The sequence below is a fragment of the Sphingomonas sp. JC676 genome (genome assembly GCF_014489075.1).
Lineage (GTDB): Bacteria > Pseudomonadota > Alphaproteobacteria > Sphingomonadales > Sphingomonadaceae > Sphingomonas.
In genome coordinates, this window is sequence record NZ_JACTGR010000002.1 from 519,044 (window position 1) to 632,966 (window position 113,923).

General features: G+C 65.2%; 102 protein-coding genes and 1 pseudogene (2 of these 103 cut by a window edge). 49 read left to right on the forward strand and 54 right to left on the reverse strand.

Going from position 1 to position 113,923, the window contains the following annotated elements:
* A protein-coding gene (locus tag IAG41_RS09260; protein ID WP_187728323.1) for a hypothetical protein crosses the window boundary here: on the forward strand, positions 1-1,381 show its 3' portion. Its footprint begins 404 nt before the window's first position; 1,381 of the gene's 1,785 nt are visible here — the last part of the coding sequence; the start codon falls outside the window, past its left edge; it ends in the stop codon at positions 1,379-1,381.
* Positions 1,382-1,490: 109 nt separating this feature from the next.
* Here IAG41_RS09260 and IAG41_RS09265 read toward each other — a convergent pair whose 3' ends face one another.
* The 3 genes from IAG41_RS09265 to IAG41_RS09275 are packed head-to-tail and all read right to left on the reverse strand — an operon-like array spanning position 1,491 to position 5,835.
* Positions 1,491-2,399 carry a flagellin gene (locus IAG41_RS09265; protein ID WP_187728324.1) on the reverse strand — a complete coding sequence of 303 codons (909 nt, stop codon included), beginning with the start codon at positions 2,397-2,399 and terminating at the stop codon, positions 1,491-1,493.
* Positions 2,400-2,410: 11 nt separating this feature from the next.
* Positions 2,411-4,501, reverse strand: a complete 2,091-nt coding sequence (locus IAG41_RS09270; RefSeq protein ID WP_187728325.1) for a flagellar hook-associated protein FlgK — start codon at positions 4,499-4,501, stop codon at positions 2,411-2,413.
* Between the two features lie 26 nt (positions 4,502-4,527).
* A complete protein-coding gene (locus IAG41_RS09275) occupies positions 4,528-5,835 on the reverse strand; it encodes a flagellar hook protein FlgE (protein ID WP_262408559.1) in 1,308 nt (435 codons plus the stop codon).
* A gap of 163 nt (positions 5,836-5,998) precedes the next feature.
* On the opposite strand from IAG41_RS09275, the gene IAG41_RS09280 reads away from it, so the two are divergent.
* The 11 genes from IAG41_RS09280 to IAG41_RS09330 all read left to right on the forward strand — a co-directional run bounded on the left by IAG41_RS09280 (position 5,999) and on the right by IAG41_RS09330 (position 15,926).
* Entirely contained in the window at positions 5,999-6,397 is a 399-nt protein-coding gene (locus tag IAG41_RS09280) for a flagellar biosynthesis repressor FlbT (protein WP_187728326.1), read from the forward strand.
* 24 nt (positions 6,398-6,421) lie between these two features.
* Positions 6,422-7,771 carry a flagellar protein export ATPase FliI gene (gene fliI, locus IAG41_RS09285; protein ID WP_187728327.1) on the forward strand — a complete coding sequence of 450 codons (1,350 nt, stop codon included), beginning with the start codon at positions 6,422-6,424 and terminating at the stop codon, positions 7,769-7,771.
* On the forward strand, positions 7,768-8,196 hold the full coding sequence (locus IAG41_RS09290) for a hypothetical protein (protein WP_187728328.1): 429 nt from the start codon (positions 7,768-7,770) through the stop codon (positions 8,194-8,196). The genes fliI and IAG41_RS09290 overlap by 4 nt, the downstream gene beginning before the upstream one ends.
* On the forward strand, positions 8,193-9,206 hold the full coding sequence (locus IAG41_RS09295; protein ID WP_187728329.1) for a peptidoglycan-binding protein: 1,014 nt from the start codon (positions 8,193-8,195) through the stop codon (positions 9,204-9,206). The genes IAG41_RS09290 and IAG41_RS09295 overlap by 4 nt, the downstream gene beginning before the upstream one ends.
* A 228-nt stretch (positions 9,207-9,434) precedes the next feature.
* Entirely contained in the window at positions 9,435-10,493 is a 1,059-nt protein-coding gene (locus IAG41_RS09300) for a sigma factor-like helix-turn-helix DNA-binding protein (protein ID WP_187728330.1), read from the forward strand.
* A 59-nt stretch (positions 10,494-10,552) separates the two neighbouring features.
* A complete protein-coding gene (locus IAG41_RS09305; RefSeq protein ID WP_187728331.1) occupies positions 10,553-11,068 on the forward strand; it encodes a hypothetical protein in 516 nt (171 codons plus the stop codon).
* 86 nt (positions 11,069-11,154) lie between these two features.
* Positions 11,155-12,264, forward strand: a complete 1,110-nt coding sequence (locus tag IAG41_RS09310; protein WP_187728332.1) for a helix-turn-helix domain-containing protein — start codon at positions 11,155-11,157, stop codon at positions 12,262-12,264.
* A gap of 44 nt (positions 12,265-12,308) precedes the next feature.
* A complete protein-coding gene (locus IAG41_RS09315; protein ID WP_187728333.1) occupies positions 12,309-12,965 on the forward strand; it encodes a dTMP kinase in 657 nt (218 codons plus the stop codon).
* Between the two features lie 118 nt (positions 12,966-13,083).
* On the forward strand, positions 13,084-14,187 hold the full coding sequence (locus IAG41_RS09320; RefSeq protein ID WP_187728615.1) for a fumarylacetoacetate hydrolase family protein: 1,104 nt from the start codon (positions 13,084-13,086) through the stop codon (positions 14,185-14,187).
* Between the two features lie 69 nt (positions 14,188-14,256).
* Complete coding sequence (locus IAG41_RS09325; RefSeq protein ID WP_262408560.1) at positions 14,257-15,036, forward strand: SDR family NAD(P)-dependent oxidoreductase; 780 nt, start codon at positions 14,257-14,259, stop codon at positions 15,034-15,036.
* 8 nt (positions 15,037-15,044) lie between these two features.
* Positions 15,045-15,926: an SMP-30/gluconolactonase/LRE family protein gene (locus IAG41_RS09330; protein ID WP_187728616.1), complete on the forward strand. Its 882-nt coding sequence runs from the start codon at positions 15,045-15,047 to the stop codon at positions 15,924-15,926.
* Here IAG41_RS09330 and IAG41_RS09335 read toward each other — a convergent pair.
* Positions 15,923-16,525, reverse strand: coding sequence for a TetR/AcrR family transcriptional regulator (locus IAG41_RS09335; RefSeq protein WP_316251128.1), 603 nt, complete (start codon positions 16,523-16,525; stop codon positions 15,923-15,925). The genes IAG41_RS09330 and IAG41_RS09335 overlap by 4 nt on opposite strands.
* 263 nt (positions 16,526-16,788) lie before the next feature.
* Here IAG41_RS09335 and IAG41_RS09340 point away from each other — a divergent pair, with 263 nt between their 5' ends.
* Entirely contained in the window at positions 16,789-17,250 is a 462-nt protein-coding gene (locus IAG41_RS09340; protein ID WP_187728336.1) for a MarR family winged helix-turn-helix transcriptional regulator, read from the forward strand.
* 19 nt (positions 17,251-17,269) lie between these two features.
* Here IAG41_RS09340 and IAG41_RS09345 read toward each other — a convergent pair whose 3' ends face one another.
* The 4 genes from IAG41_RS09345 to IAG41_RS09360 form a co-directional block, all read right to left on the reverse strand.
* On the reverse strand, positions 17,270-17,971 hold the full coding sequence (locus IAG41_RS09345) for a GNAT family N-acetyltransferase (RefSeq protein ID WP_187728337.1): 702 nt from the start codon (positions 17,969-17,971) through the stop codon (positions 17,270-17,272).
* Positions 17,972-18,049: 78 nt separating this feature from the next.
* On the reverse strand, positions 18,050-19,828 hold the full coding sequence (locus tag IAG41_RS09350; RefSeq protein ID WP_187728338.1) for an IlvD/Edd family dehydratase: 1,779 nt from the start codon (positions 19,826-19,828) through the stop codon (positions 18,050-18,052).
* A gap of 68 nt (positions 19,829-19,896) precedes the next feature.
* Positions 19,897-21,312, reverse strand: a complete 1,416-nt coding sequence (locus IAG41_RS09355) for a sugar porter family MFS transporter (protein WP_187728339.1) — start codon at positions 21,310-21,312, stop codon at positions 19,897-19,899.
* Between the two features lie 96 nt (positions 21,313-21,408).
* Positions 21,409-22,446, reverse strand: coding sequence for a LacI family DNA-binding transcriptional regulator (locus IAG41_RS09360; protein WP_410468078.1), 1,038 nt, complete (start codon positions 22,444-22,446; stop codon positions 21,409-21,411).
* A 237-nt stretch (positions 22,447-22,683) separates the two neighbouring features.
* Between IAG41_RS09360 and IAG41_RS09365 the strand changes: the two genes are divergently transcribed.
* Complete coding sequence (locus tag IAG41_RS09365) at positions 22,684-25,095, forward strand: glycoside hydrolase family 3 N-terminal domain-containing protein (RefSeq protein ID WP_187728341.1); 2,412 nt, start codon at positions 22,684-22,686, stop codon at positions 25,093-25,095.
* Positions 25,096-25,113: 18 nt separating this feature from the next.
* Here IAG41_RS09365 and IAG41_RS09370 read toward each other — a convergent pair whose 3' ends face one another.
* From IAG41_RS09370 to IAG41_RS09380, 3 genes are all read right to left on the reverse strand, one after another.
* On the reverse strand, positions 25,114-25,968 hold the full coding sequence (locus IAG41_RS09370) for a helix-turn-helix transcriptional regulator (protein WP_187728342.1): 855 nt from the start codon (positions 25,966-25,968) through the stop codon (positions 25,114-25,116).
* Positions 25,969-26,068: 100 nt separating this feature from the next.
* Positions 26,069-27,889, reverse strand: coding sequence for a glycoside hydrolase family 9 protein (locus tag IAG41_RS09375; RefSeq protein WP_262408561.1), 1,821 nt, complete (start codon positions 27,887-27,889; stop codon positions 26,069-26,071).
* Positions 27,886-29,562, reverse strand: coding sequence for a glycoside hydrolase family 43 protein (locus IAG41_RS09380; RefSeq protein ID WP_187728343.1), 1,677 nt, complete (start codon positions 29,560-29,562; stop codon positions 27,886-27,888). Before IAG41_RS09380 ends, IAG41_RS09375 begins: the two co-directional genes overlap by 4 nt.
* 65 nt (positions 29,563-29,627) lie before the next feature.
* On the opposite strand from IAG41_RS09380, the gene IAG41_RS09385 reads away from it, so the two are divergent.
* Positions 29,628-30,641 carry a cupin-like domain-containing protein gene (locus IAG41_RS09385; RefSeq protein ID WP_187728344.1) on the forward strand — a complete coding sequence of 338 codons (1,014 nt, stop codon included), beginning with the start codon at positions 29,628-29,630 and terminating at the stop codon, positions 30,639-30,641.
* A gap of 2 nt (positions 30,642-30,643) precedes the next feature.
* On the opposite strand, the gene IAG41_RS09390 is transcribed toward IAG41_RS09385, so the two are convergent.
* Positions 30,644-32,800, reverse strand: coding sequence for an alpha-glucuronidase family glycosyl hydrolase (locus IAG41_RS09390; RefSeq protein ID WP_222950603.1), 2,157 nt, complete (start codon positions 32,798-32,800; stop codon positions 30,644-30,646).
* Between the two features lie 128 nt (positions 32,801-32,928).
* On the opposite strand from IAG41_RS09390, the gene manD reads away from it, so the two are divergent.
* The 3 genes from manD to IAG41_RS09405 all read left to right on the forward strand — a co-directional run bounded on the left by manD (position 32,929) and on the right by IAG41_RS09405 (position 36,410).
* The gene (manD, locus tag IAG41_RS09395) at positions 32,929-34,140 is read left to right on the forward strand and encodes a D-mannonate dehydratase ManD (protein ID WP_187728346.1); all 1,212 of its coding nucleotides are present in this window, start codon (positions 32,929-32,931) and stop codon (positions 34,138-34,140) included.
* A gap of 13 nt (positions 34,141-34,153) precedes the next feature.
* Complete coding sequence (locus IAG41_RS09400; protein ID WP_187728347.1) at positions 34,154-35,308, forward strand: endo-1,4-beta-xylanase; 1,155 nt, start codon at positions 34,154-34,156, stop codon at positions 35,306-35,308.
* 88 nt (positions 35,309-35,396) lie between these two features.
* The gene (locus IAG41_RS09405) at positions 35,397-36,410 is read left to right on the forward strand and encodes an AAA family ATPase (protein ID WP_187728348.1); all 1,014 of its coding nucleotides are present in this window, start codon (positions 35,397-35,399) and stop codon (positions 36,408-36,410) included.
* A gap of 387 nt (positions 36,411-36,797) precedes the next feature.
* On the opposite strand, the gene IAG41_RS09410 is transcribed toward IAG41_RS09405, so the two are convergent.
* The gene (locus tag IAG41_RS09410; RefSeq protein WP_187728349.1) at positions 36,798-37,091 is read right to left on the reverse strand and encodes an ArsR/SmtB family transcription factor; all 294 of its coding nucleotides are present in this window, start codon (positions 37,089-37,091) and stop codon (positions 36,798-36,800) included.
* 167 nt (positions 37,092-37,258) lie between these two features.
* On the opposite strand from IAG41_RS09410, the gene IAG41_RS09415 reads away from it, so the two are divergent.
* On the forward strand, positions 37,259-37,852 hold the full coding sequence (locus tag IAG41_RS09415; protein WP_187728350.1) for an alpha-ketoglutarate-dependent dioxygenase AlkB: 594 nt from the start codon (positions 37,259-37,261) through the stop codon (positions 37,850-37,852).
* 7 nt (positions 37,853-37,859) lie between these two features.
* Here the strand turns inward: IAG41_RS09415 and IAG41_RS09420 are convergent, their stop codons facing one another.
* From IAG41_RS09420 to IAG41_RS09485, 14 genes are all read right to left on the reverse strand, one after another.
* Entirely contained in the window at positions 37,860-39,527 is a 1,668-nt protein-coding gene (locus IAG41_RS09420) for a hypothetical protein (RefSeq protein ID WP_316251129.1), read from the reverse strand.
* 130 nt (positions 39,528-39,657) lie between these two features.
* Positions 39,658-41,364: a hypothetical protein gene (locus IAG41_RS09425; protein ID WP_187728351.1), complete on the reverse strand. Its 1,707-nt coding sequence runs from the start codon at positions 41,362-41,364 to the stop codon at positions 39,658-39,660.
* 39 nt (positions 41,365-41,403) lie between these two features.
* Positions 41,404-42,492, reverse strand: coding sequence for a chemotaxis response regulator protein-glutamate methylesterase (locus tag IAG41_RS09430; RefSeq protein ID WP_187728352.1), 1,089 nt, complete (start codon positions 42,490-42,492; stop codon positions 41,404-41,406).
* A 6-nt stretch (positions 42,493-42,498) separates the two neighbouring features.
* Positions 42,499-43,311 carry a CheR family methyltransferase gene (locus IAG41_RS09435; protein ID WP_187728353.1) on the reverse strand — a complete coding sequence of 271 codons (813 nt, stop codon included), beginning with the start codon at positions 43,309-43,311 and terminating at the stop codon, positions 42,499-42,501.
* 125 nt (positions 43,312-43,436) lie between these two features.
* A complete protein-coding gene (locus IAG41_RS09440) occupies positions 43,437-43,907 on the reverse strand; it encodes a chemotaxis protein CheW (RefSeq protein ID WP_187728354.1) in 471 nt (156 codons plus the stop codon).
* Positions 43,904-45,718, reverse strand: a complete 1,815-nt coding sequence (locus IAG41_RS09445; protein ID WP_187728355.1) for a methyl-accepting chemotaxis protein — start codon at positions 45,716-45,718, stop codon at positions 43,904-43,906. The genes IAG41_RS09440 and IAG41_RS09445 overlap by 4 nt, the downstream gene beginning before the upstream one ends.
* A 74-nt stretch (positions 45,719-45,792) precedes the next feature.
* Positions 45,793-47,490, reverse strand: a complete 1,698-nt coding sequence (locus IAG41_RS09450) for a methyl-accepting chemotaxis protein (protein ID WP_187728356.1) — start codon at positions 47,488-47,490, stop codon at positions 45,793-45,795.
* A 16-nt stretch (positions 47,491-47,506) separates the two neighbouring features.
* The gene (locus tag IAG41_RS09455) at positions 47,507-48,022 is read right to left on the reverse strand and encodes a chemotaxis protein CheW (RefSeq protein ID WP_187728357.1); all 516 of its coding nucleotides are present in this window, start codon (positions 48,020-48,022) and stop codon (positions 47,507-47,509) included.
* A 3-nt stretch (positions 48,023-48,025) separates the two neighbouring features.
* Complete coding sequence (locus tag IAG41_RS09460) at positions 48,026-50,017, reverse strand: chemotaxis protein CheA (RefSeq protein WP_187728358.1); 1,992 nt, start codon at positions 50,015-50,017, stop codon at positions 48,026-48,028.
* Complete coding sequence (locus tag IAG41_RS09465; protein ID WP_187728359.1) at positions 50,014-50,382, reverse strand: response regulator; 369 nt, start codon at positions 50,380-50,382, stop codon at positions 50,014-50,016. The genes IAG41_RS09460 and IAG41_RS09465 overlap by 4 nt, the downstream gene beginning before the upstream one ends.
* Positions 50,379-50,690: an STAS domain-containing protein gene (locus IAG41_RS09470; protein ID WP_316251130.1), complete on the reverse strand. Its 312-nt coding sequence runs from the start codon at positions 50,688-50,690 to the stop codon at positions 50,379-50,381. The genes IAG41_RS09465 and IAG41_RS09470 overlap by 4 nt, the downstream gene beginning before the upstream one ends.
* Positions 50,691-50,945: 255 nt before the next feature.
* Positions 50,946-51,632, reverse strand: coding sequence for a PEPxxWA-CTERM sorting domain-containing protein (locus IAG41_RS09475; protein WP_187728360.1), 687 nt, complete (start codon positions 51,630-51,632; stop codon positions 50,946-50,948).
* A 186-nt stretch (positions 51,633-51,818) separates the two neighbouring features.
* Positions 51,819-52,589 (reverse strand): response regulator, encoded by a 771-nt coding sequence (locus tag IAG41_RS09480; RefSeq protein WP_187728361.1) that lies wholly within the window; start codon positions 52,587-52,589, stop codon positions 51,819-51,821.
* Positions 52,586-56,530 carry a GAF domain-containing protein gene (locus tag IAG41_RS09485; protein ID WP_187728362.1) on the reverse strand — a complete coding sequence of 1,315 codons (3,945 nt, stop codon included), beginning with the start codon at positions 56,528-56,530 and terminating at the stop codon, positions 52,586-52,588. The genes IAG41_RS09480 and IAG41_RS09485 overlap by 4 nt, the downstream gene beginning before the upstream one ends.
* 155 nt (positions 56,531-56,685) lie before the next feature.
* Between IAG41_RS09485 and IAG41_RS09490 the strand changes: the two genes are divergently transcribed.
* Positions 56,686-57,330 carry a LysR family substrate-binding domain-containing protein gene (locus IAG41_RS09490; RefSeq protein ID WP_187728363.1) on the forward strand — a complete coding sequence of 215 codons (645 nt, stop codon included), beginning with the start codon at positions 56,686-56,688 and terminating at the stop codon, positions 57,328-57,330.
* A 6-nt stretch (positions 57,331-57,336) separates the two neighbouring features.
* Here IAG41_RS09490 and IAG41_RS09495 read toward each other — a convergent pair whose 3' ends face one another.
* Complete coding sequence (locus tag IAG41_RS09495; protein WP_187728364.1) at positions 57,337-58,218, reverse strand: metallophosphoesterase; 882 nt, start codon at positions 58,216-58,218, stop codon at positions 57,337-57,339.
* A 199-nt stretch (positions 58,219-58,417) separates the two neighbouring features.
* Between IAG41_RS09495 and IAG41_RS09500 the strand changes: the two genes are divergently transcribed.
* The 4 genes from IAG41_RS09500 to IAG41_RS09515 all read left to right on the forward strand — a co-directional run bounded on the left by IAG41_RS09500 (position 58,418) and on the right by IAG41_RS09515 (position 62,973).
* Complete coding sequence (locus IAG41_RS09500; RefSeq protein ID WP_187728365.1) at positions 58,418-58,954, forward strand: RNA polymerase sigma factor; 537 nt, start codon at positions 58,418-58,420, stop codon at positions 58,952-58,954.
* On the forward strand, positions 58,951-59,871 hold the full coding sequence (locus IAG41_RS09505) for a FecR family protein (RefSeq protein WP_187728366.1): 921 nt from the start codon (positions 58,951-58,953) through the stop codon (positions 59,869-59,871). The genes IAG41_RS09500 and IAG41_RS09505 overlap by 4 nt, the downstream gene beginning before the upstream one ends.
* Positions 59,872-59,986: 115 nt before the next feature.
* Positions 59,987-62,752 carry a TonB-dependent receptor gene (locus IAG41_RS09510; protein WP_187728367.1) on the forward strand — a complete coding sequence of 922 codons (2,766 nt, stop codon included), beginning with the start codon at positions 59,987-59,989 and terminating at the stop codon, positions 62,750-62,752.
* The gene (locus tag IAG41_RS09515; protein ID WP_187728641.1) at positions 62,707-62,973 is read left to right on the forward strand and encodes a TonB-dependent receptor; all 267 of its coding nucleotides are present in this window, start codon (positions 62,707-62,709) and stop codon (positions 62,971-62,973) included. Before IAG41_RS09510 ends, IAG41_RS09515 begins: the two co-directional genes overlap by 46 nt.
* Positions 62,974-63,061: 88 nt before the next feature.
* Here IAG41_RS09515 and msrA read toward each other — a convergent pair whose 3' ends face one another.
* The 3 genes from msrA to IAG41_RS09530 form a co-directional block, all read right to left on the reverse strand.
* Positions 63,062-63,571, reverse strand: coding sequence for a peptide-methionine (S)-S-oxide reductase MsrA (msrA, locus tag IAG41_RS09520; RefSeq protein WP_187728368.1), 510 nt, complete (start codon positions 63,569-63,571; stop codon positions 63,062-63,064).
* The gene (gene msrB, locus IAG41_RS09525) at positions 63,568-64,017 is read right to left on the reverse strand and encodes a peptide-methionine (R)-S-oxide reductase MsrB (RefSeq protein WP_187728369.1); all 450 of its coding nucleotides are present in this window, start codon (positions 64,015-64,017) and stop codon (positions 63,568-63,570) included. The genes msrA and msrB overlap by 4 nt, the downstream gene beginning before the upstream one ends.
* Positions 64,018-64,087: 70 nt before the next feature.
* Positions 64,088-65,323 carry a CaiB/BaiF CoA transferase family protein gene (locus IAG41_RS09530; protein WP_262408563.1) on the reverse strand — a complete coding sequence of 412 codons (1,236 nt, stop codon included), beginning with the start codon at positions 65,321-65,323 and terminating at the stop codon, positions 64,088-64,090.
* A 106-nt stretch (positions 65,324-65,429) separates the two neighbouring features.
* Here IAG41_RS09530 and IAG41_RS09535 point away from each other — a divergent pair, with 106 nt between their 5' ends.
* On the forward strand, positions 65,430-66,695 hold the full coding sequence (locus tag IAG41_RS09535; RefSeq protein WP_187728370.1) for a carbohydrate porin: 1,266 nt from the start codon (positions 65,430-65,432) through the stop codon (positions 66,693-66,695).
* A gap of 96 nt (positions 66,696-66,791) precedes the next feature.
* Here the strand turns inward: IAG41_RS09535 and IAG41_RS09540 are convergent, their stop codons facing one another.
* Positions 66,792-67,295 (reverse strand): Dps family protein, encoded by a 504-nt coding sequence (locus IAG41_RS09540; protein WP_410468083.1) that lies wholly within the window; start codon positions 67,293-67,295, stop codon positions 66,792-66,794.
* 197 nt (positions 67,296-67,492) lie between these two features.
* Between IAG41_RS09540 and IAG41_RS09545 the strand changes: the two genes are divergently transcribed.
* The 6 genes and pseudogenes from IAG41_RS09545 (at position 67,493) to IAG41_RS09570 (ending at position 73,094) form a co-directional block, all read left to right on the forward strand.
* Positions 67,493-69,445, forward strand: a complete 1,953-nt coding sequence (locus tag IAG41_RS09545) for a PAS domain-containing protein (protein ID WP_187728371.1) — start codon at positions 67,493-67,495, stop codon at positions 69,443-69,445.
* Between the two features lie 76 nt (positions 69,446-69,521).
* Positions 69,522-69,887, forward strand: a complete 366-nt coding sequence (locus IAG41_RS09550; protein ID WP_187728372.1) for a response regulator transcription factor — start codon at positions 69,522-69,524, stop codon at positions 69,885-69,887.
* A gap of 66 nt (positions 69,888-69,953) precedes the next feature.
* Positions 69,954-70,610 (forward strand): response regulator transcription factor, encoded by a 657-nt coding sequence (locus IAG41_RS09555; RefSeq protein ID WP_187728373.1) that lies wholly within the window; start codon positions 69,954-69,956, stop codon positions 70,608-70,610.
* Positions 70,611-70,708: 98 nt separating this feature from the next.
* Entirely contained in the window at positions 70,709-71,488 is a 780-nt protein-coding gene (locus tag IAG41_RS09560; RefSeq protein ID WP_187728374.1) for an alpha/beta hydrolase, read from the forward strand.
* 125 nt (positions 71,489-71,613) lie between these two features.
* Positions 71,614-72,285 (forward strand): sensor histidine kinase, encoded by a 672-nt coding sequence (locus IAG41_RS09565; protein WP_187728375.1) that lies wholly within the window; start codon positions 71,614-71,616, stop codon positions 72,283-72,285.
* A 152-nt stretch (positions 72,286-72,437) separates the two neighbouring features.
* Positions 72,438-73,094: pseudogene (locus tag IAG41_RS09570) on the forward strand (YoaK family protein).
* A gap of 44 nt (positions 73,095-73,138) precedes the next feature.
* On the opposite strand, the gene IAG41_RS09575 reads toward IAG41_RS09570, so the two are convergent.
* On the reverse strand, positions 73,139-75,988 hold the full coding sequence (locus IAG41_RS09575) for an ATP-binding protein (protein WP_187728376.1): 2,850 nt from the start codon (positions 75,986-75,988) through the stop codon (positions 73,139-73,141).
* Positions 75,989-76,144: 156 nt separating this feature from the next.
* On the opposite strand from IAG41_RS09575, the gene IAG41_RS09580 reads away from it, so the two are divergent.
* From IAG41_RS09580 to IAG41_RS09605, 6 genes are all read left to right on the forward strand, one after another.
* Positions 76,145-76,993, forward strand: coding sequence for an enoyl-CoA hydratase/isomerase family protein (locus IAG41_RS09580; RefSeq protein ID WP_187728377.1), 849 nt, complete (start codon positions 76,145-76,147; stop codon positions 76,991-76,993).
* 279 nt (positions 76,994-77,272) lie between these two features.
* Positions 77,273-77,839 carry an OmpA family protein gene (locus IAG41_RS09585; protein ID WP_187728378.1) on the forward strand — a complete coding sequence of 189 codons (567 nt, stop codon included), beginning with the start codon at positions 77,273-77,275 and terminating at the stop codon, positions 77,837-77,839.
* Positions 77,840-77,850: 11 nt separating this feature from the next.
* Positions 77,851-78,117: a hypothetical protein gene (locus tag IAG41_RS09590; RefSeq protein WP_222950604.1), complete on the forward strand. Its 267-nt coding sequence runs from the start codon at positions 77,851-77,853 to the stop codon at positions 78,115-78,117.
* A gap of 1 nt (position 78,118) precedes the next feature.
* Positions 78,119-79,168: a multidrug transporter subunit MdtN gene (gene mdtN, locus IAG41_RS09595; protein ID WP_187728380.1), complete on the forward strand. Its 1,050-nt coding sequence runs from the start codon at positions 78,119-78,121 to the stop codon at positions 79,166-79,168.
* Positions 79,149-81,155: an FUSC family protein gene (locus IAG41_RS09600; RefSeq protein ID WP_187728381.1), complete on the forward strand. Its 2,007-nt coding sequence runs from the start codon at positions 79,149-79,151 to the stop codon at positions 81,153-81,155. The genes mdtN and IAG41_RS09600 overlap by 20 nt, the downstream gene beginning before the upstream one ends.
* Positions 81,136-82,662, forward strand: a complete 1,527-nt coding sequence (locus IAG41_RS09605; protein ID WP_187728382.1) for a TolC family protein — start codon at positions 81,136-81,138, stop codon at positions 82,660-82,662. Before IAG41_RS09600 ends, IAG41_RS09605 begins: the two co-directional genes overlap by 20 nt.
* A 385-nt stretch (positions 82,663-83,047) precedes the next feature.
* Here the strand turns inward: IAG41_RS09605 and IAG41_RS09610 are convergent, their stop codons facing one another.
* The 16 genes from IAG41_RS09610 to IAG41_RS09685 form a co-directional block, all read right to left on the reverse strand.
* Entirely contained in the window at positions 83,048-84,403 is a 1,356-nt protein-coding gene (locus tag IAG41_RS09610) for an NAD(P)/FAD-dependent oxidoreductase (RefSeq protein WP_187728383.1), read from the reverse strand.
* Positions 84,404-84,474: 71 nt separating this feature from the next.
* Complete coding sequence (locus tag IAG41_RS09615) at positions 84,475-84,870, reverse strand: cytochrome o ubiquinol/quinol oxidase subunit IV (protein ID WP_187728384.1); 396 nt, start codon at positions 84,868-84,870, stop codon at positions 84,475-84,477.
* Positions 84,867-85,499 carry a cytochrome o ubiquinol oxidase subunit III gene (gene cyoC, locus IAG41_RS09620; protein ID WP_187728385.1) on the reverse strand — a complete coding sequence of 211 codons (633 nt, stop codon included), beginning with the start codon at positions 85,497-85,499 and terminating at the stop codon, positions 84,867-84,869. Before cyoC ends, IAG41_RS09615 begins: the two co-directional genes overlap by 4 nt.
* Entirely contained in the window at positions 85,496-87,481 is a 1,986-nt protein-coding gene (gene cyoB, locus IAG41_RS09625) for a cytochrome o ubiquinol oxidase subunit I (RefSeq protein WP_222950605.1), read from the reverse strand. The genes cyoC and cyoB overlap by 4 nt, the downstream gene beginning before the upstream one ends.
* Complete coding sequence (cyoA, locus tag IAG41_RS09630) at positions 87,478-88,368, reverse strand: ubiquinol oxidase subunit II (protein WP_187728386.1); 891 nt, start codon at positions 88,366-88,368, stop codon at positions 87,478-87,480. Before cyoA ends, cyoB begins: the two co-directional genes overlap by 4 nt.
* A 409-nt stretch (positions 88,369-88,777) precedes the next feature.
* On the reverse strand, positions 88,778-91,642 hold the full coding sequence (locus tag IAG41_RS09635; RefSeq protein WP_187728387.1) for an ATP-binding protein: 2,865 nt from the start codon (positions 91,640-91,642) through the stop codon (positions 88,778-88,780).
* A 347-nt stretch (positions 91,643-91,989) separates the two neighbouring features.
* Positions 91,990-92,538 (reverse strand): helix-turn-helix domain-containing protein, encoded by a 549-nt coding sequence (locus tag IAG41_RS09640; protein WP_187728388.1) that lies wholly within the window; start codon positions 92,536-92,538, stop codon positions 91,990-91,992.
* Between the two features lie 257 nt (positions 92,539-92,795).
* The gene (locus IAG41_RS09645) at positions 92,796-93,596 is read right to left on the reverse strand and encodes an acetoacetate decarboxylase family protein (RefSeq protein WP_187728389.1); all 801 of its coding nucleotides are present in this window, start codon (positions 93,594-93,596) and stop codon (positions 92,796-92,798) included.
* 178 nt (positions 93,597-93,774) lie between these two features.
* Positions 93,775-94,575, reverse strand: a complete 801-nt coding sequence (locus IAG41_RS09650; protein WP_187728390.1) for an acetoacetate decarboxylase family protein — start codon at positions 94,573-94,575, stop codon at positions 93,775-93,777.
* Positions 94,576-94,776: 201 nt separating this feature from the next.
* Positions 94,777-96,429 (reverse strand): fatty acid--CoA ligase, encoded by a 1,653-nt coding sequence (locus tag IAG41_RS09655; RefSeq protein WP_187728391.1) that lies wholly within the window; start codon positions 96,427-96,429, stop codon positions 94,777-94,779.
* 144 nt (positions 96,430-96,573) lie between these two features.
* Positions 96,574-97,527 carry a 3-hydroxyacyl-CoA dehydrogenase NAD-binding domain-containing protein gene (locus IAG41_RS09660; RefSeq protein ID WP_187728392.1) on the reverse strand — a complete coding sequence of 318 codons (954 nt, stop codon included), beginning with the start codon at positions 97,525-97,527 and terminating at the stop codon, positions 96,574-96,576.
* 2 nt (positions 97,528-97,529) lie between these two features.
* Positions 97,530-98,468: a 3-hydroxyacyl-CoA dehydrogenase gene (locus IAG41_RS09665; protein WP_187728393.1), complete on the reverse strand. Its 939-nt coding sequence runs from the start codon at positions 98,466-98,468 to the stop codon at positions 97,530-97,532.
* Between the two features lie 79 nt (positions 98,469-98,547).
* Positions 98,548-99,342, reverse strand: a complete 795-nt coding sequence (locus IAG41_RS09670; RefSeq protein ID WP_222950606.1) for an enoyl-CoA hydratase-related protein — start codon at positions 99,340-99,342, stop codon at positions 98,548-98,550.
* Between the two features lie 53 nt (positions 99,343-99,395).
* Entirely contained in the window at positions 99,396-100,622 is a 1,227-nt protein-coding gene (locus IAG41_RS09675; protein ID WP_187728394.1) for a CaiB/BaiF CoA transferase family protein, read from the reverse strand.
* Between the two features lie 30 nt (positions 100,623-100,652).
* Entirely contained in the window at positions 100,653-101,456 is an 804-nt protein-coding gene (locus tag IAG41_RS09680) for an enoyl-CoA hydratase-related protein (protein WP_187728395.1), read from the reverse strand.
* A gap of 69 nt (positions 101,457-101,525) precedes the next feature.
* Positions 101,526-102,740, reverse strand: coding sequence for an acyl-CoA dehydrogenase family protein (locus tag IAG41_RS09685; RefSeq protein ID WP_187728396.1), 1,215 nt, complete (start codon positions 102,738-102,740; stop codon positions 101,526-101,528).
* Positions 102,741-103,569: 829 nt separating this feature from the next.
* Between IAG41_RS09685 and IAG41_RS09690 the strand changes: the two genes are divergently transcribed.
* From IAG41_RS09690 to IAG41_RS09700, 3 genes are read left to right on the forward strand one after another with little or no spacing between them, the layout of a single operon-like run.
* Positions 103,570-105,615, forward strand: a complete 2,046-nt coding sequence (locus IAG41_RS09690; RefSeq protein ID WP_187728397.1) for a TonB-dependent receptor — start codon at positions 103,570-103,572, stop codon at positions 105,613-105,615.
* Positions 105,616-105,671: 56 nt separating this feature from the next.
* A complete protein-coding gene (locus IAG41_RS09695) occupies positions 105,672-106,079 on the forward strand; it encodes a MerC domain-containing protein (RefSeq protein WP_187728398.1) in 408 nt (135 codons plus the stop codon).
* Entirely contained in the window at positions 106,072-106,479 is a 408-nt protein-coding gene (locus tag IAG41_RS09700; RefSeq protein ID WP_187728399.1) for a Fur family transcriptional regulator, read from the forward strand. Before IAG41_RS09695 ends, IAG41_RS09700 begins: the two co-directional genes overlap by 8 nt.
* A gap of 246 nt (positions 106,480-106,725) precedes the next feature.
* On the opposite strand, the gene IAG41_RS09705 is transcribed toward IAG41_RS09700, so the two are convergent.
* The gene (locus IAG41_RS09705) at positions 106,726-106,965 is read right to left on the reverse strand and encodes a hypothetical protein (RefSeq protein ID WP_187728400.1); all 240 of its coding nucleotides are present in this window, start codon (positions 106,963-106,965) and stop codon (positions 106,726-106,728) included.
* Positions 106,877-107,242: a GDCCVxC domain-containing (seleno)protein gene (locus IAG41_RS23535; protein WP_410468079.1), complete on the reverse strand. Its 366-nt coding sequence runs from the start codon at positions 107,240-107,242 to the stop codon at positions 106,877-106,879. The genes IAG41_RS09705 and IAG41_RS23535 overlap by 89 nt, the downstream gene beginning before the upstream one ends.
* A gap of 67 nt (positions 107,243-107,309) precedes the next feature.
* Here IAG41_RS23535 and IAG41_RS09710 point away from each other — a divergent pair, with 67 nt between their 5' ends.
* The 6 genes from IAG41_RS09710 to arsH all read left to right on the forward strand — a co-directional run bounded on the left by IAG41_RS09710 (position 107,310) and on the right by arsH (position 111,038).
* Positions 107,310-107,684 carry a hypothetical protein gene (locus tag IAG41_RS09710; RefSeq protein WP_187728401.1) on the forward strand — a complete coding sequence of 125 codons (375 nt, stop codon included), beginning with the start codon at positions 107,310-107,312 and terminating at the stop codon, positions 107,682-107,684.
* Between the two features lie 141 nt (positions 107,685-107,825).
* Positions 107,826-108,350 carry an arsenate reductase ArsC gene (locus tag IAG41_RS09715; protein ID WP_187728402.1) on the forward strand — a complete coding sequence of 175 codons (525 nt, stop codon included), beginning with the start codon at positions 107,826-107,828 and terminating at the stop codon, positions 108,348-108,350.
* Positions 108,340-108,771, forward strand: coding sequence for an arsenate reductase (glutaredoxin) (gene arsC, locus IAG41_RS09720; protein WP_187728403.1), 432 nt, complete (start codon positions 108,340-108,342; stop codon positions 108,769-108,771). Before IAG41_RS09715 ends, arsC begins: the two co-directional genes overlap by 11 nt.
* A complete protein-coding gene (gene arsB / locus IAG41_RS09725) occupies positions 108,768-109,850 on the forward strand; it encodes an ACR3 family arsenite efflux transporter (protein ID WP_187728404.1) in 1,083 nt (360 codons plus the stop codon). Before arsC ends, arsB begins: the two co-directional genes overlap by 4 nt.
* Entirely contained in the window at positions 109,847-110,302 is a 456-nt protein-coding gene (gene arsN2 / locus IAG41_RS09730) for an arsenic resistance N-acetyltransferase ArsN2 (protein ID WP_187728405.1), read from the forward strand. The genes arsB and arsN2 overlap by 4 nt, the downstream gene beginning before the upstream one ends.
* Positions 110,289-111,038: an arsenical resistance protein ArsH gene (arsH, locus tag IAG41_RS09735; protein ID WP_187728406.1), complete on the forward strand. Its 750-nt coding sequence runs from the start codon at positions 110,289-110,291 to the stop codon at positions 111,036-111,038. Before arsN2 ends, arsH begins: the two co-directional genes overlap by 14 nt.
* On the opposite strand, the gene IAG41_RS09740 is transcribed toward arsH, so the two are convergent.
* Positions 111,035-111,661 carry a DUF47 domain-containing protein gene (locus IAG41_RS09740; protein WP_187728407.1) on the reverse strand — a complete coding sequence of 209 codons (627 nt, stop codon included), beginning with the start codon at positions 111,659-111,661 and terminating at the stop codon, positions 111,035-111,037. The two genes, arsH and IAG41_RS09740, sit on opposite strands and share 4 nt — an antisense overlap.
* Before the next feature lie 129 nt (positions 111,662-111,790).
* On the opposite strand from IAG41_RS09740, the gene IAG41_RS09745 reads away from it, so the two are divergent.
* Positions 111,791-112,144, forward strand: a complete 354-nt coding sequence (locus tag IAG41_RS09745; RefSeq protein ID WP_187728408.1) for an ArsR/SmtB family transcription factor — start codon at positions 111,791-111,793, stop codon at positions 112,142-112,144.
* A 45-nt stretch (positions 112,145-112,189) separates the two neighbouring features.
* Here the strand turns inward: IAG41_RS09745 and IAG41_RS09750 are convergent, their stop codons facing one another.
* Both IAG41_RS09750 and IAG41_RS09755 read right to left on the reverse strand, forming a co-directional pair.
* Positions 112,190-112,567 (reverse strand): hypothetical protein, encoded by a 378-nt coding sequence (locus IAG41_RS09750; protein ID WP_187728409.1) that lies wholly within the window; start codon positions 112,565-112,567, stop codon positions 112,190-112,192.
* Complete coding sequence (locus IAG41_RS09755; protein WP_187728410.1) at positions 112,564-112,701, reverse strand: hypothetical protein; 138 nt, start codon at positions 112,699-112,701, stop codon at positions 112,564-112,566. Before IAG41_RS09755 ends, IAG41_RS09750 begins: the two co-directional genes overlap by 4 nt.
* Before the next feature lie 445 nt (positions 112,702-113,146).
* Here IAG41_RS09755 and IAG41_RS09760 point away from each other — a divergent pair, with 445 nt between their 5' ends.
* Positions 113,147-113,407, forward strand: coding sequence for a hypothetical protein (locus tag IAG41_RS09760; protein ID WP_187728411.1), 261 nt, complete (start codon positions 113,147-113,149; stop codon positions 113,405-113,407).
* A gap of 39 nt (positions 113,408-113,446) precedes the next feature.
* Positions 113,447-113,923 carry the start of a hypothetical protein gene (locus IAG41_RS09765; protein ID WP_187728412.1) on the forward strand. It continues 612 nt past the right edge of the window, so 477 of the gene's 1,089 nt are visible here — the first part of the coding sequence; the start codon lies at positions 113,447-113,449; its stop codon lies beyond the right edge, outside the window.

A 113,923-nucleotide genomic window follows, 5' to 3' on the forward strand; every position in this document is an offset into this window, starting at 1 on the left:
CGACCAGGCCGTCGAATCGCTCTCCGGGCCCGATCTCACCGCCAATGCCGAGGCCTGTGCCTGGCGGCTGCGCGCGCTCGCCCACGCCAATCTCGCGAAACAGGCCGCGCGCGAAATCAACTGCGCGATCCCCGTGATCAATGCGCGTGCGCCGTTCGATCGCCGCCCCTTCATGAGCGCCGCCGCCAAGGCTGCGATCGACATCGGTCAGCCCGGGCCCGCGCTTGCCTGGCTCAAGCTGTTCGGAGACAATGAACCCGAAGCCAATCTGCTGCGCGGCCGCGCGCTGCTGGCGATGGGCGAGACCGCCGGCGGCCTGCTGCGCCTGGCTCGCGCCGAAGAGAGCGGCGATCCGGGTGTCCAGGCCGGCGCGCGCCTGGCCAAGATCGAGACGGGTCTCGCCACCCACCGGATCCCGCCCGCCGACGCGTTCAAGCAGCTCGATGCGCTGCGCTATGTCTGGCGCGGCGGGCCGACCGAGGAGCAAGCGCTGCGCCTCCAGTTCCGGATCGCGAGCGAGGCGCATGATCTGCGCGGCTCGCTGCGCACCGGCGCCACGCTGCTACGCTATTTCAAGCTGGGCGACGATGGCGGCTCGATGCTCGCCGAGCTCCAGGCCCGGCTCAGCGCCGCGCTGCTGCCCGAAAGCGGCGTCTCGCTGCCCGACGCGGCCGGCCTTTACTGGGATTACAAGGAGCTGGCGCCTTCGGGCGCGGAAGGCGATGCGCTCGCGTTCCGCCTCGCCGGCCGGCTCCAGGCCGCGAGCCTCTATGCCCGCGCTGCCGAGCTGCTCCAGTATCAACTCACCCAGCGCCGCGAGGATGTGGCGCAGGGCCCGCTCTCGGTAAAGGTCGCCGCGCTCCATATCCTCGCCGGACGGCCCGATCGCGCGCTGGCGGCGCTGCACGATACTGAGCAGCCCGACTATACCGATCAGATGCGCTGGGACCGCAAGCGCGTCGAAGCCGTCGCGCTGCACCAGCTCGGCCGGGACGGCGCGGCGATGGCGGCGCTCGACCAGGTTCCCGATGCCGCAGCGGTGCGCGCCGAGATCCATTGGCGCTCGAAGGACTGGGGTGCCTTCGTCACCGAGAGCGAGGCCATGCTGCCCGCGCCCAAGGGGCTGGGCGAACCCGGCCAGGCCGCGGTGCTGCGCCAGGCCGTCGCGCTCGCGATGCTCGGCCGCGAGGACAAGCTCCAGGCGCTGCGCGCCCGCTATGGTGCGATCTTCAAGACGCTGCCCAGCGCCCGCGCCTTCGATCTGCTGACTCGCAAGGTCGAAACGATCGACCCTGCCGCGCTGGGCGAGGCGATGGGCGCGATCCCCGAGGCGAGCCCCGCGGGCGCGATCGGCGACCTGCTCGACGCCAGCGCGACCTGATCGCCTCCTGCCATCCGCGGCCACATAAAAAGGGCGTCCCGGGCAAGAACCCGGGACGCCCTTTTTATTCGCCTCCCCGCCGGCATCGCCGTACGGAAGGGCTCTCTCGTTACTTCAGATAGTCGACTAGGCTCAGCCCGGAGAGCTGCGAGAATACCGAGTAGCTCGCCTTGAGCACGGTCTGCTGTTGGGCGATGTCGACCGCCACCTGGCCCAGATCGGCGTCCTCGTTGGTCTCGATCACACCGTTCAGCAGCAGCGACCGCTCGTCACCGCGCTTTGCGAGCGTCTCGACTTGGTTTTGCTTGCGGCCGTTCTCGGCATTGACCGCACGAAGATCGCCCAGCCCGGTGTCGAACTGGCTCACGACTAGCTTCAGCGCATCCATCTGCGCCGCGGTGGGCTGGTCGCCGATGTTGCCCGCCTGGGCGAGCGTGCGGAAAGCCTCATACATGTTCTTGCCGAGCGCACTCGCGCTGATCCCATAGGTCACGTCGACCCCGTCGGCGACCCGCGCGGTCGACTGTACGCCATCGTCCTTGAAGGCGTCGGCGCCGGTGGTCGTCGCCGCGTCGGCGAGCGTGTTCGGGACGAACGGCGGCTGGCCCGTCTGCGATCCGCCGAACAGCGGCGTGCCGCCCTCGGAAGCGTTGAGCGAGGAGCGGAACTGGCTGAATGCCGCGTTGATCGCCTCCTGCAACCCCGACGACTGGCCGGTGCCGACGGTGGTCGTGATCTGCTGCTTCAGGTCCTCGATCGAGTCCTGCATGCCTTCGATCTGGCCTTGATAGAGTGACAGGGTCGTGCCGACGCGCTTCGACACGGTCGACTGTGCATCCTGGCGGGCGAGCAGGCTGTGCGCGGAAAGGTTGCGCACGGTCTCGGTGCCGAGCGAGGCGAAGTCCGAGGCCTTTTTGGTGGTGGAGAGCTGCGTTTGGCTGATCGCGAGCTTTTCCTGCGCACGCTGAATGGCGTCGGACATCGTGCGCTGAAGGGGAATGGTTGCAACCCGTGCCATGATGTTCTCCGTTATCGGACCATGCCGATGAGTGTGTCGTACATTTCGCTGGCGGTGGTCAGCACGCGGGCCGCGGCGCCGTAGCTGTTCTGGAGCACCACCATGAGCTGGAGCTCCTCGTCGATATTGACGCCCGAGAAGCTGTCGCGGCGATTGACCGCATCGTCCTTGCGCGCGGTGGCGTCGTTCAGCGAGTCCTTCGCCTGGCTTGCCTCCAGCCCGGTATGCCCCAGCAACAGGCTCGAGAAGCGCTCGACCGTGCTGCTGCCGTCCTTGCCCATGTCGACGGCCGTGCCGAGCCGATCGACGAACGCCGTGGCGCCGCGCGTATCGCCGGCGCCGAGCGCCTTCGCGCCCACCACCGCGTCCATCTGGAAGCGCGCGAGCGGCAATTTGGTCGGGGTGGCCACGATGTCCGAACGAACCTGGCCGGTGCTCAATCCGCTCGAAAGGCCGTTCAGGCCCATCAGCGACGAGAAGCTGGCACCGGTACCGAGGCGGCTGGTCGAATCCGAGGGAACTGAAAGCGTCGCCCCGGACACCGAAGCATTGGGCTCGAACCGCATGCGCCCACGATTGTCGAGCGAGAAGCTGCCGAAGCTGCCAAGGGGACTGCCGTTGAGTTGCGTCACCAGGTCGCCGACGGTGCCGCCGGCTGCGGGCGTGAGTGTGTAGTTCGCCAGCGAGCGGCCGGACGAATCGCGCAGCACAATCTGCGTCGTCTCGCCGGCGGCGAAGCCGTGCGGATCGCTCGCGTTGAAGCCCGAAGGCACCAGCGTGCTTGTGCCGCTGGTGACCAAGTCGTTCAGCCCGAAATATTGCGATACGCCCACGCCGGCGCGGTCGCTGGGGGTGGTGGGATCCTGGGCCACTACGACGCCGTTGCCGGCACCGTTTGCCTTGATGCTCAGCTTGCCGTCGACAAAGCTCGCTGTCCCCGCCCCGCCCAGCCCGGCGTTGATCGCCGTGACCATATCGTCCACCGTCGCGGTGGGACCGAGAGCGTCGAAATCCACGTTGGTCTTGGCGATCAGTGTGCCATCGGCGCCGGTAACCGCGAAGGTCGCCTTGCCGGTAAAGCCCAGCCGGTCCGTTCCCGCCAGCCCGCTCTGCCGGCCGTTCAGGCTGTTGGGCGCGGGCATGGTGGTTCCGGCGTTCGAGACGCTGTTGAGCGCCTCGGAAAGTCCGCCAAACAATACGCCAAGCTGCTCGTTGAACGCGGGAAGCGCGCGATCGCGCAGATCGAGCAGGCCACCGAGTTTGCCGCCCACGGCCGCAGAATCGATGCTCTCCCCGGTCGATGCGTCGGGATTGGTGAAGCGCAATTCGATCGGCGGATAGCTCGACTGCGCCGTGCCTCCCCCTCCCGATGCCGGATAGGAAAGCTGGCGTACGCGGCGATCGAGCAGCATCGCGCCGGTCGCGGTTTCGATGGTGACCCGGCCGTCGGCCTGGTCGCGCACGTTGCACGAGATGAGGCCGCTCAATTCCTCGATCGCGCTCATCCGCTCGTCGGCGGCGCCGCCGGCGCTTTGGCCGAGGACGGTCGCCTGGGAGACTGTCGAGTTCAGGTCATTGATGCGCTTGAGCAGGCTGTTGATCTTGTCGACCGAATAGCTGACTTCGGATTCGACATCGCCGCGCAGCCCGTCAACATCCTTGCTGATCTGCTGCATCGACGAGATCGCATCCTGCACGTCGCCGGTGAAGACCGCGACGGTCTGCGCCGAGGATTGCGAACCCGTCATCGCCACGGCGGATGCCGAAATCGCGTCCAGCCTGGCCGGCAGACCCGACGAAGCGCCGGGCGCGCCGAGCAGCGACTGCAACCGATCCAGATAGCTGGAGGTGACGTCGGCACGGCCAAAGTCGCCAGCACGCCGATAGACGGTGGATTCGAGGAAACGATCGGCGATGCGGGTTGGCTCGCCGATAACGACGCCGCTGACCTGCCCGCCGGATACGCCGGTCGTGAGGGATACGCGTTCGCGCGCATATCCCGCCACGCCGACGTTGGCGATATTGTTGGAGACCGCGCGAAGCCCGGCCTGGGCCGCAGCCAGGCCGGACGTCGCCGTTCCCAATATGTCGTTGAGCGACATTCCTTGACCCCTCGCCGTCGTTCAGATCAGCGCTTCAGATTGCTGACTTCTTGCAGCATGTCGTCGACCGTGGTGATGATCTTCGACGATGCGCTGTAGGCCCGCTGGAAGCGGATCATGTTGGTGAACTCGCTGGCGAGATCGACGGTCGAGGATTCGAGGTTGTTGGCGAGGAGATTGCCCGCGCCAAGCGAGCCCGGCACCTTCATCGTCGGGCTGCCCGAGGTCTTGCTGGGGGTGTAGCCGTTGCCCGAGACACGGGTCAGGCCGTCGGGATTTGGGAAGGTTGCGATCGGCAGCTGGAACACTTCGCGGGTGGTGCCGTCGGCGAAGATCGCGCTGACGCGCCCGGTCTTGCTGATGTCGATCGAGGCCAGATTGCCCAGCACGCCGCCATTGACGGTCGACGAGAGCAAAGCCGAGACGTCGCTCGACTGCACGATGCCGTTGATCCCCTTATCGTCGCCGAGCTGGAGATCGATCGGCACCGACGACGCGCCGTTGGTCCAGGTGGCCACCAGCGGATTGAACAGCGCCGCGGTCGATCCGGCGCGGTCGAGGCTGCCGTCGCCATTGAACTTCATGGTGCCGCTCGACAGCAGGCCGCCGGTCTGGGTGACGTCGGTGGCGGGCGTTGCGTAGACTTCGGTAGCCCAGGTATTGGCGCCGGTCTTGAGGAAGCTGATCGAGACCTGGTGCGACGCGCCCTGGCCGTCCGAAATGTCGAACGAGCGCGTAAAGTCCGGCTTCACGGCACCGCTGGCCATATTGCCCGCGACATAGGTTGCCGCGGCGGCGCTGACCGTCGTGGTCGACTGGAGGTTGGCATGGATCTGGAGCTTGGTCGTCGGGCTCGCGGTGCCGGTCAGGTCGCTCAGGCGCACCGGCGACAGATCGTCCAGGCTGCCGGTATCGGTATAGCCGCCCGACGCATCGAGGCGCCAGCCATAGAGATATTGCTGCGAGGCGTTGCGGAGGAAACCTTCCTCGTCGGGGCTGAATGAACCGGCGCGCGTATAGGCAACGCCGCCGGTCGATGTCGAATTCGACCGGGTGACGAAGAAGCCGCCGCCGTCGATCGCGACGTCGGTGCTGCGGCTCGAAGACTGGAGCAGGCCCTGCTTCGAGATCAGCGGCACGGCAACCGACGAGACGCCGCCGGCGGTGTAGGACGAGCCGACGCGGCCGTCCGTCACCATGGTGCGGAACTGGGCGTCGGTGCCCTTGTACCCGATCGTGTTGATGTTGGTGATGTTGTCGGCGACGATCGCCAAGGCGCTGGCCTCGGCACTCATGCCGGAGACACCTGCGTAGAGAGCGGAATAAAGGCTCAAGTCATACACTCCTGACGATGCCCGCGGATCACCACGCAGGCCACGTCTCCATTGTAGGATGAGGTTCGACGAGACCCAACGGTAGGCAAAAATTGCCGCGTAACCGGCCAAGGGCGGAAAATTGCTCCTATAATGTGAGCAAGCTCCACGAAAGGCACCTACCATGCTTCGCATCACGCTTCGCGATGGCGAAAAGGCGATCGTCAACGGCGCGGTCCTGCGCGCCGTCGGCCGCACCCAGATCGCGGTCGAGAACAAGGTGGCGATCCTGCGCGGCCGCGAAGTCATGCGGCCGGAGGAAGCCACTACCCCCGCGCGCCAGCTCTATTTCTCGGCGATGCTCGCTTATATCGATCCCGCCAGCCGCGACACGCACCACGATATCGTGGTCGGCCTGCTCGGTGCGCTGCTTGCCGGCCTGGCTTCGCCCGAAGCCAAATCGGCGTGCATCCGCTTCGCCCAGGATCTCGCCCAGGGCGACTATTACAAGGCGCTGGCCGCCGCACGCGAACTGATCGCGTTCGAAGCCGAGGCCGCCGATCCCGAGCATCAGGCCGCCTGAGGCCCAAGGGTACGGACCCTAACCATGCAGACCCTTGCCAGTGCCGCGCGGGCGATCCGCGACATGGTGCCCGACCGCAGGTTCGGCCGCGTCGTCGCCGTGCGCGGCGCGCTGATCGAAGTCGAAGGACTCGCCGGCGTCGCGCAGATCGGCAGCCGTGTCGTGATCTCCGCCCCCGGCGGCCGCGTCGAAGCCGAAGTTACTGCGCTCGACCGTAGTGTCGCTTTGTGCCTGCCGTTCGTCGATCCCCAGGGCGTCGGCCTGGGCGCGCGCGCCGAGCTTGGCGCCGGCCAGTTCAGCGTGCGCCCGTCCAGGGCATGGCTCGGCCGGATGATCGACGGGCTCGGCCGCCCGGTCGACGGGCTCGGTCCGCTCGTCAACGGTGCGGACCCCCAGCCGATCAAGGCGCCCCCGCCCGCCGCGGCCAACCGCGCGCGCGTCGCCGAGCGGATCGAGACCGGCGTGCGCACGCTCGATCTGTTCGCGCCACTCTGCCGCGGCCAGCGGCTCGGCCTGTTCGCAGGATCGGGCGTCGGCAAATCGGTGCTGCTCTCGATGCTCGCGCGCTGGACGCAGTGCGATGTCGCGGTGATCGGCCTGATCGGCGAGCGCGGCCGCGAAGTGCAGGAATTCATCGAGGACGATCTGGGACCCGAGGGCATGGCCCGCTCGGTCGTCGTCGTCGCCACGTCGGACGAGCCCGCGCTGATGCGCCGCCAGGCCGCCTGGACCACGCTGGCGGTCGCCGAGCATTTCCGCGACCAGGGCCTCAACGTACTGTGCCTGATGGACTCGGTCACCCGCTTCGCGATGGCGCAGCGCGAGATCGGCCTCGCCTCGGGCGAGCCCCCCGCGACCAAGGGCTATACCCCCACCGTCTTCGCCGAGTTGCCCCGCCTGCTCGAACGCGCCGGCCCCGGTGCGCCGGGGTCGGGGATGATCACCGGCCTGTTCACCGTGCTCGTCGATGGCGATGACCATAACGAGCCTGTCGCCGACGCGGTGCGCGGCATCCTCGACGGTCACGTCGTGATGCGCCGCGCGATCGCCGAGCGCGGCCGCTATCCGGCGATCGACGTGCTCAAATCGGTGTCGCGCACCTTGCCGCACTGCCTGAGCGAGGAGGAGAACCAGACCCGTCTCGCCGCCCGCAAATTGCTCTCGACCTATGCCGATATGGAAGAGATGGTCCGGCTCGGCGCGTACAAGGCGGGATCGTCCGAGGAGGTCGACCGCGCCGTGGCGCTCGCCCCGCGTATCGAGGCGCTGATCAACCAGGGCAAGAACGACCAGGGCAGCGCCCAGGCCGCCTTCGCCGCGCTCGCCGAAATCGTCGAGATGGGCCAGGTCGACGCAGGCAAGGCAGGCGAATGACTCCGTTCGACACCGCGCTCCGCGTCCAGCGCCGCGAGGTCGATGCCGTGAAGGTCTCGATCAGCATCGAGGTCGAACGCATCACCACGCTCGAGGCGCAGTCGCGCACGCTCGCCGAACGCGCCCGCGAGGAGCGCGCGCTCGCCACCAGCCTCCCCATCGCCTCCGACGCCTGGGCCGCGCGGATGAAATACGAGCAGATCCGCATCAACGAAGCCGCCTATCTGGCCCAGGCCCGGCTCGGCCAGCTCCGCGCCCAGGCCGTCGAAGCCTATGGCACGATGCGCGCGATCGAAGGCGCTGCCGAACGCTATCAGGACGAAGCCGACCGCACCGCCGCCACCGCCGAGCAGACCGGCATCGACGACATCGCCGCCGCGCGCTTCCTGCGCGCGCGCCGCGCGACCGGGAGCCGTTCGGCATGATCGCCCGCGCCGACCAGCTCGCCCAGCTCACCCCCGCCAAGCGCGCGCAGGTGATCTTTGCCGAGGCACAGTCGCAGCTCTCGACGCGGTTGTGGCGGGCCGCGCTAGGCGACAGCGACCGCAAGGACGATCGCGAGACCTCGCCCTTGGCGCCGAAGAACCTGCAAATGGATTCGCTGCTCGAACTGCTCGGGGGCCAGGCGCCCGCAGGCAAGGCCGGCACTTGCGGCTGCCACTGCGCCTGCGCCTGCCATGCCGGCGGCCAGCAAGGCGCGACCGGCGGCGACGCGTTCACGGATGCCGAGGCGATGGTGGCGCGGCCCGCCGCGCTGGTCGCCGCACCCGCTGCCGCCGTCTCGACCGGCGGGCTCCAGCTCGGTGCCAATACGCGCTACGGCTGGGCCTTTGCCGGCGCCGAGCAACGCACCGGCATCCCCGCTCCGGCGCTCGCCGCGATCGTCGATGCCGAAGCCGCGAAGAGCCATGACGGAAGCTGGAATACGCTTTCGCGCAATCCACGATCGAGCGCGGCCGGGCTCGGCCAGTTCCTGAGCGGGACCTGGCAGGACCTTGCGCAGACTCAGGGCACCTGGCTCAACACGATCGCCAGCCAGAAGGGCTGGCTCGATGCGCGCGGCAAGGTCGATCCTGCCAGCCGTGCCGAGCTGCTGGCCCTGCGCTACGACCCCCAGGCGTCGATCGCCACCGTCGCCGACATGGCCAAGCTCAATCTCGATCGGCTCGAGAAATCGGGCATTCGCGTGCGTACCGATTCCGAAACGCTCGCCAAGGCCGCCTATCTCAGTCACCATCTCGGCTTCGGCGATGCCCGCAAGTTCCTGGGCACCGGCATCGAGCCGGGGCGCGCGCGCATGCTGCTCGCTGCCCAGATCGGCGAAAGCGCGGCGGATCAGCGCATCGCGGGTACCGGCAATGCGGTCCAGGCGCACCGCCAATGGCTGCTCGGCTTTATCGATCGCCGGATTCAGCCGCAAAAATTTTCCTCCTAAAATTTTTCCTATAATGATTATTGGCCATGGGTTTCGATGGCTAACAACGCATTAACCATATGGTTTTCCACAGTTTTCCACAGGAAAGTCTTGCCTAGGGAGTTGCGCGCTAGGGGATTACACCTATAGGATGAATTAGTACTCCTTTAATTCATTCAGGCGAAATCTCCCCTTGTCGACGGGGCGCTTCAACGCGCTCCGCCGCGCACATCAGGGGGAAGAGATTTCATGTCGAAGACCACGATCGCGCTCGAAGCAGCCGTCGCCATTGTCATCGAAAATTCGCCGAAGGAAGCGAAGCAGACCAACCGTCAGCGCGCGGAGGTCGATCGCGCCTTTGCCCGGATCCTGAAGCTCATCGCCCCTCGCATCCGCCACTTCATCCGCCAGTACGGCCTCACCGCGCATTGGGACGATGCCGAGCAGTGCTGCGCGATCGCCGTCCACCGCGCCATCCAGGCTTATGAGCCGGAAAAGGCGCAGTTCACCACCTTCGTGAACTGGCAGATCCGCGGCGAGCTCCAGAGCCTCCGCTTCCGCCTGATGACCGATCAGCGCCCGTCGGCGAAGAAGGTCGAGGCGACCACCGTCTCGCTCAGCGCGATCGCCCTCTCGCCGGACGGCGACGAAATGTCGCCCGAAGCGATGATCGAGGACGAAGACGCCCTCTCCCGCACCGAAGCCGCTGCGTCCGATTATCTCGCCGATGGCGCGATCTCATCGCTGATCGACGCCTATGTCGATCAGCTCCGCAAGGTGGGCATCGAGCAGCTGCGCCGCCGCCCCCGCCCGAAGCGGGAAGAGGCCGCGCTCCGCCGCGAAGGGCCGCGCCTCCGCGTCGCCACCCATGGCATCGATCCGGCCGAACTCGACAAGCTCGAAGCCAAGCTCGAGCGTGATCGCGAGATCGTCGCCCGCCGCGTGTTCCAGACCGCCACGCTCGACGATCTCTCGCTCGAGACCGGCGTCACCAAGGAGCGCGTCCGTCAGATCACCAAGCGCGCCGCCAAGACGATCGCCGAGATCGCCGCCGCCGATCCGCGTTTCGCGGTGATGGCTGAATATGGCGAGCCAGCCGCAAAGCGCCGCCAGCCGGCGTCGAGCCGCGTCGCTACCCCGATCCTTCCGGATGCGGGCCAGCTGCACAATCGCCTGGCAAGCGTCGTCGCGATCGACCCGGCAACGCTGAGCACCGCGGCAATCGCCGCAGCCGAACTTCCGGCCGAGCGCGTCGAGGCCATTCTGCTTGCCGCTTCAGCTGCACCGTCCAGCGCTGCCCTCCATTGAGAATGCGCGGACTCGATCCGCGCATCCTATAATGTGACTACAGCTCTGGGGATCCGACGATGCAGCGCCAACCTGAAATTCTAGCCCCGGAAGCCGCGGTCCAGACGCTGCCGCGGCCCAACCGGAAGCTCACCGAGCTGGCACGGGAAGTGGTTCGCTGTGCCCAGCCGTTGCTCCCGCAAGGCGCCGGGCTGTTCCTCGGCCTGCAGCGCGACACCGAAGATACGCTGCGGCTGATCTGGTGGCGCCGCGACGATTTCCGCCTGATCGCGGAGATCGCGGCTTCGGCCGAAGGCTTCTGCCCGGAAGACACGGCGGAAGGCGCGATGCAGGATGCCGCCACGGCGCTGCTCGCCTATCTGGGGGGCCGTTGGCCGGCGACGCCCACACAGTTCGGTGTGATCACTGATGGAGTCGGCGTGGCGTTCGCGCCCGAGCATCCCGCGCCCGCCAGCGAAGGCTGGTTGCTGCGGCATGCAAGCGGCGCAGGTTCGCTCACCGCGATTCTTCCGCTCGACCGCGAAGGGCCCTGCGCTCTGCTTTGCGGTCCAATCCGTCCACTTTCATTCCATTAAATTACACAGCATTAACCTTGCGTTATCCTAAAAATACTTCAAGGTAGTCCGTAGCGTGTCCAAAATGGATGTGCGAGGGGACTGAAATGGCGAAGATCAAGGGCAAGGGACGGCGTCCGGACGCTGGATCAACCCCGGGCGAGGTGCGGATAGATCTGCATCGCGCATTTATTTTTCCCAATCGCATGCGCGACCAGCGCCGCAGCCATGGCTATCCCAAGCTGCTGCGTCTCGCCGCTGCGATCCCCGAAATCCCCTATATCCGCCTGTCCAAGATCGAGCGCGGCGAGGTCGTCGCGCGGCCCGACGAGATTCGCCGCATCGCCGCGATGCTGGGAATCGCGCCGGCCGACCTGTTGCTCGACATCGACGCGCCGGGCTTCGATATCGCGGCCTGGGCCCAGCCGTTCGAGGATGGCAGCGCGCCCGATCTCGCGGAGGAACGGTTCGCCGTGCTGCTCGGCGCCGCGCTGCGCGCCCGCCGCGCCACCGATTCCGCGCTCACCATCGCCACGGTGGAACGCGAATACAGCCTCCCGCCGGTCAATCTGTCGCGCATCGAGAATGCGCAAAAGCCGTTCGCGCGCTGGAACGCGGCGACCCAGTCCGCGCTATATGCGCTGTTCGGCGTGTCCAGCGAGGCCGGGCTGCGGCATGTGGTGGAGGAACGTCACCACGCCGGCGCGCTCGACGCCTTCATCGCCAATGTTTCCGATCCCGCGGCCCGGCACGCGCGCAGCCGCGGACGCATCGCCGAGCTTGCCGCCGCACTGGAAGCACCCGCCACCCCGCCATCCCCCGCCCAGCGCGCCACGCCAGCCGCAATCGGTTCGGTGCGGCTGATCGGCGTGCGCGGCGCACCACTGCCAAATGGTTTGATCGCCGACACCCTCACTAGCGAGACCGTGGAGGCGCCGCACGTCGCCGGCCCGCGCGCCTTCGGCCTCAAGGTCGGTCGTGCCACGCTCGGTGGCGGACTGCCCAGCCAGGCGACCGTCATTGCCGACCCCGACCGCCTGCCCGTTCCCGGCGGCCTGGCGGCGCTGCGCGAGGAAACGGGCTGGCGCCTGCTCTCGGTCGGATCGGACCGCGCCGGCCGCATGATCGGCTACAGCGTCAATCCCGATCTCGAAGTGGCGCTCGACGATTGCGATCCCGCGCTGCTCGCCGCGATCGTCAGCGCAATCTTCGTCTGAGCGCGGCTCCGTGACATCTCCGCGCGCCATGCTAAGGCGCCGCCATGGGTGATCTCATCGTCATCGAGGGCGCCGACGGCGTCGGCAAGAACACCGCCTCGCGCGGCGTGTGCGACGCGCTCAACGCCGCCGGCCGCAGCGCGGTCGTGATCGGCTTTCCGCGTTATGGCGAGACCGCCGCCGGCGTCACGATCGGCCGCTTCCTTGCCGGCGAGATGCCCGTGCCTGTCACGCCCCGCGCCGCCGCCGTGCTCTACGCGCTCGACCGGCTCGAATGGCGCGACGCGATCCTGGAAGCGCAGGCTGCCCATGACGTCGTGATCTTCGATCGCTACATCGCCTCCAACATGGCCTATCAGGCCGCCAAGCTCGAAGCCGCCGAGGCGCGCGCGATGATGGATTGGATTCTCGCGCTCGAAATCGGCCAGTTCGCCCTGCCGCGCCCTACCCTTTCCATCTACCTCGACACGCCGTGGGACCTCGCCCGCGAGTTGATCCTGAAAAAGGCGCAGCGCAGTTATACCGAAAAGAGCTTCGACGCGTATGAAGCGGATATCGCGCTCCAGCAGCGCGTGCGCACCAATTACGAGGCGATCGTCGCGGCCGATCTGCTGGGGCCCTGGCAGGTCGTCCATGCCAGCGAGGGCGGTGCGATGCGCGCACCGGGCGCGATCGTAGACGAGATTATTTCCCACATCTGAAAACGGGACGCGGGATTTGGACCGTTCGGCTTGACAGCAACGCCGTGCCGACAGCATGGTAGCGCTATCAAAGCATAAACTTCACAGGCGAGAGGTCTTGGAAGCGTCCCCCGTTGCAATGCTGCCCGCCGACCATGCGCAGGCAATTCTGGTTGGCCGTGTCCTCACAGACGACGGTCCAAGCCCCGTCGTCGTGCGCGGCGGCACTGTCTATGACGTGTCGGCAATCGCACCCACTGTCGCCGATCTGATCGAGCGCGACGATCTCGCGATGATCGACGGCGTCGTGTTGTGCGGAGTCGAGTCGCTCGGCACGCCCGGCGGCCCGCGCCTGCTCGCGCCCGTGGATCTCCAGTGCATCAAGGCGTGCGGGGTGACCTTCGCGGTCTCCGCGATCGAGCGCGTGATCGAGGAGCGTGCGCGCGGCGACGCCGAGAAGGCGGCCACGATCCGCGGCGATCTCGAGGCGAAGGTCGGCTCGGGCATCCGCTCGGTCGTCCCCGGCAGCGCGGAAGCGGCCAACCTCAAGGCGGCGCTGATCGATGCCGGCATGTGGTCGCAATATCTGGAAGTCGCGATCGGCCCCGATGCCGAGGTGTTCACCAAGGCGCCGGTCCTCTCGGCGATCGGCTGGGGTGGCGATATCGGCATCCGTTCGGACAGCGACTGGAACAATCCCGAGCCCGAGGTCGTGCTCATCGTCGACCGCAACGGCACGCCACGCGGCGCGACACTGGGCAACGACGTCAATCTGCGCGATTTCGAGGGCCGCAGCGCGCTGCTGCTCGGCAAGGCGAAGGACAACAACGCCTCCACGTCGCTGGGCCCCTTTGTCCGCATCTTCGACGCGAGCTTCACGATGGACGATGTCCGTACGGCGGTGGTCGATCTGGAGATCGACGGACCCGAGGGCTATCGCCTGACCGGCACCAACAAGATGAGCGAGATCAGCCGCGATCCGACCGATCTCGTCCGCCAGACGCTGAGCGAGCACCAATATCCCGATGGCTTCGCGCTGTTCCTCGGCACATTGTTCGCGCCGGTGCAGGATCGCGACCATCCCGGCCGCGGCTTCACCCACAAGGATGGCGATGTGGTCCGCATCTCGACGCCGAAGCTCGGCAGCCTGTTCAATCGCGTCACCACATCCAAGGCTGCCGCTCCGTGGCAGTTCGGCATCCGCGACCTGATGCGGAACCTGGCGGGCCGTGGCTTGCTATGAGCCGTCTACGCCAACAGAATTTCCCTTATTTCGCCAAGGTACTCCATTCTCATGTCGGAAGCTGATCCCATGCACGTGCCGCTCACCAGCGATCAGCGCGCCATCTATCCCAGCCTGAAGGGCAAGCGCGTGCTGGTTACCGGCGGCGGCTCGGGCATCGGCGCGGGCATCGTCGAAGGCTTTGCTCGCCAGGGCGCCAGGGTCACCTTTTTCGACCTCGCGCGCGAGGATTCGGAAGCCTTGGTCGCCAGCCTCGCCGGCACCGGCCCGGCCCCCGTCTTCCAGCAGCGTGACCTGACCGACATTGCCGGCCTCCAGACCGCGATCAAGCGGCTGATCGAGGAAAACGGCGCGTTCGACATCCTGATCAACAACGCCGCCAACGATGATCGCCACTCGATCGAGGAAGTGACCGAGGAATATTGGGAAAACCGTCTCAACACCAACCTCAAGCATTTGTTCTTCGCCGCGCAATCGGTGATCCCGGCAATGAAGGCCCAAGGCTCGGGCGTGATCGTCAATCTCGGTTCGATTTCCTGGCACCTCGCGCTCGAGGGGCTGACGCTCTACCAGACCTGCAAGGCCGCGATCGAAGGCCTGACCCGCAGTTTCGCGCGCGAGCTCGGCCCCGACAATATCCGCTCGGTCTGCATCGTCCCCGGCAACGTCAAGACGCCGCGCCAGATGAAATGGTACACGCCCGAGGGCGAGGCCGAGATCATCACCGCCCAGTGCCTGAAGGGCCGGCTGGTGCCCGACGACATCGCCGCGATGGCGATGTTCCTTGCCTCGGACGACGCCCGGCTGATAACGGGCCACGAATATTTCGTGGATGCGGGTTGGCGATAATGAGCAAAATGGTGACTTCCGGGCCCGTCAGCATCTGGCAGCTCGGAGCACCGCTCCTCGAAGGGCCGGTCTGGGTCGAGCGTGACCAGGCGCTCTGGTTCGTCGACATCAAAAGCCACAAGATCCATCGCCTCGATCCCGCGAGCGGCGCCACGCGGAGCTGGGACGCGCCCGGCCAGATCGGCTTCATCCTGCCGATCGAAAGCGGCGGCTTCGTCGCCGGGCTCCAGTCCGGCCTCGCCCGGTTCGACGAACGCGACGGCAGTTTCACCCAGATCGTAGCGCCCGAGCCCGATCTGCCCGGCAACCGCCTCAACGACGCTACCGTCGATCCGCAGGGCCGGCTCTGGTTCGGCAGCATGGACGATGGCGAGAGCCAGGCCACTGGCGCGATCTATCGCCTCGCCGCCGACGGAAGCTGCGTGCCCACCACACCGCGGGTCTCGATCACCAATGGCCCGGCGGTCAGTCCCGACGGCAGGACGCTCTATCATGTCGATACGCTGGGCGGCGTGATCTATGCCTGCGATGTGGACGATGCCGGCATGCTGGCCAACCAGCGCGAATTCGTCCGTATCCCCAACAGCGAAGGCTATCCCGATGGCCCCACGGTCGATTCCGAAGGCTGTGTCTGGGTCGGGCTCTATAATGGCTGGACGGTGCGCCGCTATTCGCCGGCGGGCGCGCTGATCGACACCGTGCCCTTCCCCGTCAGCGCGATCACCAAGGTCGCGTTCGGCGGTCCGGAGCTGAAGACAGTATTCGCGACCACCGCGAACAAGCACCTCTCCCCCGCCGCCCTGGAGAAGGAGCCGCACGCGGGCGACCTGTTCCGCTTCGAGGTGGATGTGCCCGGCCAACCTGGCGCGCTGATCCGCGAAGGCGTCTAGCCGCCATAGATAGCGCGCGTCATCGCAGCGATTGCTGCGCGCACGCGTTCCCAGCCCGCATCGTCGCCCAGATCGATACCCATGAAGCGTCCGCCCGAAGCGTCGGCGAGCACGAGCTGCTGCACGCCCGCCACCAGCAGTGCGTTGATCATCGGCGCATCGACGCCCGCCGGCCGCCGGAGAGCGCCGCGCTCGCGCGCCACCCAGCCGGCCAGCGCCTTGCCGCGCGCCGCCGAGAAGCTGGCCGCGAGCGGTGACGGCTCGGCCAGCTCCCAGGCGATGATCCGCTGGGCGAGCCGATTGCCACGGAGCGCATCGAGCAAGGCGACCGCGAGCCGCGCCATCAGCTCGGCATAGCTCGTCGCGGGCGTAGCGGGGTTCGCCGCCAGCGCCTCTTCCAGCCAGCGCGCGACATCCTCGCCGATTGCCTCGGCCAGTCCGTCGAGCCCGCCAAAATAGCGGTAGATCAGCTGCTTGTCGCAGCCGGCCGCGCGTGCGATGCCATTGATACCCCAGTTGGCAAAGCCCTGCTCGGCGAGCAGGTCCTTGGCGGCAGCGAGTATCGCCGCGCGGGTGCGCGCCGAGTCGCGTTGCTTCACTGCACCCCTGCCTGCGCGCGCCATTCGACCTTCCCCCGCGCCCAATATCACCATACGGTGACAAATCAATGCCAGAATGTCACCGGTCAGTGATATAAATTGCCGCGCGACCGCCTTTTGTCACCGTACGGTGATTAAACGCATAAAAGCCTGCTTGAACAAGCACTAAGGTACCGACAGCAGCGCAAGGACCCTCTAAGCGGCTTAAGCATTGATAGTCAATCATATTGACTATCAATGCTCGTTACTGTAAACCGATACGCATGACCCAAGAAATATCCCCCTGGATGCACGTCACGATGCCCGCATTGCTCCGCCACGCGCGCACCACCTATGGTTCGGCGATGCGTGCCGCGCTTGCCGAGGGCGGCTTTGACGACGTGCCCGCCAACGGCATGTACGTGATCGGCGCGCTCGCGATTACCGAGACGCCGCTCAGCCAGATCATCCGCGAGCTCCGGGTAAGCAAGCAGGCGGCGGGCCAGCTCGTCGATGCGCTGGTGCTGCGCGGCTATCTCGAGCGCGAGGTCGATCCCAACGACCGGCGGCGGCTGACCATCACCCTCACCGAACGCGGCAAGGCGGCCGCCGCCGCGCAGAGCCAGGCGGGCGAAGCGATCAACGTCGAACTGCTGGCGCGCCTGGGCGAGACCAAGATCGCCCATGCTCGCGAAGTGCTCGCGGCGCTGATCGACATGCGTGAAGAGGCCGAAGCCGGCGACTAACGGCTATTGCAATTCACTATTACTGTTTCTGCGAGCCATTCTCGCCGCGCAGTACCGTCACACTGACGTTGCAGCGCAGGCGAAAGCCGAGCCACTCGTACAATCCGATCGCGCCCTGATTGTCGGCATAGGCGTGGAGGAACGGCGTCTCGCCGCGCGCCGCTATCCGCACCGCCACAACCCGCATCAACGCACCCGCTAGCCCCTGGCCACGGAAGTCGGGATGCGTGCAAACCCCGCTCACTTCGGTGAAGCCCGCTGGCTTCATCCGCTCGCCCGCCATCGCGATCAGCCGTCCCTCGCGCTTCACGCCGATAAAGTCGCCGAGCTGATGGGTGCGGGCGAAGAACGGCCCCGGTTCGGTCAGTGTCGCCAGCGCAAGCATCTCCGCAGCGTCGGCATCTCCAAGCGCCACGAAGTCGCAGGGCGCATCCCAAGGCGCAAGCGTCTCCGCCACCATCTGCACGCCCTCGCGCCATTTCTCGACCATTGTGCCCGGAACGGGCGGCAGCGCTTCCCGCTCCAGCACGATTGCCGGTCCCGTCTCGCGGATCAGCGCGCCCAACGCCGCCAGCGGGGCCGGCGCGTGGTCCACCGCTGCCGCAAAGATCGCATAGTCTTGGTCATAGCGAAGCGCCTGCCCGCTTCCCGTTGCGAGCTCGGCCTGTGTGGTGCGCAGCGCGGTCCAGGCCGGATTGTCGAGCGGATGTTCGGTCGTCATGCGATCAGCCTATCGCATGACGCCACGCGCATCACGTCCCGCCGATTGCTCCCAAATCGGGCTCAGTGCCCAATCCGCCTAGTGATTGTGCCGCGGCACCTTCTCGCTGGTCCGGCGATATTTGAGCGCGAAGTCGAACGTGGCGCCGTCGCTGAGCTGCCCCACCTTCTCGCGGTACAGCTCTTCCCAGGGCGTGTTGCTTTCCGGGATCGGCGGCGCGGGCTCGCCGCCGCGCCTGGCGATCTCCTCGGCGTCGACGAGCGCGTCGCACGATCCCTTGTTGAGGTCGATGCGGACGATATCGCCGGTCCGGAGCCAGGCCAGCCCGCCGCCCGCCGCGCTCTCGGGCGAGGCGTTGAGGATCGAGGGGCTGTCCGACGTCCCCGACTGGCGGCCGTCGCCCAAAGTCGGCAGGCTCATGATGCCCTGCTGGATCAGGTGATCGGGCGGCTGCATGTTCACCACTTCGGCCGAGCCGGGCCAGCCGATGGGGCCCGATCCGCGGATCACCAGGAGGCAGTTGGCGTCGATCGCCAGCGCGGGATCGTTGATCCGGTGGTGATAGTCGTCCGATCCGTCGAACACGATCGCCCGGCCCTCGAACACGCCCTCGGCGCCGGGACGCGACAGATAGCGCGCGCGGAAATCGTCGGAGATCACGCTGGTCTTCATGATCGCAACGTCGAAAAGGTTGCCCGACAGGACCAGGAACCCGGCCTTCTTCATCAGCGGCCGGTCATAGGGATAGATCACGTCGCGGTCGGTCGCGGCGCGCCCCGCGACATTCTCCGCCAGCGTCCTGCCGGTACAGGTCATCACGCTGCCGTCGATATGCCCGGCCTTGATCATCTCGTTGATGACCACCGGGATGCCCCCGGCGCGGTGGAAGCGCTCGGAAAGATATTTGCCCGCCGGCTGCATGTTGACGATCAGCGGCAGGTTGTAGCCCTGCATCCAGTCGGCCGGGGTGATCTCGATCCCGGCATGCGCGGCCATCGCGATCAAATGCGGCTGGGCGTTGGTCGAGCCGCCGATCGCGGTGAGCAGGTTGATCGCGTTGAGGAAACTCTGCCGCGTCAGGATCTGGGAGGGGCGCAGGTCCTCATAGGCCATCTCGACGATGCGCCTGCCGGTCTCGTACGCCATCTGCCCGCGCTCGCGATACGGCGCCGGGATCATCGCGCAGCCGGGCAGGCTCATGCCCAGCCCTTCCGCGATCGAGTTCATCGTCGATGCCGTGCCCATCGTGTTGCAATGGCCCGAGGACGGCGCGCTGTCGGTCGCGCGGCGCAGGAACTCCTCCTCGTCGATCTCGCCCGCCGCGAGTTTGCGGCGGCTGCGCCAGATCACCGTGCCGGAGCCGACCAATTCGCCCTCGTGCCAGCCGTCGAGCATCGGCCCGCCCGAGAGCACGATCGCGGGAATATCGACGGTGGAGGCCGCCATCAGCGACGAGGGCGTGGTCTTGTCGCAGCCGGTGGTGAGGATGACCGCGTCGATCGGATAGCCGTTGAGGATCTCGACCAGCCCGAGATAGGCCAGGTTGCGGTCGAGCGCCGCGGTCGGGCGGCGGCAATTCTCGAAGATCGGGTGGAGCGGGAATTCCATCGGCACGCCGCCCGCCGCGAGGATACCCTCGCGGGCGCGCTTGACCGTCTCTAGATGGATGCGGTTGCACGGCGCGATGTCGCTGCCCGATTGGGCGATGCCGATGATCGGCTTGCCGCTGCGCAGCTCGTCCGGGGTGATCCCGTAGTTCATGAAGCGCTCGAGATAGAGCGCGGCCATGTCGCTGCGCCCAGGCGCGGCGAACCATTCGCGGGAGCGGAACGGGCGGACGGGCGTGCGGGTGGTCAACGGTCTTCCTCTACGTAAAGAGGGGCGCAGCCTCGCGGCCGCGCCCCCGGATTATAGCGCCGAAGGGATCAGCCCTCCATCGCTTCGAGCTCCTTGCCCTTGGTCTCGGTGATGAACCTGGCGACCAGGAAGAAGCTGATCACGGCGCAAACGCCATAGAAGCTGTAGCTGGCGGCGAGGCCGATCGTGCTGAGCATGATCGGGAACGCCTGCGCGATCGCGTAGTTCGCGGCCCATTGGAAGAAGCCTGCGACCGCCAGCGCCGAGCCGCGGATCTGGTTCGGGAACATCTCGCCGAGCATCACCCACATCACCGGGCCCCAGCTGACGTTGAAGAAGATCACATAGAGGTTGGCCGCGACCACCGCGACAATGCCAGTGTCGGGCGAAAGCACGAGCTTGCCGTCGACCAAGCCGCCCTGGCTGAAAGCATAGACCATTGCGAACAGCGACACGGCCATGCCGACCGACCCGATCAGCAGCAGCGGCTTGCGACCGATCCGGTCGATCACCGCGATCGTCACGAAACAAGCCGCGATCGAGACCGCACCCGAACCGATGTTGATCAGCAGCGAATCCTGCTCCGAGAAGCCGGCCGCCTGCCACAAGGTCGCGCCGTAATAGAAGATCACGTTGATGCCGACGAGCTGCTGGAACACCGCCAGCATGATGCCGACCCAGACGATCGAACGGATGCCGAGGAAGCCGCGGCCACCCGACGGCGTCAGCACATCGCTGAGGCGCGGGCGATGATCGTGCGAGAAGCTGTCCTTGATTTCTGCAACCTTGGCCTGCGCGGCGATCGGCCCCGACAGGTTGGTGAGCACTGCGAGCGCCTCATCATTGCGGCCTTTCGACACCAGATAGCGCGGGCTCTCCGGGATGAAGAAGAGCGCGACGAGGAACACCACCGCCGGCACTGCCTGCAACAGGTACATCCAGCGCCAGGCCTCGATATCGAGCCAGATCTTGTTGGTCGAAACCCCGGCAGTGGCCGTGACGTAGTAATTGACGAGGAACGCCGCGGTCAGGCCGGTGATGATCATCACCTGCTGCACCGTCGTCATCCGGCCGCGAATGCTCGCGGGGGCAACTTCCGAGATATAAGCGGGCGAGAGCACCGATGCGGCACCGACGGCCATGCCGCCGATGATCCGCGCGATGACGAAGATGGTGTGATCGTGGGCGAAGCCCTGGACCAGCGCGCCGCCGAGGAACAGCAATGCGGCGAGCCGCATCACGTTGCGGCGGCCCATGGCATCGGCGAGGATACCGGCGAGCGAGGCGCCGACCACGCAACCGATCAGCAGCGAGCCGACGGTGAAGCCCAGCCCGGCATCGTCCAGCGCAAAGGCCGCCTTGAGCCCCGGCTGCGTGCCGTTCACGGCACCGCTGTCATATCCGAAGAGCAGGCCGCCGATCGTCGCGACCGCGACAATGGCGCCGATGAGGCCGAAATTCGTCCTCTCCCCCACTTGATTCATCCGCTTGTCCTCTCCCTGCGTGCCCGTGCGACGGACGGGCTTGTTAGCGGTAACGGTGGCGGGTCCGCCACGGAAAAGCAAGTTGCCTGTTGGGGTTCAGCGCCAGTTCGGGCTGCCGCCCCGGCCCCGTCCGCTCGTCGGCTTGCGCGCCGCGGCCTCGCCCGGAGGGCCCGAGGATTCGCGGACGATCAGCTGATGGTCGAGGATCTGTTCCTTGAGCGTCGGCTCTTCCGAAGACCCCCGCTCGTTGCGCAGTCGCGCAAGCAATTGCGTCAGCGCCTCCTCGGCCATCGCCGCGATTGGCTGGCGGATCGTCGTGAGTTCGGGCCAGATCGTGGTCGCGAGCGAGGTGTCGTCGAAGCCGACGACGCTCAGATCCTGCGGCACGTGCAGCCCGCGGCGATGCGCCACGCCCACTGCCGCGGCGGCCATGTCGTCATTGCTCGCGAAGATCGCGGTCGGCGGGTTCGGACGGTCCAGCAGTCGCTCGGTCGCGACGATTCCCGAGCGGAAGGTGAAATAGCCCTGCTCGACCGGCACCGACGCCACGTCGATCCCTGCCTCTTCCAGCGCGGCGACGAAGCCGCGATAGCGCTCGGCGCTCGAGGTCTGGTTCGGGTTGCCGCGGATGAAGCCGATGTTGCGGTGGCCGAGATCGAGCAGATGCCGCGTCATCGCCGATGCCGCGCCGAAATCATCGATGCGGACGTTGAGGCTGCGCTCGGGCGGCAGGCCCATCGCGACCGAGACCCAGGGAATGCCGGCGGCCTCCAGTTCGGCACGGACGGGCGCGGCCTCCGAAAGCGGCGGCGGCAGGATCACGCCTTCGACGCTGGTCGAGGCAAAGCTGCGCGTGGCCTCGGCCTGTTCGTCGGGGCGCTCGCCCTCGCACGCCTCGAGCACCAGGTGGCAGCCGGCGCGGCGGGCGGCGGCCAATGCGCCGATCAGGAATTGCGAAAGATAGGCGGCTGATGGGTTCGAATAGAGCAGCCCGATCTGGGTCGCCTCGCCCGCGGCCAGGCTGCGCGCGGCGCTGTTGGGCGAATAGTTGAGCTTCGCGATCGCCTCGAGCACCGCGACCCGGGTCGTCTCGCGCACGTTTGCGCCGCCGTTCACGACGCGGGAAACGGTCATGGCTGACACGCCCGCGGCGCGCGCCACGTCCTGTACGGTAACTGTGCCCCGGCTTCGCCGACTGGGTCTGCTCATTCCCACTCCTGTGGAGGGCATAGGTTCACGTTAACAAGATTGCAATTGGATAGGCGAGTGGAGAGCCGGTTGACCGCTCCGCGCCGGGACCCTTATAGCTGATAGCGCTACCATAATAAAATCGAGACGGCGCAGGGCGCCGCGAGCCAAAAGGAGAGGACCATGCGCAACTTCCGCCGCATCGCCGCGCTTGCCATTGCCGCCACGGCGCTCACCCCGCTCCTCGCGCCCGCCGCGCAGGCGCAATCGGCCCAGGGCAAGCCCGCCAACGCCCAGACGCCGCTCTACAAGGACGCCTCGCAGCCGGTCGAAGCGCGGGTCGACGATCTGCTCCGTCGCATGACGCTGGAGGAAAAGGCCGCGCAGCTCGTCGCGATCTGGGAACATAAGGATAAGATCCAGACGACCGCCGGCGAGTTCGACCCCGCCAAGGCGAGTGCCGCCTTCCCCAACGGCCTAGGCATGGTCTCGCGCCCGTCGGACCGCCGCGGCGTCGCTGCCCAGGCCAATGGCGCCGCCGGTGCCGTGGCGAATGCCGCCAACCGCAGCCCGGAAGAAACTGTCCGCTACATCAACGCCGCGCAGAAATGGTCGGTGGAGAAGACCCGGCTCGGCATCCCGATGCTGATGCACGAGGAAGCGCTGCACGGCCTGGTCGCGCCGGGCGCAACCAGCTTCCCGCAATCGATCGCGCTCGCCAGCACCTGGGACCCCAAGCTGCTCGAACAGGTCTTCTCGGTCGCAGCCCGAGAGGCACGTGCCCGTGGCGCCAATCTGGTGCTCGCCCCCGTGGTCGACGTCGCCCGCGATCCGCGCTGGGGCAGGATCGAGGAGACCTATGGCGAGGACCCGTATCTGGTCAGCGAGATGGGCCTCGCCGCGATCCGCGGCTTCCAGGGGACCACGCTGCCACTCGCCAAGGACAAGGTGTTCGTCACCCTCAAGCACATGACCGGCCATGGCCAGCCCGAGAACGGCACCAATGTCGGCCCCGCCTCGCTGGGCGAGCGCACGCTGCGCGAGGATTTCTTCCCGCCCTTCGAAAAGGCGGTGAAGACGCTGCCGGTGATGTCGGTGATGGCCAGCTACAACGAGATCGACGGCATCCCGAGCCACGCCAACAAATGGCTGCTGACCGACGTGCTGCGCGGCGAATGGGGTTTCCAGGGTGCGGTGGTGAGCGACTATTTCGCGATCCGCGAGCTCGTGACGCGCCACAAGATGTACAAGGACGTCAAGGACGCCGCCGCGCGCGCGATCGACGCCGGCGTCGATGTCGAGACTCCGGATGGCGAGGGCTATAACCGCCTGCTCGATCTGGTCCGTGAAGGCCGGGTGACCGAAGGTCAGATCGACAATGCCGTGCGCCGCGTTCTTCGCATGAAGTTTGAAGGCGGGTTGTTCGAGAACCCCTATGCCGATCCCAAGACCGCGGCGAGGAAGACCAACGCGCCTGACGCGATCGCACTTGCCCGCCAGGCTGCGCGAGAGTCGGTCGTGCTACTAAAGAACGGCCAGGGCCTGCTGCCGCTCGACGCGGCCGGCATCAAGCGGATGGCGGTGATCGGCACCCACGCCAAGGATACGCCGATCGGCGGCTATTCGGACGTCCCCAACCATGTCGTCAGCGTGCTCGAGGGCATGCAGGCCGAGGGCAAGGGCAAGTTCCAGGTCGATTATGCCGAGGGCGTGCGCATCACCGAAGGCCATGTCTGGTCGCAGGACAATGTCGTCCTCACCCCCGCCGAAACCAACGACAAGCTGCGCGCCGAAGCGATCGAAACCGCCAAGAACGCCGACGTGATCGTCATGGTGCTAGGCGGCAACGAGGCGCTGAGCCGCGAGGCTTGGGCCGACGGCCATCTCGGCGACAGCGAGAGCCTCGACCTGGTCGGACCGCAGGACGAGCTCGCCAAGGCGATCTTCGCGCTGGGCAAGCCGGTGGTTGTGATCCTGCTCAACGGCCGCCCCTATTCGGTCAATTATCTCGCCGAGAAGGCGCCGGCGCTGATCGAGGGCTGGTATCTGGGCGAGCAGACCGGCAATGCGCTCGCCGACGTAGTCTTCGGGCGCTACAATCCGGGCGGCAAGCTGCCCGTGTCGATCGCGCGCAATGTCGGCCAGCTGCCGATCTTCTACAACCACAAGCCCACCGCGCGGCGCGGCTATCTGTTCGGCGACACCAGCCCACTTTATCCGTTCGGCTACGGACTGAGCTACACCAGCTTCGACGTGGCCGCGCCGGTGCTCGCGGCCGGCACGATCGGCATCGCCGATACGGTGAAGGTCAATGTCGACGTGACCAACACCGGCAAGCGCGCCGGCGACCAGGTCGTCCAGCTCTATGTCCATGACGACGAGGCTTCGGTGACGCGGCCCGTGATCGAGCTGAAGCGCTTCGAGCGTGTCACGCTCCAGCCCAGCGAGAAGAAGACGGTGACCTTCGAGCTCAAACCCGAGGATCTCGCGCTCTATAACGTCAAGATGAAGCGCGTGGTCGAGCCGGGAACGTTCACCATCTCGTCCGGGCCTGATTCCGCGACGCTCAAGAGCACCACGCTCACGGTGAAATGAGCGCCGGAACGACCGCTCTCAGGTGTCGCTGATCAGCGGGTGGACCTTGCCGCCGAGCGCGGAGCGCTGCCCGATCGTCAGCTGGGCAAGGATGGTTGGCTCCGCCTGGATCTGCCCCGGCGTGAAACCCGTGAACTGCTTGATCTCGCGGATCAGATGCGACTGATCGTAAAATCCGCGGTTGACGACCTCGTCGATCGAGGCTCCGTCGACGACGAGCGAAACAGCCGCCCGGAGCGCGCGATATTTGCGCGCCAGTTCCTTGGGCGGCGCCCCGTAGAGCGCCCTGCACTTGCGCTCGACCTGGCGGCGCGAAAGGCCGGTAGCCTCGGTCAGAGCGTCTACCTCGGGCGAGGTGTCGTCGCTCAGCCAGGCATCCACCCTCTGAACGAAATCGAGCGCAGGATCGCAGGTGGAGCCAAACAACCCACTCAGGATCGCCTCGCCGCACGCTACCAGCGCATCGAGAGTCGACGCGCTTTTCAGCTCAGCAAGTGCATCATAGATCATGGGACCGAACAGATCCTCGAGATTGATGATCCGGTTGACCATCGCCGAAGCGTCGTTCCCGACCAGCGCCGCCCAGCCGAGTGGGGTGATACCGGCACCGAACACATGGACCGGCCCCGGCGCCCGGACATGGACCGCGCCCGTCGTCGGGCCGACGATATGGACGTCGCTGGCGGTCTGCACATTGCCGTCGGCGAAGCTGTACTCTGCGCCGCCGGGGGTCAGACGGAAGCGGATCTGGGCATGATCGGCGCGCTCGACATCTTCGAACAGCGGCACGTTCGCGCGGAACCAGTAGAACAGCGTGACATGATTCGCGACAGCCGGGTTCGGCAGGGCGTAGTCCAGCTGGATATCCGACATGCGACCCCTTTTGGTTGAAAGGGAAGATACAGGATGGAAAATCGGAAGGCAAACCAAAGCTTTGCAGTGATGCGGCAGGATTTGTCCCCCGGCCTTCATGCTACGTTCGGCTATCCAGCCACGCCGCCACCCAGAAGAGCGGCGCATTCCAGTTGATCGCAACCTCGTTGAGCGCATAGGCGCGGATATCGTCGGCCCAGCATTTCTGGGGGGCGCACTTGCCCTTCATCTTCGCCGCGACATCGTCGCTCATCGCGGTCGAATTGGGGCCGCCGGAGAGCACGCCCGGCGGCGGCCCTGGAAGCTTCGAATCCATCGAATGCGCCCAGAAACGGTGATGCGGGTTCTGCATCGCGCGCGTGCCGTAACCGCTGACGAACGAGGTGCCGATCGGATTGCGTCCCAGGACATAGTCGATCGCGTCAATCACTCCCGCGCGATACTTCGCATCCCTTGTGAAGTCGTACGCCAGCCCGAGCAACATCGCACGGTTGAGCAGGCTCGAATTCGAGCCCCAGGGATAGTTCGCCGCGACATAGGGGATGCGATAGCCATTACCCGCCTCGTCGGCGAGGAAGCGATTGGCGGCCGCGACGATCGCGGCGCGGAGCCGCTTCACTTCGACACCGGGCAATCCGTTCGGCACCGTCGCCAGCGTGATCGTGCCGAGCGTCGCGGTGGATGGCCAGCCGGGCTCGCGGATCTCTGTGGTGAAATGCGGCGAGGCGCGGACCGCGGCGAGGTACGCGCCCTCCCCCGTTGTCGCATAGAGCTCGGCCGCGGCCCAATAGAATTCGTCCGAGACGTCGCTATCGCCATAGCCGCCGCTGCCGTCGAAGCTGTTGGTGGCGTAGACCTCCGGATTGCGCCTGGCGGCCGCCCAAGCGCGCTGCGCGGCCTTGAGGCACCGGGCGGCGAAACCATCATCGACGCCGCGCCAAAGCCGTGCGCACTGGGCGGCGGTCGCCGCGAGGTTGAGCGTCGCGGCGGTGGTCGGCGGATAGAGCAGCCGTTCCTCGGGATCGTCCTGCGGCGGCATCGGCAGCTTGGTCCAGTGCCGGTCGGCGACCTTCTGGTGCGCCATGCCGCCGGCATTGATCGTCGCGAAATCAGCGGGGTCGGCGTTCCAGCGCGCCTGGCCCGGCTTGAGCGGCTTGGAAGGCCCGACCGGGACCGACAGCTGTTTGCCGTCCGGCACCTGCATCCTGAGCAGGAATTCCATTTCGGTGCGCGCTTCGTCGAGCAGATCGCTCGCGCGATTGCCGGCCTCGGGCAGCTTCAGCGATCCGTCCGGAAAGGCGGCGGGCCGCCGCTCATAGGCATTGAGGAAGGTCCACAGGCTGATGCCGCCATTGACGACATACTTCCCGTGGTCGCCGGCATCGTACCAGCCGCCAGTGACGTCGAGCGCATAGTCGCAACCGGGCCATTGGAGCCCGCGCTGATCGGCACCGGCAAAGCATTTCGCGATTTCGTGCGGATGCCCGGCCGGCCGCGCCCAGTTCGCGCCAACGAAGCGCGCCTCGATCGGCACCCCGGCGCGCTGGTGATAGAAAAAGGCCAGCGCGTCCTTCGCCAGCGGGGCATAGATGCCGTCGCGGATCTCGAACGGGTCGCTCGATCGACCATTGACGGCGATCCGATAGCCTGTGCCGGGCGTGCGGAAGCCGCTGAAGTCGATCCGCTGCACCGGCTCGCCCGATGCCGGATCGTCGCCATAGGGTTGCGCCTTGCCCCGTGCGAGCGTGTGGCCGCCGGCATCGACCAGGGTCCAGGCAATGGGATCGCCCGCAACCGCCACGATCGCGACCTTCGGGTCGCCGGGCTCGAAGCCGAGCTGGTTGAGCGCGGGCGCACGCTCCTGGGCGCTCGCCGGCATGGCAAGCGCAAACGCCGCCACGGTGAAGATCGCGCGCATCATTCGCCCGCCTCCGCCAGCACGCCGAACACCGCGCCGACAAAGCCGCCCGCGGTCTTGGTGCTCAGCGTCTGGCCATCGACGATGGCGATCTCGTTCAGCTTGTCCCGGTTGGTGCGATAGGAGAGCCGGTAGAAGCCGTCCGACGTGGCGATGCGCAGGTAGATCGGCTTGCCGGCGTCGCGGCCGAGCGGGATCGTCCGCATCACATTCCCCCCGGTGGGCTGGCCAGGCCCGGCGCGGCCCTCGACCGTCACCACGCGCTGGCCGCCGCGCATGCCGACCCCAATGAACATCCAATATTCGTCGCTCTGGAGCGCAACCAGGCCGGCGCGGTCGCCGTCCTTCCCGGGGGTGAAGCGCACCACCGTCTCGGCGGACGCTGCGATATGCTGCTGGCGCCGCGCGAGGAAGGACGGGTTGGCATTGTCCCCGAGCCCTTGCGGCCGCGCGGTGAGCGCCAGGCTCCCGTGATCGAGCGCGTACCAGCGCTCGCGCGGGTTTCGCAGCATCATCCAATAGGGTGGCAGGCTGGTGCCATTGAATTCGTCGCGGACCGTGAATGCGCCGCTGGTCGGCACCGGCGGCGCGGGCTGGCGCGGCAGCGCTGGGCGGGCATGGACATAGGGGATCGCCTGGCCGTGCCGCAGGATACTGGGCCACCCGTCGTGCCATTCCACCGGCAGCAGGAAGGTCTCGCGGCCGGTATTGTAAAAATCGCCTGTGTAGGGCCGCACCGCGAGGAAGGTCGCCCACCATTTGCCGTCGGGCGTGGTGACGAGCTGGGCATGGCCCGCTGAAGTGATCGGGTTGGGCCGATCTCGCGGCAGATCGCGCTGGGTGAGGATCGGATTGCCGGGGTTGGGCAGATAGGGCCCGTCGACGCTCTTCGAGCGCAGGATCACCTGGCTATGCCCCTCGGCGGTGCCGCCCTCGGCGCAGCTCAGATAGTACCAGCCATCCTTCTTGAAGATATGCGGCCCCTCGATCCAGATCGGCTTCTTGGTGATATCCACGCCGCCATTGACCAGCACCTTGCGCGGCCCGAAGCTCTTGAGCGTCTGGGGGTCGAACTGCTGGATCCAGATCGCGCGGTGCCCCTCATATTGCGGCTTCCCCTCGGGCACGTCGTTGTTGACGACCCAGCTGCGACCATCGTCGTCGAAGAACAACGACGGATCGATCCCGCTTTTGAGGTCGGTCAGCCAGACCGGATCGGACCAGGGCCCGGCCGGGTCCTTGGCGGTAATGACGAAATTGCCGCCGCAATCGACACAGGTGTTGAGGATGTAGAAGACGCCGTCCTTCGCCTGGATCGAAGGTGCGAACACGCCGCGCGACAATCCGAGCTGCTTGAAATCGAGCATGTCCGGACGGTCGATCGCGTTGCCGATCTGCGTCCAGTTCACCAGGTCGCGGCTGTGGAAGACCGGGATGCCGGGGAAATAGCTGAAGGTCGAAGTTACGAGATAGAAATCGTCGCCCACCCGCGTGACGCTGGGATCGGGATAGAAGCCCTGGAGGATGGGATTGCGATACTCCCCCGCCGCCGCCGGATATGCGCGATCGACCGCATCGGTGCCGCGATATTCGAACCAGTCGAACCGCGCGACGGGTTGGGCATAAGCCGGAGCAGCGCCGAGCAGCAGAAGCGGGAGACAATATCTAAACATCATCAGCCACACTCCAGCAATATAAAGGAAATTCTCGAGGCGTAGCTTGACGCTCCAGCAGGAGCCCGATGCTGCCCCAGCCCAGTCCGCTTCCCGAGATTGCCGCCGACGCACCCGGGCTCCGCGACGAAATCGCGGGCGGTTATGCGCCGGTCGTGATCCGCGGGCTGGTCCGCGATTGGCCTTTGGTGGTGGCGGCCGGGATCTCGCCGCAGGCCGCCAGCGATTATCTGCTGCAGTTCGACCGGGGCGCGAGCGCCGAGGTCTTTGTCGGCGCGCCCGCGATGCAGGGGCGGTTCTTCTACGGCCCCGACATGCACGGCTTCAATTTCGAACGACAACAGGGGAAGTTCGGCGAGACGCTGCGCCACCTCGCCGAACGCGCAACGCGGGACAATGCGCCGCACATCTATGCCGGCGCGGTCGAAACCAGCCGCGCGCTGCCCGGCTTCGCCGCGGCTAATCCACTGCCTTTGATCGAGGGATTGGGCGCGATGCGACGCATATGGATCGGCAATCGATCGGTGATCAGCGCGCATTTCGACAGCTCGGACAATATCGCCTGTGTCGCGGCGGGCCGGCGCCGCTTCACGCTGTTCCCGCCCGCCCAGGCGAGCAATCTCTATGTCGGCCCGCTCGACAATACGATGGCGGGTCAGCCGACGAGCATGGTCGATTTCGTCGAGCCGGATTTCGATCGTTTCCCGCGCTTCCGCGACGCGCTGGCGGCGGCGCAGACGGCCGAGCTCGAACCCGGCGACGCGATCTATATCCCCGCGCTCTGGTGGCATCATGTCGAGGCGCTCTCCACCTTCAACATGCTCGTCAATTTCTGGTGGGCGGATTCGCCGGACCAGGACGCGCGCTTCGACGCCATGGTCTATGCGATCCTCGCGATCAGTCATTTGTCGCCCGAGCGCCGCCAGGGCTGGTCGGCGCTGTTCGATCATTATGTTTTCCAGCGCCACGGAGAACCCGCCGCGCACCTCGCGCCCGAGCATCGCGGCGCGCTGGGTGCCCCGACGCCACGGCTGCGCCGCTACGTGAAGGCGTTCGTCGCGCGCGGGCTGCAGCGTCCCTGATCCTATTCACCCCTGCCCGGCGCATAGGGCGTGCGGATCGCCTTGTACCAATCGAGATCGCGCGGCGGCGCGGCGTGGCCCGCGGGCAGCGGACGCTTCGAGACCGACTGGAAATAGGCGATCGAGGCATCGCGCCACCACGTCGCCTCCTTGCGCTGGATGGCGAGGAAATCGCGGACTTCCTCCCAGCGGCGCTGGTCGATCTTGCCCTTCAGCCGGTCCCATTGCGCCTGCATCCTCTTCACGTAATCGACGCCGGCATCGTATTGCGTGACGAGATCGTCCCACACCGTGCGGCCCGATTTGGTCCGATAGTCCCACGGCACGTGGTGGAACCAGAGCAGCAGCCGATCGGGCACGATCTTAAGATCGCCCCATTCGGCCGCGACCTGCGGCGCATATTGCGCCAGCGCATCGCTGCCCGTCTTCGTCCGGTCGAAGCCGATCCCGTTCGCATCCGCCTTGGCATAATAGGTCGGGTTCCATTCGGGCCGGGCAAGCTCCGAGACCCATGGGCCCGGCCCGTAGTGATGACCGGTCGCCATCTGGTGGCCGAGCCCCAGCGGCGTCATGTAATCGACGACCGCCTCGCGCGATCCTATCATCATCCGGACGATCGGCTCCGCCACCGCCGGATCGTTGCTCCAGGTCATATGCGCCCAGTCGCGCGCCACGTCGTCGGCGCTGGACTGCGGATCCCAGGCGAAGCGGCCGAACGCGTACCAATTGGCCTGGTCGAACTGCGATCCGGTCCAGTTGAAGTCACTGCCGATATTGGCGACGCCCGCCATGCCGGTGACGGCCCCGGCATCGACCGGCTTCTCGATCACATCGGCGACGGTGCTGCCCTTGGCGGGGCGGAAGGTGTCAGCCTCCAGCGCCTCCTCCCACATCGTGCCGAGGTAAGCGAGGTGCGTCGCGAAGCCGAGATATTCCTTGGTGATCTGGAATTCCATCATCAGCGGTGTCCTGGGCATCGCCCCGAACAGCGGATGGAAAGGCTCGCGCGGCTGGAAGTCGATCGCACCGTTCTTGACCTGGACGAGGACATTGTCGCGGAACTTGCCGTCGAGCGGCTGGAACTCGGTAAAAGCCTGTTTATGCCGGTCCTCGGCATTCTCCGCCGAATAGACGAACGCCCGCCACATCACGATGCCGCCATGGGGCCGGAGCGCATCGGCCAGCATGTTTGCGCCATCGGCATGGGTGCGCTTGTAATCGGCGGGCCCCGGCTGGCCTTCCGAATTGGCCTTGACCAGGAAGCCGCCGAAATCGGGAATGATGCGATAGATCTCGTCGACCTTGGCCTTCCACCAGGCGATCACCACCGGATCGAGCGGATCGGCGGTCTTGAGCCCGCCCAGCTCGATCGGCGCCGAGAAGCGCGCGCTCAGATACACCTTGATGCCATAGGGGCGAAAGAGGTCGTCCAGCGCCTTCACCTTCTCCAGCCATTCGGCGGTCAGGATCTCGGCCTTGCCGTTGACGTTGTTGGGCACCACGCCGTTGATGCCGATCGAGGCATTGGCGCGGGCATAATCGGTGTAGCGCGGGTCCTTGTAGAGCGGCAGTTTCTGCCAGTCCCACAGCGACTGCCCGGCATAGCCGCGCTCGACATGGCGATCGAGATTGTCCCAGTGATCGAGCACGCGCACCTGGAGCTTGGGCGCATCCAGGATGTCGAGCCGGTCGATCGGCTGGTCGGTCTGGATCAGCTTGAGGAAACGGAACACGCCGTAGAGCGTGCCGCCGCCGCTATTGCCGGCGATGATCGTGACCCGGTGGCCCGAGACGGTCGCGCTGCGGATCAGGAAGCCTTCCTTGCCGAGCTTGTCAAACGGCAGAGCCATGCCTTTGAGCAGCGGCGAGGCGGCGGTGGTGATGAGGACGGCGCCATCGCCCATCACCGTTTCGCGGCGCACCGGCGGAGTGCCGATCATGCCCTTCAGTCCGCGCGCGAACTCGTCCATCGCAGCGTCGATCGTGGCGTTGCCGCTCGGCCCCACATAATGGGTTACGAGCGGCTCGACCCGCATCTTTTGCGCCGAATCGACCGGTTGATAGCGCAGCCAAAGCTGATATCCGTCCTCGGCACATGCTTGATTCGCAACGCCAAAAACCAATAACGCAGACAAAATAGTCAGCAAAATCCGCCACATCGGCATCCGCTCCCTGGGGCAGTCGTCCGCTGCCGTTGACAAGGCTGTAGCAGCTTGCCCATGGTAGCGCTACCAGATGGCGCACGTCCGAATTGTGCGCCAAACCAGGAGGGGGAACAGGCGCGCCGATGGCCGAGATCGTATCCGCACGCGTCATCATTACGTGCCCGGGCCGAAACTTTGTAACGCTCCGGATCGAGACCAGCGACGGCGTCGTCGGGCTCGGCGACGCGACGCTCAACGGCCGCGAGCTGGCGGTCGCCAGCTACCTCACCGATCATGTCATTCCCTGCCTGATCGGGCGTGACGCGCACCGGATCGAGGATATCTGGCAATATCTCTACCGGGGGGCCTATTGGCGGCGCGGTCCGGTGACGATGTCGTCGATCGGTGCGGTCGACATGGCGCTGTGGGACATCAAGGGGAAGGTCGCGGGTCTTCCCGTCTACCAGCTCCTCGGCGGCGCCAGCCGCGACGGCTGCATGGTCTATGGCCATGCGAACGGCGCGACGATCGAGGAAACGATCGAGGCGGCGATCGCGCATGTCGAGCAGGGCTACAAAGCGGTCCGCCTCCAGGCCGGCGTGCCCGGACTCAAGGCCACCTATGGCGTCGCCAAGCCGGGCCAGCGCTATGAGCCGGCCGACGCGTCGCTGCCGACCGAAAGCCTGTGGTCGACCGAGCGGTACATGCGCTCGGTCGTGCCCTTGTTCGAAAAGGCGCGCGAGGTGCTGGGCTGGGACGTCCATCTGCTCCACGACGTCCATCACCGGCTGACCCCGATCGAGGCCGGGCGGCTGGGCAAGGATCTCGAGCCCTTCCGCCCCTTCTGGCTCGAGGACGCGACCCCGGCCGAGAACCAGGCCGCGTTTCGCATCATCCGTCAGCACACCACCGTCCCGCTCGCGGTCGGCGAGATCTTCAATACAGTCTGGGATGCCAAGCAGCTGATCGAGGAGCAGCTGATCGACTATGTCCGCGCGACGATCGTCCATGCCGGCGGGCTTACCCATGTCCGCCGTATCGCCGCGCTCGCCGATCTCTACCAGATCCGCACCGGTTGCCACGGCGCCACCGACCTGTCGCCGGTGACGATGGCGGCGGCGCTCCACTTCGGCCTGTCGGTGCCCAATTTCGGCATCCAGGAGCTAATGCCGCACACCGAGCTGACCGACGCGGTTTTCCCCCATGCCTATTCGTACAAGCACGGCATGATGCACCCGGGCGACAAGCCGGGCCTGGGCGTCGAGATCGACGAAAAGCTGGCGGCCAAATACGAATATAAGCGCGCTTATCTCCCCGTTGCGCGGCTCGAAGACGGAACGATGTTCAACTGGTGACCGGAGTACAGGCATGACCGAGTTTACGCGCCGCGACCTGCTTTCCACCGCCACCGCGCTGGCCGCCACGGGCATCGCCGGTCCCGCCTTTGCAGGGAATGCCGCGCCCGGGCTCAATGCGCTGGCCGCCAGGCGCGGCCTGCGTTTCGGATCGTGCTTCTCCTGGGGCGAGCCCGGCAGCGACACGGGATCGTTCGCCAATCCCGACTATGCCGCGCTGCTGACGCGCGACTGCGGCCTGCTGGTGCCCGAGAACGAGCTCAAATGGCAGCGCGTCCGCCCTTCCCCCAAGGTCTTCGACTTCGCCCGCTTCGACGCGATGCTCGCCTGGGCGGAATCGAAGCGGCTGGCGATGCGCGGTCACACCCTGTTCTGGGCCAAGACCCAATATATCCCGGACTGGCTGAACAGCTACGACTATGGCGCCAATCCCGCCAAGGAAGCCGATCGGCTGCTGACCGAGCACATCTCCACGATCTGCCGCCGCTACGGGAAGCGCGTCACTGCCTATGACGTGGTCAACGAGGCGGTCGACGAGAAGACCGCGGGCTTACGCGAATCCTCGATCACCAAAGCGTTCGGCGGCGCCGAGGCGATGATCGACCATGCCTTCCACGTCGCCCGCGACGCGGCGCCGCACGCGCAGCTCGTCTATAACGAGTATATGAGCTGGGAGCCCGGGAACGAGATCCACCGCGCCGGTGTGCTCAAGCTGCTCGAGGGCTTCCGCAAGCGGAACGTGCCCGTCGACGCGCTGGGCGTGCAATCGCATATCAGCCTGATCGGCGAGGGCACGCCGGGCCAGCTGGCGACACGGCAGGAAAAGCCGTGGCGAGAGTTCCTCGATGCCGTGGTGGCGATGGGCTACAAGCTCGTCGTCACCGAGATGGACATCAGCGACAAGGGCCTGCCGACCGACCTCGCCCAGCGCGACGCCATGGTCGCCGATTATGGCGCGGCCTATCTGGAGATCATGCTTTCCTATCCACAGCTCCACGACGTGCTGTTCTGGGGGATGTGCGACAAATATAGCTGGCTGAATCATTTCAAGCCGCGCGCGGACGGCACGCTCAAGCGCGGCACGCCCTATGACGCGACCTACAAACCCAAACCGCTCTACACCGCCGTCGGCAAACGATTGAGCGACGCGCCGGCACGGTCCGCCTGATCGATACGGCTGCGGTTCATAATTGCCGTGCTATAAGACGGGCAATGGCTAAGGCCGGCAAGCGGCCCAAGCCGCAGGGAGCAAGGTGATGGCGGCGGCGGCCGCGAAACAGGGATCATCGTTCGCAGCTTCGCTCGAACAGGGCGGGCTGGATGCAGCCGCGTTGCATGCCTTCGCGGACGCGATCGGCGTGCGACATGCCGCAGCGGCGCCGGTCTCCGGATCCGCGTTCCGTCAGCGCCTGATCGATGCCGCGCGCACCCCTGCCCAGCGCGCCGAACTCGCTTTGCATAACGACGATATCGATCGGCGCGCGCGCGGCGGCCGCATCCGCAAGCTGAATGACGGCATGCCGGCGGATGTGCTCTACGATCTCGCCGCCCCGATCGTGCAGATGCTGCACGACGGCCTGCCGACCGAAGCCAATATCCTGGCCAACCGCTATCTCGACGTGAACGCCCAGGGCGCCACCGGCTGGGCGCTGCTTCCCCTGCTCCTCTCCCTGCGCGCCGGTGCCGAGAGCAATGTCGCGTTGGCCGAGCGGGCGCTGCAGCCCGCCTCGCCCCGACTGGTGGTGATCGGCGGTCTTTCGGGCACGGGGAAGTCGACCCTCGCCCGACTGCTCGGCGCTCGGATCGGGCGGATTCCGGGCGGGCGCGTGCTGCGTTCGGACGTTTTCCGCAAGCGTCTCGTCGGGCTCCCGCCGGAAACCCGGCTGCCGCCCGCGCACTATACCCGGCACAGCGACGAGGCGACCTATGAGGCGATGTTCGAATCTGCCGACGATCATCTCGCGTGCGGCAGCTCGGTGATCCTCGACGCCGTATTCATGAGCCGTAGCGAGCGCGACGTTGCCGAGGCGCTGGCGATCCGGGCGCGGGTGCCGTTCACCGGCATCTGGCTGGAGGCGCCTGAGCAGGATCGGATCGAGCGCGTCCGCGGCCGCGCCAGCGATGCGTCCGATGCGAGCGTCGAAGTCGTCCGCGAGCAATCGCGCCGCTCGGTCGGCGATCTTTCGAGCTGGCACCGGATGCGGGCCAATCGCCCGCTCGACCTGATCGTGCCCGCCGCGCGTGCCGTGCTCGAACGGGTCGGACGCTAGGTCGAATGGCATCCGGGCGTCGACAATCTTGCAATGTAGGATTTCAAAGGCGACCGTAGGGGCCGCTCTTTCTCATCGTCGAGGCCCGGAAACTTCCTTTTTCGGAAAAAAAAGGAATTTCGACATAGCAGGTGTCAACCGTGTCAACCGACCACACACGAAGCTATTGAAAAACCACGATTCCGCTTATCGTTCTTGCAAACCGCTCGGTTGCGTGAACAACGCTCTGTGGCAGGCCGGATCGGCCACCGGAAACCAGGCGCTACGAATCAACTTCATCAGCCGATGCCTTGCGCGAACCCCACCATTCACCCGATCGCTCGACGAACGGATGCTCAACCAGAGAGGTCGAATGCGCAGTGGTCGCCAATCCATGGCGACCCGGGATCAGGCCGCTTTGGCTTCCACACAGAACAGGCCGTGGAGCGATTCGAGCATGCGCTTCGCCTCCGGACTGGCCAGCGAATAGAAGATCATCTGGCCCGCACGGCGAGCCGAGACCATCCCTTCGCGACGGAGCAGGGCAAGCTGTTGCGATACGGCGGTATCGCGAGAGCCGGTGAGGCGCGCAAGCTCGCCCACAGACTTCTCGCCGTCCCACAAATGGCACAACAGCAACAAGCGGCTTCGACCGGACAGCGCCTTCAGGAACGCGGAGGCGCGGTCGATCTCGGTAATCATATCGTACTTCACGGGCGGACAGCTATGCGCGGATTGCCATGGTTGCAAGACGCTATCGTTCGGAAACGGAACGAGTTTTGAGGTTAATTTAGATTATTGCCTCATCAATCGTGAAGGTTTGCGGGGTTGGTTTACCGGCTCCGTCACCTATCTCGTTTGCGCCCCCTATGACCGCATTTGCCCTTGACCTTTTCGGCGCACCCAACCTGCCCGGCCTCCTATATCGCGACGATTTCGTGTCGCCCGAAGACGAGTCGATTCTGATCGCCGGGGTCGAGTCGGCGCCGCTCGCGCCCTTCCGGTTCCAAGGCTGGCTCGGCAAGCGGCTGACCGCGAGCTTCGGCTGGCGCTATGATTTCGAGGATGCGAGCTTTCGCGAAACGGCGCCCATTCCGCACTGGCTGCTGCCGCTGCGCGAGCGCGCGGCCGCCTTTGCCGGACTCGCACCTGACGATCTCGTCCAGCTGCTGCTCACGCGCTACGATCCCGGCGCGGGCATCGGCTGGCACCGCGATCGACCGGTGTTCGAGCATGTGATCGGCATTTCGCTGGGCAATCCCGCGACGCTGGGGCTGCGCCGGCGCAGGCCAGGCGGGTTCGACCGTTTCTCGGCGCCGCTGGCGCCCCGCTCGATCTACCGTCTCTCGGGCGAGGCACGCCACGAATGGGAGCACAGCATCGCGCCGATGGAGGTGCCGCGCTGGTCGATCACCTTTCGCAGCCTTTCGGACAAGGGTCACAAGCTCGCCGCGAGCACCTGACTACGCCTCAGAACAGCCCGTCGTCATCGTCATCATCGTCCGGTGCGGGCGCCTCCGCGGCTTCGGCCTCGCCGCTCGTCAGCGCGAACCTCTTATGGATCTCGCGTTCGCTCACCATCGTGTAGCTCGCATGGATCGTGCCGAGGACCGTGCCGAGCGCCACCGGCAGGCTTTCCGGGAGCGGCGCCTGCTCGCCCGCGGCGACCGTCAGCTGCAGCACGGCTTCGCGCAGCGCGTCGCCAATCTCGGCGTCGCAATCGACGTTCTCGGTGGTCTGGCGCAGGATATCGCCCACGGCCGCGGCGTCGCGATCAAGGCCGGACATGCTTTCGTCCATCCGCTTGCCGCCGTCGCGTACACAGTCGAGCGACGCGGTGAGCGCCCGCCCGGCATCGACCTTCCCAGCCTCTTCCGCCTGGGCACGCATCTCCGCGGCGGCGTCGACAAGCTGCTGGAAGGCGCCCGCGATACCGTTGGTCAGCATCTCGAGATGGTTGGAGAAATTGCGGATCTCGGTCGCGATCATCGCGAGGCCCCGGCCCTCGTCACCCATGCGGCGGCAGCGCAGATCGGTGTTCCACGCCATCTGCTGGACATCGTTCTTGACGCGCTGGACCGCGGCGATGCGCCGTCCCAGGCTTTCCGCGGTGGACGACGTCGCGGTGCCGAGCCGGTCCGACAGCTCGTCGGCTTCCTGGAGCCGCCCGGTGACGCTCCGCACCTCCTCGATGCTGCGCTCGAGGACATGGAGGACATTGTCGCCCTCCCCTGCACCCTGCGCACTGCCGGCATCCTTCAGCGCGAGCAAAGCCGTGGCCTGCGGGCCGATGGCGCGCAGGCTCTGCGCGAGGATCCGCGCCTGCGAGCGGAAGTCCTCGACCGCGTCCGAGGCCTGCGCGGCGAGCAACGCCAGCGTATGGTCCTCGATAACCTTCAATTCCTCGGGCTCCAGTTCGCCGCCTTCGCGGATCGCAGCTTCCAGCGTCGACAGGCCGGCCACGACATGTTCGAGCCGCTGCCGGGTGATGTCGCCGATCTGTAGCGCGCCCAGCGCCGTGGCGAGCTTGGTGCGGATATCGCGCGCAACCTGGGCGATCCGGGCCGCTAGCTCGCCGAGCCCCGCCTGGTGTTCCTGGAGCGCCAGTGCATCGCGGTCCAACCGCAGTGGAACTTCCGGAATCACCCGCGTGCATTCGGCCGCCAGCAGCTTCTCTGCCGCGAGCGCTTCTGAAATGCCGCTGCTGAGCCCGTCGATCTCATGCCCGAAGCTGCTCATCTGCGCTTCGGCAACGTCGATCTTCTCGAACATCGTGTCGGCGAAGCCCGAAAATTCGGCGGCGCCCGCGGCCGCGACCTTGATGTTGAGCCCGCATATCCGAAGGAAGCGAAGCGTGCGGTGAAACTGGCCCATCGGCGCGCGCAGTGCCTCGCCCGAGCCGCTGATCGTGGCGAGCGCCGCCTGGCGCCGAGCCTGCATCGCGGGAAGCCTGGTCAGCCGGTCGGCGATCGCGCGCATGTCCTGCACGGCAGCCTCCGCCGCCTCGCGATCAAGCGCGCTCGTCACGCCCTCGAGCGATTTCACCAGCGTCTCGACGATCTGATAGGCCTGCGCCAATGCGCCGCCCGCCTCGACGAAACGCGCGTCCAGGCCGCTCGCCAATGCAGCAAGAGTCACTTGCACATTCGCGAGCGACGCGCCGCCTTCGGCAGGCCCTTCCGCAATCCTCGAAATGTACAAAGTCGCCCTCCGACCTTCTCTCTATTCTGATAGGAAAATAACGGGAAAATCCAAATGACCCCTCAGGTTAGAAAAGCCCATCATCGAGCGTATCGCTCTGGGTTGCGGCCATCAGTTCCATGCCGGGCAACAGGAAGGCGCGGTGCACTTCGCGCTCGCGCGCCATCGTGTACATCGCCTCGATTTCCTGAAGGATCGTGCGAAGCGGCGCCTGGTCGGTCCCCTCGATCTCCGCCACCTGTCCGCCCAGCTCGCGCAATGTCCTGACGAACCCCGATATGGTGGCCGCCAGTTCGAGCTCGTCGGCCAGCCGGGAACCTGCATCGTCGAGCGTCTGGATCAACTCGCGCGCGTCGATGCCGCCTTCGCCGATGCCCTGATCGGTGCGCCGGCAGGCCTCGCGGATAAGCGCGAGAGACCAGGCGAGCTTGGGGCCAGGATCGGTCTCGAGCGCGGTTTCGTGGCGGTGGCGGATCGAGACGCTGACCGCGCCGAGCTCGCGGATCGCCCAGCCCACGCCGTTCACCGCCTGGTCGAGACGATCGGCGCAGCTGCCTATCTCTTCCGCCACGATCGCGACCGATCGCCCCGCGGTTCCCAGCCGCTCGCCATGCAGGCGTGCCCTGACCGCGATATCCTGGACGTCGGCGCGCACCAGGCGCACCGCGTCGAGCCGCGTGGTGAGGTCGTTCATCGTGTCGATCACCACCGCGGTCATCGTCAGCGTCTTGCTGGTACCGGCGCGGAGCTGCTCGGTGAGTACATCGATGTCGGTGAAACCGCGCTCCAGCCGATGCAGGAAGGCATGACCTTCGCGTCCTGCGTCGCTTTCGTCGATCAGCGATACGAGTTCGCCGGTATGCGGCCCCAGCTCGCCCAGCGCATTGACCAGCAGTCCGGTCTCGCGATCGAGATCGGCCGCGACGTCGGCGAGCTGCGCCTCGATCAGCGCAAGGATGTGCGATTCCAGCGCGCGCGCCGCCGCGGTCTGCTCTGCCTCGAGCCGCCGCGCGTTGAGGAGCTGGAGCGCGGCGACCATATGCTCGAGCCGCTGGCGGCTGATATCGCCGATCTGCAGCGCGCCCAGGATCACGGCCACCCGGCCCTGGACCTCGCGCGCGATGCTGCGGACGCCGGCGGCACTGTCGGCGATCGAAACCTGGTGCGCCTGGAGCTCGAGCGCGTCGTCGGCGAGCCGATCGGGCACCAGCGGGATCACCTTGGCACATTCGGCGGCGATCAGCCGTGCCGAGCGCTGGACGGTGGCGACGCCGCCGACCAGCTCCTGAAGCGTGGTCATGAAGCCCTTCAGATGCCCGTCGCCGGCATCGAAGCGCGCGAACATCTCGTCGGCGAACCGCGTGACGGACGGCGCACCCGATGCCGCGATCTTGAGATTGGTGCCGTTGACCCGGAGGATGCGCAGCACTTCCTGGATCTGCATCACGTGAAGGTTGAGCTCTGCCGCCGCGCGGCGGACCACGCCCAGATCGTTGACACGCTCATGCTGCAGCATGGGCAGTGCGGTAAGCTCGCGCGCACTCTCGCGCAGGATGCGGACCGCGGCCTTGCCGGTCTGTTCGTCGATTGCGTGGATGATCGAATCGAGCGAGGCGATCACGCGGTTGACCGTGTCGATTACGGTCGCCAGCGTGCTCGCGGCATGTACAAAGCGAACGTCGAGCCCGGCGGCGAGCCCGGCCAAGGCCTGTTGCAGATTCTCGACAACCGCGTCGCGCGCGGAAGCTGAGGGCTCGATTCTATCTTGATACATGCCGGGCTCCGTCGGGAATCTTGCGGTGGGGAAACATGCTCATCGCGCAGTCGCCTGCAGCAGCTCGCGGGCGATGGCGCCGAGCGGGACCACCCGGTCGGCGGCGCCGCGCGCGATCGCTTCCTTGGGCATGCCGAAGACGATCGACGTCGCCTCGTCCTGCGCGAAGGTGCGGGCGCCCGCCTGCTTCATCTCGAGCAGGCCGCGCGCGCCATCGTCGCCCATGCCGGTCATGATGACGCCGACCGCGTTGGAACCGGCGGCGCGCGCCGCCGATCGGAACAGCACATCGACCGAGGGACGATGCCGCGAGACCAAGGGCCCATCGCGCACGGAAACATAATAGCGCGCGCCCTGGCGCTCGAGCATCGTGTGCTTGCCGCCCGGCGCGATCAGCACATGGCCGCGCAGCACCGGATCGCCGTCCACGGCTTCCTTGACGTCGACCTCGCACAGCGTGTTGAGCCGCGACGCGAAGGCGCGGGTGAAATTCTCCGGCATGTGCTGGACGACGACGACGCCGGGCGAATTGGCGGGCAGCGCCTCCAGCACCTCGCGCAATGCCTCGGTGCCGCCGGTCGACGCGCCCAGGCACACCACCATCTCGGTGGTCCGGCTCATCGCGCGGCCGCTGGGCGGCGGCAATACCGCGTCGGCGGTCAGTTTCTTCTCTGGCCCATGCGGCTTGGGATCGCGCATGGCGGGACGGCCGCGCACGCGCGCCCTGGCCGCGGCCTTCACCACGTCGCGGATCTGGAGATTATGTTCGGCCAGGTGATCCGCGACGCCGACGCGCGGCTTCAGGATCACGTCGACCGCGCCGGCCTCCATTGCCTGGAGCAAAGTCTCCGATCCTTCCTCGGTGAGCGATGAGCACATCACTACGGGCACCGGACACTGCGACATCAGCTTGCGCAGGAAGGTGATGCCGTCCATCCGCGGCATCTCCACGTCGAGCGTGATGACGTCGGGCACCTCCTCCTGCAGGCGCCGCGCCGCGCTGAACGGATCGGAGGCGACACCCATCACCTCGATCTCGGGATCCTCCTGGAGGATCGCAGTCATCGTCTGGCGGACGCTGGCCGAATCGTCGATAACGAGGACGCGGATCTTTTTGGCGGCGAGCATCTGGGATCAGCTCCGTTGAAAAACGGTGTTGGCGACCTGGACCAGCGGGAGGTCCAGACCGGTGATCGATTCCGAATGGCCGAGGAACAGATAGCCGCCGGGCTCGAGGCAATCGACGAGCTGTGACACGACCTTGCGCTGCGTCGGCTTGTCGAAATAGATCAGCACGTTGCGGCAGAAGATCAGGTGCATCGCCTCGCCGACCGGATACCGATCGTCCATCAGGTTGAGCCGTGCAAAGCCGATCGCGCTGCGCAGCGACGGCGCCATGCGGATGTCGCGCCGCGCTGGATCGCGCGACATCATGATATATTTGCGCTGCAGCGCCGCCGGCACCGGATCGACCAGCTCGGCCGGATAAATGCCGGCGCGGGCGGCTGCGAGCACCTCGGTATCGAGATCGGTGGCCAGGATGCCGTAAGAGGGGCCGTTGCAGGTATCGGCATAATCGTCGAGCACCATCGCGATCGTGTAGGGCTCGGGTCCTGTCGAGCAGGCGGCGCTCCAGGCGCGCACGGTACGGATCCCGCGCGCCTTGAACTGGGGCAGGATCGTCCGGGTCAGATATTCGAAATGCGCGGGCTCACGGAAGAAATCGGTCTTGTTGGTCGTCACCGCGTTGATCAGGTGCAGCCCTTCGTTCGCAAGACCGTCTCCGCTGAACACCCGATCGCAATATTCATCAAGCGTACGTGTGCCGGTGGCGCGCAGGCGGCGGCGCAGCCGGCCTTCGAGCATGGTCTTCTTGCTCTCCGGCATCTTGATGCCGGAATAATCGTAGATATACGCCGCCACCCTCGCGAAGTTGCGCCTGTTCATCTGATCGTTGCCCACGGGCTGGGCGCTTAGGACGGGGGCGGCAGTGGCCAAGGACCTGCTCCGATATGCTGAGCCCGGTCCGATTGGACGCGGGCGGGGATTGAGTGCGGGCGGAGCCGTTCCGGTCAGGCAGCGCGCAGCAATTCGGCCTCATCGGTGGAGAAGATGCGCGCGACATCGACCAGGACGACGAAGCCCTCGGTCCGCTTGACCACGCCGGCGATATATTCGGACGGCCAGCGCACGCCGATATCGGGCGCGGCGCCGATCTGGTCGCCGCGAAAGGTGCTCACCTCCAGCACGCGGTCCACGACGAGCCCGAGCACCAGCACGCGATCGGCGACCGGCACGTCGACCACCAGGATCCGCGTGCTGGGCGTCGGATCGACATGCGGCAGGCCAAGGCGCAGCCGGAAGTCGACCGTGGCGACGCCTTGGCCGCGCATGTCGGTGAGGCCCAGCAGGTAATCCGGGCCGTTGGGGATGCGGAACGTCTCGCGATAATCGAGGATCTCGCGGACCAGCGCCACGGGGACCGCGAAGGTCTCCGCCCCCAGCCCGAAGGTCACGGCCTGGATTTCCTGCACGTCGCTCATGCTGCCTGCACTCCGAAGGATGCGTCGTCGGCGTCGGGGCCGCCATTGGTGAGATCGAGCGCGAAACCGTTCACCCGCGCCTTCTGATCGGCGATCGAGTTCGCCTTCGCCTTGGGCTTGGCGGCAGGCGCGGCCGGCTTGCGGGCCGGCGCGCTGCGCTGGACCGTCGGCGCGGTGCGGGCGGAGATGTGACGGCCGCCGTCCTCGATACGGAAATAGGCGATGCTCGTCTGGAGTTCCTCCGCCTGGGCGGCGAGCTCTTCCGACGTCGTCGAGATTTCCTCGGAGGCGCCGGCGTTCTGCTGCGTCACCTGGTCGAGCTGCTGGATCGCCTGGTTGATCTGCGCCGCGCCGATATCCTGTTCGCGGCACGCCGAGCTGATCTCCGAGACGAGCTCGGCGGTCCGGCGGATGTCCGGCACCAGCTTGGTCAGCATCTCGCCCGCCTCGGTCGCTGCGCGCACCGTGTCGGTCGAGACTGCACCGATCTCGGCGGCGGCGGACTGGCTGCGCTCGGCGAGCTTGCGTACTTCCGATGCCACCACCGCGAAGCCGCGACCATGCTCGCCGGCGCGCGCCGCCTCGACGGCCGCGTTCAGCGCCAGCAGATCGGTCTGGCGCGCGATCTCCTGGACGATGCCGATCTTGTCGGCAATCGTGCGCATCGCCTCGACGGCCTTCTCGACCGCCACGCCGCTCGCCTCGGCATCCTTCGACGACTGGCGGGCGATCTTCTCGGTCTGCGCCGCATTGTCGGCGTTCTGCTTGATGTTGGCGGACATCTCTTCCATCGAAGCCGAAGCCTGTTCGGCGGCGGCGGCCTGCTCGGTGGCGCCCTGCGACACCTGCTCCGAGCTCGCCGACAGCTCCTGGCTGCCCGTCGAAACATTGTTCGCCGCCGCGGTGGCGTCGCCGATCACGCCGCGCAGGCGCTCGACCATGCGCACCAGCGCCAGACCCAGCATGTCCCGGTCCGAGAGCGGCCGGTGATGGACGGTAAGGTCACCATCGGCGATCTTGTCGGCAAGACTGGCGCTGACGCGGAGGTTCGCGGTCATGCCGTTGACGGTGTCGACCAGATCCTTGATCTCGTCGTTGGACGTAACCTTCACTTCCTGCTCGAGATCGCCGATCGCGACGGCGCTCACCGCGGCCGAGATGCGACGCAGCCCACCCGAGACCAGACGCGAGATCCAGATCGCGCCACCGATGGCGAGGACCAGCGCGATGCCAGCCACGGTGAACAGCATCAGCCGCGCTGCGGCATAGAGCGCGTTGGTCTCGTCGTCGGTCTGCTGCATCTGCGCCTTCTCGCGCTCGACGATCTTGTCGACCGTGGCCGAAAGAGCCGTCGCCAGTTGGCGCGATTCACCGATGGAGAGCGCTGCGCCTTCCTGGTTATGGTTGCTGAAGCCCAGATCGCGGACGCGCGTGTTGACCGGCTTGAACGCTGCCCAATCCGAACGTACCTGCGCCCAGATCGCCTTCTCTTCCGGGCTATCTGCCAGCGCCGCGCCCTGGTTGATCAGGTTCTCGACATTGTTCTGGCCGGTGCGGATCGAGTCCGAGAACTGCTGGTTGAGCTGCGTGTCTTCGGTCAGGAGAATGTTCTTCTCCGAGCGGAGCAGCTTGCCGAGCTCTGTATCGATTGTCAGCGAAAGCTCGACACCCTTGGCCGGTCCGTTGATGATCTCGGTGATCGCGGTGTTCAGCGTGCTGAGCCGCGACGTGGCGACCAGCACCACGGCGAACAGCATGACGATGAGGATGCCGAAGGTAACCCCCAGCTTGAGCTTGATCGTTGCGCGCATTTCTAGCGACCTCTTCTATTTTTCGTGGGCCGTAGCTGCGGAAAGCTGCGCTACGGCCCCGAGGATGGTTGGCGTCAGGCGGCCTGGCTGCCGAAATCGGCGTCGTCCGCATCGGGCCCACCGCTGGTGAGATCGAGCGCGAAGCCGTTCACGCGCGCCTTCTGATCGACGATCGAGTTCGGCTTAGCCTTGAGCGCGGGTTTCTTGACCGCAGGGGCGGCCGGCTTGCGGACCGAAGGAGCAGCCGAACGGGCCATCGGCGCGACCTTCCGCGCCGCGCCGGCTTCGGTCACCCGGAAATAGGCGATGCTGGCCTGGAGCTCTTCCGCCTGGGCGGCGAGCTCTTCCGAGGTGGTCGAGATCTGCTCCGAAGCGCCGGCATTCTGCTGCGTCACCTGGTCGAGCTGCTGGATCGCTTCGTTGATCTGCGAAGCACCAATGTCCTGCTCGCGACACGCCGAGCTGATCTCCGAGACGAGCTCGGCGGTCCGGCGGATGTCCGGCACCAGCTTGGTCAGCATCTCGCCCGCCTCGGCGGCTGCCTTAACGGTCTCCGACGAGACCGAGCTGATCTCGGCGGCCGCGGTCTGGCTGCGCTCGGCGAGCTTGCGCACCTCCGACGCCACCACCGCGAAGCCGCGACCATGCTCGCCGGCGCGCGCCGCCTCGACGGCCGCGTTCAGCGCCAGCAGATCGGTCTGGCGCGCGATCTCCTGGACGATGCCGATCTTGTCGGCAATCGTGCGCATCGCACCCACGGCCTTGTCGACCGCCTGACCGCTCGCTTCGGCGTCCTTCGACGACTGGCGCGCGATCTTCTCGGTCTGCGCCGCGTTGTCGGCGTTCTGCTTGATGTTGGCGGCCATCTCTTCCATCGATGCCGAAGCCTGCTCGGCGGCGGCTGCCTGCTCGGTGGCGCCCTGCGACACCTGCTCCGAGCTCGCCGACAGCTCCTGGCTGCCCGCCGAGACGTTCTCGGCCGCAACGTTCGCATCGCCGACCACGCCGCGCAGGCGCTCGATCATGTTGTTCACATGGCCCAGCAGCTCGCCGATCTCGTCCTTGCTCTTGACCTCGACGGTCTTGGTCAGGTCGCCCTCGGCAACCTGGCGCATCGCGTCGCCGGCAGCCTTGAGGCCGCGCGAGATCAGCAACGAGAGATAGATGGCGGCAGCGGCGGTGACGAGGAATGCGACGACGCCCATCACGAGCATGGTCGTGCGCGCCGAGCCGTAGAGCACCTCGGTATCGTCATCGGCTTCAGCCATCATCTGCTGCTGCGCCTTGACGAGGTCTTCGACCGTCTTGGTGACGGCGGTCGCCTTGTCACGCGAATCGCCCATGGTGAGCGCGACGGCAGCGGCCTTGTCGGTATCGCTCAGCTCGCGGACCTTCTCGTTGATCGGCTTGAACGCGTTCCACTGATCGCGCAGCTCGGCCCACTGTGCCTTGGTCTTCTCGGACGGCTTGGCATTGGCCTGCTCGACGGCTTCGTCGACGCGCGCGCGCCAGGAGTCGATCGACGCCTCGAAGTCGCGGCGCTGTGCCGGATCGTCGGTCATGGTGAGGTTCTTTTCGGCGCGGACCATCATGCTCACGCCGCCGTCGATGCTGCGCGCGCGGTCGAGCTGCTTGGCAGGACCGGTGATGACGTCGCCGATCGCGTCGTTGAGCGTGCTCAGGCGCGAAATGCCGAGCACGATGACCGCGGTCATGATGATGAGCAAAAGGGCGAAGGTGCCGCCCAGCTTCAGCTTGATGGATGCGTGCATGATCTAAGCCCCTGGCTCAATGTACGGTGGACGGAAGGGCGGCAGCGGACTCGCCACCCCCGAGGAACGGACGGAAAATCGCGGAGAGATCGGGAAGGACGATCACGCCCTCCGGAGTGCGCACCAGTTCGCGCACGAACTCGCGGCGCCAGCGCATGCCGACGGCGGGCGGCTCCTCGCTGGCATTCTGATGCAGCGTGGCGACTTCGTGGACCTTGTCGGTACGGATGCCGAGCTGGATCGCCCCGCTTTCGGTCTCGAGCTCGATCACGACGATGCGGCTGTCGACCGTCGCTTCCGCCGCGGGCAGGGCGAAGGCCAGGCGCAGATCGGCAATCGGGATGATCTTGCCGCGGAAATTGACGACGCTGCCGACCAAAGGCGCGGCGCCGGGCACGACCGTCTCGGGCAGCAGATCGAGGATCTCGCGGACGAGGATGGCCTCGAGCGCGAAGGTCTCTTCCTGGAGGTCGAAGGTCAGCACTTCGAGGGTGCCATTGGCATCCCATTGGGTCTGGGTGGCTTCGTGCATGGCTTATCCGGCGGCGCGAAGCCGCTCCTCCTGGTGCTGGCCGAGGGTGACGAGCTGGACGACGTCGAGGATCAGCGCGACCCCGCCGTCCCCCAGGATGGTCGCGCCGGCGAAGGTGGAAACGTCGCGGTGCAGCGCCGACATTGACTTGATGACGGTCTGGTGGCTGCCAATGATCTGGTCGACGACAAGGCCGACGCGCTCGGCGCCGGTGGCGATGACGACGATCTTCTGGTGCGGATCGGGGCGCGTGCCCGTGTCGAACATCTCGCGCAGGCGCAAGAACGGGACCAGGCGATCTCGAAGGGTGATGAAGCTGCGGCCGCGCGAACGCAAATCCTCTTCGAGGCTCAGCTCGATGCACTCCTCGACCGCAGCGAGCGGGATCACGTAGCGGCCCTCGCCCACCCGGACGAGGAGGCCATCGATGATCGCCAGTGTCAGCGGGATGCGCAGCGTGACGGTCGAACCCTCGCCGGGCACGCTCTTAATGTCGATCGCACCGCGCAGGCTCTCGATCGTGCGCTTGACCACGTCCATGCCGACGCCGCGGCCGGAAAGATTGGTGACCGCGGCCGCCGTGGAGAAACCCGGATGGAAGATCATCTGGAGCAGTTCCTGCTCGGAGATCTGCTGGCCGGGCTGGATCAGGCCCTGCACTTCCGCCTTTGCGCGGACACGGTCGCGATCGATGCCGCGGCCGTCGTCGCGGATGGTGATCATCACTTCGCCGCCCGCCTGGTGGGCGGAAAGCCTGACCTGGCCCGCGGCGGGCTTGCCGGCGGCGATACGCTCCTCGGGCGTTTCCAGCCCGTGATCGCACGAATTGCGGATGAGATGGACCATCGGATCGGCGAGCCGTTCCATCACGGTCTTGTCGACCTCGGTCGTCTCGCCTTCGGTGGAAAGCTCGATCGTCTTGCCGGTATCGCGGGCAAGATCGTGGACGAGGCGGCGGAAACGGCCGAACAGGCTGGCGACCGGCACCATGCGCAGCACCATCATCGTGTCGCGCAGCTCGCTGGCGAGCCGCTCGATTTCCTCGGAGATCGAGCGGAGCACCAGATCGGCGGCACTGCCGCCGCCATGGGCGAGCTGCGACAGCCGGCTCTGGACGATGACCAGCTCGCCGACCCGGTCCATCAACTCGTCGAGCCGCTCGGCGGGAACGCGAACGCTCTCGCCGGACTTGGGCGCGGCGCGGCCGGGTGTCGGATTGGCAGTTTCGGGAGCGGGCGCGTCGTTGGCGGCAACCATCGCCTGCACGACCGTGGGCGTATCGGCGGGAGCGGCATCGGCAGCGGGCTCGGACGCCAGCGGCTCGATCTTCAGCTCCATGTCGTCCATCACGAAGATGAAGACGTCCTCGATATCGTCCTTCGAGATGTCGCCATGCAGTTCGACGTCCCAGCCGATATGGCATTCGACCGGCACCAGCTCCGCCAGCGGCGGGATCGCGTCGGTACGCGCGATGATCTTGCACTCGCCCAGCTCGCGCAGCTCGTCGAGCAGCATCAGCGGGTTGGTGCCGTTCGCCATCGATTCGGGCGGCAGGCGGAAGAACAGGCGCCAGCCTTTCTTGGCAGGCCCGGCCGCAGCGGCAGCAGCCAGGGCGCCCGAAGCGCCGTCGATCGCCGCCTGGAGGCGGGCCAGGATCGCGTCGCCCGCCGCTTCGAGACCTGTGCCGTCGCCGTCGATCAGCGCGCGCATATGGTCCTGCGCGGAAAGGATCACCGCGACCAGTTCCTGCGTGGCAGGCGCCAGGCCCTTGCGGACGCGATCGAACGCAGTCTCGCAGTGATGGGTAAAGGTGGCGAGCGCATCGAAGCCGAACATCGCGCCCGAGCCCTTGAGCGTGTGCAGGCCGCGGAACACAGCATCGACCAGATCGCGGTCGTCGAGGCGGTGGCCGAGATCGAGCAGACCCTGCTCGATCTGCTCGAGCAGTTCGCCCGCCTCGACACGGAATGCCGCGATCGGATCCTGGCCGCTCACCGGCCAAGGACCTTGCGGGCGACCTTGACGAGCTGTTCGGGCACGAAGGGCTTGACTAGCCAGCCGGTCGCGCCGGCGGCCTTGGCCTGCTGCTTCATCGCGTCATCGGATTCGGTGGTGAGGAAGATGATCGGCGTACCGCACTGGGCGGGATCCTTGCGCAGCTCGCGGATCATCGTCAGCCCATCCATGTTGGGCATGTTGAGATCGGTGATGATCATGTCGAACTTGGCCGAGTTGGCGGCGGTCAGCCCTTCGACGCCGTCGCCGGCTTCGGTGACGTCATAGCCCGCACCGGTGAGCGCGATGCGGATCGCCATGCGCAGGCTGGGGGAATCGTCGACGGTAAGGATCGAGGCAGTCATTGGGGGAGTTCTCCGTGGAACCAGAAATCCAGGTCGGCAGGCTGAGGATCGCCAAGGAAGCCGGCGCGATCGAGCAAAGCGGCAAGCCCAGGGCCCGCGGGCTGGGCTAGGCCGAGCCGGGCGCCTTCCTGTTCGAGGTGCGCGCGCGCGGCGAGGACGAGCTGAATGAAGCTGAGATCGACCTCGGCCAGGGCAGACAAGTCGATGTCGATATCGCCGCCCGACTGGACGGCCCCAAGGAGCTGCTCGGCGAATTCGCCGGCGCTTCTCACGGTAATGGAGATCGGCGCTTCGATTACTTGCGTCACGTCGTTCCTATCCCTGCCAAAAGCGGCCTGCACTTCCGGAGCACAGACCTGCTTTTGCTTTTTAGAGGGATGCGGCGCGGTTCATTGGATCGTAACGATATTTTTCGTTCCGGATCGGACTGACATGGCGGATTTCCGACGGATCGGAGCGGGTCGTTTCGCTATGCCCGGCCGGATCGGAGCGGATGGTTTAGGCCGGCCCAAAGAAAGCCGATCGCGGCGAGCGCCTTAGCACCCGCCGCGATCGCATTGATATCAGGCGTGGGCGACGCCGCCACGACGGCGGCTCCGCACACCGATTCCGACAGCGCCGAAACCGGTCAGCATCATCGCCCAGGCCGCCGGCTCGGGAACGCCAGGAACACCCGTAGCGGTGCCCGCGAAGGTGAGATTGTCGGCCACACCCTGACGGTTGATGCCGAGCCCGACATCGAGGCTGCCCGGCGTGAAGCCATAGTCGTAGGAATAGGACTGGGTGCCCCAGGCAGTGGTGATCAGCAGATTGGCGACAGTGCCGGCATAGCTGACGCTCATATTGCCGCTCTGGAAGCTGTTAAGCGGCTGGATGCCGTTCAGGAAACCGTTGTTGCCAGTGTAGAAGCCATAGGAATCGAACCAGCCGTCCCCGTCATTGTCCTGGACCTTGATGAAATAGTTGCTGCCCGAGAGATAGCCTAGCGCGAGCGCGACATAGCTGCCCGAATCGAAGCCGCGCAGCGCGACATCGACCGACGCGGTGGTCGAGCTCGAGTCATTGTAAGTCGACAGCGCGGTAAAAGTCGTGATGGCCTTGCCGCCCAGGATCGACGGCGTGCTGGCCTGGTTGGTGTAGTTGGGGCCCAGGCCCGTCCCGTTGGGACGATTGAAATCGTCGGTGATCTGGGCATGGGCCGAACCGCACGCGCTGGCCAGCGCGGCGGCAATCATCATCTTCTTCAACATGGTATTCCCTCTCGATTACGTGATTTGTCAGTCGCTTACGCAGCGTCCGCACGATACTTGGCGCGGGACATGCGGCGGTTCGTGCCGCGGGCGTAACGACAGATCAGCAAGAGCGAGACGGCGGTGCCGGGAATGCGACGAGCATGTTCCCGGCAGCGACGAAGGCGCGCGGCTTACTACGCGGCCTTAATTCTTGAGACGATGGCGCACCTCGTCCCAGTGGCGCGGTCCGACGCGCACCGTCGCGCCCGAACGCAGGACAAGCGCCATATGGCGGCCGATCGAGTTGATCTGGAGCACCGATTTGGGCCGGACGAACGCCGAACGATGGACGCGGATCATCTGCGCGGGATCGAGGCCCCGTTCGAGCGCGGACATCGTCACGCGGATCATGTGGCTGCGCTCGGCGGTGTGGAGCAGCGCATAATCCTTGGCCGCCTCGATCCATTCGATCGTGTCGACCGGCACCCGGATCTGCCCGCGCGAGGTGGGCACCCAGAATTCCTGGTGATAGTCGCCGGTATCGGTGGGCGCCTCTTCGGCCGCGTCTGCATCATCATTCGCGACGGCGGGCGCGTCGCTGAGTCGCCGGGCGACCGAACGGATGCGGGCGAGCAGCTCGCGCGGCTCGAACGGCTTCATGATGTAATCGTCGGCGCCGAGCTCGAGCCCGACGACGCGATCGATCACGTCGCGGCGCGCGGTGAGCATGATGATCCCGATCGTCGGATGGCTCGCGCGCAGCCGCCGGGCGATGCTGAAGCCGTCCTCGACCGGCATGGTCACGTCGAGCACGACAAGCGCCGGGGTGCGCTGTGCCAGGATCTGGTCGAGCTCGGCGCCGCCGCCGGCCTCGTCCACTTCAAGGCCCTGCTCGCGCAGATAGGCGGCGACGGGCTCGCGGAGATCCTCTTCGTCGTCGACGGTGATGATATAGGGGTTGGCTGCGGTGCTCATGCGAGATCCATCTGCTGCAGGAAGCGGCTGACCGCTTCGGGCGTGAAGGGCTTTTCGAGAACGGGACGCTGTACATCGGCTAGGAAACGCGCGGCCGCGACACCCAGGGTATCACCGGTCGCGAAGGCCACGCGATCAAGTAGATCAGGCCGTTCGGCCATCATCCAGGCATGGAGCTGGGGGCCGTCGATATCGGGCATGCGGATATCGCTGACGATCAGGTCGAAATCGCCGGTGCGAAGCTGGGCGCGCGCGTCCGCGCCGCCGACGGCGATGTCGCAGGTAAAGCCCTCGACCAGGAGGAAATCGGCTAGCGCCTCGGCGATCTCCGCCTCATCGTCGATCACCAGCGCACGACGCGCCGGCGCGGCGGCGGCGAGCGGAAGGTCGGCGGGGATCGGCGGCAGCGTCTGGCCGACATCGATCGGCAGCGTCAGGCGGAAGCACGCCCCCTCGGGCGACGGAACCAGCTCCAGCCGCCCGCCATGCGCCTCGGCCAGGCCCTGCGAGAAGGACAGGCCTACGCCCGTCCCCTGCCCCTGCGGCTTGGTCGTGAAGAACGGCTCGAAGATCCGTCGCCGCATCTCATCGGGGATGCCGGGGCCGGTGTCGCATACTTCGAGCGTCACCATTCCGGCCTCGCCGAGCGCAGTGCGCAGCGTCAGCGTCCGGTTCTCGGTCGCGGAATCGGCCATCGCCTGCTGCGCGTTGACGATCAGGTTGATGATGATCTGGTGGAGCTGATCCGAATCCGCGGCGATCAGCGGCAGCGCCGGCGCGAAATCGCAGTTCGAGGCGATCCCGTCGGTCTTGAGGCCATAGTCCGCCAGTTCGTGCGCGGCGATCGCCACGGCGTTGAGGTCGACGGCGGCGCGTTCGGGCCGCTTCTGCCGCGCCATCGCGAGAAAGGTCTGGACGATCCGGGCGCAGCGATCGGCCGCGCGGCGGATCTTCTGCGCGCGCGCCGCGAGCTCCGAACCCTGTGACTGGCGCTCCATCATCACCGCCTGGGCGACGACGATCGACAGCGGATTGTTGAGCTCGTGGCTGACGCCCGCGAGCAGTGAGCCCAGCGCCGACAATTTCTCGGTCTGGTAGAGCGCCTCGCGCGACTGGGCGAGCGCGGCTTCGGCACGCTTGCGCTCGGTCAGGTCGAGCGTGAAGCCACCGGTCCGCGCAATGCCGACGCTCGCGCCCACCGGGAAGGCCATCGACAGGACGTGGGTGACTTCGAGGAAGCCGGCGAGCGCGATTTCGGCGCCTGCGACGTTGCCCGCACGGGCGCCGCGCTCGATGATCTCGAGTTGCGCGGCGATCTCGGGCGGGAAAAGCTCGTTGGGATGCTTGCCCTGCAATTCCTCGGGCGTGCGGCTCAGCGCCTTGGCGAATTCGGGATTCACGCGGATATAGCGCCCCTCCCCATCCTTCAGGTGCATTGCGACGGGCGCATTCTCCATGAACGCGGAAAGCTGCGCCTCGCTTTCGGCCAGCCGCTCCTCCGAATGCGCGCGTTCGAGCACAGAGAGCGTCCGGTCGGCGAGATCGCGGACCAGATCGACTTCGCTGTCGCGCCAGCGCCGCGGCGTTCCCTGCTGGACCGAGAGTACTGCGACGATCTGTCCCGCGCGCATCATCGGCAGCGTCAGCACTGCGGCGATTCCGAGCGAATCGAACAACGGCTTGTTGGTCTCGTCGAAGCGCGGATCGGTCGCGGTGTCGTTGACGCGCACCGCCTGACCACTCGAATGCGCGGCAGCGAGCTTCTCGCCCAGCGCGCTCAGCGGATAGCGCTGGTCGACGGCGCTCAAAACGCCTTCGCGCCATTCCTGCGTCACGCACAGCACCGAACCGTCGCTGCTGGTCTCGGCGAAATTGGCGCGCTCGACACCCAGATGTTCGCCCAGCGCCGCCAATGTCTGCCCCAGGATCCCGCGCGCACTGGTCTCGTTGCGGATCCGGTCGCTCCAGGCCAACAGGAAGGTCTGGTTGCGCTCGCTTTCCTGCAGCGCGGCCTGCGCCGTGGCGCGTTCGAGCGCGACCCAGGTCCGCTCGGCGATATCGCGCATCAGCTGAATCTCGCTGTCGCGCCACACGCGCGGGCGATCGTTCTGAACCGAAAGCGCCGAGTGCATCTGGCCGTCCTGCACCAGCGGCATGCTGACGAATGCCTGGATCTCGTGGCTGGTATAGCGCTCGACGGCGGACTGCTCGAGCCGCGGATCGTGCACGACATCCTCGTACCGGATCACTTCGCCCGCGATCCAGGCGCGATCGACCGAGGCGCCGACGCTCTCCAACGAGAAGACATTGCCCTTCACGCTCGACACGCCGTCGCGCCATTCGTCGATGACGCAGAAGATACGCCCGGTCTCGTCGGTCTCGGCATAGGTGGTGCGCGTCACGCCCAGGTGCCGGCCGAGCCATTCGAGCGTGGTCGAGAGGATCGCCTGCGGCGAGGCCTCGCCGCGAATGCGGTCGCTCCAGTCGATCAGGAACGCCTGGTTGCGCTCGCGCTCCTGGAGCGCGGTCTCGGCGCGCGCGCGGGCGACCGTCGCCCAGACACGCTCGGCGAGTTCCTCGCACAGATCGACCTCATCGACCGCCCATTGGCGCGGCACGCTGTCGAGCACAGCCATCACCGCGACCATGCGGCCTTCCTTGACGATCGGCACGATGATGCCCGATCGCGTGCCCATCAGGTCTGCCGCGCCCTGCACCGGATCGTCCGGCGCACGACCGAGCTGGGTGTTGTCGCTGATGACCTGCATCTTGGCGTCGGCGCCCCGCGCGGCCAGCTTCTGATACGCCAGCCGCATCTGCTCATGGCCCGCTAGATCCTCACGCGGGACTCCATTGGCTGCATGAAAGGTGCCCATCTTGGCGAGATCGCCGTCAGACGCTTCGCCATAGAGGAAATGGGTAATGCCGAGATGCTCGGAGAGAATGCGCGACAGCGCCGCAAGGATCTTGTCCGCATCGGTCAGGTCGCGAGAGACGTCGTGCAGCGCGCGCAGCACCGTCTGCCTCCGGTCGAGCGCCTGCTTGTCGCTCAGATCGACCTGGACCGCGCACCACCGCGCCACCGTGCCGCCGGAATCGTGGAGCGGGACGACCTTGGTCAGATACGGCCGATAATTGCCGTCGCCGCCGCGCATGCGCAGCTGCACCGCATTGGGCGTCTGGCGCGCGCGCATCTGCGCCAACAGCGTGCGCGCCTTGGGCACGTCGTCGGGGTGGACGACGTCGATGGGATCGCCCAGCGCGCCGCGCGTGCCATCGAACATGTCGTGCCATTGCTGGTTGCCCCAGCGCAGATTGCCTTTCTCGTCGCCGATCCAGCAAAGCCCGGGCAGGCTTTCGGCGAGCAAGCGGAACTGCTCCTCGCTCTCGCGCAGCTTCGCGGTGAGCCGCAGATGCTCGAGCGCCCCCCAGATCCGCGCGCCGGTCTGCGAGAGAAGATTCACTTCCTCCGCGCTCCACACGCGCGGCTTGTCGTCGATCGCGACGAACAGCGCGACCAGCGCGCCGTCGTTGAGTAGCGGGATCGTGACGAAGGCACGGCTGTCGCTCAGCTCGAGCAGCCGGGCCTCTTCATGGACCAGGTCGAGATCCGAGACATTGTTGACGATGACGGTCCGGCCGCGGCGATATTCGCCGGTCAGCGCGGAATCCGCATAAAAGGGATGCCGCCCCGCCATGCTGACCAGCCCGGGGCGTGCCCAATCCAACGGAATGTTGATGAACTCGATCCCGGGCTCGAGCTCGCCATAGCCGACGCGTGCGACGCCCAGGAAACGGCCGATCGCCTCGGCGGTGACGCTCAGGATGCGCAGCGGATCGGCTTCGGAGGCGAAATGCTCCGACAGCCATAGCCGTACCTGCTCCGCCGAATCGAAATCGGGGAAGATGACGTCCGCTGTGATATTGCGCGCTGGTTTCATATCCCCGCCCATTTGTGCAGGTGTACCACACCCTTTGGTCGACTGGGGAGCCGAGCGGCGCGGCCCGGTCGCCACGTCCGTCGCGTTGGTCGCATCTTCGTCGCAGCCGTCGCAACTGATGACGGTAACCGGTGTAAACACCCCACAATAATCAAATGGATAGCGCGATCCCTGTCTCTTACACGAGCGTCGAGTTGGCCGTCGGCCTGTTTGCTTCGATTGCTCCGGAACGTCTCGGGGACGAGCTGCTCGCCTTGGCGCGCACGTGCCCGAGCCTGGGGATAGGCGTGCACGAAATGCCCCGCGCCGCGCTCCTGACCGCGCTCGAGGCGGACAAGATCCAGCTGGCGGTGATGCCCGGACCCGAGCGGCCGGGCCTGCAGAGCGCATTGCTCTGGGTCGATCGCGTGATGGTCGCGATGGCGAAGGATCATCCCCTCGCCGCCTTGCCGGTGGTGACGCCCGAACAGTTGCGCGATCAGCCCTTCCTGGTCTCGCGCCAGCAGCATGGCAGCGACATGCACCGCTTCCTGTCGCACTGCATCCGCCCGCTCATGCCCGCGCTGAGCAGCGTCCTGCTCGATCTCAGCCCTTCGCGGCTGATGGCGCGCGTCGCGGCGGGAGACGGGCTGGCGCTGGTCTGCCGCAGCCATGTCGACGGCCTGGGCGACGATCTGACAATCCTTCCCGTCGATTATTCGGGCGCGGTGTTTCCCGTGCACGCGCATTGGAAGGCCGAGCAGCCGGCATGGCCGCTTTCGGAGCTCATCCGCATCCTGCCGGCGCGGGGCAAGGACTGAGCGGGGTTACCGCAGCGGCAGCGTGAGATCCTGTTGCCGCCCGGTGCCGCGCACCACGACATGATCGGCGAAGAAGTCGAGGCGGGCATAGCTCGTTTCCTCAGTGTCAAGCATCGCCTTCAGGTTCACATAATGGATGCCGGCGCGGACGCCGTAATTGCCGTCATGATTGTGCCCATCGAGCCAGATCTTCGCCGAGGGGTGCCGCTCCAGCAGCGCCATCACCGCCGGCGCGTTCCACAGATTGTGCGGGTTCTCGGGCCAGAGCGGAAAGTGGCTGAACAGCATCGCCTTCAGGCCCTTGCGGTCCGCCTCGGCCAGCTGCGCGTCGATCCAGCGCATCTGTTCGTCCCCGATGCCGCCGTCCCATAACGGCTTGTCGGCATAGAGCGCGGCGTGGGCTTCCATGCTCCGCTTGTTTTCCGCGCTGCCTTCGGGCCAGGCATAGCTGCTCAGATCGTTGCCGTCGGTGACGATGAACATCCAGCCATGCTCTACGAAGCTGTAGTAGCGCGCCTTCATGCCGAGCTTGACCGGCACCTGGAGCTTGTGCGCGTCGTCGATCGCGAATTCGTGGTTGCCGAGCACGAAATGCCAGGGATGCCTCAGCTTGTGGGCCACCGGCAGCAGCGCGTCATAGCTCGCCCAATCCTTGTCGATGAAATCGCCGAGATGGACTACGAAGGCGAGCTTCTGGCGGTTGAAATCCTCGATAGCGGCGGCGAGCTTGTCCGGCGTGGTATGGTAGAGCCGCGGCGGTGCGTCGGGCTCGACGGCATATTGCGCGTCGGCGATCGCGCCGATGCTGAAGAGCACCTTCTGGTCCTGTGCCGCGGCCGGGCCTGCGCCCAATCCGATCAACGCCGCCAGCATCATCCCCAAGCGCATCGCCTACTCCAACGTTTCCGGAAACGCGGCTGTCTAGGACGCGATTGTTTCAGATTGAAACGCGCGGGGACGATTGTCATGCGGACTTCACGGACCGCGCCTAGCCGTACGGAGACTCGGGGCGAATCCGGGCGGGGAGGCAGATGATGACGGCGCCAGCGCGGCTGCGTGGCCGGCTTCCCCAAGGAAGTCCGGTGCAATGAACGAGATCACGGCCATTTCCGCCCGGCGGCGCGCGGATGGCGAGGACGCCGAGCTGCGCCGCGCGCTCCAGCGCTTCGTCGAAGGCCGGCTGCGCGACCGCGTCGAGGGCGAGGATATCGTCCAGGAAACCTATGTCCGCCTCTACGATTATCGCCGCACGCGCCCCGTCGCCGATGTCGGCGCCTTCTGCTTCGCGATCGCACGCAACCTGGTCCATGACCATTTCCGCCGCCACAAGGCCCAGCCGGCGACAGGCGAGCTGGCCGAGGACCTCGTCTGCCCGCAGCCCCGCGCCGAGGAGATCCTCGATTACCGCCAGCGCGTCGAGATACTGGTCCGCGCGCTCAAGGTGATGCCGGCGCTTCGCCGCGAAGTGTTCCTGCGCCGCCGGCTCGACGGGATCGCCACATCGACGATCGCGACCGACCTCGATCTCAGCGTCGCTGCCGTGGAGAAGCATTGCAGTCGCGCGCTGGCCGATCTGCGCGCAGCGCTCGAGCGCCGCGGTCTGCCGGCGGGAGCACGCGCATGAGCCGCCGCGCACTCCGCAACGCAGCGCATTGGTCGCTTGCCGACGGCAATGGGGCACCGCCGCCGCGTGCCGCCGACGTCCAGGCGACGCTGCAGGATCCCGCCCTCGCCGAGGCACTTGAGCAGGCTGCGACGTTCGGACGTCTCTCCGACGGCGACGTCCGGGCGATGCGCGCCGCACGGCGCCGCAACGCCACCACGCTCGGCGCACTCGCGCTGGTCAGCGCGATCGGCATCGGCACCTGGTCGAGCGGCTGGTTCAAGGCCGGCCCGGTGCCGGCCATCGCCCATTACGAAACCCAGCGCGGTCAGCAACGGGACGTCAAGTTGGCCGACGGCTCCACCCTCCATCTGAGCGGCGCGACCAGCCTCGACGTGACGCTCGACGATCGCCAGCGGGTGGTCGTGCTCAAGCAGGGCGAGGCCTATTTCGACGTCGCGCACGAGCCCAAGCGCCCGTTCGTCGTCCATGCCGGGGATTCGGCCACACGCGTGCTCGGCACTGCGTTCGACGTCGATGTCGCGCGCGGCGAAGTGAAGCTCTCGGTCTATCGCGGTCGCGTGCGGTTCGGCAGCGCATCCTATGAAGCCGGCAGCGTCGAGGTGCCGGCGGGTTTCCGCTCGCGGTTTAGCGAGGGTGTGGCCAAGGCGCCGACACGCTTTGACGCGACGCAGCAGAATTGGCGCCAGGACTGGGTCGATACCGACGATATGCGGCTCGTCGACTTGGTCGACGCGCTCAACCGGCGGGACGGACCGCTGGTGTTGGAACCGCCGCGCGCGCTGGGTACCATCACCCTGTCCGGCCGCTTCAAGCTTGATAATTCACAGCAATTACTGGGCGCGATCGGCGCCGCTTATGGCTTCGACGTCGTGAAGGAAGGCGACAAGCTCAAGCTCGTCGCGACTGTCGATTGAGTCTCGCAATCGACTTCTTCATGTCACTGCATTGCAACAAAATTCTTTTGTCCGGACCTGACCCAAAGCCCCGTCCTCCGTTCGAGGCGCACAAGCGTCTGAGCGGAGGAATATCATGCACAGCACTAAGGGACTTTCATTGATCGCGCTGGCAGTGGCGCTCGCCGCGCCGGCCATGGCGCAGGCGCATGCCGCCGATGCCGCGTTTTCGCGCCAGATGCATTTCGACATCGCGGCGTCGGACCTGCGCGCGGCCATCTCGCAATTCTCCAGGGCGACGGGGGTTCAGGTCGTGGTCGCACCCAACGCGGTTTCGGGCCGCCGCACCACCGGCGTGCGCGGCGCTTTCACGGTGCGCGAAGCGCTCGACCAGCTCCTGCGCGGCACCAACCTGTCCGCGTCGATCCGCGGCGGCGTCGCGGTGCTGAAGCCCGCCACTGCCCCGGCGCCCCGGCCGTCCACTCGCCCCGCGCCCGTCCGTATCGCCGACGCCGATGACGCGCCGGTGCAGACCGCCGAGCAGGAAGTGACCCAGGAACCGGAAATCGTCGTCTCGGGCTATCGCCAGAGCCTCGCAGCCGCGCAGGACCTGAAGCGCCGCGCCGTGGGTGCAGAGGACGATATTCTCGCCACCGATATCGCCGCCTTTCCCGATCTGAACCTCGCGGAATCGCTCCAGCGTATCCCCGGCATCGCGATCACGCGCGACAGCGGCGAAGGCCGCCAGATCGCGCTGCGCGGCCTCGGCGCCGATTTCACCCGCACCCAGCTGAACGGCATGGAAGTGCTGGGCAACACCGCATCGGGCATGGACAATCGCGGCGGCGTCAGCCGTTCGCGTTCGTTCGACTATAGCCTGTTCGCGTCCGAGCTGTTCAACCGCGTCTCGGTCCAGAAGTCGTTCTCGGCCGAGCAGGACGAAGGCGGCATCGCCGGCACCGTCCAGCTCACCAGTGCCAAGCCGTTCGACTATGAGGGCACAAAGTTCGTGGTCTCGGCCAAGGGCCAGACCAACACCAACACCAGCGGCATTACACCGCGCGTCGTCGGCCTCGCTTCGATCCATAAGGGTGATTTCGGCGCATTGGTCTCGGTCGCCTACAGCCAGATCAAGACCAACGAATATGGCTATCGCAATTGGGGCTGGGGTAAGACCACCTACGGCGCCGCCAATATCGGCCCGAACATCGATGCGGCGACCCGCGCTAAGCTCCTCGCCGGCGTCTATCAGCCCCAGGCGGAATCCCCCTCGACCTGGTACACCGATCGCAAGCGGCTGGGCATCACCTCGTCGCTGCAATATCATCCGGGCAACAACTTCAAGCTCGACGTCGACTTTCTCTATGGCCGCCTGTGGGATCACCGCGACGACTATGCGATCGCCAGCGCCGGCACCAACGCACTGACCGGCACCACGATCAATGCCGGCCAGGTCATCCAGACCGCGGTGATCGACGACACCAACACGCTGCGCGCGGCGAGCTTCACCGGCATCGATCAGCGCTCCGAGCATCACATCGTCGAGAACCACACCGATTTCTATCAGGGCGTGGCCAATGCGACCTGGAACGTGACCGACCGCCTGACCGTCCATGCGCTGGGCGGCTATGAGGAATCGGACTTCGGCCAGCCCGTGTTCGACAAGGTGTTCATGGAAGCCAAGAACATGGCCTTCAGCTACGACACCCGCCCGACCATCCCGGTCAACACCTATGGCAAGGATCTGACCGATCCCAACAACTGGGCGCTCCAGCGCCTGGACGTGCAGGAGAACAAGATCACCAACCAGTATGCCAATGGCAAGCTGGACGCCGCCTACGCCGTGAACGACGCGCTGACCTTCAAGGCCGGCGGCGAGTTCAAGCACTTCATCAACAGCGGCTACACCTGGGTGAACAAGGTGTTCCACAACGTCCCCGCGGACGTTGCCATCCCGAACGACCTGAAGCAGACCGTCGATCCGAAGACGCTGATCCAGTACATCGTCGGCAATGTCGACGGCGTGTACGCCTATATCGGCGATCCGCGGAACCTGAGTGCCAAAAACCTCCAGGCGGGCAGCGACTATCGCGTCGATGAAAAGACCTGGGCCGGTTTCGTGCAGGCCGATCTCGATACGATGCTGGGCGGCATGCGGCTGCGCGCCAATGCCGGCGTGCGCTACTATTCGACCGACCTGATCTCGTCGGGCAATCTCGCGACCAGCGCTGGTCTGGTCGCGGTCGCGGTGCCGTCGAACTCGCATGGCTGGTTGCCGTCCGCCAATGTCGCGCTCGACGTCGCCAAGGATGTGGTGGTCCGCCTCAGCGCGAGCCGCAATGTCAACCGGCCGGACCTGGGCGCGCTCGCCGCGGCAGGCTCGATCACGACGCGTCCGAACGGCGGCAGCGTCAGCTTCGGCAACCCCTTCCTGAAGCCCTACAAGGCGACGTCGGTCGAGGGTTCGATCGAATATTACATGGACAGCCACGGCTTCGCGTCGCTGGGCTTCTTCTACAAGCACATGGACAGCTTCATCACCACGGCCACGAAGCAGATCCCCTACAGCCAGACCGGCCTGCCGCTCTCGCTGCTGATCCAGGGCGAGGACGGCAACACCATCTTCGACGTCAGCCAGCCGATCAACGGCTCCGGTGCCAACATCAAGGGCATCGAAGCCGCGTTCCAGCACGACTTCACCTTCCTCCGGGCGTGCTCAAGCATCTCGGCGTGGTCGCCAATGGCACCTGGTTCGACGGGCACCAGACGGCGATCTTCAACAACGTTCCGAAGCAGCTGCCGCTGGGCGCGCTTTCGAAATGGGCGGCAAACGCGACGCTCTACTACGAGAATAAGGTGTGGGGTGTCCGTGTCTCCGATGCGTATCGCAGCCAGTATTTGACCGGTGTGGGCAACGCGATCGACAATAACAGTGATGTCATCAAGGCCACCAACAACGTCGACTTCCAGTCGCACGTCAACATCATGCCTGGCGTTCGTCTGATCGCGGAAGGCATCAACCTGACCAACGAGCCGATCCGGCAGTCGATCGGCCCGGACCGCACCGAGGTCTACACGACCGCCGGTCGCACCTTCACCTTCGGCTTCAGCGCCGAATTCTGAGCACGAAAAACCCCGCCCGGTATGCCCGGGCGGGGTCTCGTGATCTCGGGCCGCGCCGCACAAGCGCGGCCCTTCTTGTTTCTTGGCCTCAGGCCGCGTCGGCGCGGTGCGGCAGCTTCCAGCCGGGCCGGACGAAATGGCAGGTATAGCCGTTGGGGAGCCGCTCCAGATAATCCTGATGCTCGGGCTCGGCCTCCCAGAAATCGCCGAGCGGCGTCACCTCGGTCACGACCTTGCCCGGCCACAGTCCCGACGCTTCGACATCGGCGATAGTGTCCTCGGCGACCGCCTTCTGCGCTTCGTCAGCATAGAAGATCGCCGAGCGATAGCTGGCGCCCACATCATTGCCCTGGCGGTTCTTCGTGGTCGGATCGTGGATCTGGAAGAAGAATTCCAGCAGCGCCCGATAATTCGTCAGCGCGGGATCGTAGACGATCTCGATCGCCTCGGCATGGTTGCCATGGTTGCGATAGGTCGCATTGGGCACTTCGCCGCCGCTATAGCCGACGCGGGTCGATACCACGCCGGGCAGCTTGCGGATCAGATCCTGCATGCCCCAGAAACAGCCGCCTGCCAGTACTGCGCGTTCGGTGCTCATGCCACTTCCTCCACCTGGTCGAGATAGGCGCCGTAACCCTCGGCCTCCATGTCGTCGCGGTGCACGAAGCGCAGCGACGCCGAATTGATGCAATAGCGCAGTCCGCCCTTGTCGATCGGACCGTCCGGGAAGACATGGCCGAGATGGCTGTCGCCATTTGCCGAGCGGACCTCGGTGCGGATCATGCCGTGCGTCGCGTCCCGCAACTCACTGACGTTCGCCAGTTCGATCGGCTTGGTGAAGCTGGGCCAGCCACAGCCGGATTCAAATTTGTCCGACGATGCGAACAGCGGCTCTCCCGAGACGATGTCGACATAGATGCCGGGTTCCTTGTTGTTCAGAAGCGCGCCGGTGCCGGGGCGTTCGGTGCCGCTCAGCTGGGTCACGCGATATTGTTCGGGGGTGAGCGCCGCGACCGCTTCGTCGGTCTTGCGATAGTCCGCCATGATGGTTCTCCAATCGCCCGGATAAATGGGAGCCCGGCGCCATGCCAACAAGGCCTTGCGCCCAGGCCGATCAGCCGATCGCGCCGCCCGCGCGCAGCGTCGCCACCTGCTCGGCCGTATATCCCAGAGAGGCGAGCACGGCGTCGCTATCCTGCCCTAGCAGCGGCGGCGCGACCGGTGCGACCACGGGCGTTGCGGAAAGCCTGAGCGGCGACGCGACCAGCGCCACCTCCCCCGCCGTCGGATGCGGCACCGTCTTGACCATCTCGCGCGCCAGCGTCTCCGGCGCGGTGAGTGCGGCGCCGATGCCGCGCACTTCGCCACAGGGTATCCCCGCCCCTCGCAAACCCTCGAGCCAGGCCTCGCTCGATCGCTCGGCGATCAGAGGCCCGAGCAGCGCCAGAAGCGCATCGCGGTTGTCGACCCGCGCCGAATTCCGCGTGAACCGCGCATCGGCCGCGATCTCCGGCCTGCCGATCAGCCCGCACAGGCTCGCGAACTGGCGATCGTTGCCCACCGCGATCACCACACGCCCGTCGCTGGTATCGAACACCTGATAGGGCACTACCGTGGGATGGCCGTTGCCGTAGCGCCGCGGCTCGTTGCCCGAAGCCAGATAGGCAGCGCCAACATTCGCCATCATCGCGAGCTGGCAGTCATAGAGCGCCATGTCGATATGCTGGCCCAGCCCGTCGCGGTCGCGCGCGATCAGCGCCGCCAGGATGGCCTGCGCCGCCGCCATGCCGGTATAGAGATCGGCCACTGCGACGCCGACCTTCATCGGCTCGCCGTCCACCGGCCCGGTGACCGCCATCAGCCCGCCCTCGGCCTGAATCACATAGTCATAGCCCGGCCGCTCCGCGATTGGCGAGGTGCGGCCATAGCCGGAGATGGAGCAATAGATCAGCGTCGGGTTGATCGCTGCGAGCGACGCATAGTCGAGCCCGAACCGGTCGAGCCCGCCCAGCTTGTAGTTCTCGACCACCACGTCCGCGCGTGTCGCCAGTTCGCGCACGATTGTCTGCCCTTCAGGCTTGGACAGATCGATCGCGATGCTCTGCTTGTTGCGGTTGGCACACAGATAATAAGCCGCCTCGCCACCGGCATAAGGCGGGCCCCAGTGGCGGGTGTCGTCGCCGCCGTTCGGATTCTCCACTTTGATCACTTCGGCGCCGAGATCGGCCAGGATCATCGTGCACCACGGCCCGGCCAGCACGCGCGAGAGATCGAGGATGCGCCGGCCCGCAAGCGGCGCCTGGCGTAGGGTGTCGGTCCCGGCTACGGGTCGGGCTTCCATGCTGGTCATCGCGCCTTCTAGGTTTCGAGGTCGCAGCGGGTCAAATGATCCCGTCTCCCGCCCCTACACCTTTGCATGAATTCGCACGCACCGCTGGCGCTGGTAAACCAACCCCATGGCAGCGCGCGCACTCCGCGATTGGATGCTCGGCTCAGGGCTCGCGCTGGCGGCTTCGACACCGCTTCAGGCGCAAGAGGCGCCGCTGCCGAAAGGCCCCACTGCCGCGCAAGTCGAGGCTGATGCCGATCCGGCCCAGAAGCGGCCGGTGACGCTGAGCGGATCCTATGCCAGCGATCTCAACGCCGATGTCGCAGGCGGCGAGCGCCGGGGCGCGGCCTATCTCGGTCGGTTGAGCCTGCTGGCCGACGCAGACCTCGATGGGCTCGTGGGGCTCCGTTCGGCGATGCTCCATCTGAGTATCCTGCAGATACATGGCACGGGCGCGTCCGGGCATTTCGTCGGCAACACTGCCGCGGTGAGCGGTATCGAGGCTGAGCCGGCGCTGCGGCTCAACCAGATCTGGGTGCAATTCCCGCTGGCGAAAGGCGCGCAATTGCGGCTCGGGAAAATCACGGCGCAGGAGTTCTTCGCCAGCCCCACTGCGGGGCTGTTCATCAATTCGAGCTTCGGCTGGCCGGCCAGCTTCGCAACTGATCTGCCGAGCGGCGGTCCGTCCTGGCCGCTCGGCGCTCCGGGCGCGCGTCTCAGCGTCAGTGCGAGTTCGAAGACAACGGCGCGGATCGCCATATTCGCCGGCGATCCCGCCGGGCCAGGGCAAGGCGATCCGCAGCGACGCGACGGCCATGGCTTCAACGCCTTCGGCTTCGCCGGCCAGCCGTTCGTGATCGGCGAACTGTCGACAACGCTCCCGGGCGGCGGCGTCGCAACATTGGGCGGCTGGAAGCATTTCGGGCGGTTCGACGATGTTGGCGGCCGTGCCGATCGGCACGTGGGAAACTTCGCCGTCTATGGGGTGGTGGATGTCCCGCTGTGGAAATCCGCGCGCGTGCCGGGACAAGGGGTCTCGGGCTTCGCCAGGATCACGGTTGGGCCGTCCGACCGGAACCCGGTCGACCTGTATCTGGATGGCGGCGTCTCGCTTTCAGGGCCGTTTCGAAATCGCCCCGGTGACGTGCTCGGCATTGCTGTGGCCTTTGCGCGCCTCTCGCCCCGGCTCGCCGGGAATGGTGCCGCCGATCCATTGCCGTCGGGGGAATGGGTGATGGAGGCAAGCTATCGCCTCGCGGTCGGCAAAAGAATGTCCCTCCAGCCGAACCTCCAATATGTCGTGCACCCCGCCGCGTCCGCGCTGGTCTCGCCCCCTGGACCCAGGACGCCCGATGCGCTGGTGTTGGGCCTGAGGACCTCCGCTACATTCTAGCCCCGAAATGCAAACAACAAGGCCCGGGAAGCCGCTTGGACTTCCCGGGCCTCGCCGGCTCCGGCGGGGAGGGGGGGCGCGCCGGAACGCTGGGGACTAGTTGCGCGATGCCTCGAACAGGAACCAGGCGCGCCGTTCGGCATCGTCGGTCCAGGTGTCGATCATCGCGGAAGTGGCATTGTCGCTCGCCGCGTCGGCGAACTGCTTGGCGCGGCGGAACGACTCCACCAGCATGAGATTGTCCTCGCGCAGCTCGGACAACATCGCGCGCGGCAAGACATAGTCGGCGTCGTTGTCGAAGATCGTCTGCCGGCGCGCGATGTCGCCGATCGAGCGCAGCGTTGTCGCGCCGATCTTGCGCACGCGCTCGGCAATCGCGTCGGTGATCGCGAAGATCTCCGTCGCCTGATCGTCGAGCAGCAGATGATAGTCGCGGAAATGCGGTCCCGAGACATGCCAGTGGAAGTTCTTGGTCTTGATGTAGAGCGCGAAGGTATCGGCCAGGATCGCGTTGAGAGCCGTCGCGACAGCACGGACCTCGCCGCGATCGAGATCGCTCGGCGTGGCAAGTGCGGGCGCCAGTTTTGCCAGCGTGTCCATGGCATGCTCCTCGATCGTCCCGCCGCGATCGGCGTCGCGGCTCCTGGGGACGAGGCGCATGTAGGAATTGCGGCCGGGTCGCCTCAATCATACGAAAGGTTCGGGTCATAGTCGGCATTGTCCGCCCGATACCGACTGGCGTATCGCCGCAGTCGGAGGCAATCTCGATCCGCCGGTTGCCGGGAGCTGGAAGGCGAATGCGTTCAACGGAACATGGTCCCGATCGGTCCGAGCGATCGCTCTTTGTCAGGCGCAAGCGGCTCTTCCGGGCCGCCGCCTTGGTCATCGGCGCCGCGATCTTCGCGTCGGACCTGCTGAGCCCGCTCCAGGGCGCGGTCGCGGTGCTCTACATCATCGTGGTCCTGCTCATCGCGCAGACGGGCGGCCGGCGATCGGTGCTGACGACCGGACTCATTTGCGCCTTGCTCGCTATCGGCGCATTCGTCGCGGGACATCGAGACGATCCCTTCGATGGCGCCTATGTCCGCTTGGGCGTGAGCCTTATCGCGATCCTCGCCGCCACGCTCCTTTCGATGCGCGACCATAGCGCGCGGACGACGCTGGCCGAGCAGGCCCGCGTCCTGGAGCTCACCCACGACACCGTCGTCATCCGCGATGCCGGCGGCAGGATTCTCTATTGGAACGACGGCGCGGAAGATCTCTATGGCTGGGCGCGAGAGGAAGCCCTGGGCAGGCCCTGCGACGAACTGCTACAATGTCAGTTCCCCTCCGAGGAAGTCGCCCAGGCGCTCCGGGACGAGGGGAGCTGGTCCGGCGAAGTGACCCGCACGCGCCGCGATGGAACCCGGATCGTACTCGCCAGCCGCTGGTTGCTGCGCCGCGATCCGGAAGGCCGCAGCATCGGCATCATCGAGACCAGCGCCGATCTGACCGAGCAGCGCCGCGCCGATGCCGAACGCCAGCTCTCGGAAACGCGCTACAGGACGATCTTCCACGCCGCCGGCTTCGCGGCGTGGGAATCGGACTGGTCCGAGACACGCAAGCACATCGTGGCGGCGGCCCCGCCCGGCACCGATCTGCGCGCATGGATGGCCGCCCATCCCGATGTGGCGCGGGACGCGGCGATCAAGGCGAAGATCCGCGACGCGAACCAGGCAGCGGTGGATCTTTTCGGCGCCGCCAGCCTCGAAGCGCTGATCGGCAGCAATGTCGTCGCGCGCTACGCCACCGGGATCGAGCAGTCCTTCGCCGAGATCCTCGCCGATCTCGCGACCGGTGCCGAAAGGATCGAGAAAGAGGGGCAATGGACCACCCTTCAGGGCCGCACCGTGGATCTGATCCTGCGTGTCTCGCTCGTATCCGAAGGCGAGCCCTGGTCGCGCGCTTTGGTCATGGCGTTCGACGTGACCGAGCGGAACGAGGCACGTGCCAAGCTCGAGCAAACATCGACCGAACTGGCACATGCCGCCCGCGTATCCACGCTCGGCCAGCTCGCCGCGTCGATCGCGCACGAAGTGAATCAGCCATTGGCGGCCATCATCAACTACGGAAAATCCGGAACGCGTTGGCTATCGCGCGATGTGCCCGATACGGCGGAGGCCGAGCACTGCTTCGATCACATCGTCTCGAACGGCAACCGCGCCGCGGCGGTGATCGCCCGGGTGCGTGCGCTGGCCCGCAAGACCGCCCCGCAGGCCGAGCCGCTGGCACTTCCCGCGCTGATCGACGAGGCAATGGCGCTCGTCCAGCGTGAAGCGAGCGCAGGGCGGGTCGCGATGCAAAGGCTGGGCGGGGATCTGCTGCCCTTCGTGATCGCGGATCGCGTCCAGATCCAGCAGGTCGTGGTCAATCTATTGCTCAACGGCATCCAGGCGATGCGCGAGGTCGAGGATCGCAAGCGTGCGCTCTGCATCCGGCTCGGCATGGAGACCGAAACCATGGTGCGCGTCGCGGTCGAGGATTGCGGAAGCGGGATCGGCGAGAATCCCAACCGCATCTTCGAGCCGTTCTTCACCACCAAGGCCGATGGCATGGGCATGGGCCTCTCAATCTGCCGCTCGATCATCGAGGCGCAGGGCGGCCGTATCAGCGCGGCCGACAATCCCGACCATGGCGCGACCATCGCCTTCACATTGCCCGTGAGCACCGCCGAACCGCCTGCGGCACAGGCATCGCATACCTCTGTATGATGGGATCGCGTCCCAGAATCGCCCAGCTCATGAGGGAAGGTCGCGGGCCGTTGGTGCGTCGCGGCAGGAGTAAAGCGTGAAACAGTCCCCGACCATCTGCATCGTGGATGATGACGACGATGTCAGGTCCAGTCTTGAAAATTATCTGCGCTCGGTGGGCGTCGAAGTGCGCAGCTTCGATTCCGCCGAGGACTTCCTGGCGTCGAGCGACCGGCTCGAGGCCGATTGCCTGATCACCGACCTACATATGCCTGGAATGGACGGCATGACGCTCCAGCGCGAGCTCAACCGGATCGGGCGGACCTTCCCGGTGATCGTCATGACCGCCTTCCCTACGCCCGCCGCCCAAAAGGAATCCGCCACGTTGGGTGCTGTCGCCTTTCTGGTGAAACCGGTCGATCCGGACATGCTGCTCGATCGGGTCGGGGAGATACTGTTATAATCAACGCGACGGCTCGAAGCGACGCCGCGTCGCAGGCCGCCTGTGAATGTCAGGGGAGTTTGGACGATGGGAAGCGAAGCATCGCAACCGATATTGATCTGCGTCATCGACGACGATGAGGAAGTTCGCGGCTCGCTCGACAGCCTGCTGCGCTCCGCCGGTTTCGAAGTGCGGACCTTTGCGGGGCCGGAAGAGTATCTCGGCTGTCCTGCGGCCGATGCCGCGGCCTGTTTGGTGCTCGACGTCCGGCTACAGGGCGCCGACGGGCTGGAATTCCAGCAATCGCTGATAGAAAGCGAAGCGCAGGTACCCGTCATCCTGATCACCGGCCATGGCGACATCCCGATGACCGTGCGCGGCATGAAGGCCGGCGCGGTCAGCTTCCTGCCCAAGCCGTTCGAGGAGGAAGACATGCTCGCGGCTGTCGCCGAAGCCGTCGAGCGCGACCGCCGGCGCCGTTCCGAAGAACAACAGGGCGAGGATGTCCGCGCGAACTATGCATCGCTCACCCCGCGCGAGCGCGAGGTGATGGGCTTGGTGACTGCGGGCCTGATGAACAAGCAGGTCGCCGGCCGGCTCGAGCTCAGCGAGATCACCGTGAAGATCCACCGCGGCAATCTGATGCGCAAGATGAAGGCGGAGTCGCTGGCCGATCTGGTCCGGATGGCGGAGACCCTGGGCGTGCGCGAGACCTCGGTCACGCGGTATCACAGCGCGGGCTGACCCGCGCGGCCCGATCGCACATCACCCTTTGGTTTGGGTGCACGAACGACTGCCCCACCCCATCTCGCTGCTGGATCGAACAACAGCGAGGTGAAACCATGCGCCGCTTCCGTACCAAGATCGCCCTCACGCTGCTTCCACTGCTGGCCGCCGGCATTCCCGCCGCCTCCGCGCAGACCGTCAGAAATGTCGTGCTGGTGCACGGCGCCTGGGTCGACGGTTCCGGCTGGAAACCGGTCTACGATATCCTGACGCGCGACGGCTATCACGTGACGATCGTCCAGGAGCCACTGACCAGCCTTGTGGATGATGTCGCGGCGACCAAGCGCATCCTCGACCAGCAGGACGGCCCCACCATCCTGGTCGCGCACAGCTATGGCGGCTCCATCATCACCGAGGCCGGGATGGATCCGCATGTCGCGGCGCTCGTCTATGTCGCGGCGCATGCCCCCGACGTCGGCGAGAACGAGTCCGCGCTCGGCAAGACGATGCCCAGCGTCACCCAGAGCACGCCCGGCGCGATCGTCTCGACGCCCGACGGCTTCACCTATCTCCGTCGCGATCTCTTCCCTTCGCATTTCGCCGCCGATCTGCCGGTGGCGGAAGCCAGGTTCGCAGCGCAGTCGCAGGTCCTGACCGCCGCCGGTGTCTTCTCGACGCCGATGACCGTCGCGGCCTGGAAGGACAAGCCGAGCTGGGCGATCGTCGCCGCCGCCGACAAGATCATCAACCCGGATCTCGAGCGCTTCTATTACAAGCGTGCGGGCAGCCATGTGACCGAGCTGCAGGGCGCGAGCCACTCGGTCTACGAGTCCCGGCCACGGGAAGTCGCCGCGGTGATCGAGGAGGCCGCCAAGCACGCGAACGACAAGAAGTAACGAATCGCTGAGAGGGCGCACGCCGAAGAGGTAGGCGCCCTAAACCTGCGTATGATACCTCCGGCCGCGCTGATCGGGGATTACGAGCCATCGAGAACCCACGCTGTAAGCAAAGGGAGGATCTGATGGTCATGACGGCAGCCGATACCACGACCGGCGACGCTCCGGCGATCACCGTGCTGCCGGCGGACCCCGAGCCGAGCAGCGCCGACGAGATCAATCACCGCATCTCCAACAGCCTGCAGCTGCTCTCGGCCATGGTTTCGGTGGAAGCGCGCGGGATCGAGGATCCTGCGGCGCGCGCCGCGCTCGATATGACGCAGCGCCGGATCAGCGCGATCGCCAGCGTGCACCGCCAGCTCTATCGCACGCACGAAGCGTCGACGGTCGATCTGGGCGCCTATCTCGACGAGCTCGGCTACGAGCTCGAGGCGGGATATGCCAACGCCGCCGCCGGCCGCCGCGTGCTGGTCGACGCGTCGTCCATCACGGTGACGGCCATGGAGGCGACCGCGATCGGGATCATGGTATCCGAGCTCGTCGGCAATGCCTGCAAATATGCCTATGCCCCCAATGAGCCCGGGGACGTGCGGATCGCGCTCAGGCCAATGCTGTTCGGCGGTTATATCCTCGAAGTGGAGGATAGCGGACGTGGACGCGTACCCGACGCCACGCCCGAGGGGAGCGGGCTCGGCAGCCGGCTCATCGACATGATGGCGACGCGGCTGGGCGGATGGCACGGCTATGACGACGCCCGGCCGGGCACGCGCTTCATATTCTGCGTGGGCAAGCGCTGATTTCGTAACCGGTCGCAACCTGCGGCTGGCTGGGACCGGACCGAGCCGGACCATCCGGATGCTCGGCCTCGAGGTCAATTTCCGCTTCTGAAGGAGACGCCCATGCCCCCTCCGGAGCCGCCGCGCTACCGGCCCCGCCGCTTTCGAAGTTCCTGGTGTTCCTGTCCGTGACGACCGGCCTGGTCGACGCGGTCAGCGTACTTGGATTGGGCAATGTGTTCACGGCCAACATGACCGGCAACATCGCCTTTCTCGGCTTCGCCGCCGTCGGCACGCCCGGGTTCAAAGCGCTGCACTATATAGTTGCGCTCGTTGCGTTCGTTTCCGGGGCAATGCTGGGGGGGCGGATGGGCACGCGCTTCGCCGATCGTCCGCTGCGGCACTGGCTGATCGGCGCGGCATTGATCGAAGCGGCGCTGCTGGGTGGGGCCGCGGCAGTCGCCGCCGGGATCGGGATCGCCGCGCTGGCGCCGAAGCACGCCGTACTCGCCGCCATCGCGCTCACGGCGATTGCCGTGGGCGTTCGCAACGCGACGGTACGCCGGCTGAAAGTGCCCGATCTCACCACCACCGTGCTGACGCTCACGTCACCGGCATCGCGGCGGATTCGCGACTTGCCGGCGGTGCTGCCCCCAATTTGGGGCGGCGGCTGGGCAGCATAGCGGCGATATTCGTGGGCGCGGCTATGGGCCGTGCTGGTGACGCACTTCGGTCTCACACCGCCGCTGCTGCTCGCCGCGGCAATGGTACTGGTGGGCACGCTACTCTGCGCGCGCCATCCCGCAACCGCGTCGCCGCATCGCGGTTGACCGCGGCGCCGGCTGAGCGGGGCAAATTCCGGGCAGCAGCCCCCCTAAATCGGGGCTCTCAGCCCCGCGATCAGACGCTCGGCAGCGACGAGGTCCACGGTCGCAAAGCCTTCGGTGAACTTGCCATATACTGGTTCGATCAGATTCAGCGCGTCCTTGTCACGGCCCTGATCGGCCCAGAGCTGTCCTAGGCTCGTCGCTGACCGCAATTCCCAGCCAAGCGCGCCCTGCCGGCGGGCTAGGTTCAGCGCCTTCGAAAACTGATCGACGGCCTCCGCCTCGTCACCGGCGGCTTGCGCCAGCCTGCCCCTCACACGCAGGATCTCAGCCGTGCACCAGTGCTCGGGGTTTCGATCCCGTCGCTCGAGCTGCGCCATCAGCGACTGCGCATCGTCCTGCCGCCCCGCGACGAGAGCACCCTCACAGGAATGCGCCAGGATGATGGGGCTGTAGACTTCGTAACGCCCCTCAGCCAAAAGCCGCAGTCCTTCGCTAACCAAGGGAACCGCGGCCTCGAAATGATGTCGCCTTGTCTGGCACAAGCCGAGAATGCAAAGGCCGACACCGACCTGGCTTCCTATCGAATGGGTCCTGGCGTGCTCCGTCATTTCGACGATGTCTTGTTCAATGGCATCGATATCGGCGCTCGACAGATAGTCGATATAGGCGAGCCACGTCATCGCCACGCTGATAGGAAGCGCGAATGGCAAGGGCCGCGCCGTCGCGGCCGCGCGCAAGGCGGTTTGCCGGGCCTGATCGGGGAAGCCCTGGAGCCACAAGGTGCTCGCCAGAAGGCCAAGACCATCCACCTTGCGGTCATAGCCGACCGCCATGGTCTGGGCGAGCCGCGCCTGGTCGGTGTCGATGGCGAGACCGCGTTGCAGATGCACCCGCGCCTCGGCGAGACGGCCGAGATGGTGCTGGGAATGGCCGACCATCCACTCGGCCGTTGCGGACGGACCCGGCTCCGGCATCTTCTTCGCCGCCTCCACGCATTTGGATGCGTTCTTGAGCGCATCATCATACCGCGCCGCCCGGATCTCGCTGCCCCAGAGCGGCAGGAAACAGGCCAACTGGCAGGCCAGGTCGTCGAGGCTTTCCGCGAGTTCGAGGGTCGTGGTCCAGCTCGCCGTCAGCTCATCCGATATGCCGACCGTGAAGATCTTGGTGCTCGCCAGTGCCAGCTGGATCGAAAGATCCCTCGGCGTACCACGAGGGACTGCGGCTGCGGCCTTGATCATCCAATCCTGGCATTCGGCGAAAAGTGCCTTGCCCAGCCAGATCGGCACCGCGCCGATGGCGAGGTCTATGCCAAGAGCCGTGTCGCCATCGGTACCGAAAGCCCAATGCAAAGCTGTGCGGATGTCGTCGAGATCGGCGGCCGAGGCCCGCGGCTCGGGGGTCGATTCATCGGTATTGCTCGTCCCTTTCTGCAGGAGCTTGCGATAATATTCGGCATGCTGACGCCGGAGCAGCTTCTGCTCTCCGGCCTCGGCCAGCTTCATCGCTGCATAGGTCCGCGTCGTGTCGAGCAGGCGATAGCGCGGGATCGCCAGCGAGGTGTCGCCCGACGCGAGGGATTTCACGAACAGCCCCCCGATCGCGTCATACACCTGCTCGTCGCTCAGATCCCGATTGGCCGTAACCCGCTGGGCAGCCTCCAAGGTATAGCTGCCGATGAACACGGAAAGCCGCCGCAGCACGACGCGCTCGATATCCGACAGCAGATTGTAGCTCCAATCCAGCGTCGCGTTCAGAGTCTGATGGCGGGCCGGAGCGGCCCTGCGCCCAGGCCAGCGCAACGCGAACTGGCTGTCGAGCAAAGCTTCGGTCTCATAGAGGCTGAAGGTTCCGACGCTTCCGGCGGCAAGCTCGATGGCAAGCGCGATGCCATTCAATTTGCGGCAGATCTTGCCGACCACTGGCGCGTCCGCATCGTCCAGTAAAATGGGCGCACCGCCGCTTGCCGCACGTTCCATGAACAGCTTCGCCGCGGGAAACTCGAGCATCTGCGCGGCGGTCAGCGCAGGGGAATCAGGCGGGCTGTCCAGGGGTGGAAGGCGAAAGACATTCTCGCCCTCTGCGCGAAGGATCTCCCGGCTTGTCGCGAGGATATGCAGCTCGTCCAACTGGGTCGAAAGTCGTTCCGCAAGCAAAACGACTTCCAGGATCAAATGCTCGGAACTGTCGAGCACGAGCAAGGCGGGCTTGCCCCGCAAATGCGCGATGATGTCCGGCACGGGATCTTGCGACCGGACCGGCAGACCAAACGTCGAGGCCACCGCGCCGGCGAGCAGATTCGGATCGTTGAGAGGACCAAGATCCACGAAGCACACGGCACCGCGAAAGGTCTGGAGCAGCGCGTGCGCGACGGACAGGGCCACCGTCGTCTTGCCCATGCCGCCAGGCCCGACCACGGTGACGAAGCGATCGGCCAGGAGCTTGCGGGAGATTTCCGCCACGACCTCGTCGCGACCCACCATCCGAGCCAGGGCCGGAGGCAAAGGATAAGCCGGATCGAAAGACCTATCCTCCGGCGCGCTGGTCTCGATCCACTCCCTCGATATGGGCGCGACGAAGCAATAGCCGCGGCCAGGTACGTTCGCCACATAGCGCGGGCCCATTTCCGCGGAGCCTAGCGCCTTGCGCAAGGCGGCAACATGGACGCGAAGACTGACCTCCTCGACAAAGACGTCGGGCCAGACCTTGGCGACCAGTTCCTTGTTGCCAACCACCTCGCCGGCATGGTCGATCAGGATACGGAGGATATCGAAGGCGCGGCTGCCGAGCCTGACCGGCTCTTCTTCCTTTTTGAGCAGGCGTTCCGACGGAATTAGCCGAAATGGCCCGAAGGAAATGACCTCAGTGGTGCGAGGGCTGCTTTCCTGAAGCATCAGAGGCTTGAGACTTCGCTCGATCTATAAGTGTGTTGCCCAACCAGACTTGGTCACGGGACTAGGCCGGCCGAGACTCGTGGTCAAGTTGCGCACTGCCCTCCGCCGAAGTCGGTGACCGCGAAAGGGGATCGGCCTGCCTCTGAAGTCGGATCCATGGCCACGGTTCTCAAGAGCGGCCGACCAGGAGCGTGGCAAGTCTCTCGTGAGCCCAGGCTTTCCGCGCCAAACCGCAAAGTCTCGCGACAACCCTTCAAGATCGAAATGCAGCTTCCGTGCATGTTGCTCCCATCAGGAGAAAGGATCATGTCCGTCGCTTCGAGAATTCACCGCTTAAGCTATCCGGTCTGCGAAAAGCGCGGTGATATTGCGCATATCCTCGTCAATCGATCCGATGCGCTGAACGCGATCGACGCGGGCATGCGGCTCGGGTTGTGCCGGGCGTTCAAGGCCGCACGCCACGACCATGACATCCGCGGCATCGTCCTTTCCGGAGGCGGCGGCGAAACGCTCATCGGCCCGGACCTGGACGGACCGCTCGACCACGACAGCTTCGCGGCGGCCGAATCGAGCCTCCTGACGCAAACGCTGCTCCGCCTGATCGAGGTTCTTGGGAAGCCGGTCGCTGCCGCGATCAACGGAGTCGCACTTGGCTGCTGGTGCGAGATTGCCATGGTCTGCAGGCTCCGGATCGCGACCGACACGGCCCGATTTGGGATGTCGGAGATTATGGGAGGGCTCGCCGAAGACGAGATGCTCGATGCATATGAGGCCTATGACATCGGACTGGTCGACGAGATCGTCGCGCCAGCGGAACTGATCGAGCGCGCGACGGCGGTAGTCCGCCACGTCGCGGCGAGCGCGCCGGCCGCGGCGCGCTACGCGAGCGAAGCCGCGAGCAGAGTCCTTGGCACCAGGCTAGCAAGGCCAGTCTCCGCGCGCGCAGGCATCGGTGCACACGCCCCCCATTTCGCCAATCGCTGGACGAGACCTCCGTCGGCGTGACTGGACGGCCCGCTTTAACGGGCCGTGCCGTGCTCATGCATCGCAACGGTTTCGTCGATGCCGGCCCGATCGGACACGTGCCGCATTGCAGTTCAAGACCGGGCGCGCTGGCACCGGCACGACTATCGCGCCTGACCGTGGAAATTGGACGGCATAAATCACTTTAGAATCGCAGGTAGGGCATGAAGCGACAAATGCTGCTCCGTTTCTCCAATCGGCGTCGCGAGCCCTTGTCATATTCGTATCCAGCCACCGCTGCGGAAGCAGGAGAGAGCCACCATGGAAACGGCCTATCCCATTGCCCGGCTGGTCTTGCTGGGCCTTTTCGTAATGATGACCGCGTCGTGCAACTCGGCGACGGACACGCCGGCTGCGAATGCCACCGACGCCGGTGTCGACAATTCCGCGATCGTCGCGCTCCATGGCGGCTCCACGCTGATCGCCGAGCGCGGCACGGTCGGCCGCGAGATCGTCGACTGGCTTGCCTCGAGTGCGCCACAAGGCCGGTTCGAGCTCGGTGGACGCCAGTTCGATGGCCGCTCGGCCGAACCGACGATCGAAGCTCAGGCCCGGCTGACGCGCCTGATTCAGATGCTCAAGTCCGACAGCGATGTGCACATCCTGCTGGTCGGCCACAGCGACCGCTCCGCCGACGCGGCGGCGGACCAGGCATTGTCCGAGGCGCGCGCCCGGGCGGTGCGGCGCATCCTCGAAGCCAGTGGCATTTTCTCTACCCGGATCAAGGTTGAGGGGCGCGGTGGCACGCAGCCGATCGCCGACGACCGCACACCGGCCGGCCGCGCGCAGAATCAGCGCGTTTCGCTCGAACTCACGCGACACCGTTGATGGAGCGCTGCTTGCCAGCGGCCGCACGCGGTGCGGCGGCCCTCACTCTCGTCGGCACCTTGGGAGGTTGCAGTGGAGCGCCGTCCTATGTGTTTTTCGGCGCCTATTTTCCGGCCTGGATGCTGTTTTCACTGATCGGCATCCTCGCGGCGATCGCCGTGCGGATCCTCCTCGTGAAAACCGGGCTGGCAGAGACGCTGCCCTACCAGCTGTTTCTGTGCATCGCCGCGGGGACGATCGTCGCCTCGGTCGTTTGGCTCGTGAGCGTCGGAGGCTGACATGAAGGCAGCGGGCGGAACGCGCCATAACAAGCTGGCCCGGTTGATTTCGCTGGCCGTGATCGTGATCGCGATCGCGATCGGCATAGTCCTGTCGCTACGGTCACGCGACTATCCTTCGACCGACGACGCGACGATCGACGCCGATGTCGTACATGTCGCCGCCGCGGTCGGCGGACGCGTGATCCGGATTGGCGTGAGCGAAAACGCCACCGTCCGCAAAGGCGACCTGCTCTTCCAGATCGATCCGCTGCCCTATGAACTGGCCGTCCGCCAGGCCGCATCGGCGCTGGACGTCGCGCGGGCCGCCAACCAGTCGCAGCACCGGGTGATCGCGACACAGCAGTCCGCGAGCCAGGTCGCCGGCAGCCAGATCGCGCGCGCCGCTGAGAATCTCGGCCTGGCGCGGCGGACGGCCGAGCGCCTCCGCCCGCTCGCCGAGAAAGGCTATATCCCGCGCCAGCAATATGATCAGGCAGTCGTCGCCGCGCAGGATGCCGCGACCTCGCTCCGCCAGGCGCGCGAGCAGCAGGCCGGCACGCGCGCCGCCATCGACACCGATGCGAGCTCCGCGGCAACGATCCGCGCCGGCGAGGCGGCGCTCGCCATCGCCCAGCGTGCGCTCGACGACACGGTGGTACGCGCCAGCCATCCCGGCCGCGTGGTGGGCCTGACCGTCAGCACCGGCGAGATGGTCGCCCCGTCGCAATCGATGTTCACGCTGATCAAGTCGGACGAATGGTTCGTGATGGCCAATTTCCGCGAGACCAGCCTCAAGCATATCGCGATCGGCGACTGCGCCACCGTCTATTCGATGCTCGACCGCGCCCATGCGATCCACGGCACCGTCGAGGGGATCGGCTCGGGCGTACTCGACGACGAGCGCGTCAACCTCCCGCGCTCGCTTCCCTATGTGCAGCGCTCGCTGAACTGGGTGCGCGTCGAGCAGCGCTTTCCCGTGCGGATCCGGCTCGGCGATCCGCCCCAGGGGCTGATGCGGCTAGGCGCCAGCGCCGTTGTCGAGGTCCGCCATGGCAGCGCGTGCCGCTAGCCCCCGCGCGCTCGACCCGCACGTGCTGCTGGCCGAGCTGCTGCGGCCCTCTCCCGGTCGCCTCGCCTTTGCGGCGCGCCTCGCGCTGATCTGCGCGCTTACCGCGCTGCTCGCGCTCATCTATCAGACCCCTGCGATCGCGCTCACCGTCTACATCGCTTTCTTCCTGAACAAGCCCGACCGCATGGGCAGCATCCTCACCAGCTTCGTGATGCTGCTGCTGGTGACGGTGATCATTGGCTTTATCTTCCCGGTCGCGCAGGCGGTGGCCGACCATCCCTTCTGGCGCGTCGTCAGCATGACGCTGATCTCGTTCGGGCTGCTGTTCCTCGCCTCCGCCAGCAAGTTGCGGCCTGTGGGCGGCATCATCGCGCTCATCATTGCTTATGCGCTCGATCTGCTCGGCAGCGCGTTCGGCGGCGAGATCGCGACGCGGGGTTATTTTTACGCCTGGCTGCTCGTCGGCATGCCGTTCGCCGTCTCGATGGTAGTCAACCTGCTGGTTGCCCCGCCTCCGCGCCGCCTCGCCGAGCGCGCTCTGGCCCGGCGGCTTGCGCTCTGCGCGGCGATGTTGACCGGACCAAGCCCCGCGCAACGAGAGGATTTCGCCGAGGTCGAGCGCGAAGGCACGGCCGAGATCGACAGCCTGCTCCACCTCGCCGGGCTCGAAGGCACCTCGCCCGCGGCGGATCTCGCTGTGCTGCGCCAGGCCAGCCGCTCCATCCTCGCCATCATGGCTACGGCCGCACTGATCGATCACGAGCCCGCCGATGCGCTGCCGCAACCGCTGCGGCGGGAAATGGCGGACATACTCCAAGCAATGTCCGCGATCCTGCGCCGCGGCCGCTATCCGGTCGAGATCGCGGTGCCGCATGAGGTCGCCGCAACATTATCGCCGCGCGCGGCACATCTCAGCGCGCAGCTGCGTGAGGCGATTGCCGGTTTCGCGGAGCCGGCGCCCGCCCCACCTGCCGCGGCGCATGAAGCGGGGGGCGGCTTCTTTCTGACCGACGCCTTCACCAATCCCGACCATGTCCGCTACGCGCTCAAGACCACCGCCGCGGCGATGCTCTGCTACCTGCTCTATTCGCTGCTCGACTGGCCCGGCATCCATACCTGCCTGATCACCTGTTACATCGTGTCGCTCACCACCGTCGGCGAGACGATCCAGAAGCTCACGCTGCGCATCCTGGGTTGCCTGATTGGTGCGGCCGCCGGCCTGGCGGCGATCGTCTATGTGCTTCCGGACCTCACTTCGGTCGGCGCGCTGATGGCGGTGGTCTTTGTCGGTGTGCTGGCCGCCGGATGGGTGGCGGCCGGCAGCCCCAAAATCTCCTATACTGGCTTCCAGATCGCTTTCGCTTTCCTTCTTTGCCTGATCCAGGGCCCGTCGCCGGGGTTCGAGCTCGACATCGCGCGAGACCGCGTGGTCGGCATCCTGCTCGGCAACCTGGCTGTCTATCTCATCTTCACCCAGGTCTGGCCGGTCAGCGTGGGACGACAGCTCGACACCGCGATCGCCGTGCTGCTGCATCGCCTCGCCGCGCTCGCGACCGCGTCGGCACCCGCCGAGCGGCGCACGATCGCATCGCAAACGCGCACCCAGCTGGGCGCGATCGAACGCGATCTTGGACTGGCGGCGTTCGAGCCGAACGGTATCCGGCACGACGATGCCTGGCTCACCAGCCGACACGAAGCGCTCGACGCGCTCGGCGCGATCGAGCAGGAGCTGGTTGCCAGCCCGGACGGTCGCAGCGCACATGCCGCCAGCGTCGCCCGACGACTGGAGCGCGTCGCCGGCCAGCTCGACGCGTCGCCCGACGCGCCCGCGCAGTGCGACCCCACCCCGTCGAACGAGCCGGACCCGTCGCGCCGCGGGCGCGCCTTTCGCGACATGCTCGACCGCCATCTGCACGCGCTCGAGGCGCTCTTCCCGATCCAGCCCCAACCCGAAAGGAGCCCCGGCAATGCCCGGCCCATCCCTTAGCAGCCGCGCTTGGCTCACGGGTGCATTGCTGCTCGCCGGCTGCGCGCGCTCGTCGCTCGATCTGGCGCCGCCCAGCCCTTCCCAGCCCTGGGTGCCCGCCACCAGCGCGATCGGCGAGATCGTTCCGGGCAAGGCGTCCGCCAGCGCGGCACCCTCCCCGCAAGGCTATGTGCTTCCCGCCAACCCGGCACTTGCCGTCCTTCCCGCGCCATCGATCGATCCGCATCACGCCTATACGCTGGCCGAGCTGATCGATATTGCCGAACTCAACAACCCGTCCACGCGCATCGCCTGGAATGAAGCGCGCAACGCCGCGCTCGCCGCGGGCATCGCCAAGAGCACCTATCTTCCGCGCATCACCACGAGCGCCGTCGGGGGGTATCAGACGCAGGACCAGCGCTCCAACCTCGCCGGCATCGACGGCGACCGCGACGCGGACGGCGTGATCGCGGCGGTTTCGCTGCAATGGCTGTTGTTCGATTTCGGCGGACGCGAGGCAGCGGTAGCCGCGGCACGGCAGGATTCGGTCATCTCGAACATCGTGTTCACCGCCGCGCACCAGAAGCTGATCCACGACGTCAGCCTCGCTTATTATACGCATGCCGCAGCGCGTGCCCATGTCGCCGCCGCGGAGCAGTCGCTGGAGAATGCCAAGGCGGTGCAAGCCTCAGCCGAGGATCGCTATCGCCGCGGCGTGGGCACGGTGATCGAGGTCAACCAGACGCTTCAGGTGACCGCCCAGGCGCGGCTCGCGCTGGTGACCGCGCGCAGCGCCGCGCAGAACAGCGGAGTCACTTTGCTCGCCGCAATGGGCGTCTCCCCGCTAATCCCCGTGCAGATCGCCGAGCCCGAGCATCGCCAGCTCTCGCCGGCTATGGCGGGCGAGATCGAAAAGATCGTTACCGACGCCCTTGCGCGCCGGCCCGACATGCTCGCCGCCTATGCCGCCCAGAAGCGCAGTGCGGCGAATGTCCGCGCCGCACGCTCGGCCTTCATGCCCAAGATATTCGTCGCGACGACCGGGTCCTATGCGACCGGCGACATCGATGTCTCGGCGCTCCCCGGGACTGGCGGCGAATCGCCAACCTTCAACCTGTCGAGCCGCCGCGCGAGCGCGACGATCCTTGCCGGCGTGACGATACCCCTGTTCGATGGCGGCCGCCGCGATGCGCTGTTGCGCCAGGCGCGGAACAACCAGGAGGCCGCGGACAGTTCGTTCGCGCGTACCAGTCAGGATGCGGTGCGCGAGATCGTCATCGCCAACAATCAGCTTGCGAACAGCCTGGCCGCCGTCGACGCCTCGACCGCGCTGGTGGCCGCCGCGCAGACCAATTACGACGCGGCGCTCGATGCCTATCGCAGCGGTGTCGGACCGATCACCCCTGTACTCGAGGCACAGACCCAGTTGCTCGCGGCCAAGACGGCATCGATCGACGCCTATAGCCAGGCGCTTTCCAGCGCCGCCACGCTCGCCCTCGCGACTGGGAGCCTCGGTTCGGCCCCCTGAATGAGCCGGCATCACCCCAAATGCCGGATTCTTCGTGATTTGAGTATGTGTGTTTCGCGCGGAAACGCCCAGAATCGGCAGGGCTGTCCAAGCATAGCGCGGTTCGGCCTGGCATGGTCTCCGTGCTCACTGAGGAGCGCCCGGCGCCCACCTTCCCCTCCTCTGGGCGCTGCGGATCGGAGCAGATCGCCTTCCCCGCCCCCGGGGGCAGGCGGTCTGCTTCTTTCTTCGAAGACGATGGGCACCGTGTCGGTTAGGCGCGTGATCGTCCTGCCCCTCGCGGAGCAGTGCCAATGCCGGGCAGGAAGTCGTCGGTGCGCCGCAGAGTCGCGCCCGAACAATGGCGTCACAGAATCGGAAAATCGCCGTCCTCGCGGCAGCCGGATCAAGATACCTTGGCTTGCTCGGCCGTGGCCACGGCATCTACATGCGATGGCGCTTCGGAAACCAACCGCGAACTGCGCTGGCCGGTCAGATACGACCATAGCCATTGCGATTGAACCCGCCAGCGGTTCTGAAGCTGGGGGAGCGCCATCACATGGATGAAGGCCCAGATAAACCAGGTGAGGAAACCACTCATCCTCACGCTGCCGGCCTCGAGGATGGCGAAATTCTTGCCGACAACGGCCATGTTGCCCTTGTTCCAGTACCGAAACGGGCGCTTCGGATCCTGTCCTCTGAGTCGATCCGAGATGAGGCGCCCGACATAGCGCCCTTGCTGGATCGCTGCCTGCGCAACGCCGGGTATGGAATGCCCATCCTGCTGTAGCGACGCGGCGTCGCCGACCACGAATATGTTAGGCGCGGCCGGCAAATTGAGGAGGGGCCCGACCAGCGCCCTGCCCGCCCGATCCGTGTCGACGCCAAGCAACCGGACGATCGGCGATGCTGCGACCCCCGCCGTCCACAACACAGTCGCGCTTGCGATCCTCTCGCCCCCCGCAATCACGCCGTCTTCGTCGATGCGATCGACCTTGACGCGGGTCATCACCTTCACGCCGAGTTTCGCAAGACGTCTGGCGGCCTGGTTCGACAAGGATGGAGCAAAGCTCGGAAGAACCCGATCCCCACCTTCGATCAAGGTGATCGTGCTGGCCGCTGGGTCGATCCGCCTGAAATTTCCTCGCAGCGTGACGTGAACCATCTGCGCGATCGATGCCGCAAGTTCGACGCCGGTGGGTCCGGCACCGACGAGCACGAAATTCATCTGCCGCGCGCGCTCATTCGCATCTTCGGTGGCCTCGGCCATCTCGAACGCGCTGAGGATCTTTGTTCGAACCACCTCCGCGTCGGAGAGATTCTTGAGACCGGGCGCAAAGGCCGCAAATTCGTCATGCCCGAAATAGCTCGGACGCGTGCCCGTACCAACCACGAGAAAATCGAACCGCACCTTGCGTAAGCCGATTCCGGGACAAAGGGCATCAACGGTGCGATTAGTTGGATCGATGTCGACGACGTCGGCGAGCATCACGTCCAGATTGGCCTGCTTCGCCTCGAGCTGCCGGATCGGCGCCGCGATTTCCGATGATGCGAGTACCGCCGTCGCCACCTGATAGAGCAAGGGCTGGAAGATGTGATGATTGCGGCGATCGATCAGGATCACCTCCGCATCGGATCGCGCGAGTGCCCGTGCCGCGGCCACTCCTGCAAAGCCGGCACCGACGATCACGATCCGGGGCCGCATGGTTCGCGAACCATCGCCGAAGGCGGAATTGTCGCGGGAATCTGTCGCGGTCAACATCGCTAATCACCTCGTGTCCTGCTCTGGGGCCAGCCTGGAAACGCCAGGCCTGACGCTGCATGTCCCGCAGCTCAGTGTTGCATCTGCAGATTCATGATCTCTTCCGACGGCATCATCCCGCTGTTGAGATCGGCCATGATCACCAGCGAACCCGCGAGGACCAGGAGGACGATGAGCATGCCGAATGCGAGCGCCATGACGTTGTTGGTGTTGTCCGGTCCGGTGGTGACGTGGAGGAAGAACACCAGATGAATGCCCATCTGGGCGATCGCGAGGACGCACAGGCCGAGCGGAATTCCGGACGCCCAGAGCAGCGACGTGTTGGCCACCCAGAATGACGTGGCCGTGAGGACCGCCGCGAGAAACAGCCCGATCGAATAGACGAGCACGCCGGAGGGCTTCGGCTCCTGCCCGTCGGTCGCTGGCGACCTGTCGCCGGGAGCGCGGTCCTGACCTGTTGTTTTCATTGGGTGACTCCCATCAGATAGACGACCGTGAACAGCCCGACCCAAATGATGTCGAGCGCGTGCCAGAAGAGCGAAAAGCACTGGAGCCGACGCTCCACGGGCGCGCTGAATCCCTTTGAATTGACCTGTGCCATCATCACCGCCAGCCAGATCAGCCCGGCCGTGACATGCAGTCCGTGGCAGCCGACAAGCGCGAAGAAGGCCGAAAGAAACGCGCTGCGCTGGGGGCCCGCGCCATGCGCGATCATATCGGCGAACTCGCGGATCTCGAGCATGAGGAATGCCGCGCCCAGCACGAACGTGAACAAGGCGCCGACAAAGGTGCCGAGGCGGCTTCGTGCATTGATCGCCAATGCCATCAGTCCGCAGGTGAAGCTCGACGTCAGGAGACAGATGGTTTCGATGGCGACGTTGGACTGATTGAACAGCTCCGCACCGGTCGGCCCACCCGCGGTGGCGTGCCGCAAGACCGCGTAGCCGGCAAAGAGTGCCGAGAACATCACGATGTCGCTCAGCAGGAAGATCCAGAAGCCATAGGCGACGACGACGCGCTTGGGCGCAGGGCCGGCTTCGCTCGCGGGTGGCAGCGCTACGCTGCCGATCCCGTCTGCAGCGAAGGTGGCGTTCATATTGCGACCTCCGTCTTGTGCGCTTGGTCGAAGTGAACAATCCGCTCTACCGGTATTTCGATCTCGTCTTCATCGCGGAAGGCGAAGACGACGAGCGCCAGGAAGATGCCGATCAGTCCCAGTCCGGCCATCCACCAGATATGCCAGACCAGTCCGAAGCCGGTGACGAACGCGAAGAAGGCGTTGACGAACCCCACTGGGCTGTTCTTCGGCATTTCGAGCGGCTCGTAGCGGGGCGGTTGAACCGGCTGCGCTTGCCCTGCGCCGGCGCGTTGTTTCCGGACCCAATATGCGTCCCGTTCGGCGACCTGCGGCAGGACGGCGAAGTCCCAGGCCGGTGGCGGCGACGCGGTGGACCATTCGAGCGTGCGGCCGTTCCACGGATCGCCGGTGACGCGAAGCTGCTCGCGGTTGCGGATCGAGACGACCAGCTGCACGATCTGACAGACGATCCCGAGCAGAATGATCCCGGCGCCGATCGCCGCGACCTCCAGCCAGGGCTGCCACGCCGGATTGTCGTAATGCTGCATGCGCCGGGTCATGCCCATCAGGCCGAGCCAGTAGAGCGGCATGAAGGCGACATAAAAACCGATCAGCCAGCACCAGAACGATGCCTGGCCCCAGCGCTCGTCGAGCTTGAAGCCGAACGCCTTCGGGAACCAGTAATTGTAGCCGGCCATCACCCCGAACACCACGCCGCCGATGATGACGTTGTGGAAATGGGCGATCAGGAAGAGGCTGTTGTGCAGCTGGAAATCGGCTGGCGGTACGGCCATTAGCACGCCGGTCATGCCGCCGATCACGAACGTCACCATGAAGCCCAGCGACCAGAGGACCGGCACCGTGAAGCGGACGCGTCCGCCATACATGGTGAACAGCCAGTTGAAGATCTTCACGCCCGTCGGCACGGCGATGACCATCGTCATGACGCCGAAGAAGCCGTTGACCGCCGCACTGGCACCCATGGTGAAGAAGTGGTGCAGCCAGACGAGGAAGGAGAGGACGCAGATCGCCATGGTCGCGGCCACCATCGAGCGATAGCCGAACAGCGGCTTGCCGGAGAAGGTCGCGACCACTTCCGAAAACACGCCGAACGCGGGCAGGATCAGGATATAGACCTCGGGATGCCCCCAGACCCAGAACAGGTTCACGTACATCATCGCGTTGCCGCCGGCGTCGACCGTGAAGAAGTGAAAGCCGAGATACCGGTCGAGCAGCAGCATCGCCAAAGTGGCGGTCAGCACCGGGAAGGCCGCGACGATGAGCAGGTTGGATGCGAGTGCCGTCCAGCAAAAGACCGGCATGCGCATATAGCCCATTCCCGGAGCACGCATTTTCAGGATGGTGGTGACGAAATTAATGCCGGTCATCAGCGTGCCGACGCCGGAAATCTGCAATGACCAGAGATAATAGTCGACGCCGACACCAGGCGAGAATTGCAGCTCGCTCAGCGGTGGATACGCGACCCAGCCGGTCTTGGCGAACTCGCCGACGACCAGCGAGACGTTGATCAGCAGGACACCCGACGCCGTCAGCCAGAAGCTCACCGAGTTCAGCGTCGGGAAGGCGACGTCGCGCACGCCGAGCTGCAGCGGCAGGATGAAGTTCATCAGGCCGATCACAAACGGCATCGCCACGAAGAAGATCATGATCGTGCCGTGCGCCGAGAAGATCTGGTCGAAATGCTCGGGAGGCAGATACCCTTGGGCGCCGCCGGCGGCGACCGCCTGTTGCGTCCGCATCATGATCGCATCGGCGAAGCCGCGCAGCAGCATGACGAGCGCCAGCATGAAATACATCACGCCGATCCGCTTGTGGTCGACGGAGGTGATCCATTCGCGCCACAGATAGGGGACATAGCCCTTCAGCGTGATCCACGACAGGATCGCGACGATCGCCAGTGCCATGACGGCCCCGGTGCCCATGATGATGGGCTGGTCGAACGGAATCGCACTCCAGCTGAGCTTACCGAGCAGGTTCATTTCTGCGCCCCATGTGACGCCTGGTAGGCAAGCCGCGAAGGATCACTCGGCTGCGCCGTGAGGCTCAGGATGTTGTTGAAAAGACCGGGAGTGACGCCGCGGTACGTGAACGGCGCAACCGCTTCGCTTGGCTTGGCCAGATCGGCATAGGTGTGCACGTCGAGTACCGGACCAGTGCCGCGCGCAGCCTGCACCCATTGCGCGAAGGCCGCAGCCGGCACCGCATCGACGGCAAACCGCATGTCGGAGAAACCATCGCCGCTATACTGGGCCGACAGCCCCCGGTATCTGCCGGCACGATCGGCCTGGAGGTGAAGACGCGTCACCATCCCCGTCATCGTGTAGATCTGGCTGCCGAGTTGCGGCACGAAGAAGCTGTTCATTACGGTGGAGGAGGTCAGCTCGAAGCTGACCGGCGTGCCGACCGGCACGGTCAGTTGATTGACGCTCGCAATGCCCTGGTCGGGGTAGATGAACAGCCATTTCCAGTCGAGCGAGACCACCTGGACCCTGATGGGCTTGATCGCGGAATCGATCGGCTTGCGCGGATCCAGCTCATGCGAGCCGACCCAGGCGACGCCGCCGACCAGGAGCACGGTCATCGCGGGGATCGCCCATACGAGCAGCTCGAGACGGCCGGAATATTCGAAATCGGGCAGGTAACGGGCGCGCCGGTTGGACGCGCGGTACCAGAAGGCGACGCCGAGCGTGGCGATGATCGTCGGAATCACGATCGCCAGCATGATACCGAGCGAATTGAACAATATCTGCTGTTCGGCGGTAGCGACCGGCCCCTGCGGGCTGAGCACGCCTTCCGAACAGCCGGCAAGCATCGTGGTGCCGATCAAGCCGACGGCTAGCGCCGCGGCGCGTGCCTTCCTGGACATGCGGGAATCGGGTGCGCGTATACGCGTTGCGCCAGCCCCGTCCCGCGCATGGCCAAACTCGCCATCTATGGTCTTGATGCGCATCATGCTGCTCCGCGTTCATCCGAAACCGGGCCGTTGCGGCGTGGTCGCCTTGGTCGGCGCCCATTCCCCGAATTGGCATGTTCCGGGAGAAGCGCGCTTGTATGGTGCTGCTGAACTGGGGCCGATCATGCTCAAAGATGGCCGGCACTGCTGCTTCTGCGGTGACGGCAGGAAGCGCGTTTGTCAGTGAGGCAAACGCCTCGGTTCACGGCTCTCGGCACGGCTCTTCGCCGCATTCACGCGACCCGGCGCGACGCGGAAATTGCTTCCCCGTATGTGATGTTTTTCAGCTTTCCGGCGATCGCCGGCATCCGGAGCGTGCGGTTTACATTTTTCCGGCGCGCGTCACGGTACCATCCAGCATTTCCCGAGCAAGGACGAGATCCGGAGTTTCAAAGCCTTCGGAGAAACGACTGTAGATAGGCGCGATCAGGTCGCGCGCTCTTTGGACCCTGCCCTCTCGAATCCAGATTTGGGCGAGTTCCAAACCTGCTCTTAATTCGTACGAAAGTGCGGATTGTTCTCGAGCCAGGGCCATCGATTGTTTGAAATATTCTTCAGCCGACTGACGATCAGGCGCGTCACCATAGGTGAATGCCAAGGCTTTAGCCAGAAAGAGTCCTGGCAAGTGGATAAGCATCCTGACTTCGCGCTGGCCGGAGATCGCCTCGTCCAAGAGAGCCAGAGCTTCCGCACGGTCATTCTGTTTTGCCAGGCAGACCGCCAACTCCGCAGCGAAATATGGCACCAAAATCTTGTACCGTTGCATCGCAAGTCTCTTCAGAGCATCGCGCAAATGCTCCATTCCTTCTACAATTCGGTCAGTGCGTAGAAAGTACATTCCCCTCAGCGCCACGGCGATTGCACGATACAGGCCTAACGAATTCTTCTCAGCGTTTAACTCGATCTTCACCAGATTACGCTCGACCTGCGGTAAATCATCGATCCAGAAATACAGCGAAGCGGCAAGGGCGTGTACGCGAAACAACGCGATAGGATGATCTGATCGCTCGGCTTCCTCGATTGCTGTATTGGCATAATCAACAGCTCGGTCCAGGTTGCCGGTCAACCAAAGCGAACGAAACAAGACGCCATACAAGCTCGACCGGGTAAGAACCGGGTCGAACATATACTGGCTCGCGTTTAGCCGTCGCACGCCGGGATGGACACCCAGCGCCTGTTCGACGTGCCTTTGCGCCCGGCGCTGGTCACCGAGAAGGTAGTAAGCCGGTCCAAGCATGCAATCAGCGACAGCTGCATGTTCCGGCTTTCCCGTCTTACTGGCGATAGCCTCGGCGCGAAGGGCAACGTCGCGCATTCCCGGCACGTCGACAACCTGCTGAAAATACAAAGTGAGGCCACTGAGCAGTCGTAATTCCTGATTGGCATCCTCGTGCTGCTGCGCAAAGGTTAGCGCGACGTTGAATGCATCGCGAACCAGTTCGCTATTCGTTTCAGTGAACATCAGCGACAAAGCGAGCGATGCGTGAACTTCCATTTGATGCTGCGGATCACAATCCGGAGTCATCTGTTCGATCGCTCGTTCCATCCAGTTCCGACATTCGGACATGAGCGGCATGGCCAGAAACACCGGCCCGGCAGCCGCGGCCAGCCTGATGGCCAACGCATCGCTCCCGCCAGGACCAAAACTCCACTCGAGGGCGGCGCGGGTATTCCCGAGATAATCCTTCTCCAGCTGCGTATCCTTCCGGATACCCACAAAGAAGTCGACTTTGTTGGCTTCCAGCCATTGGGCCGAGTAGATCGCGTGTCGCGTAGCAATCGCTTCGTGCTCACCGCTCGCGATCAGCTTTTCCAGGGCATAGGAGCGCGTTGTATCAAGCAGCCGATAGGAAACTCCCTGATGGTCCATCCGCGATGCGATCAACGACTTCTCGACAAGACTTACTACCGAGCACGCTATGTCTGACCCGTCCGTGACTTCATATTCCGCCACTACCAGCGCAGCTTCTAGCGAGAAGCCCCCTGAGAAGATCGCCACGCGCCGCAGAACGGCGCGCTCGACCTCAGAAAGCATCTCATGACTCCAGTCCAGGGTCGCTCGCAGGGTTTGATGCCTTGGGTTTGCTGTTCGTCGACCGAGTTTCAACGGATTTGCTGCTCGCCGACCGCGCTCCAACAGGTCGAGGCGCGAAAACAGCCTTCGCGCAGTTTCGTGCACACCAAAGACTGCGGCCGCCCTGGCGGCAAGCTCGATCGCCAGCGGGATGCCGTCGAGCCTGCGGCATATCTCTGCAATAGAGACGGCCTCATCGGCGCCAAGCACAAGATCCACGCCCTGCGCGTTGACCTGTTCCAGGAACAGTCGCGCAGCCGGATAGGAAAGAATCTCCTCCACCGTCTGCCCGGATTGCTCGGGAGGAAAGCCCAGGGGTTGCAGACGGAACACATGCTCGCCGGCGGTCTGCAACGCCTCCCTGCTGGTAGCGAGCACGCAAACATCCGGCGCACACCGAAATATGCGATCGGCGATCTCCGCGACCTGCTCGACGAGGTGCTCGCAGCTGTCCAGGATCAGAAGCGCCCTTCGTGAGCGCAGAAACTCCAGCAATGCTTCCTCGAGTCTACCCGGCAGTGCGACAAGCCCAATCATGGACGCTATGGCGGTGACGACTTGGTCCCTGGTCCTGAACACCGAGAGATCAAGGAAAAGAACCGCGCCCGAGAAATCCTCCAACAGAGCACGTCCGACGGCCAGAGCGACCGTGGTCTTGCCGATGCCGCCCGTGCCCACGATCGTGATCAATCGCTCGGTTCGGAGGCGGGTGCGGATCTGATGAACGACCTCGTCCCGTCCGATCATTCCGCCGGACGCAATCGGGAGGCTTGAAATTCGGGCAACCGGGTTCACCTTGTCGCCTTCGGCTTCCTGGCGGACGACGGGCGTGACGAAGGAATAACCCCGCCCTGGCACGTTCGCGATATATTTGGAACCGAACTGTCCCTCGCCCAGCGCCTTGCGCAACGCCGACAAATGCACGCGCAGACTGCCTTCCTCGACAGTCACGTCCGGCCATACCCGGTCAATCAACGCGTTCTTGCCGACAATCTCGCCGGGCTGGTCGACCAGCGTGACGAGAATGTCGAACGCCCTCGACCCAAGCGGGATCACTTCGTCCGCCTTTTTGAGCGTGCGTTCGACGATGTTCAGCTCGAACGGACCGAACAATACCCTGGTCGCACTCGGCACATCTAGTTGGTTAGCCGGCATAACTAGCCTCGCCGGCACCCCGGACGCCAGACTTGCGGTCCAGCTGGCGCGATGGGCGCCTTACCAAATTCAGAATCACGCGAAACCTTACCAAGCCAATTGTGAGAACGTTCACAACGTAGCACCCGGTTGACCGCAAGATGCTTATACCAAGGGGTGCAATGAATGGACACTCCAAAGGGAGTGAAAGCCAAAAGACCTTGCTCGGCGGACACCGCCATCGGGACCGTCACGCCTGTCGCGCTACGCGAAATGTCCTGGCAATTCACGCCGGAGTGTCAGCCCGGCGCACGAGAATGCCAGCGTCACCGCGTGACCTCGCGTTCGCGCCGCCAGCTGGCCGGACTCTGGCTAAAGGCTTGCCTGAAAAGCCGGCACAAATGCGCCTGGTCGGACAGCCCTACGCTCAGCGCGATTTCGCTCAACGAAGCTGCGCTGGTCAGCATAAGGTAACAAGCCTCCTCGAGGCGCCTTCTTACGATGTACGCGTGCGGCGGCTCCCCGAACGCCAGTTTGAACGAGCGCGAGAAATGCGCCGTGCTGCGTTGCGCAACGGTGCTGAGTTCAGTCGTACGGATAGACCGGTGCAGGTTCTTTTCGATGAAAGATCGGACACGCGCGATCTGCCAACCGGCCAGCCCTCCCGTTTTCGGCCCTTTGGGGCTCGCACGACGTTCGATCTCGGAGTTCAGGATAGACGCCGCAGTTGCCAGCGAGGCCTTTGCCGCCTGCCGATCATGTTCGATCTCGCCTTTGGCCGCTTCAAGAAGCAGCGCAAGCTTGCTCGCCAGGAAACCGAACTCGAGATCGACCGGAGGTGAAACCTCCGCAGTCTCGGTATATAACGTCTCCATATCGAACCCTCGCCCAAACAGCTCGTGCCGGAAGTTGACGCTACGGAAGATGGCGCAAAACGGACCGTTTTGCCTGTTAAGAGGCGTTCTGAGTTGTTAATCATGGGCATCTCGCCACTGGCAAGATGAGCGTCGGCGCGCTTATGGATATAGATGTGGGATTTCGTCAGCTCCCCGGGCGGGCACGCCTTCTTCCCGTTTGTGCCGCACATATGCTCCTGTAGCCGCCGGCCCCGGCGACGCCCTTCTGCCGATCATCAAGTCGCATGGTCCTCAAGGATTTTGAGGTCGGTTACGGAGTAGGAAAGGGAATAGCGGAACCCTGATTCGACAATGATCGGGGCGAGCAAATGCAGCTCTTCGCCGTGCACTTCCGGAAGATTTAGCTGGCCATCCCCGATCCACGCCTCCGTGACGGTGAGGTTTTCGGTGATCGACATCGTCAACTCATTGACCGCCGGCGCATCCTGGTAGCCGGTCGTGAGTCGCGGAAAATACCGCAGCAAGACGACCGGGCGGCGGAGGAATGACAATCCGTCTTCGACGGGCCTCCGCAACGTGACGCGGGCCTCCGCCAGGCGTTGGCCGTGCGCGGAAAGGCTCGCACCGAACCGGCCACCGGGCACAACGGGCGCCGCCGCCGGGCTTTCCGCCGGATAGGAGCGCGTCTGGAAAATACTGCCCATCTTCTTGGGAAAGCCCTGCGTCCACCCGCGCGCCAGTGCGGCATCGTTGTCGACAAAGACGTAGGGGCACCAGGTTACCGGCGTATCGCGATACATGGCATCCAGCAGCACGAACGCTTCGCGATACTGATAGCGCGCAGGATCAAGATATTCGTCGTTCTGCGCGGTGAACTGCCAGTCCACGAAAATCACGACGGCACGGCCGTTCGACTTCGGATCGGGGGAAAGGCCCCGCGGCAGCGTGGTCGCGGTCGCATCCGGATCCGCCCGGAATTCGACGCCCACTACATCACCCGAATAGTGCCAGGGCGGCGGCGGCGTTATCGCAGCCTGACCGAATGGTGACCTGGGAAGGGTGAAGCCCTTCAGCATTTCTATCTCCAGCGCAGTTCAATTGTTGCGACGGCAGTCCTATTCCGATCGACCGCGACTCGATTTGATTGCCATGCGCCCGCTTGTTTTCTTCTGCGGAAATCGGAGAAATTTGTATTTAAATTAGTATCATAAACTAATATGCTAAGAAAAACTTCGGTGGAGCGAGCAGCAGCTTCTAGCCAGTCAAATCCGACAAAACCCTGCATCCGCTGACCGAATAGGAGTATGAGAAGCGAACTCCACGTCCGACCTTGATCGGCGCCAAGATATCAAGCTCCTCGCCATAGACTTCTGGAAATGTTAGCTGACCGTCCCCAATCCAGATATTTGTGAATGATATGTTCTTCGAGATACAGAGAACAAGCTCATCTACAGCGGGTCTTTCGTACCCCCCTGCGGTAACACGCGGAAAATAACGCCGCGTTACGATCGGGCGATCAAGAAGGCCAACAAGGCGATCCGATCTTTCTCGTAACGTGACGCGCGCTTGCGCCAGCTGTTGTCCGTGTGCGGAGATGCAGGCGGCAAAGCTGCTGTTGTGCGCGAGAGGCGCCGAAGCGGCGCTGTTCGCGGCAAAGGTGCGGGTTTGTTGAACCGAAGCGAGTTTCCCAGGATAGCCGCAGATCCAACCTCGAAGCAGGGCGGCATCGTTGTCGACAAAGGCATAGGGACACCAGGCAATGGGCAAGCCTCGCCATTCAGCGTCCAGCAGAATGAGAAACCCGCGACACTGGTATCGCGCCGGATCGAGATATTCCTCGTTCTGAGCGGTAAACTGATAGTCGGCAAAGATCGCTACAGCGTGGCCCGTGCACCTGACATCCGGCGCGATTCCCTGGGGCAGAGCATTCGCCGACAGATCCGGATCACCCCAATATTCCACCGCTAGAACATCGCCCGCGAAATGCCAGGGCGGCGGCGGTATCAAGGCGGCAGTCCCAAGGGGCGAGCGCGGAACTGCAAAACCTTTCAGCATTTCGAGGTCCTCGCGGGCGGGCAACTTATCGGTATCAACGCGGGAGGTTAGCCAAGCGTGCGGGGCTGCCGCTTGTATGGGCATGCTGAAATCTAGGGTTTCTGCGGGCTTCTGCTCGAAAATGGAGCGATCGACTGCTCCCGCCTTGTAGAGCGGCGCGTCAACCAGGTTGGAGAAGGCGGTCGGCTAATGCGCGACCAGCTAGTGTTTGCCGTACTTCTCCCGGAGTTTCTTCTTGTCGACCTTCCCGACGCTCGTCTTGGGCAGGACTTCAACAAACAGGATCTGGTCCGGGATGCCGAATTTCGAAATCAATCCGGCATCGGCCGAGGCTTTCAGATGCGCCTTTATCAGCGCGTCGCTGAGATCGTCGCCTGTTCGCGGCTCCCGGACCACGAGCGCCAGCGGTCGCTCGCCCCATTTATCGTCCTTGATCCCGATGACGGCGGCCTCCGACACGCCCTCGCACTGCGAAATAAGGTCTTCGAGCTGGAGCGACGACACCCATTCGCCGCCGGTCTTGATGACCTCCTTCATCCGGTCGACGATCCGAAGCGAGCCATCCGGGTCGATGATTCCGACGTCGCTGGTGTGCATGTAACCGCCGGTCCACAACTGCTCCGAAGCTTCGGGACTGCCGACATAGCCCCGCGTGAGCCACGGCGCCCGCACGACGATCTCGCCAGGCGTCTTTCCATCCTGCGGCACCGGATTCTGCTCTGCATCGACCAGGCGGATATCAACCAGCGGCGCAGCTATTCCGGCTTTAGTGCGGATATCCAATTCCCGCTCCGTAGCCCCCCCAAGATCAGCGGATTTCACTTGCGCGACAGAAAGCAGCGGAGCGGTCTCCGACATTCCGTATCCGGCGAAGACGTCAGCACCCAGCTCGAGCGCTTGCTTGACCAGCGCGTGCGGCAGTTCCGAACCGCCGATCACCATCTTCAGGCCCGCCAGATCGGTGTTTGCAGCAGTCGCAGCGCCAAGCAGCATTTGCAGGAGCGTCGGAACGCCATGCGTGAAGGTCACCCCTTCGGTCTTGATCAGCTTGAGAAGCAAGGCGGGATCGTAGCGACCCGGATATACCTGTTTCACCCCGGACAGCGTCGCGGTCCACGGCATTCCCCAGGCATGCGCATGGAACATCGGGGTCATCGGCATGTAGACGTCGTCGCGGCAAAACCGCCCCTGTTTCGCCGCAGCCCCGAAAAAAGCCATTCCCGCAAGCGTGTGCAGAACCAGTTGTCGGTGGCTGAAATAGACTCCCTTCGGAAGGCCGGTGGTCCCGGTCGTGTAGAAGGTGGTCGCAACCGCATTCTCGTCGAATTCGGGGAAGCTGTAGTCGGGCGAAGCGCAGAGCAGCAGGTCCTCATATTCGCCCGCGAACGTCAGTCCGCCAATTTGGAACGCCGCGCGGTCCGACATCAGGACCAGCAGCTTCACATTGGGCAATTGGCTCCTGATGCCTTCCAGCATCGGTACGAAGTCGTCGTTGACGAGCAGCACCGACGCGCCGGCGTGGTTGATCGTATAGGCGACCTGTTCCGGGGTCAGACGGACGTTCACCGTCTGCAGGACGGCCCCCATCATCGGCACGGCGAAATAGGCCTCGAGGAACCGGTTGCTGTCCCAGTCGAGCACGCCGACGGTATCGCCGGGGCCGACGCCGAGCGTGGCGAGGGCGGATGCGAGCCGCCCCACGCGCTCGCGCAACTGGCGATAGGTGAAGCGCTTCAGGTCGCGATAGACGATCTGCTGATCGGGCGCCTGCGCGAGCGGCGTATGCCACAGCTGCTTTATCAGAAGCGGATATTCATATGCGGACTTGGCGCCCTGCATGAACTTCCCGGTCATGGTATCAATCCTCAGGAGCTGTTGATCGCCGACCGCGACCCGCCGCCGATACAAGGTGCCGCCGGTCCCAAGCCGGAGCGCAGCCCCTTTTGCCGGGCTGCAATCCGGGCTTCACTTCCCGGCGGCATGCTCATCCCGTATCGACTACGCCTTAGCTTTGGCAGCTTTCGCGCGCAATTCGAGTAGCCCGAGCAGGACCTCGTCCCGCTCCGCGGCCAGATCGTCGATCGAGCGCGAACCCACCTCGGCATGAACGCCTTCGATGAGCTTCTGCTGGAGTTCGGGGGTCAGTTCCGGCGAACCCAGGGTCTTCCACCACGCCGTCAACGGGCCGGTAAACTGCGCCAGGAAATGCTCCATGCCGCCTTGGCCGCCGCCGAGATGGTTGAGCAGGACCTGGCCCATGATCCCCCAGCGGAGTCCGGGGCCCCAGCAGACCGCCGTATCGACGTCGGCGACGCTGACGACGCCCTGCTCCACCAGATAATATACCTCGCGGGCCAGTGCGGCTTGCAGCCGGTTGGCGACGTGCCCCGGCACCTCCTTGTGCAGGCGGACGGTCTGCTTGCCCAATCCGGTGTAGAATTCAGCGGCGCGCTGGATCGTCTCCTCGGACGTCTTCGCGCCGCCGACGATCTCGACCAGCGGGACCAGGTGCGGCGGATTGAACGGATGCGCGATCACGCAGCGCTCCGGATGGAACGGGCAACCCGACTGGATCTCGCTCATCGTGAGGCCGGACGAGCTCGAGGCGATGATCACGTCGGGCGGCAGCAATGCGTCGAGCTGACCGTAGAGCTTCTTCTTGAAATCGATCCGCTCGGGTCCGTTCTCCTGGACCAGATCGGCACCCATCACGGCTTCCGCCAGGTCAGCGGTGAAGCTCAGCCGCAGGCGAGAGGCATCGGCGGCGAGGCCCAGCCTTTCGAGCGCCGGCCAGGCAGCGTCGACAAAGCGTCGCAGCGCCTCTTCCGCATCAGGGGCGATATCGGTCGCCACGACGTCGAGGCCCTTTGCCAGGAACTGCGCCGCCCAGCTCGCGCCGATGACACCCGTACCGATAATGGCGACCCGAGAGATCGGTTTGTTTCCGGCCATGATTACTTCTCCTGTGAAGGGAATTCGGCGTAGGCTACGCCGGACAGATTGCCCTGGGCGAAGAGAAGCGTACGCGTCTCGGAGCCGTCGAGCTTTGCGGTATAGAGCGAGCCACCGAGGTCGGTGGCGAACATCCGGTTACCGGAGACGTCGAGCGCGACGCCGATGCCCTCCATCAGGTCGCCGACGAGAAGCTCGGGCGCGCGTCCATTTGCGGACGGCGCATCGATCGACGCGCGATTGACCGTGTTGCCCTGCGGGGGGTTGCCGCGATCCGTCCAGTAGAGAAGGCGGCTTTCGAGATCGAGTTCGAGATCGATCGGCTCAGGCAGGTCGTCGAACCAGGTCTCGATGTCCGTCCGGCTGGCGGCGTCCTCGCCCTCGGGTATGTCCAGTCCCGCGCGGAAGATGCGTCCAAGGCCGGAATTGTCCGCCCCCTTCTGCGTCCAGTAGATTTGCCGGCGCTCGGGATCGACCGTGATCCCGACGCACCACTTCGTGGCGTCGCGACTGTCGTCCTCGCCTTCGCCCGTCTTGACCAGCGTCTCGACGTTCGAGCCGTCGAGATTTGCGCGCATCACGCGCATGCCCTCACGGTCGCACCAGTAGAGCTTGCCGCTCGCCTTCTCGAGGTGGAGCTGTTTTGGCGTGTGGGTGACGCCCTGGGGAACGATGACCTTGCGATTGCTTCCATCGACGTCGGCGCGCTCGATGGAGCCATCGTCGAGATAGGGGATTCCCATATTGGTCCAGTAGATATGGCCGGCCTCGACATCGACCGCGATGCCATCGGGAAGGTGGCAGTCGGTGACGATGACCTTCCGATCGGTACCGTCCGGATTCATCGAATGGATGCGGTCGCCACTCAGCTCGAGAACGAACAATCGGCCTCCGACACCGCTCGATGCTGGTTTCGACTTCGTCGCCAAAGCGTCAGTCATAACTATTTCCTTTCAGGTATCAGGCCTTGATGCCGAACGGCTTTCCGGCATCCCGGTGATCGGTTCGTCCGTGGCCGCGCTACGCGGCGGTCGCTGATTTGCTGGCCCCGCCTGCGGCAGGGGAATGTTTTGCGATGAAAGCTGCCAGCGCCGCCTTCGCCTCGTCGGAGCGGACCTGGACGCTGAAGACTTCGTTCTCGGCAGCCATCGCCGCCTTGGTGAGTTCGCGGAAGGAGCGCTTCAGAAGTCGCTTGGAAGCTTGCAGCGCACCGGACGGTTTCGCCGCCAGATGCCGCGCCGTCTCGGTCGCTGTCGCCAGCAGCTCCTGATCGGACACGACCTTCGTCACCAATCCCAATTCCGCGGCGCGGCTGGCATTGAACGCCGACCCCAGCAGGATCAGTTCCGCTGCATGAATGTGCCCGATGGTGTGGGGAAGAATGCCGCTCGATCCGAACTCCGGAACCACGGCAAGGTTGATGAAGGGCATCTGGAACTTGGTGCTCTCGCCCGCATAGACGAAGTCGCAATGCAGCAGCATGGTGGTTCCGCCGCCGATCGCGGCACCGTGCACGGCTGCGACCAGCGGCTTGTCGAAATCGACCAGCGCATTCATGAGCTTGGACTGCGGAGATTCTCCCGCGCCGGGGGGATTCTCCAGGAAATCCTCGATGTCGTTGCCGGCGCTGAAAGCGTCTCCCGCGCCGTGCCAGAGCACCACTCGGATGCTTTCGTCCCTGGCCGCGCCATCGATGATTTCCGCGAGCCCGATATACATGCCCGACGTCATCGCGTTGAGCTTTTCCGGGCGGTTCAATTGAACGCGAAGTATGCCTTCGAAACGTTCGGTGACTATCTCGTCCATCGTCTTCATTCTCCGTCGGCCTGACAAATACCGAGCTCGGGAGTGGTTGAGGCACCCCGCCCCTATGCGGCGCGTTGCGCTGCCTTCGGAACGGTGCCGCTGGCCTGCAGGCCAGCGATCTCCGGCGTGCTGAAGCCAAGCTGCGTGAGGATTTCTTCGCTGTGCTCGCCGAGCCCGGGCGCGCGCTTGGCCGGAACCTTGGCCACGCCATGGATCTGGAGCGGGCTGCCGATCGTAAACTCGATATTCCCGCCGGCGCCATCGAGCGGCACCACGATGTCGTTCGCCTTGAGCTGCGGGTCCTTGATCACGTCACCGGGCGCCTGCACCACGCCGAAGGTGAGATGGGCCTGCTCGAAGATTTCGTGCCAATGCGCCATCGGCTGCGCGGCAAAGGCCTGATCCAGGATCGCCGTGAGCGCCGCTGAATTCACGGCCTGCTTGGCACCGTCGGCGAACCGGTCATCGGTCAGGAGATCCGGGCGGCCGATTCCGTTGGCCAGCGCCGGCCATTTGTCGGGGGTCAGGACGATCACGAACCATGAATCGTCAGCCGCCCGGTAGACGTTGAACGTCGCGTTCGGCGGGCTCGCCCGGTCGTGCAGCGGATAGAAGCTGGCATCGCAAAGCGCCGCCTGCACCGAGACCGCACAGGCCCAGACGCCGGACGCCAGCAAGGAGGTCGTGACGTACGAACCCTTGCCGGTACGTTCACGCCGATAGAGCGCGGTGACGATTGCCGAATAGAGGCTCACCGCGGTTCCATGGTCGCCGCTGCCGGCCACGGGCAGCGTCGGCGGGGCACCCGCGTCGCGCGTCAGCGAGAGCAGACCACTGCGGGCCCAATATGCCGTAATGTCGAAGCCGGGCAGCTGGGCGTCTGGCCCGTTGTCGCCATAGCCCGTGACGTCCGCATAGATCAGCCGCGGGTTCCACTGCGCGACATCGTCATAGCCCAGCTTCAGCTTTTCGCGGGCGGGATGCGGGGTGTTGACGATGAGAACGTCCGCCCACTCGACCAGGCGCCGCACGACCTCCTTCGCCTCCGGCGATTTCAGGTCGAGCGCCAGGCCACGCTTGTTCCGGTTGTTGAGGTGCCAGGGGTAATTGTCCTTCGCGCGCGGCTGCGGCGGAATCTTGTAGCCGATGCGCCAGGTGTCGCCCGTTGGCGGCTCGACCTTGATCACCTCGGCGCCGAAATCGGACAGGATCACCGCGGCGCCCGGCCCGGCGATGAAGCTCGCGAGATCCACCACCTTAAGTCCGGAAAAAATGTTGTCGTTTGCCATGGTCTGGCCTTTCTGGGTTACGGGGGGTCTTCAGCGTCCGCGGAACTGGGCCGCGCGCTTTTCGAGGAAGGCAGTCGTGCCCTCCTTCTTGTCTTCGGTTGCAGCGCAGAGGCCGAAATAGGAGGCTTCGAGCAGCAGGCCTTCGCCTTGGCTGGTCTCCATCCCCCTGTTCACCGCTTCGAGCGAGAACTTGACCGCGATAGGACTGTTCGAGGCGATCTTGTGCAGGATCGCCTCGGCGCGGCTGATCAGCTCGGCCGCCGGGACGATCTCGTTGACCAGGCCGATGCGGTACGCTTCCTGCGCGCCGATCATTTCGCCGGACAGGATGAGCTGAAGCGCGCGCGCCTTGCCCACCAGCCGCGGGAGACGTTGCGTTCCACCGCCTCCGGGAAGAAGGCCGAGCGCGACTTCCGGCTGGCCGAACCGGGCCGAATCCACCGCGAGCCTGATCGTGCAGGCCATCGCGGTCTCGCAGCCGCCACCCAGCGCAAAGCCATTCACCGCGGCAACGACGGGCTTGCCGAGATTTTCGATGAGATCGAGGACCTGCTGTCCGAAACGGCTGGATTGCTGCGCGTCAAACGCTGCTGCTTGCGCCAGCTCGCTGATGTCGGCGCCCGCGATGAAGGCCTTGTCGCCGGCGCCGGTCAGGATGACGCCGCGCACCGCCGCGTCCTCTCGCGCGTCTTCAAAGGCCTTGCGCAAGTCCGACCAGGTCGGCGTGTTCAGGGCGTTGAGGACCTTCGGGCGATTGACCGTGACATAGGCAATGGCACCCTTTTTCTCATAGAGGATGTTGGCGAGCGTCAGGCCCGCCGTTTCCGAAGCCATGTCGAATCTCCTGTCCAGAAAAGGGGCGAGCCAGGGGCTAGAGGAAGGGAACCCCTGGCTCGCCTTTGCTCACACGAATGCGCCGATCCCGGTGACGGCTTTGCCGACGATCAGATTCTGCATCTGATAGGTGCCTTCGTATGAGTAGAGCGCTTCGGCATCGTTGAAGAAGCGCGCGAGATTGTAATCGGCGACGATGCCGTTGCCGCCGAGCAGTTCGCGGCCCCAGGCTACGGTCTCGCGGGATTTCGATGTGCAGAAAGCCTTCGCCAATGCGGCGTGCTGATCGCCCAGCTTGCCGTCGTCATCCATCTGCGCCAGCCGCACCATCAGGCACTGGCACGCGGTCACGTTGGCGAGCATCTGGGCGAGCAGATTCTGCACCATCTGGAACGAAGCGATCGGCTTGCCGAACTGCAGACGCTCCTGGGTGTATTTCAGCGTCGCCTCATACGCGCCCATCTGGATGCCAGTCGAAGCCCAGCCGACCATGTACCGCGTCATCCGCAGCACCCGCGCGGTGTCGCGGAACGAATTGCCGCCCTGCAGGCGGTTCTCTTCCGACACGCGAACGTCATTCAGCGTGATGACGCCGTTCTGGACGACCTTGAGCGCGATCTTGTGCTCGATCTTCTCGACGCTGAACCCGGGCGTCGTCTTGTTTTCAACGATGAAGCCCTTGACCTGATTATCGTCGAGGTCGCGCGCCCAGATGATCGAGACATCGCACCAGGTCGCATTGCCGATCCAGCGCTTCTGCCCGTTGAGGATCCAAGTGTCGCCTTCGCGCTTGGCGGTGGTGGTCAGGCCGCCGCTGGTGCCCGAGCCGACCAAAGGTTCGGTAAGGCCGAAGCAGCCGATCTTTTCCCAGCGCGCCATCGGCGGCAGCCATTTCTGCTTCTGCTCCTCCGATCCGTCGAGGTAGATCGAGCCCATCGCCAGGCCGCTGTGCACGCCGAAGAAAGTGCAGAACGAAGCGTCGACCCGCGCCAGCTCCATCGCGATGAAGCCGAACTGCTTCTGGCTTCCGCCGGCGCATTCATAGCCCTCATAGCCGAGACCACCGAGCCCCAATTCCTTGAACGAAGGCAGCAGCTCGAACGGAAACGCGTCCTCGGACCAATATTTGTTGATGATGGGCTGGACCTTGGTGTCCATATACGCCCGCACTTTCTTGACCACGGCCAGTTCGTCGGCAGTAAGGACGTCGACGAGCTGGTAGAAATCGCTGTCGGGTGCGGGCAGAGGCTTCTCTTGCTTATTGCCGTTGGGTGCGACCGCCATCTTCCTTCTCCTGCTCGATTGTTCCGGTCTCTCGGAATGCGAGTAGGTAAATGGCCTCGGCCGGCGCTCCCTTCTTGGAGGACTCTGCGGCGAGTTAGACGCACGTGCCCGACTTTTCCCATCGGACCGAACTCCGGTGTCCGAGGTTGGATGATCCGATGCCGAGCAACCCCCGCGAGCGCTCCGGACGACAAACTCTGCGTCAGCGAGTTGACCAATGTAATAATACAACATATCAATTCAGCTCTGCGGTTTTGAATCGCCGCGTTACTGGTTGGTTGGAAGCGCGAGAGTGAGCGAGAAGCGACGAGCAATGCGAGTACGGGCCGAGGCTCGGCGCGCTCACGCTCGCCCGCGCTTGCCCGGCAAGCGCTTACGCGCGCTATGGCTCTCAACGCTGTTCGTCGCGCTGCTGGCCCTTACTTGGCAGAGCTTCATCGTTCAGACGCACGTGCATGCGTGCCCGGATGGGTGCGCGACGGGGCAGGCCGGCAAGGTCGCTAGGCCGGCGCAACTCGAAGGCGGGCAATCGGCACCTGATGCACCGACTCCTTGTCCGATCTGTCAGGAGATCGCCCATGCCGGCAGCTATTTGGTGCCGAGTCTGCCCGCGTTCCACCTGCCCCAGTCCGTCATCGCCTGGTACATCGTCAGTCCTTCGCTAACGATTGCGCCTCGCCAGCGTTCGCATGCCTGGCAAAGCCGAGCGCCGCCGCACCAACTCCAAGCCTGAAGATCACAATCGCGAGCGAGGGCGGGTCCATCGCCTCGCCGCACCTCGACGGATTCCTGGGAGGGAGTTCGCCGCCAAGGTTCTGGAGTTTCATTCATGCGATATCTGTTCCTGCTGGGCGCTGCGACCGCAGCGCTGCTGCCCCATGCCGCTGCTGCTGCCGACGGCCCAACTACCACCCCGACCGAGACGCCCGCCGCCGGGCCTGACAAGGTCGAACCCGATTCCCCCGATCAATCCCGCAGCAACGAGATTGTCGTCAGCGGATCGCCACTCGGTTCCGAGACAGCGACGATCGTCGCCACGGTCGATCGCGACCAGATCGTCAAGACGGGCGGTGGCAACATCGCCGACGCGTTGAACGAGGTGCCGGGCATCGCCGGCACTGGCTTCGCCTCCGGCGCCAACCGCCCGATCATCCGCGGTATGGATGCGACGCGGGTGCGCATGCTCGAGGACGGCAGCAGCGCATCCGACGTCTCGGACATAGGCCCGGACCACGGCGTGCCGATCGATCCGCTGTCCGCACAGCGCATCGAGGTCGTGCGCGGGGCCGCGACACTGCGCTATGGCAGCCAGGCGATCGGCGGCGTGGTCAATGTGATCAACAATCGCGTGCCCACCGATCTGCCCACGCGAGACTTTTCGGGCGAAGCGAGCGGCAGCTACGCCACCAATGCCGATACCTGGCAGGGCTCGGCACTCGCCGACGCCAAGGTCGGCGATCTCGCGCTGCATGCCGATGGCTTCTATCGCCATGCCGGTGATTACGACACGCCGCTCGGCACCCAGTCGAATTCGTTCCTCCGCGGTTGGGGTGGCGCGCTCGGCGGCTCCTATTTCTTCGGCCCCGACAGTGGCAGCCATGTCGGCGCCACGGTGATCCACTATGCCGCCCAGTACGGGATTCCGGCCGACACCGCCTGGATCGACATGCGCCAGACCAAGGTGATCGGCCGCTCGCTATTCGCCCTCGGCGACGGAACGCTCCAGTCGCTGTCGATCGACGGCAGCTATGGCGACTATAGCCATGACGAGAAGAACCCCGACGGCTCGATCAACACGACCTTCAAGAACAAGGAGTTCGACAGCCATGCCGAGCTGCTGCTCGGGCCGATCGGCTTCTTCTCCAAGACGGCGCTAGGCATCCAGGTCGGCCACCGCGACTTCTCTGCGATCGGCGAGGACAGCGCCTATCTCCAGCCGGCCACGTCGCAGAGCGAGGCGGCCTATCTGTTCACCGAGGTGCCGATCGGCACCGCGCTTCACCTCCAGGCCAGCGGCCGCGTCGAACGCGTCCATGTCGAGGGAACGCCTGCATCCGACGTCTTCACGCGGCGCGATTTCACGCCCGTGAGCGGCGCGATCGGCGCGCTGCTCGACCTCAGCCCGGGCGTCAAGCTGGGCGCGACCTTCTCGAGCACCGGTCGCGCGCCAGCGATCACCGAGCTGTTCGCGCGCGGGGGGCATGACGGCCCGCAGACCTTCGAGACCGGCGATCCGATGCTCAAGGTCGAGCGCGCCAATTCGCTCGAGGGCACGCTGCGGGTGAATTCGGGACCGTTCCGCTTCGAAGGCAGCGTCTACGCCACCTGGTTCCACAACTATATTTTCGGCCAGCTCACCGGCCGCACCTGCGACGACGACGGGGTCTGCGTCGCCGGCGATAGCGAGGAGCTGAAAGAGCTTAACTATGGCCAGCAGGGCGCGCGCTTCTGGGGGCTGGAAGCCGCGGCACATTATCGGCTGTTGAAGACCACGGCCGGCGGTCTCGAGGTGAAGGCGCTCGGCGACTACACCCGGGCGAAGCTCGACGATGGCAGCAACGTGCCCCGGATCCCGCCTTACCGGATCGGCGGTGGCCTCAACTGGACGAGCCCTCGCTTCGACGCGGGTTTCCTGCTGATGCATGTCGGCAAGCAGGACAAGTTCGGCGATTTCGACACCGAGACGGACGGGTATGAAGCGCTCAGCGCCAATATCGCCGTGCGTCCGTTCAAGGACCATCCGGGGATCGAACTGGCGGTGGTCGGGCAGAATTTGACCGACGATGTCATCCGCAACGCCTCGGCATTCAACAAGGAAGATGTCGTGATGCCGGGGCGGACCGTCCGCTTCGTGCTTCGGGCGGCGACCTTCTGAGCAATGCCGCGCCGCTGCGGGTCCTCCCGTAGCGGCGCGGCATCTGGAGAAATGTCATGACCTGCGGACAACAGGCCGCCGGCGCCCCCGTCACCGACTGGTTCGAACGGGCGGCGGTCGGTGCCTCGATGCTGTGCCTGATCCACTGCATCGGGCTTCCGCTGCTGCTGGCGGCACTGCCTGCGCTTTCCAGGCTGATCGCCTTGCCGGAGAGCTTCCACGTCGGGGTGCTGGGCTTTGCGCTTCCAACCTCTGGCGCTGCGCTGCTGCTCGGCCATCGGGGGCATCGCGAGCGGTTGCCCTTGATCGTGGGCGGTATCGGACTCGCGTTGCTGGCGGTCGGCGCGTTGCTACTGCTTGGCAGCCCCATGGAGACCCCCGCGACGATAGCCGGCAGTGCGTGCCTGGTTTTCGCCCATCTGTGGAACTGGCGACTGCGCCATCGCCGGCACCGGCATGGCTAAGGCGAAGCGGCGACCGCACTATTTGCAGGACGCGATCCTGCAGATCCTGCGGGATGAGCGCCGCCCGTTGAGCGGACGCGAGCTGGCGGAGAGGCTGCGCTACGAGGGGAATGCGGTTCCGCTCAGCATGATTTTTCGTGCGATCCGGCGATTGATCGATCGCGAAGTTGTGCGGAAGATCCTTGTCGCCGGGGGCTATGCGCCGGTCAGTGAAAAGCTGGTCGCGGTGCTATGGTGTCGCGAATGCGGGGAACTGACTGAAATTCATTGCGCCGAGGCATTCAACGAACTCGGAAACCTCGCGGCGGCGGCGGGGCTAACGGACCCACGATATTTCGTTGAATTTGCAGGGCTGTGCGCACGGTGTACCGAGACTCTGGCTGACCGGGACAGCCGCTGACCATTCTCAACTGATCGATCGCCCAACTTGATGCGCGAGCGGCCAATCGACAAGCTCGATGAAATTTCACTCAATCATCGAAAATAACTACACATTTTACGTAACAATTTCAATAACTTGTGGAAATGTTGGCTGGGGCGGCAGGAGCCTGTACCAACATTTTCCAACCAAGCCATTCAATGGCTTAGGCACCGTCGATCGCCAGTGTCTCCCCTGCTCTGTAACACGGATGCGTAAGGTGGCAAGCTAGGGGAGTTGCTGACCGAAATGGGTTATCAGCGGACTGGCAAGTTTTTCCATGGGTAGTTTGCTGCGACTCGTCAGCCCGCCTGAGAGGCCGGGATCGACCTGCAAGGGGCCATTCAGACCGCCCTCCCCGGTCCCCAGAAGCGGCCGCTCATGCATCTCGACCTCGCACGGCAGCTTCGCGCCCCAATAGCTGCCGTTGGACAGAAATTCGTCGTTTCCCGAAAGCGGCCGTTTCATTGGGCCGGCAATCCCCTGATAGAGGCAACGGGCGTATTAATGTACCGGCGGCGCGCCTGGTCCTTGGCCGCTGGGTGTAGCAGCGGCATCCGGCGAGTTGAATCGGCCAGCATGGCACTGTGTCATAGGAACAGAAAACACAGCAATCGCCGGCCTTCGGCCGCAACACGCTCCGAACAGCAAGCCGACGAGAAGGACCGGGCGTAGCCAGAGCGGCGTGCAAACTCCATTCGGTACGCAGGTCGTTGCCATGCCCGAATAGTTTGGCTGCACCCATATTTCTGCTATCGTGGAATTATGGAATCGAGTCGCGATGGCTCGGTGCCAAACCGGGAGGATTTCCAATGAAATGGCTGAGCGTTTCGCCGCTACTCATGTTGCTTGCCGCCGCTCCTGCGTACGGACAATGGGAACCGCCTAACGAGGTGCTGCAGATCCGCGTATCGGCGAAGGGCGATTGGGCGGTGCGCTGCGAGTGGCAGGATGCCAAAGGGAAGACCGTAACGAGCGAGGCACGCAAGGGCGATCGCGACCGCCTGCACCTGAGCGAGCCAAGGGCGGGCATTTGCACCTACCGGTCCGCGCCGGACAAGCCGATCACAATCTTGCTCAAGAGCCCGCTCTATCGATGCACGCTGCCCGCGCGCGAGAAAAAGATGTGCCGGCAAACGTTCGCAGCCGGGAGCTCCGGCCAGTTCGAGATCAGGAAGCGCGACTAGAGCTATCGCGGCGGCGGCGAAGCACCTGGACGCTTGTTCGGTTCGATACTTCCGCTACAGGCGAAGCATGGAATTGATCAGCGCCGCCGCCCCATCGGCGCGTTTATGCGCAATCGTCGAGATCGAACGGGAGAACCGGGCATGAGCGACCGCATCTACAATGTACTCTTCCTATGCACAGGAAATTCAGCTCGGTCGATCCTCGCGGAAGCGGCGATGAACAAGCTTGGCGCCGGGCGATTTCGAGCGTTCTCGGCGGGCAGCTTTCCCAAGGGCGAGGTCCATCCGATGACGCTCGAACTGCTCTCGTCGTTGCACTATCCCGTCGAGGGGCTGCGCTCGAAAAGCTGGGACGAATTCACCGGCCCGGACGCCCCTCAGCTCGATTTCATCTTCACCGTCTGCGACAATGCCGCCGGTGAGACGTGCCCGATATGGCCAGGTCGCCCGGTTTCGGCGCACTGGGGGATCGACGATCCCGCCGCGGTAGAGGGCGAAGGCCAGCGCGAAGCGTTCAAAGCGGCGCTGCGCTATCTGAGCAACCGGATTTCGCTGTTTCTCGCGCTGCCGCATGAGAGCCATGACCGCATGGCGCTCAAGAGCAAGCTGCGCGAGATCGGCCGTGAAGAAGGCGCAACCACTGAGGCGAGTATCGATGCCGATTGATATCATCATCTACCACAATCCCGACTGCGGCACGTCGCGCAACACGCTGGGGATGATCCGCAACGCCGGGCTCGAACCGCACGTGATCGAGTATCTGAAGACGCCGCCGGCACGCGCGTTGCTCGAACAACTGATCGTCCGCGCCGGACTGACCCCGCGCGCGCTGTTGCGCGAAAAGGGCACGCCCTATGCGGAACTCGGCCTTGGCGACGAGACCCTCGCCGACGAAGCGTTGATCGATGCGATGATGGCGCATCCGATCCTGATCAACCGCCCGCTGGTGGCGAGCCCGCTCGGCGTGCGGTTGTGCCGTCCATCCGAGGCGGTGCTTGACCTCCTGCCGTCACCGCAACAGGGCGCGTTCGCCAAGGAAGACGGTGAGCAGGTGGTCGACGCTGCAGGCAATCGGATTCCGGCATGAGCGACGCTCTTGCGGCCACGGTGCCCGCCGACGTTCAGTCCCGACCCGGCATCGGCTTTTTCGAACGCTATCTGACGCTCTGGGTCGGGCTCTGCATCGTCGCAGGGATCGCGCTCGGTTCGTGGCTGCCCGGCCTTTTCGCGACTATCGCCTCGGCCGAGGTCGCGCGGGTCAACCTCGTCGTCGCGGTGCTGATCTGGCTGATGATCGTGCCAATGCTGCTCAAGATCGACTTCGGTTCGCTGGGCTCGGTGAGGCAGCATTGGAAGGGCATCGGCGTCACCCTGTTCATCAACTGGGCAGTCAAGCCTTTCTCGATGGCGCTGCTCGGCACCTTCTTCATCGGCTGGTTGTTCGCGCCGCTGCTGCCCGGCCTGCCGTCCGACTATATCGCAGGGTTGATCCTGCTCGCCGCGGCACCTTGCACCGCGATGGTGTTCGTTTGGTCTAACCTCTGCGACGGCGAGCCCACCTACACGCTAAGCCAGGTCGCGCTGAACGACGTAATCATGGTTTTCGCGTTCGCGCCGCTGGTCGGCTTGCTGCTCGGCGTCGCCTCGATCACCGTGCCCTGGGACACGCTGCTGATCTCTGTCGTCCTCTACATCTTGCTGCCAGTGATCGCCGCACAGATCCTCCGCCGCGCTATGCTGGCAACCGGCGGACCGGCAGCGCTCGACCGGCTGCTCAAGGCGCTGGGCCCGATCTCGCTGTCGGCGCTGCTCGCGACATTGGTTCTGCTGTTCGGCTTCCAAGGCGAGCAAATCCTGTCGAAGCCGCTAGTGATCGTGCTGCTCGCGGTGCCGATCCTAATCCAAGTCTATTTCAATGCCGGGCTCGCCTATTGGCTGAGCAAGCGCTTCGGTGTTGCCTGGTGCGTCGCGGCGCCGGCCGCGCTCATCGGCGCATCGAACTTCTTCGAGCTGGCGGTGGCAGCGGCGATCTCGCTGTTCGGTTTGAACTCGGGTGCCGCGCTTGCGACCGTGGTTGGCGTGCTCGTCGAGGTGCCGGTGATGCTGTCGGTGGTGTCGATCGTGAAGCGGACGCGCGGCTGGTACGAGCGCGGCGCGGTCGCGTGAGCCTTGTCGCGATCAGCCGGCTTGCGCCGGACGAACTTCACGATCTGCGCGCGGCACTGAGCGCGGCCAATCTGCCTACCGACGATCTCAGTGAACCCGATCGTATCTTCTTTCGCTTCGGCGATCGGGGGGCCGCCGCCTTCGCGGGGCTCGAAGGTACGGGCACCGAGCGCCTGCTGCGTTCGGTCGTGGTTCCGGCAGAACGTCGTGGCGTCGGACTTGGCGCAGCGCTCGTTGCCGCAGTCGAAGCCGAAGCGAAGCGTATCGGCGTCGACCGCCTCCACCTGCTGACCGAGGGCGCGACGCCGTTCTTCCGCGCCCTGGGCTATGTCGACACCGACCGCGCAAGCGCGCCTGAGACTATCGCCGCAACCGAGCAGTTCCGTTCGCTCTGTCGGCCAGCGCCTCCTATCTCGTCAAGACACTGGATTGAGTTCAATGCCGCTTCGTGACCTTACAGACCCCGAATTTCTTCCCGCGTTCGATCCGCAACATGCCCATCGTCGCCCAGCGACGGGGCTCGGCGCCGATCAGCCGCCGCCGCGAATTCTGTTGCTCTACGGATCGTTGCGCGAACGCTCCTTTTCGCGTTTGGCTACCGAGGAAGCCGCGCGACTGCTTCAATTTTTCGGGGCGGAGACGCGCATCTTCGATCCGAGCACCTTACCGCTACCCGACCAGATCAAGGGCGACGACCATCCGGCCGTTCACGAGCTGCGCGAACACGCTTTCTGGTCGGAGGGCATGGTCTGGTGCAGCCCGGAGCGTCACGGCCAAATTACCGGCATCATGAAGGCGCAGATCGATCACCTGCCGTTGGAAATGAAGGGCATGCGCCCCACCCAAGGCCGAACGCTTGCCGTCATGCAGGTGTCCGGCGGCTCGCAATCGTTCAATGCCGTCAACACGTTGCGCCTGCTCGGGCGCTGGATGCGGATGTTTACCATCCCCAACCAGTCGAGCGTCGCGATGGCGTACAAGGAGTTCGATGAGGATGACCGCATGCGGTCTTCGAGCTATTACGACCGGATTGTCGACGTGATGGAGGAGCTAGTGCGGTTCACGGTGCTGCTGCGGCCGCACGCGGCGCAGCTCGTCGAGCGCTATTCGGAACGCAAAGCGGCCGGTGTCAGGTTCGACGAAGCAACCGACCATTCGGCGACCGCGATCGGTCAGGTTCGCCGCTAATCAGCGAGCGCCTCTAATATCGTGGCGACGGCGTCAAGCCGGTCGGCCAGGTACCGGAGATGACGATGAATCTCGCGCTGCGCGATATAAGCAGTCGTGTCAGCCGATGCCTCGAACAGCGCGTGCAGCCCGGTGGCGTCTAGATCATCGGCGCACACGCGAAATTCGATTAACTCCATGGCGATGCATCGCATCTTGGCGCGATAGCGGCTCGCCGAGCGTAAGAATGGAAGCGCGGTTGCGATGGCGTCTACCGCATCCACGGCGCCGTGGGCCAGTTGCTGCGCGTTGGGATCGAACAGGGCGAGGTTGTAACGGCGCACCGTTTGCGCAGTTTGCTCTATCTCCGCAACCACGCTGTCGACGACTTTGAACAGTGCCGTGATGGCGGCCCGATCAGCGGTAACGCCTCGAGCGGTCTTATGCTCGTGCACCACCTCGCCCACGATCGCGCGAGATGCGGCTGCATGGGCGAGGATGGCCGAGACTTGTCCGTCGCGCTCTCCATTGCCCGCGAACATCCGCCCAAATGCACCTGCTATTTCGGCCAGGACGAGCGCTTCAGCGTCAAGAAGCGCAATCATGGTCGGCGGTTCTGTCCGAACCGCAGTGGCCTCCGGCATGATCCATTCCCCCTCTCGGACAGTATATTTCTATAATTCTTGAAGTATAGGAGTTTATGGTCGATAGCATCGCGCCGCGCTGCACAACGGCGCGTTTGCCCACACGCGCATTTCCGCTAGAGTAGAATTATGGAACCAAGAAACGCCGTCGCCAGCCTTTCCGCCCTCGCACACGAGGGAAGGCTCGCTGTCTTTCGCATGCTGATCCAAGCCGGGCCGGACGGCCTTGCTGCGGGCGAGATCGCGCGCCGGCTCGATACACCGCCGAATACGCTGTCGGCGAACCTCAACATCCTGCTCAACGCCAATCTGGTGGAGAACCGCCGGGACGGGCGCTCGATCATCTACACGGCCCGATACGAAGATATGAGCCGGTTGCTGGAGTTCCTGATGGAGGATTGCTGCGGTGGCTCGCCCGAGATTTGCGAGCGGCTTTCAGCAGTTCTCGCGCGTAGCCATTGCGAGGATGTGGCAACGGCATAGGAGGCGGACACAGCGCGGCGCTGGAGCCCGCCTCCTCGAACACCCTCAATGGGCCGATCGTTCAATCCGGAATTGGCCCGATCCGAGCTTATTGTCTGTGAAAGTGCAGTCACCCTCAGCGGCCCCCTTGAACGGGCAAGCCCAACCGGCGCCGACGATCTTGATCGTCAGCCCTTTCTTGTTGGACTCGTAGTGGCAGGTCGCGCGCCGCATGTGATCGTCTCGATAAGCCGGACGATCCTTGTTCAGCTCGCGCAGTCCGCTGTTGATGTCGCGCTGCACCTGGCATCGAACATACCACGTGCCATCGCCGCTCGCGCTGATCTCAACCATCGGCTCGCTAGCCGCCTGCTCAATGATGCCCGCATTTGCCGAGGCCGAAGCACTCAGCGCGGTGGCAAGCAGCAGCAATTTGTAGCTCATTCATCGTCCTCCCAATCACGCGGTACCCGCACTATCCTCCATATTTCCAGAGTCAAGGAAATATGGAATTCAAGCGTCATCGGGTTGCCTTCGCCATCGGCCGGCTGCAGCGCATTGCTGTTGCGGCGCTTCACAAACGATCCCTTGGCTAAGTTCGAGACCGGATCCGGAGCGAATGTCTGTTTTCCGGCATTCGTTGCCAAAAGCGAACAGGCGGCTGACGGCCCCATTTCAGCCGTTCAGTGCGCCGGGTGCTACCATGGCCGCTACTGGGCCGATTTCGGACGGGCAGGTTTAAGGCCGGATGAGCCAGAAAGCGGACATGCGCACGCAGCACATGCCGTCGGCAAACGCCTTGATCCCGGAGGGTCGCTCGCCGCTGCTGCCTGCTCATAGCCCGCCTTTCGTTCAGGCCCGCAAAGGCGGACCTGTTCCGTTACCAGTGGCAGCATCCGGCGCGCCCACGGTCATCGAAGCGACCATAAGGACTGGCGCACTAGCAGGACCACCCCTTTGCCCATATTTCGGTGCACGAATGCGTGAGTGCGCGTACATTGGCTTGAACTAGGAGTTTTTTCGATGGCCACTCGAGTCACGGACGTGCCGGAATTCAAGAATGCCACCGATCTCGAATTCGCGGATATTTCGAGCGAGCAGTGGCGCGAATATCAGTTCCTGGGGGGCGAAAAGATCCGGATCAGTGCGCCGCTCAAGCTGAACGTCAGCGAGAGCCGCGGTCATCGCATCTTCGATGCGAACGGTATCTCGCACTATATTCCGCCAGGCTGGATTCATCTCAAATGGAAGGTGAAGAACGGCGCGCCCAATTTCGTGAAATAAGGGCCGGCGCGGCCGCGCCGGCCGATCGAAGGGGGGCGAATGCTCATTCTCATTTCGTCGAGCGCGCAGCAGCGCTACGCCGACGATATCATTCGCGCGCTGGCCCATCCGGCGGGCACGAGCTTTCAGTTCCGGTACGACAAGAAATATGTCGACGGCTTGCTGAGTCAGCGCAGCCTCGCCGGCGAGCCGGTCCTCATCTGTTACCTGTCGGTCGATGCGGCAGCCAAGACAGCCCGGCTCATCCCGTGCCGCTTCGCGACGGTGGTGAAGGTCGAGATCGTCGGTTCCTCGTGGATCTTCACCCTGAATGCCGGCAGCTTCGTTGCCGCGCTCGATGACGCGGCTATCCGCGCCGGCCTACAGCAAGGCGAACGCGACCAGATCCCGGCGTTCGATGCTCAGGGCAATGGACCGAGTGGCAAATTCGCCCTGAGTGTTGGGGCCGAATTCCATCGAAACAGCCAATATGCCCCGGGCACCAAGGCGATGGCGGCGTTCGAGGCGACGGCAACG

What these genes read in the sequence shown, in the direction of transcription:
- IAG41_RS09265 (WP_187728324.1), bottom strand. Translation starts at nt 2,399, where the DNA reads ATGGCACGGGTTGCAACCATTCCCCTTCAGCGCACGATGTCCGACGCC.
- IAG41_RS09270 (WP_187728325.1), bottom strand. Translation starts at nt 4,501, where the DNA reads ATGTCGCTCAACGACATATTGGGAACGGCGACGTCCGGCCTGGCTGCG.
- IAG41_RS09280 (WP_187728326.1), top strand. Translation starts at nt 5,999, where the DNA reads ATGCTTCGCATCACGCTTCGCGATGGCGAAAAGGCGATCGTCAACGGC.
- fliI (WP_187728327.1), top strand. Translation starts at nt 6,422, where the DNA reads ATGCAGACCCTTGCCAGTGCCGCGCGGGCGATCCGCGACATGGTGCCC.
- IAG41_RS09290 (WP_187728328.1), top strand. Translation starts at nt 7,768, where the DNA reads ATGACTCCGTTCGACACCGCGCTCCGCGTCCAGCGCCGCGAGGTCGAT.
- IAG41_RS09295 (WP_187728329.1), top strand. Translation starts at nt 8,193, where the DNA reads ATGATCGCCCGCGCCGACCAGCTCGCCCAGCTCACCCCCGCCAAGCGC.
- IAG41_RS09300 (WP_187728330.1), top strand. Translation starts at nt 9,435, where the DNA reads ATGTCGAAGACCACGATCGCGCTCGAAGCAGCCGTCGCCATTGTCATC.
- IAG41_RS09305 (WP_187728331.1), top strand. Translation starts at nt 10,553, where the DNA reads ATGCAGCGCCAACCTGAAATTCTAGCCCCGGAAGCCGCGGTCCAGACG.
- IAG41_RS09310 (WP_187728332.1), top strand. Translation starts at nt 11,155, where the DNA reads ATGGCGAAGATCAAGGGCAAGGGACGGCGTCCGGACGCTGGATCAACC.
- IAG41_RS09315 (WP_187728333.1), top strand. Translation starts at nt 12,309, where the DNA reads ATGGGTGATCTCATCGTCATCGAGGGCGCCGACGGCGTCGGCAAGAAC.
- IAG41_RS09320 (WP_187728615.1), top strand. Translation starts at nt 13,084, where the DNA reads ATGCTGCCCGCCGACCATGCGCAGGCAATTCTGGTTGGCCGTGTCCTC.
- IAG41_RS09325 (WP_262408560.1), top strand. Translation starts at nt 14,257, where the DNA reads ATGCACGTGCCGCTCACCAGCGATCAGCGCGCCATCTATCCCAGCCTG.
- IAG41_RS09330 (WP_187728616.1), top strand. Translation starts at nt 15,045, where the DNA reads ATGGTGACTTCCGGGCCCGTCAGCATCTGGCAGCTCGGAGCACCGCTC.
- IAG41_RS09340 (WP_187728336.1), top strand. Translation starts at nt 16,789, where the DNA reads ATGACCCAAGAAATATCCCCCTGGATGCACGTCACGATGCCCGCATTG.
- IAG41_RS09345 (WP_187728337.1), bottom strand. Translation starts at nt 17,971, where the DNA reads ATGACGACCGAACATCCGCTCGACAATCCGGCCTGGACCGCGCTGCGC.
- IAG41_RS09355 (WP_187728339.1), bottom strand. Translation starts at nt 21,312, where the DNA reads ATGAATCAAGTGGGGGAGAGGACGAATTTCGGCCTCATCGGCGCCATT.
- IAG41_RS09360 (WP_410468078.1), bottom strand. Translation starts at nt 22,446, where the DNA reads ATGACCGTTTCCCGCGTCGTGAACGGCGGCGCAAACGTGCGCGAGACG.
- IAG41_RS09365 (WP_187728341.1), top strand. Translation starts at nt 22,684, where the DNA reads ATGCGCAACTTCCGCCGCATCGCCGCGCTTGCCATTGCCGCCACGGCG.
- IAG41_RS09370 (WP_187728342.1), bottom strand. Translation starts at nt 25,968, where the DNA reads ATGTCGGATATCCAGCTGGACTACGCCCTGCCGAACCCGGCTGTCGCG.
- IAG41_RS09375 (WP_262408561.1), bottom strand. Translation starts at nt 27,889, where the DNA reads ATGATGCGCGCGATCTTCACCGTGGCGGCGTTTGCGCTTGCCATGCCG.
- IAG41_RS09380 (WP_187728343.1), bottom strand. Translation starts at nt 29,562, where the DNA reads ATGATGTTTAGATATTGTCTCCCGCTTCTGCTGCTCGGCGCTGCTCCG.
- IAG41_RS09385 (WP_187728344.1), top strand. Translation starts at nt 29,628, where the DNA reads ATGCTGCCCCAGCCCAGTCCGCTTCCCGAGATTGCCGCCGACGCACCC.
- IAG41_RS09390 (WP_222950603.1), bottom strand. Translation starts at nt 32,800, where the DNA reads ATGTGGCGGATTTTGCTGACTATTTTGTCTGCGTTATTGGTTTTTGGC.
- manD (WP_187728346.1), top strand. Translation starts at nt 32,929, where the DNA reads ATGGCCGAGATCGTATCCGCACGCGTCATCATTACGTGCCCGGGCCGA.
- IAG41_RS09400 (WP_187728347.1), top strand. Translation starts at nt 34,154, where the DNA reads ATGACCGAGTTTACGCGCCGCGACCTGCTTTCCACCGCCACCGCGCTG.
- IAG41_RS09405 (WP_187728348.1), top strand. Translation starts at nt 35,397, where the DNA reads ATGGCGGCGGCGGCCGCGAAACAGGGATCATCGTTCGCAGCTTCGCTC.
- IAG41_RS09410 (WP_187728349.1), bottom strand. Translation starts at nt 37,091, where the DNA reads ATGATTACCGAGATCGACCGCGCCTCCGCGTTCCTGAAGGCGCTGTCC.
- IAG41_RS09415 (WP_187728350.1), top strand. Translation starts at nt 37,259, where the DNA reads ATGACCGCATTTGCCCTTGACCTTTTCGGCGCACCCAACCTGCCCGGC.
- IAG41_RS09425 (WP_187728351.1), bottom strand. Translation starts at nt 41,364, where the DNA reads ATGTATCAAGATAGAATCGAGCCCTCAGCTTCCGCGCGCGACGCGGTT.
- IAG41_RS09430 (WP_187728352.1), bottom strand. Translation starts at nt 42,492, where the DNA reads ATGCTCGCCGCCAAAAAGATCCGCGTCCTCGTTATCGACGATTCGGCC.
- IAG41_RS09435 (WP_187728353.1), bottom strand. Translation starts at nt 43,311, where the DNA reads ATGAACAGGCGCAACTTCGCGAGGGTGGCGGCGTATATCTACGATTAT.
- IAG41_RS09440 (WP_187728354.1), bottom strand. Translation starts at nt 43,907, where the DNA reads ATGAGCGACGTGCAGGAAATCCAGGCCGTGACCTTCGGGCTGGGGGCG.
- IAG41_RS09445 (WP_187728355.1), bottom strand. Translation starts at nt 45,718, where the DNA reads ATGCGCGCAACGATCAAGCTCAAGCTGGGGGTTACCTTCGGCATCCTC.
- IAG41_RS09450 (WP_187728356.1), bottom strand. Translation starts at nt 47,490, where the DNA reads ATGCACGCATCCATCAAGCTGAAGCTGGGCGGCACCTTCGCCCTTTTG.
- IAG41_RS09455 (WP_187728357.1), bottom strand. Translation starts at nt 48,022, where the DNA reads ATGCACGAAGCCACCCAGACCCAATGGGATGCCAATGGCACCCTCGAA.
- IAG41_RS09465 (WP_187728359.1), bottom strand. Translation starts at nt 50,382, where the DNA reads ATGACTGCCTCGATCCTTACCGTCGACGATTCCCCCAGCCTGCGCATG.
- IAG41_RS09475 (WP_187728360.1), bottom strand. Translation starts at nt 51,632, where the DNA reads ATGTTGAAGAAGATGATGATTGCCGCCGCGCTGGCCAGCGCGTGCGGT.
- IAG41_RS09480 (WP_187728361.1), bottom strand. Translation starts at nt 52,589, where the DNA reads ATGAGCACCGCAGCCAACCCCTATATCATCACCGTCGACGACGAAGAG.
- IAG41_RS09485 (WP_187728362.1), bottom strand. Translation starts at nt 56,530, where the DNA reads ATGAAACCAGCGCGCAATATCACAGCGGACGTCATCTTCCCCGATTTC.
- IAG41_RS09490 (WP_187728363.1), top strand. Translation starts at nt 56,686, where the DNA reads ATGGATAGCGCGATCCCTGTCTCTTACACGAGCGTCGAGTTGGCCGTC.
- IAG41_RS09495 (WP_187728364.1), bottom strand. Translation starts at nt 58,218, where the DNA reads ATGCGCTTGGGGATGATGCTGGCGGCGTTGATCGGATTGGGCGCAGGC.
- IAG41_RS09500 (WP_187728365.1), top strand. Translation starts at nt 58,418, where the DNA reads ATGAACGAGATCACGGCCATTTCCGCCCGGCGGCGCGCGGATGGCGAG.
- IAG41_RS09505 (WP_187728366.1), top strand. Translation starts at nt 58,951, where the DNA reads ATGAGCCGCCGCGCACTCCGCAACGCAGCGCATTGGTCGCTTGCCGAC.
- IAG41_RS09510 (WP_187728367.1), top strand. Translation starts at nt 59,987, where the DNA reads ATGCACAGCACTAAGGGACTTTCATTGATCGCGCTGGCAGTGGCGCTC.
- msrA (WP_187728368.1), bottom strand. Translation starts at nt 63,571, where the DNA reads ATGAGCACCGAACGCGCAGTACTGGCAGGCGGCTGTTTCTGGGGCATG.
- msrB (WP_187728369.1), bottom strand. Translation starts at nt 64,017, where the DNA reads ATGGCGGACTATCGCAAGACCGACGAAGCGGTCGCGGCGCTCACCCCC.
- IAG41_RS09530 (WP_262408563.1), bottom strand. Translation starts at nt 65,323, where the DNA reads ATGACCAGCATGGAAGCCCGACCCGTAGCCGGGACCGACACCCTACGC.
- IAG41_RS09535 (WP_187728370.1), top strand. Translation starts at nt 65,430, where the DNA reads ATGGCAGCGCGCGCACTCCGCGATTGGATGCTCGGCTCAGGGCTCGCG.
- IAG41_RS09540 (WP_410468083.1), bottom strand. Translation starts at nt 67,295, where the DNA reads ATGGACACGCTGGCAAAACTGGCGCCCGCACTTGCCACGCCGAGCGAT.
- IAG41_RS09545 (WP_187728371.1), top strand. Translation starts at nt 67,493, where the DNA reads ATGCGTTCAACGGAACATGGTCCCGATCGGTCCGAGCGATCGCTCTTT.
- IAG41_RS09555 (WP_187728373.1), top strand. Translation starts at nt 69,954, where the DNA reads ATGGGAAGCGAAGCATCGCAACCGATATTGATCTGCGTCATCGACGAC.
- IAG41_RS09560 (WP_187728374.1), top strand. Translation starts at nt 70,709, where the DNA reads ATGCGCCGCTTCCGTACCAAGATCGCCCTCACGCTGCTTCCACTGCTG.
- IAG41_RS09565 (WP_187728375.1), top strand. Translation starts at nt 71,614, where the DNA reads ATGGTCATGACGGCAGCCGATACCACGACCGGCGACGCTCCGGCGATC.
- IAG41_RS09575 (WP_187728376.1), bottom strand. Translation starts at nt 75,988, where the DNA reads ATGCTTCAGGAAAGCAGCCCTCGCACCACTGAGGTCATTTCCTTCGGG.
- IAG41_RS09580 (WP_187728377.1), top strand. Translation starts at nt 76,145, where the DNA reads ATGGCCACGGTTCTCAAGAGCGGCCGACCAGGAGCGTGGCAAGTCTCT.
- IAG41_RS09585 (WP_187728378.1), top strand. Translation starts at nt 77,273, where the DNA reads ATGGAAACGGCCTATCCCATTGCCCGGCTGGTCTTGCTGGGCCTTTTC.
- mdtN (WP_187728380.1), top strand. Translation starts at nt 78,119, where the DNA reads ATGAAGGCAGCGGGCGGAACGCGCCATAACAAGCTGGCCCGGTTGATT.
- IAG41_RS09600 (WP_187728381.1), top strand. Translation starts at nt 79,149, where the DNA reads ATGGCAGCGCGTGCCGCTAGCCCCCGCGCGCTCGACCCGCACGTGCTG.
- IAG41_RS09605 (WP_187728382.1), top strand. Translation starts at nt 81,136, where the DNA reads ATGCCCGGCCCATCCCTTAGCAGCCGCGCTTGGCTCACGGGTGCATTG.
- IAG41_RS09610 (WP_187728383.1), bottom strand. Translation starts at nt 84,403, where the DNA reads ATGTTGACCGCGACAGATTCCCGCGACAATTCCGCCTTCGGCGATGGT.
- IAG41_RS09615 (WP_187728384.1), bottom strand. Translation starts at nt 84,870, where the DNA reads ATGAAAACAACAGGTCAGGACCGCGCTCCCGGCGACAGGTCGCCAGCG.
- cyoC (WP_187728385.1), bottom strand. Translation starts at nt 85,499, where the DNA reads ATGAACGCCACCTTCGCTGCAGACGGGATCGGCAGCGTAGCGCTGCCA.
- cyoB (WP_222950605.1), bottom strand. Translation starts at nt 87,481, where the DNA reads ATGAACCTGCTCGGTAAGCTCAGCTGGAGTGCGATTCCGTTCGACCAG.
- cyoA (WP_187728386.1), bottom strand. Translation starts at nt 88,368, where the DNA reads ATGTCCAGGAAGGCACGCGCCGCGGCGCTAGCCGTCGGCTTGATCGGC.
- IAG41_RS09640 (WP_187728388.1), bottom strand. Translation starts at nt 92,538, where the DNA reads ATGGAGACGTTATATACCGAGACTGCGGAGGTTTCACCTCCGGTCGAT.
- IAG41_RS09645 (WP_187728389.1), bottom strand. Translation starts at nt 93,596, where the DNA reads ATGCTGAAGGGCTTCACCCTTCCCAGGTCACCATTCGGTCAGGCTGCG.
- IAG41_RS09650 (WP_187728390.1), bottom strand. Translation starts at nt 94,575, where the DNA reads ATGCTGAAAGGTTTTGCAGTTCCGCGCTCGCCCCTTGGGACTGCCGCC.
- IAG41_RS09655 (WP_187728391.1), bottom strand. Translation starts at nt 96,429, where the DNA reads ATGACCGGGAAGTTCATGCAGGGCGCCAAGTCCGCATATGAATATCCG.
- IAG41_RS09660 (WP_187728392.1), bottom strand. Translation starts at nt 97,527, where the DNA reads ATGGCCGGAAACAAACCGATCTCTCGGGTCGCCATTATCGGTACGGGT.
- IAG41_RS09665 (WP_187728393.1), bottom strand. Translation starts at nt 98,468, where the DNA reads ATGACTGACGCTTTGGCGACGAAGTCGAAACCAGCATCGAGCGGTGTC.
- IAG41_RS09670 (WP_222950606.1), bottom strand. Translation starts at nt 99,342, where the DNA reads ATGAAGACGATGGACGAGATAGTCACCGAACGTTTCGAAGGCATACTT.
- IAG41_RS09675 (WP_187728394.1), bottom strand. Translation starts at nt 100,622, where the DNA reads ATGGCAAACGACAACATTTTTTCCGGACTTAAGGTGGTGGATCTCGCG.
- IAG41_RS09680 (WP_187728395.1), bottom strand. Translation starts at nt 101,456, where the DNA reads ATGGCTTCGGAAACGGCGGGCCTGACGCTCGCCAACATCCTCTATGAG.
- IAG41_RS09685 (WP_187728396.1), bottom strand. Translation starts at nt 102,740, where the DNA reads ATGGCGGTCGCACCCAACGGCAATAAGCAAGAGAAGCCTCTGCCCGCA.
- IAG41_RS09690 (WP_187728397.1), top strand. Translation starts at nt 103,570, where the DNA reads ATGCGATATCTGTTCCTGCTGGGCGCTGCGACCGCAGCGCTGCTGCCC.
- IAG41_RS09695 (WP_187728398.1), top strand. Translation starts at nt 105,672, where the DNA reads ATGACCTGCGGACAACAGGCCGCCGGCGCCCCCGTCACCGACTGGTTC.
- IAG41_RS09700 (WP_187728399.1), top strand. Translation starts at nt 106,072, where the DNA reads ATGGCTAAGGCGAAGCGGCGACCGCACTATTTGCAGGACGCGATCCTG.
- IAG41_RS09705 (WP_187728400.1), bottom strand. Translation starts at nt 106,965, where the DNA reads ATGAAACGGCCGCTTTCGGGAAACGACGAATTTCTGTCCAACGGCAGC.
- IAG41_RS23535 (WP_410468079.1), bottom strand. Translation starts at nt 107,242, where the DNA reads ATGGGTGCAGCCAAACTATTCGGGCATGGCAACGACCTGCGTACCGAA.
- IAG41_RS09710 (WP_187728401.1), top strand. Translation starts at nt 107,310, where the DNA reads ATGAAATGGCTGAGCGTTTCGCCGCTACTCATGTTGCTTGCCGCCGCT.
- IAG41_RS09715 (WP_187728402.1), top strand. Translation starts at nt 107,826, where the DNA reads ATGAGCGACCGCATCTACAATGTACTCTTCCTATGCACAGGAAATTCA.
- arsC (WP_187728403.1), top strand. Translation starts at nt 108,340, where the DNA reads ATGCCGATTGATATCATCATCTACCACAATCCCGACTGCGGCACGTCG.
- arsB (WP_187728404.1), top strand. Translation starts at nt 108,768, where the DNA reads ATGAGCGACGCTCTTGCGGCCACGGTGCCCGCCGACGTTCAGTCCCGA.
- arsH (WP_187728406.1), top strand. Translation starts at nt 110,289, where the DNA reads ATGCCGCTTCGTGACCTTACAGACCCCGAATTTCTTCCCGCGTTCGAT.
- IAG41_RS09740 (WP_187728407.1), bottom strand. Translation starts at nt 111,661, where the DNA reads ATGCCGGAGGCCACTGCGGTTCGGACAGAACCGCCGACCATGATTGCG.
- IAG41_RS09745 (WP_187728408.1), top strand. Translation starts at nt 111,791, where the DNA reads ATGGAACCAAGAAACGCCGTCGCCAGCCTTTCCGCCCTCGCACACGAG.
- IAG41_RS09750 (WP_187728409.1), bottom strand. Translation starts at nt 112,567, where the DNA reads ATGAGCTACAAATTGCTGCTGCTTGCCACCGCGCTGAGTGCTTCGGCC.
- IAG41_RS09760 (WP_187728411.1), top strand. Translation starts at nt 113,147, where the DNA reads ATGGCCACTCGAGTCACGGACGTGCCGGAATTCAAGAATGCCACCGAT.